The 114476-nt window shown below is 64.6% G+C and carries 109 protein-coding genes, 1 tRNA gene and 6 pseudogenes (2 of these 116 only partly in view); 66 read left to right on the top strand and 50 right to left on the bottom strand.

Annotation, left to right across the window (positions count from 1 at the left end; all coding sequences use genetic code 11):
- The 3 genes in view from H4V95_RS15030 to H4V95_RS15020 are tightly spaced (at most 17 nt apart) and all read right to left on the bottom strand, a layout consistent with a single transcriptional unit that may run on beyond the window.
- Positions 1-793, bottom strand: the start of a protein-coding gene (locus tag H4V95_RS15030) for an urease subunit alpha (RefSeq protein WP_209730945.1). It extends 914 nt beyond the left edge of the window; 793 of the gene's 1707 nt are visible here — the first part of the coding sequence; the start codon lies at positions 791-793; its stop codon lies beyond the left edge, outside the window.
- A gap of 3 nt (positions 794-796) precedes the next feature.
- Entirely contained in the window at positions 797-1105 is a 309-nt protein-coding gene (locus H4V95_RS15025) for an urease subunit beta (protein ID WP_209730944.1), read from the bottom strand.
- A gap of 17 nt (positions 1106-1122) precedes the next feature.
- The gene (locus tag H4V95_RS15020; protein ID WP_171585516.1) at positions 1123-1425 is read right to left on the bottom strand and encodes an urease subunit gamma; all 303 of its coding nucleotides are present in this window, start codon (positions 1423-1425) and stop codon (positions 1123-1125) included.
- Positions 1426-1577: 152 nt separating this feature from the next.
- Between H4V95_RS15020 and H4V95_RS15015 the strand changes: the two genes are divergently transcribed.
- Positions 1578-1877 carry a hypothetical protein gene (locus tag H4V95_RS15015; RefSeq protein WP_209730943.1) on the top strand — a complete coding sequence of 100 codons (300 nt, stop codon included), beginning with the start codon at positions 1578-1580 and terminating at the stop codon, positions 1875-1877.
- A gap of 23 nt (positions 1878-1900) precedes the next feature.
- Here H4V95_RS15015 and H4V95_RS15010 read toward each other — a convergent pair whose 3' ends face one another.
- Complete coding sequence (locus tag H4V95_RS15010; protein WP_196867172.1) at positions 1901-2626, bottom strand: AAA family ATPase; 726 nt, start codon at positions 2624-2626, stop codon at positions 1901-1903.
- 123 nt (positions 2627-2749) lie between these two features.
- Between H4V95_RS15010 and H4V95_RS15005 the strand changes: the two genes are divergently transcribed.
- Positions 2750-4039 carry an ATP-binding protein gene (locus tag H4V95_RS15005; RefSeq protein WP_196867171.1) on the top strand — a complete coding sequence of 430 codons (1290 nt, stop codon included), beginning with the start codon at positions 2750-2752 and terminating at the stop codon, positions 4037-4039.
- Positions 4040-4051: 12 nt separating this feature from the next.
- On the opposite strand, the gene H4V95_RS15000 is transcribed toward H4V95_RS15005, so the two are convergent.
- A complete protein-coding gene (locus H4V95_RS15000; protein ID WP_196867170.1) occupies positions 4052-4768 on the bottom strand; it encodes a spermidine synthase in 717 nt (238 codons plus the stop codon).
- A gap of 20 nt (positions 4769-4788) precedes the next feature.
- Positions 4789-6348 carry an iron ABC transporter permease gene (locus H4V95_RS14995; RefSeq protein WP_209730942.1) on the bottom strand — a complete coding sequence of 520 codons (1560 nt, stop codon included), beginning with the start codon at positions 6346-6348 and terminating at the stop codon, positions 4789-4791.
- An 8-nt stretch (positions 6349-6356) separates the two neighbouring features.
- On the opposite strand from H4V95_RS14995, the gene H4V95_RS14990 reads away from it, so the two are divergent.
- On the top strand, positions 6357-6944 hold the full coding sequence (locus H4V95_RS14990; protein ID WP_245345731.1) for a metal ABC transporter permease: 588 nt from the start codon (positions 6357-6359) through the stop codon (positions 6942-6944).
- A 290-nt stretch (positions 6945-7234) separates the two neighbouring features.
- On the opposite strand, the gene glsA is transcribed toward H4V95_RS14990, so the two are convergent.
- On the bottom strand, positions 7235-9049 hold the full coding sequence (gene glsA / locus H4V95_RS14985) for a glutaminase A (protein WP_196867167.1): 1815 nt from the start codon (positions 9047-9049) through the stop codon (positions 7235-7237).
- Between the two features lie 505 nt (positions 9050-9554).
- Here glsA and H4V95_RS14980 point away from each other — a divergent pair.
- A complete protein-coding gene (locus H4V95_RS14980) occupies positions 9555-10880 on the top strand; it encodes an Nramp family divalent metal transporter (protein WP_395939847.1) in 1326 nt (441 codons plus the stop codon).
- 102 nt (positions 10881-10982) lie between these two features.
- On the opposite strand, the gene H4V95_RS14975 is transcribed toward H4V95_RS14980, so the two are convergent.
- The 8 genes from H4V95_RS14975 to H4V95_RS14940 are packed head-to-tail and all read right to left on the bottom strand — an operon-like array spanning position 10983 to position 14721.
- A complete protein-coding gene (locus H4V95_RS14975) occupies positions 10983-11312 on the bottom strand; it encodes a hypothetical protein (RefSeq protein WP_196867166.1) in 330 nt (109 codons plus the stop codon).
- Positions 11305-11904 (bottom strand): Asp23/Gls24 family envelope stress response protein, encoded by a 600-nt coding sequence (locus H4V95_RS14970; protein WP_196867165.1) that lies wholly within the window; start codon positions 11902-11904, stop codon positions 11305-11307. The genes H4V95_RS14975 and H4V95_RS14970 overlap by 8 nt, the downstream gene beginning before the upstream one ends.
- Positions 11901-12467 carry an RNA polymerase sigma factor gene (locus H4V95_RS14965; RefSeq protein ID WP_209730941.1) on the bottom strand — a complete coding sequence of 189 codons (567 nt, stop codon included), beginning with the start codon at positions 12465-12467 and terminating at the stop codon, positions 11901-11903. Before H4V95_RS14965 ends, H4V95_RS14970 begins: the two co-directional genes overlap by 4 nt.
- The gene (locus H4V95_RS14960; RefSeq protein WP_196868066.1) at positions 12464-13063 is read right to left on the bottom strand and encodes a hypothetical protein; all 600 of its coding nucleotides are present in this window, start codon (positions 13061-13063) and stop codon (positions 12464-12466) included. Before H4V95_RS14960 ends, H4V95_RS14965 begins: the two co-directional genes overlap by 4 nt.
- Positions 13060-13641 carry a DUF6286 domain-containing protein gene (locus tag H4V95_RS14955; RefSeq protein WP_196868067.1) on the bottom strand — a complete coding sequence of 194 codons (582 nt, stop codon included), beginning with the start codon at positions 13639-13641 and terminating at the stop codon, positions 13060-13062. The genes H4V95_RS14960 and H4V95_RS14955 overlap by 4 nt, the downstream gene beginning before the upstream one ends.
- The gene (locus tag H4V95_RS14950; protein WP_196868068.1) at positions 13638-14018 is read right to left on the bottom strand and encodes a hypothetical protein; all 381 of its coding nucleotides are present in this window, start codon (positions 14016-14018) and stop codon (positions 13638-13640) included. Before H4V95_RS14950 ends, H4V95_RS14955 begins: the two co-directional genes overlap by 4 nt.
- Positions 14015-14206 carry a DUF2273 domain-containing protein gene (locus tag H4V95_RS14945; RefSeq protein ID WP_171585501.1) on the bottom strand — a complete coding sequence of 64 codons (192 nt, stop codon included), beginning with the start codon at positions 14204-14206 and terminating at the stop codon, positions 14015-14017. The genes H4V95_RS14950 and H4V95_RS14945 overlap by 4 nt, the downstream gene beginning before the upstream one ends.
- Entirely contained in the window at positions 14203-14721 is a 519-nt protein-coding gene (locus H4V95_RS14940) for an Asp23/Gls24 family envelope stress response protein (RefSeq protein ID WP_196868069.1), read from the bottom strand. Before H4V95_RS14940 ends, H4V95_RS14945 begins: the two co-directional genes overlap by 4 nt.
- A gap of 290 nt (positions 14722-15011) precedes the next feature.
- Between H4V95_RS14940 and H4V95_RS14935 the strand changes: the two genes are divergently transcribed.
- Genes H4V95_RS14935 through H4V95_RS14920 form a run of 4 tightly spaced genes read left to right on the top strand, consistent with a single transcriptional unit; the run spans position 15012 to position 18736 of the window.
- Positions 15012-15653, top strand: coding sequence for an ABC transporter permease (locus H4V95_RS14935; protein WP_196868070.1), 642 nt, complete (start codon positions 15012-15014; stop codon positions 15651-15653).
- Entirely contained in the window at positions 15646-16902 is a 1257-nt protein-coding gene (locus tag H4V95_RS14930) for an ABC transporter ATP-binding protein (protein ID WP_196868071.1), read from the top strand. Before H4V95_RS14935 ends, H4V95_RS14930 begins: the two co-directional genes overlap by 8 nt.
- A 50-nt stretch (positions 16903-16952) precedes the next feature.
- Positions 16953-17681: an ABC transporter permease gene (locus H4V95_RS14925; RefSeq protein ID WP_395939876.1), complete on the top strand. Its 729-nt coding sequence runs from the start codon at positions 16953-16955 to the stop codon at positions 17679-17681.
- On the top strand, positions 17681-18736 hold the full coding sequence (locus H4V95_RS14920; protein ID WP_196868072.1) for a glycine betaine ABC transporter substrate-binding protein: 1056 nt from the start codon (positions 17681-17683) through the stop codon (positions 18734-18736). Before H4V95_RS14925 ends, H4V95_RS14920 begins: the two co-directional genes overlap by 1 nt.
- Before the next feature lie 11 nt (positions 18737-18747).
- Here H4V95_RS14920 and H4V95_RS14915 read toward each other — a convergent pair whose 3' ends face one another.
- The 3 genes from H4V95_RS14915 to H4V95_RS14905 all read right to left on the bottom strand — a co-directional run bounded on the left by H4V95_RS14915 (position 18748) and on the right by H4V95_RS14905 (position 20619).
- The gene (locus tag H4V95_RS14915; protein ID WP_209730940.1) at positions 18748-19338 is read right to left on the bottom strand and encodes a hypothetical protein; all 591 of its coding nucleotides are present in this window, start codon (positions 19336-19338) and stop codon (positions 18748-18750) included.
- A gap of 23 nt (positions 19339-19361) precedes the next feature.
- Positions 19362-19745, bottom strand: coding sequence for a hypothetical protein (locus tag H4V95_RS14910; RefSeq protein ID WP_196868074.1), 384 nt, complete (start codon positions 19743-19745; stop codon positions 19362-19364).
- A 364-nt stretch (positions 19746-20109) separates the two neighbouring features.
- Complete coding sequence (locus tag H4V95_RS14905) at positions 20110-20619, bottom strand: hypothetical protein (RefSeq protein WP_196868075.1); 510 nt, start codon at positions 20617-20619, stop codon at positions 20110-20112.
- 224 nt (positions 20620-20843) lie between these two features.
- Here H4V95_RS14905 and H4V95_RS14900 point away from each other — a divergent pair, with 224 nt between their 5' ends.
- Entirely contained in the window at positions 20844-21557 is a 714-nt protein-coding gene (locus tag H4V95_RS14900) for a GAF and ANTAR domain-containing protein (RefSeq protein WP_196868076.1), read from the top strand.
- Between the two features lie 22 nt (positions 21558-21579).
- On the opposite strand, the gene H4V95_RS14895 is transcribed toward H4V95_RS14900, so the two are convergent.
- Positions 21580-22728: a LuxR C-terminal-related transcriptional regulator gene (locus tag H4V95_RS14895; RefSeq protein ID WP_196868077.1), complete on the bottom strand. Its 1149-nt coding sequence runs from the start codon at positions 22726-22728 to the stop codon at positions 21580-21582.
- Between the two features lie 344 nt (positions 22729-23072).
- Here H4V95_RS14895 and H4V95_RS14890 point away from each other — a divergent pair, with 344 nt between their 5' ends.
- Entirely contained in the window at positions 23073-23756 is a 684-nt protein-coding gene (locus tag H4V95_RS14890) for a GAF domain-containing protein (protein ID WP_395939875.1), read from the top strand.
- A gap of 617 nt (positions 23757-24373) precedes the next feature.
- Positions 24374-25265, top strand: a pseudogene (locus tag H4V95_RS14885) (IS5 family transposase); the annotation flags it as partial.
- 166 nt (positions 25266-25431) lie between these two features.
- Here the strand turns inward: H4V95_RS14885 and H4V95_RS19020 are convergent.
- Entirely contained in the window at positions 25432-25575 is a 144-nt protein-coding gene (locus H4V95_RS19020; RefSeq protein WP_395939874.1) for a histone-like nucleoid-structuring protein Lsr2, read from the bottom strand.
- 77 nt (positions 25576-25652) lie between these two features.
- Positions 25653-25757 (bottom strand): annotated as a pseudogene (locus tag H4V95_RS19015) (histone-like nucleoid-structuring protein Lsr2); the annotation flags it as partial.
- Between the two features lie 250 nt (positions 25758-26007).
- On the opposite strand from H4V95_RS19015, the pseudogene H4V95_RS14875 reads away from it, so the two are divergent.
- Positions 26008-26322 (top strand): annotated as a pseudogene (locus H4V95_RS14875) (transposase); the annotation flags it as partial.
- 113 nt (positions 26323-26435) lie between these two features.
- A pseudogene (locus H4V95_RS14870) lies at positions 26436-26678 on the top strand (ISL3 family transposase); the annotation flags it as partial.
- Positions 26679-26708: 30 nt separating this feature from the next.
- On the opposite strand, the gene H4V95_RS14865 reads toward H4V95_RS14870, so the two are convergent.
- A protein-coding gene (locus H4V95_RS14865) for an IS3 family transposase (RefSeq protein WP_209729601.1) occupies positions 26709-27856 on the bottom strand; the annotation gives its coding sequence in 2 pieces (ribosomal slippage) (positions 26709-27592 and positions 27592-27856; 1149 coding nt in all).
- 80 nt (positions 27857-27936) lie between these two features.
- Between H4V95_RS14865 and H4V95_RS14860 the strand changes: the two are divergent.
- Both H4V95_RS14860 and H4V95_RS14855 read left to right on the top strand, forming a co-directional pair.
- Positions 27937-28227: pseudogene (locus tag H4V95_RS14860) on the top strand (ISL3 family transposase); the annotation flags it as partial.
- Positions 28228-28255: 28 nt separating this feature from the next.
- A pseudogene (locus tag H4V95_RS14855) lies at positions 28256-28420 on the top strand (transposase); the annotation flags it as partial.
- Between the two features lie 261 nt (positions 28421-28681).
- Here the strand turns inward: H4V95_RS14855 and H4V95_RS14850 are convergent.
- From H4V95_RS14850 to H4V95_RS14840, 3 genes are all read right to left on the bottom strand, one after another.
- Positions 28682-29788 carry a hypothetical protein gene (locus H4V95_RS14850; RefSeq protein WP_196867533.1) on the bottom strand — a complete coding sequence of 369 codons (1107 nt, stop codon included), beginning with the start codon at positions 29786-29788 and terminating at the stop codon, positions 28682-28684.
- Positions 29789-30039: 251 nt separating this feature from the next.
- Positions 30040-31200, bottom strand: coding sequence for an EAL domain-containing protein (locus H4V95_RS14845; RefSeq protein ID WP_245345730.1), 1161 nt, complete (start codon positions 31198-31200; stop codon positions 30040-30042).
- Positions 31197-31373 (bottom strand): DUF1059 domain-containing protein, encoded by a 177-nt coding sequence (locus H4V95_RS14840; RefSeq protein ID WP_196867532.1) that lies wholly within the window; start codon positions 31371-31373, stop codon positions 31197-31199. The genes H4V95_RS14845 and H4V95_RS14840 overlap by 4 nt, the downstream gene beginning before the upstream one ends.
- Positions 31374-31637: 264 nt before the next feature.
- Here H4V95_RS14840 and H4V95_RS14835 point away from each other — a divergent pair, with 264 nt between their 5' ends.
- From H4V95_RS14835 to H4V95_RS14800, 8 genes are all read left to right on the top strand, one after another.
- On the top strand, positions 31638-32735 hold the full coding sequence (locus H4V95_RS14835) for a LacI family DNA-binding transcriptional regulator (protein ID WP_196867531.1): 1098 nt from the start codon (positions 31638-31640) through the stop codon (positions 32733-32735).
- 26 nt (positions 32736-32761) lie between these two features.
- Positions 32762-34054: an ABC transporter substrate-binding protein gene (locus H4V95_RS14830; protein WP_196867530.1), complete on the top strand. Its 1293-nt coding sequence runs from the start codon at positions 32762-32764 to the stop codon at positions 34052-34054.
- 11 nt (positions 34055-34065) lie between these two features.
- Complete coding sequence (locus H4V95_RS14825; protein WP_196867529.1) at positions 34066-35016, top strand: carbohydrate ABC transporter permease; 951 nt, start codon at positions 34066-34068, stop codon at positions 35014-35016.
- A gap of 1 nt (position 35017) precedes the next feature.
- The gene (locus tag H4V95_RS14820) at positions 35018-35950 is read left to right on the top strand and encodes a carbohydrate ABC transporter permease (protein WP_196867528.1); all 933 of its coding nucleotides are present in this window, start codon (positions 35018-35020) and stop codon (positions 35948-35950) included.
- Between the two features lie 6 nt (positions 35951-35956).
- The gene (locus tag H4V95_RS14815) at positions 35957-37057 is read left to right on the top strand and encodes a glycosidase (protein ID WP_196867527.1); all 1101 of its coding nucleotides are present in this window, start codon (positions 35957-35959) and stop codon (positions 37055-37057) included.
- Positions 37054-38898, top strand: coding sequence for a hypothetical protein (locus H4V95_RS14810; RefSeq protein WP_209730939.1), 1845 nt, complete (start codon positions 37054-37056; stop codon positions 38896-38898). Before H4V95_RS14815 ends, H4V95_RS14810 begins: the two co-directional genes overlap by 4 nt.
- The gene (locus H4V95_RS14805) at positions 38895-39155 is read left to right on the top strand and encodes a hypothetical protein (RefSeq protein ID WP_209730938.1); all 261 of its coding nucleotides are present in this window, start codon (positions 38895-38897) and stop codon (positions 39153-39155) included. Before H4V95_RS14810 ends, H4V95_RS14805 begins: the two co-directional genes overlap by 4 nt.
- A 171-nt stretch (positions 39156-39326) precedes the next feature.
- Positions 39327-40238, top strand: coding sequence for a phosphodiesterase (locus tag H4V95_RS14800; protein WP_209730937.1), 912 nt, complete (start codon positions 39327-39329; stop codon positions 40236-40238).
- 62 nt (positions 40239-40300) lie between these two features.
- On the opposite strand, the gene H4V95_RS14795 is transcribed toward H4V95_RS14800, so the two are convergent.
- Positions 40301-41716, bottom strand: coding sequence for a stealth family protein (locus tag H4V95_RS14795; protein WP_245346222.1), 1416 nt, complete (start codon positions 41714-41716; stop codon positions 40301-40303).
- Positions 41717-42025: 309 nt separating this feature from the next.
- Positions 42026-42655 (bottom strand): DUF1684 domain-containing protein, encoded by a 630-nt coding sequence (locus H4V95_RS14790; RefSeq protein WP_209730936.1) that lies wholly within the window; start codon positions 42653-42655, stop codon positions 42026-42028.
- 78 nt (positions 42656-42733) lie between these two features.
- Here H4V95_RS14790 and H4V95_RS14785 point away from each other — a divergent pair, with 78 nt between their 5' ends.
- Positions 42734-43486 carry a sulfite exporter TauE/SafE family protein gene (locus H4V95_RS14785; RefSeq protein WP_209730935.1) on the top strand — a complete coding sequence of 251 codons (753 nt, stop codon included), beginning with the start codon at positions 42734-42736 and terminating at the stop codon, positions 43484-43486.
- A gap of 55 nt (positions 43487-43541) precedes the next feature.
- Positions 43542-44828 carry a DUF6350 family protein gene (locus H4V95_RS14780; RefSeq protein ID WP_209730934.1) on the top strand — a complete coding sequence of 429 codons (1287 nt, stop codon included), beginning with the start codon at positions 43542-43544 and terminating at the stop codon, positions 44826-44828.
- A gap of 42 nt (positions 44829-44870) precedes the next feature.
- Here the strand turns inward: H4V95_RS14780 and H4V95_RS14775 are convergent, their stop codons facing one another.
- Positions 44871-45308: a hypothetical protein gene (locus tag H4V95_RS14775; protein ID WP_196867521.1), complete on the bottom strand. Its 438-nt coding sequence runs from the start codon at positions 45306-45308 to the stop codon at positions 44871-44873.
- A gap of 39 nt (positions 45309-45347) precedes the next feature.
- Between H4V95_RS14775 and purN the strand changes: the two genes are divergently transcribed.
- Both purN and H4V95_RS14765 read left to right on the top strand, forming a co-directional pair.
- Entirely contained in the window at positions 45348-45917 is a 570-nt protein-coding gene (gene purN / locus H4V95_RS14770; RefSeq protein WP_209730933.1) for a phosphoribosylglycinamide formyltransferase, read from the top strand.
- 1 nt (position 45918) lies between these two features.
- Positions 45919-46935, top strand: a complete 1017-nt coding sequence (locus tag H4V95_RS14765; protein ID WP_196867519.1) for a magnesium and cobalt transport protein CorA — start codon at positions 45919-45921, stop codon at positions 46933-46935.
- Here the strand turns inward: H4V95_RS14765 and H4V95_RS14760 are convergent.
- Complete coding sequence (locus tag H4V95_RS14760; RefSeq protein ID WP_209730932.1) at positions 46913-48298, bottom strand: MFS transporter; 1386 nt, start codon at positions 48296-48298, stop codon at positions 46913-46915. The genes H4V95_RS14765 and H4V95_RS14760 overlap by 23 nt on opposite strands.
- A gap of 137 nt (positions 48299-48435) precedes the next feature.
- On the opposite strand from H4V95_RS14760, the gene purH reads away from it, so the two are divergent.
- The 3 genes from purH (at position 48436) to H4V95_RS14745 (ending at position 52008) form a co-directional block, all read left to right on the top strand.
- Positions 48436-50049 (top strand): bifunctional phosphoribosylaminoimidazolecarboxamide formyltransferase/IMP cyclohydrolase, encoded by a 1614-nt coding sequence (purH, locus tag H4V95_RS14755; RefSeq protein WP_196867517.1) that lies wholly within the window; start codon positions 48436-48438, stop codon positions 50047-50049.
- A 28-nt stretch (positions 50050-50077) separates the two neighbouring features.
- A complete protein-coding gene (locus tag H4V95_RS14750; protein WP_196867516.1) occupies positions 50078-50644 on the top strand; it encodes a hypothetical protein in 567 nt (188 codons plus the stop codon).
- A gap of 131 nt (positions 50645-50775) precedes the next feature.
- Positions 50776-52008, top strand: a complete 1233-nt coding sequence (locus H4V95_RS14745; protein ID WP_196867515.1) for an NADP-dependent isocitrate dehydrogenase — start codon at positions 50776-50778, stop codon at positions 52006-52008.
- A gap of 77 nt (positions 52009-52085) precedes the next feature.
- Here the strand turns inward: H4V95_RS14745 and H4V95_RS14740 are convergent, their stop codons facing one another.
- The 6 genes from H4V95_RS14740 to H4V95_RS14715 form a co-directional block, all read right to left on the bottom strand.
- A complete protein-coding gene (locus tag H4V95_RS14740) occupies positions 52086-53168 on the bottom strand; it encodes a Gfo/Idh/MocA family protein (RefSeq protein WP_209730931.1) in 1083 nt (360 codons plus the stop codon).
- 74 nt (positions 53169-53242) lie between these two features.
- Positions 53243-54325, bottom strand: a complete 1083-nt coding sequence (locus tag H4V95_RS14735; protein ID WP_196867513.1) for a sugar-binding protein — start codon at positions 54323-54325, stop codon at positions 53243-53245.
- A gap of 51 nt (positions 54326-54376) precedes the next feature.
- Positions 54377-55648, bottom strand: a complete 1272-nt coding sequence (gene mmsB, locus H4V95_RS14730) for a multiple monosaccharide ABC transporter permease (RefSeq protein ID WP_196867512.1) — start codon at positions 55646-55648, stop codon at positions 54377-54379.
- 15 nt (positions 55649-55663) lie between these two features.
- A complete protein-coding gene (gene mmsA / locus H4V95_RS14725) occupies positions 55664-57208 on the bottom strand; it encodes a multiple monosaccharide ABC transporter ATP-binding protein (RefSeq protein WP_196867511.1) in 1545 nt (514 codons plus the stop codon).
- 113 nt (positions 57209-57321) lie between these two features.
- The gene (locus tag H4V95_RS14720) at positions 57322-58524 is read right to left on the bottom strand and encodes an ROK family transcriptional regulator (protein WP_196867510.1); all 1203 of its coding nucleotides are present in this window, start codon (positions 58522-58524) and stop codon (positions 57322-57324) included.
- A 32-nt stretch (positions 58525-58556) separates the two neighbouring features.
- A complete protein-coding gene (locus tag H4V95_RS14715) occupies positions 58557-59078 on the bottom strand; it encodes a gamma carbonic anhydrase family protein (protein ID WP_209730930.1) in 522 nt (173 codons plus the stop codon).
- A 216-nt stretch (positions 59079-59294) separates the two neighbouring features.
- On the opposite strand from H4V95_RS14715, the gene H4V95_RS14710 reads away from it, so the two are divergent.
- Positions 59295-60281 carry a hypothetical protein gene (locus tag H4V95_RS14710; RefSeq protein ID WP_196867508.1) on the top strand — a complete coding sequence of 329 codons (987 nt, stop codon included), beginning with the start codon at positions 59295-59297 and terminating at the stop codon, positions 60279-60281.
- Positions 60282-60413: 132 nt separating this feature from the next.
- Here the strand turns inward: H4V95_RS14710 and purU are convergent, their stop codons facing one another.
- Positions 60414-61277 carry a formyltetrahydrofolate deformylase gene (gene purU, locus H4V95_RS14705; RefSeq protein WP_196867507.1) on the bottom strand — a complete coding sequence of 288 codons (864 nt, stop codon included), beginning with the start codon at positions 61275-61277 and terminating at the stop codon, positions 60414-60416.
- A gap of 290 nt (positions 61278-61567) precedes the next feature.
- Here purU and glyA point away from each other — a divergent pair, with 290 nt between their 5' ends.
- The 6 genes from glyA (at position 61568) to H4V95_RS14675 (ending at position 66788) form a co-directional block, all read left to right on the top strand.
- Positions 61568-62875: a serine hydroxymethyltransferase gene (gene glyA, locus H4V95_RS14700; protein ID WP_395939846.1), complete on the top strand. Its 1308-nt coding sequence runs from the start codon at positions 61568-61570 to the stop codon at positions 62873-62875.
- Positions 62869-63021: a hypothetical protein gene (locus tag H4V95_RS14695; RefSeq protein ID WP_196867506.1), complete on the top strand. Its 153-nt coding sequence runs from the start codon at positions 62869-62871 to the stop codon at positions 63019-63021. Before glyA ends, H4V95_RS14695 begins: the two co-directional genes overlap by 7 nt.
- Positions 63018-63947: a bifunctional methylenetetrahydrofolate dehydrogenase/methenyltetrahydrofolate cyclohydrolase gene (locus H4V95_RS14690; protein WP_209730929.1), complete on the top strand. Its 930-nt coding sequence runs from the start codon at positions 63018-63020 to the stop codon at positions 63945-63947. The genes H4V95_RS14695 and H4V95_RS14690 overlap by 4 nt, the downstream gene beginning before the upstream one ends.
- A 138-nt stretch (positions 63948-64085) precedes the next feature.
- On the top strand, positions 64086-65027 hold the full coding sequence (locus H4V95_RS14685) for an ABC transporter ATP-binding protein (protein WP_196867504.1): 942 nt from the start codon (positions 64086-64088) through the stop codon (positions 65025-65027).
- Entirely contained in the window at positions 65020-65922 is a 903-nt protein-coding gene (locus H4V95_RS14680; protein ID WP_209730928.1) for an ABC transporter permease, read from the top strand. Before H4V95_RS14685 ends, H4V95_RS14680 begins: the two co-directional genes overlap by 8 nt.
- The gene (locus H4V95_RS14675; RefSeq protein WP_245345728.1) at positions 65919-66788 is read left to right on the top strand and encodes an ABC transporter permease; all 870 of its coding nucleotides are present in this window, start codon (positions 65919-65921) and stop codon (positions 66786-66788) included. The genes H4V95_RS14680 and H4V95_RS14675 overlap by 4 nt, the downstream gene beginning before the upstream one ends.
- A 116-nt stretch (positions 66789-66904) precedes the next feature.
- Here H4V95_RS14675 and H4V95_RS18480 read toward each other — a convergent pair whose 3' ends face one another.
- Positions 66905-67600, bottom strand: coding sequence for a class F sortase (locus tag H4V95_RS18480; protein ID WP_245345727.1), 696 nt, complete (start codon positions 67598-67600; stop codon positions 66905-66907).
- A gap of 16 nt (positions 67601-67616) precedes the next feature.
- Positions 67617-68399 (bottom strand): CHRD domain-containing protein, encoded by a 783-nt coding sequence (locus H4V95_RS14665; protein WP_196867502.1) that lies wholly within the window; start codon positions 68397-68399, stop codon positions 67617-67619.
- 184 nt (positions 68400-68583) lie between these two features.
- Here H4V95_RS14665 and H4V95_RS14660 point away from each other — a divergent pair, with 184 nt between their 5' ends.
- The 5 genes from H4V95_RS14660 (at position 68584) to H4V95_RS14640 (ending at position 72781) form a co-directional block, all read left to right on the top strand.
- Positions 68584-69123: a hypothetical protein gene (locus tag H4V95_RS14660; RefSeq protein WP_196867501.1), complete on the top strand. Its 540-nt coding sequence runs from the start codon at positions 68584-68586 to the stop codon at positions 69121-69123.
- Positions 69124-69236: 113 nt separating this feature from the next.
- Positions 69237-70043 carry an exodeoxyribonuclease III gene (locus H4V95_RS14655; RefSeq protein WP_196867541.1) on the top strand — a complete coding sequence of 269 codons (807 nt, stop codon included), beginning with the start codon at positions 69237-69239 and terminating at the stop codon, positions 70041-70043.
- Positions 70044-70061: 18 nt separating this feature from the next.
- Positions 70062-71096, top strand: a complete 1035-nt coding sequence (gene trpS, locus H4V95_RS14650; protein ID WP_209730927.1) for a tryptophan--tRNA ligase — start codon at positions 70062-70064, stop codon at positions 71094-71096.
- Between the two features lie 4 nt (positions 71097-71100).
- Positions 71101-71733 carry a 2'-5' RNA ligase family protein gene (locus H4V95_RS14645; RefSeq protein ID WP_196867499.1) on the top strand — a complete coding sequence of 211 codons (633 nt, stop codon included), beginning with the start codon at positions 71101-71103 and terminating at the stop codon, positions 71731-71733.
- Positions 71681-72781, top strand: a complete 1101-nt coding sequence (locus H4V95_RS14640; protein WP_196867498.1) for a YihY/virulence factor BrkB family protein — start codon at positions 71681-71683, stop codon at positions 72779-72781. Before H4V95_RS14645 ends, H4V95_RS14640 begins: the two co-directional genes overlap by 53 nt.
- A gap of 161 nt (positions 72782-72942) precedes the next feature.
- Here H4V95_RS14640 and H4V95_RS14635 read toward each other — a convergent pair whose 3' ends face one another.
- From H4V95_RS14635 to sdhC, 4 genes are all read right to left on the bottom strand, one after another.
- On the bottom strand, positions 72943-73731 hold the full coding sequence (locus tag H4V95_RS14635) for a succinate dehydrogenase iron-sulfur subunit (RefSeq protein WP_196867497.1): 789 nt from the start codon (positions 73729-73731) through the stop codon (positions 72943-72945).
- Positions 73731-75509, bottom strand: a complete 1779-nt coding sequence (gene sdhA, locus H4V95_RS14630; protein WP_196867496.1) for a succinate dehydrogenase flavoprotein subunit — start codon at positions 75507-75509, stop codon at positions 73731-73733. The genes H4V95_RS14635 and sdhA overlap by 1 nt, the downstream gene beginning before the upstream one ends.
- Before the next feature lie 61 nt (positions 75510-75570).
- Positions 75571-76038: a succinate dehydrogenase hydrophobic membrane anchor subunit gene (locus H4V95_RS14625; RefSeq protein WP_171586492.1), complete on the bottom strand. Its 468-nt coding sequence runs from the start codon at positions 76036-76038 to the stop codon at positions 75571-75573.
- A gap of 3 nt (positions 76039-76041) precedes the next feature.
- Positions 76042-76419: a succinate dehydrogenase, cytochrome b556 subunit gene (gene sdhC, locus H4V95_RS14620; protein ID WP_196867495.1), complete on the bottom strand. Its 378-nt coding sequence runs from the start codon at positions 76417-76419 to the stop codon at positions 76042-76044.
- A gap of 274 nt (positions 76420-76693) precedes the next feature.
- Here sdhC and H4V95_RS14615 point away from each other — a divergent pair, with 274 nt between their 5' ends.
- From H4V95_RS14615 to H4V95_RS14520, 20 genes are all read left to right on the top strand, one after another.
- A complete protein-coding gene (locus H4V95_RS14615) occupies positions 76694-77833 on the top strand; it encodes a mannose-1-phosphate guanylyltransferase (protein ID WP_196867494.1) in 1140 nt (379 codons plus the stop codon).
- Positions 77834-77911: 78 nt separating this feature from the next.
- Positions 77912-79126 carry an amidohydrolase gene (locus H4V95_RS14610; RefSeq protein WP_209730926.1) on the top strand — a complete coding sequence of 405 codons (1215 nt, stop codon included), beginning with the start codon at positions 77912-77914 and terminating at the stop codon, positions 79124-79126.
- A 77-nt stretch (positions 79127-79203) separates the two neighbouring features.
- The gene (locus tag H4V95_RS14605) at positions 79204-80268 is read left to right on the top strand and encodes an LLM class flavin-dependent oxidoreductase (protein ID WP_312884052.1); all 1065 of its coding nucleotides are present in this window, start codon (positions 79204-79206) and stop codon (positions 80266-80268) included.
- Between the two features lie 193 nt (positions 80269-80461).
- Entirely contained in the window at positions 80462-81595 is a 1134-nt protein-coding gene (locus tag H4V95_RS14600) for a BMP family protein (RefSeq protein WP_245345726.1), read from the top strand.
- A gap of 167 nt (positions 81596-81762) precedes the next feature.
- Positions 81763-83298, top strand: coding sequence for an ABC transporter ATP-binding protein (locus H4V95_RS14595; protein ID WP_209730925.1), 1536 nt, complete (start codon positions 81763-81765; stop codon positions 83296-83298).
- Positions 83295-84539 carry an ABC transporter permease gene (locus H4V95_RS14590; protein WP_209730924.1) on the top strand — a complete coding sequence of 415 codons (1245 nt, stop codon included), beginning with the start codon at positions 83295-83297 and terminating at the stop codon, positions 84537-84539. The genes H4V95_RS14595 and H4V95_RS14590 overlap by 4 nt, the downstream gene beginning before the upstream one ends.
- Entirely contained in the window at positions 84536-85822 is a 1287-nt protein-coding gene (locus tag H4V95_RS14585) for an ABC transporter permease (RefSeq protein WP_196867490.1), read from the top strand. Before H4V95_RS14590 ends, H4V95_RS14585 begins: the two co-directional genes overlap by 4 nt.
- Before the next feature lie 2 nt (positions 85823-85824).
- Positions 85825-86304 (top strand): cytidine deaminase, encoded by a 480-nt coding sequence (locus tag H4V95_RS14580; protein ID WP_395939845.1) that lies wholly within the window; start codon positions 85825-85827, stop codon positions 86302-86304.
- A gap of 131 nt (positions 86305-86435) precedes the next feature.
- The gene (locus tag H4V95_RS14575; protein ID WP_209730923.1) at positions 86436-87722 is read left to right on the top strand and encodes a thymidine phosphorylase; all 1287 of its coding nucleotides are present in this window, start codon (positions 86436-86438) and stop codon (positions 87720-87722) included.
- A gap of 461 nt (positions 87723-88183) precedes the next feature.
- A complete protein-coding gene (locus H4V95_RS14570; RefSeq protein WP_196867537.1) occupies positions 88184-88822 on the top strand; it encodes a DedA family protein in 639 nt (212 codons plus the stop codon).
- Positions 88823-88910: 88 nt separating this feature from the next.
- Positions 88911-90047 carry an adenosine deaminase gene (locus H4V95_RS14565; RefSeq protein ID WP_196867488.1) on the top strand — a complete coding sequence of 379 codons (1137 nt, stop codon included), beginning with the start codon at positions 88911-88913 and terminating at the stop codon, positions 90045-90047.
- On the top strand, positions 90040-90867 hold the full coding sequence (locus H4V95_RS14560; RefSeq protein WP_209730922.1) for a MazG nucleotide pyrophosphohydrolase domain-containing protein: 828 nt from the start codon (positions 90040-90042) through the stop codon (positions 90865-90867). Before H4V95_RS14565 ends, H4V95_RS14560 begins: the two co-directional genes overlap by 8 nt.
- A gap of 44 nt (positions 90868-90911) precedes the next feature.
- Entirely contained in the window at positions 90912-92192 is a 1281-nt protein-coding gene (eno, locus tag H4V95_RS14555) for a phosphopyruvate hydratase (protein WP_196867486.1), read from the top strand.
- An 84-nt stretch (positions 92193-92276) separates the two neighbouring features.
- Positions 92277-93110 (top strand): septum formation initiator family protein, encoded by an 834-nt coding sequence (locus H4V95_RS18475; protein WP_245345725.1) that lies wholly within the window; start codon positions 92277-92279, stop codon positions 93108-93110.
- Positions 93111-93183: 73 nt separating this feature from the next.
- The gene (locus tag H4V95_RS14545; RefSeq protein ID WP_196867485.1) at positions 93184-93876 is read left to right on the top strand and encodes a DUF501 domain-containing protein; all 693 of its coding nucleotides are present in this window, start codon (positions 93184-93186) and stop codon (positions 93874-93876) included.
- On the top strand, positions 93873-94835 hold the full coding sequence (locus tag H4V95_RS14540; RefSeq protein WP_312884108.1) for a Ppx/GppA phosphatase family protein: 963 nt from the start codon (positions 93873-93875) through the stop codon (positions 94833-94835). The genes H4V95_RS14545 and H4V95_RS14540 overlap by 4 nt, the downstream gene beginning before the upstream one ends.
- A gap of 4 nt (positions 94836-94839) precedes the next feature.
- Positions 94840-96291: a S8 family serine peptidase gene (locus tag H4V95_RS14535; protein WP_395939844.1), complete on the top strand. Its 1452-nt coding sequence runs from the start codon at positions 94840-94842 to the stop codon at positions 96289-96291.
- A 95-nt stretch (positions 96292-96386) separates the two neighbouring features.
- Positions 96387-97823: an NAD(P)/FAD-dependent oxidoreductase gene (locus H4V95_RS14530; protein ID WP_196867483.1), complete on the top strand. Its 1437-nt coding sequence runs from the start codon at positions 96387-96389 to the stop codon at positions 97821-97823.
- A 165-nt stretch (positions 97824-97988) separates the two neighbouring features.
- Positions 97989-98064: transfer RNA gene (locus H4V95_RS14525), tRNA-Leu, on the top strand.
- Positions 98065-98244: 180 nt separating this feature from the next.
- A complete protein-coding gene (locus H4V95_RS14520; RefSeq protein ID WP_196867482.1) occupies positions 98245-99627 on the top strand; it encodes an ABC transporter substrate-binding protein in 1383 nt (460 codons plus the stop codon).
- 677 nt (positions 99628-100304) lie between these two features.
- On the opposite strand, the gene H4V95_RS14515 is transcribed toward H4V95_RS14520, so the two are convergent.
- From H4V95_RS14515 to H4V95_RS14495, 5 genes are all read right to left on the bottom strand, one after another.
- Positions 100305-102239 (bottom strand): HNH endonuclease signature motif containing protein, encoded by a 1935-nt coding sequence (locus H4V95_RS14515; protein WP_245345724.1) that lies wholly within the window; start codon positions 102237-102239, stop codon positions 100305-100307.
- Between the two features lie 478 nt (positions 102240-102717).
- Positions 102718-103458: an ABC transporter ATP-binding protein gene (locus H4V95_RS14510; protein WP_196867788.1), complete on the bottom strand. Its 741-nt coding sequence runs from the start codon at positions 103456-103458 to the stop codon at positions 102718-102720.
- Positions 103455-104633: an ABC transporter ATP-binding protein gene (locus tag H4V95_RS14505; RefSeq protein ID WP_245345723.1), complete on the bottom strand. Its 1179-nt coding sequence runs from the start codon at positions 104631-104633 to the stop codon at positions 103455-103457. Before H4V95_RS14505 ends, H4V95_RS14510 begins: the two co-directional genes overlap by 4 nt.
- Positions 104630-105610, bottom strand: coding sequence for a branched-chain amino acid ABC transporter permease (locus tag H4V95_RS14500; protein ID WP_196867787.1), 981 nt, complete (start codon positions 105608-105610; stop codon positions 104630-104632). The genes H4V95_RS14505 and H4V95_RS14500 overlap by 4 nt, the downstream gene beginning before the upstream one ends.
- Before the next feature lie 11 nt (positions 105611-105621).
- Positions 105622-106974, bottom strand: coding sequence for a branched-chain amino acid ABC transporter permease (locus tag H4V95_RS14495; RefSeq protein WP_196867786.1), 1353 nt, complete (start codon positions 106972-106974; stop codon positions 105622-105624).
- A gap of 272 nt (positions 106975-107246) precedes the next feature.
- Here H4V95_RS14495 and H4V95_RS14490 point away from each other — a divergent pair, with 272 nt between their 5' ends.
- Positions 107247-108137: a Bax inhibitor-1/YccA family protein gene (locus H4V95_RS14490; protein WP_196867785.1), complete on the top strand. Its 891-nt coding sequence runs from the start codon at positions 107247-107249 to the stop codon at positions 108135-108137.
- 86 nt (positions 108138-108223) lie between these two features.
- Here the strand turns inward: H4V95_RS14490 and galK are convergent, their stop codons facing one another.
- From galK to H4V95_RS14475, 3 genes are read right to left on the bottom strand one after another with little or no spacing between them, the layout of a single operon-like run.
- Positions 108224-109378, bottom strand: a complete 1155-nt coding sequence (gene galK / locus H4V95_RS14485) for a galactokinase (protein ID WP_196867784.1) — start codon at positions 109376-109378, stop codon at positions 108224-108226.
- Positions 109375-110502 carry a galactose-1-phosphate uridylyltransferase gene (galT, locus tag H4V95_RS14480; RefSeq protein WP_209730921.1) on the bottom strand — a complete coding sequence of 376 codons (1128 nt, stop codon included), beginning with the start codon at positions 110500-110502 and terminating at the stop codon, positions 109375-109377. The genes galK and galT overlap by 4 nt, the downstream gene beginning before the upstream one ends.
- Entirely contained in the window at positions 110499-111308 is an 810-nt protein-coding gene (locus H4V95_RS14475; protein ID WP_196867782.1) for a DeoR/GlpR family DNA-binding transcription regulator, read from the bottom strand. Before H4V95_RS14475 ends, galT begins: the two co-directional genes overlap by 4 nt.
- 152 nt (positions 111309-111460) lie before the next feature.
- Between H4V95_RS14475 and H4V95_RS14470 the strand changes: the two genes are divergently transcribed.
- The 3 genes in view from H4V95_RS14470 to H4V95_RS14460 are tightly spaced (at most 2 nt apart) and all read left to right on the top strand, a layout consistent with a single transcriptional unit that may run on beyond the window.
- Positions 111461-112702, top strand: a complete 1242-nt coding sequence (locus H4V95_RS14470; RefSeq protein WP_196867781.1) for an AI-2E family transporter — start codon at positions 111461-111463, stop codon at positions 112700-112702.
- Complete coding sequence (ilvA, locus tag H4V95_RS14465) at positions 112699-113952, top strand: threonine ammonia-lyase (protein ID WP_196867780.1); 1254 nt, start codon at positions 112699-112701, stop codon at positions 113950-113952. Before H4V95_RS14470 ends, ilvA begins: the two co-directional genes overlap by 4 nt.
- A gap of 2 nt (positions 113953-113954) precedes the next feature.
- Positions 113955-114476: the 5' portion of a rhomboid family intramembrane serine protease gene (locus H4V95_RS14460; protein WP_196867779.1), read on the top strand. The gene runs 75 nt beyond the window's last position; only the first 522 of its 597 coding nucleotides appear in the window; its start codon is at positions 113955-113957; the stop codon falls past the right edge of the window.

The following is a 114476-nucleotide window of genomic DNA, read 5'->3' as shown; positions in this document are numbered from 1 at the left end:
CCGCCTCGAGGGTCTGCTGGACGTAGCCTGCCTCGTTGAGCGAGTCGGCGTGAAGCGCCACCTGCATACCCCACCGGTCTGCGGCCCGCAGTGCCGCGTCGATGGCGGCGGGGGTGGATCCCCAGTCCTCATGGACCTTGTACCCGGCGGCGCCGGCGAGGGCCTGCTCATCCAGGGCCGCGTCGCTGACCGTGTTGCCCTTGCCGTACAGGAGGAAGTTCAGGGGCAGCGAATCAAGGGCGCGGTGAATGGTGGCGAGGTTCCAGGCGCCGGGGGTTACGGTGGTGGCCTTTGTACCCTCGGCGGGACCGGTTCCGCCGCCCCCGACGGTGGTGATTCCGGAGGCGACCGCCTCCCGGAGTGCGGCGGTGCCCATCAGGTGCACGTGGCTGTCGATGCCGCCGGCGGTGAGGATCTTGCCCTCCCCGGAGATCACCTCGGTCCCCGGCCCGATGACCAGGGCTGGGTCAACCCCGTCCATGATGTCCGGGTTGCCCGACTTCCCGATGCCGATAATCCTTCCGTGCCGGATCCCGACGTCGGCCCGGACGATGCCCCAGTGGTCCAGGATGACCGCGTTCGTGATGATCAGATCCGGGGCGCCCTCGGCGCTGGTCCGGGTGGACTGGGCCATGGATTCGCGGATGTTCTTGCCGCCGCCGAACACTGACTCGTCTCCGCCGAACGTGTAGTCCTGTTCGGGGGTGATCCACAGGTCTGTGTCGCCGAGTCTGATCTGGTCGCCGACGGTGGGTCCGTAGAGGTGGGAGTAGTCGTGCCTGCTGATGTCCATGGGTTAGCCGCCTTCCGGTGCGGGACGACGCTGGAGCCCGGGAACGGTGCCCGTGCCGGCGAGTTTGACCAGGAGGACCTCGCGGGAAGCCCCGGGTTCAAAGCGGACGGCGGTACCGGCCGGGATACCCAGCCGGAACCCGGTGGCGGCTGCACGGTCAAAAGTGAGCGCCGCGTTGACGGCAGCGAAGTGGAAGTGGGATCCCACCTGGATGGGGCGGTCGCCGTCGTTCACCACCACCACGGTGCGATGCTCCCTGCCGGCGTTGAGCTCAAGGGTCCCGGGAAGGGTGCGGATCTCGCCAGGAATCATCGGTTTCTCCTTGCGGCTCACGGAATGGGCTCAGTGATGGTGACGAGCTTGCGGCCGTCGGGGAAGGTGGCTTCGATCTGCAGGTCGGGGATCATCTCGGGCACCCCTTCCATCACCTCGGCACGGGTGAGGACGCTGCGGCCCCGGCTCATCAGGTCGGCGACCTGGGCACCCTCCCGGGCCCGCTCCATCACCCAGCAGGAGAGCAGGGCAACCGTTTCGGGGTAGTTCAGCAGCACACCGCGGTCGAGGCGGTCGCGGGCCACCATGCCAGCGACGCTGAGCAGCAGCTTGTCCTGGTCTGAGGGTGTGAGGAACATGGTTGAGTTTTGCACCGTTGTGTTACAGGCATGTTGCGAAAGCCGAAGCCGGGCGCTCTTTTCCGATACCTCGTTGTGGCATTGCGGGTTAATTCGGGGAGGGACACACTGGCGATGGCCGCAATGGTGCGGCCCTGTCGAAAGGTAATCCGATGAAACGCTTCCTCCTTGTCGCGGCGGCAACCGCGGCGCTCGCCCTCATCCCGTCGACGGCGTCCTTCGCCGCGCCTGCTTCGGCGACCGGATGTCCCGCCAGTAACCAGGTCCTGGTCGTCGCCGACCTCCTCGCGGTGGGCTACCGAGTCCCCGGGGTGATCGACGCCGAGGGCAATGCAAACGGACTTGTCTGCGGCAAGCCACTGAACCCGGTCGTTCAAGAGATCCACTGTCCGGCGGACGAATGCCCGGTGCCCATCATCTATCTCTTCCGTGACGACAGTCTGACCCGATAGCCCGACTCTCCGAATGCCTCGGTTCAGAGGTGGCGCAGGTACCGGTCGGGTCCGTTCATGAAGCTTCGCCAGTTCACGGTCAGGTCCAGCTGATCCCAGTGCCTCTCGCGGAACCCCCAGGGCCCGATCTCCAGAATCGAGGCGCCGGGAAGCGCTGCGAGCAGCGGGGAGTGGGTGGAGAGCACCACCTGGGATTTCCCGTCCGCGAGCAGCTCCTTCAGGATACCGAGCAGCGCCAGACAGCCACCGAAGGACAGCGCAGATTCCGGCTCGTCCAGCACCCACAGACCGGGACCGCGGAAACGGTCGACGACGAGCTCAAGAAAGGACTCACCGTGAGACATCGAATGGAACTCGGAGTCGCTGCGTCCTGAGGTGCTGGGGTTCATCTCCAGGTAGGTGAAAAACCCGTGCATCGTCTCAGCCCGCAGAAAGTAGCCGCGTTTCGTGGCACCCGGATTGCGGACCAGCTGCAGGCTCTCCGACAGTTCCGACTCGGACGGCCGGGTGGAATGCCGGGCGCCGGTGGATCCGCCCTCCGGGGACAGGCCAAACGCCAGCGCAATTGCCTCCACCAGCGTCGATTTGCCGGAGCCGTTCTCGCCCACCAGCACGGTGGCGCCGCCGAGGTCCATCCCGTCTGTCAGCAACTGGCTCACCGGTGGCAGGCTCGCCGGCCAGGTGCCGGGATCGAGCGGGTGGGCCGGGTGGGCGGTGACCCTTCGGATCGGGAAACGATCGAGTTGCATCACAGCATCCTGTCAGCCGCCTCTGACAGTCACAATCTCCAGTACCGTCCAGCCGTATGCCATGATCAGCGAGGGAACGTTTCGCAGACGTCACGATCAGCACACGACGAAGGAGTCATCAGCATGACCGGTTGGAGAATCAGGGACTTTCACGCCGCTGACATGGACGCGATCCTGCACCTGTGGGAGGAGTCCCGCAGCGCCGGCGTCGAACCGGTGTATGCCCTTGCGGAGGTACTCGCGTCGTGTCAGAAGGACCACGCCGTCGTCGCCGTTCACGGTGAGAGGGTGGTTGGCACGGCGGTGGCCCGCGCCGCCCACGATCAGGGGTGGATTGTCTTCTTCGCCATCGATGAGGGGTGGCGGAACCATGGCATTGGCAGCGCTCTGCTCGCCGCTATCGAGGGCAGGATGGCTCCGCATGGCCTGACCAAGCTCTCCACCCTGGTGCCCGACGCTGAACACCGGGTGGATGCCCTCCTCCACTCGGGTTTTCAGGACCGGAAACATCTGAGGTACTTCGAACGGGATATCCCTGTTCAACGGCAGGAAATGGGTCTGCTGAGCGAACTCGGCGGACGGTTGATGCCGCGGAACCTGTGGAACAACGTCGGCGGGATGCAGCGGGAAAAGGAGTTGCTCGAACGCCGGCTGGTCCTTCCGCTGGCCAACCCCGATCTTGCCCAGCAGTACGGGGTGGTCCCGCCGCGCGCGGTGATGCTCTTCGGGCCGCCGGGTACCGGGAAGACCACCTTCGCCAAGGCCATCGCGTCACGGCTGGAATGGCCTTTCGTGGAGGTGTTTCCGTCACGGCTCGCCGTCGATTCAAAGGGACTTGCGGGTGCGTTGCGGGAGACCTTCCTTGAGATCGCTGAACTGGAACACGCTGTGGTCTTTATCGACGAGGTCGAGGAGATCGCCGCCCAACGGCAGGGCGAGCCGCCGTCCCCGTTGCAGGGCGTCACCAACGAACTGCTTAAGATCATTCCGGCGTTCAGAGAGCGGCCGGGTCGGCTGTTGGTGTGTGCCACGAACTTCATCCGCGCGCTCGACACGGCGTTCCTCCGTCACGGCCGCTTCGACTACGTCATTCCGATCGGTCTGCCCGACGACGCCGCCCGCTATGCCATCTGGCAGCGCTACATTCCGTCCGAGGTGGCAGCAGACGTCGCCATTGACCAGCTGGTCGACACCTCCGACGGCTTTTCCCCGGCGGACATTGAGTTCGCCGCCCGCAAAGCGTCACAGCGGGCGCTGGAACATGCGGTCTTTGGGGCGGCCGACGGCGGTACGCCCGCTGCGGGGCCGTGCAGTGAGGATTACCTGGCGGCCATCGCCGAAACGCGGACCACTGTGTCGGCGTCCGTGGCACAGGAATTCCGCGAGGACATTGAACGGATCGCCAGGCTGTAGCGGGTCGCGGGGCTACCGGGGTTTGCGTCCCAGATACACCGTGTTGGTCGAGTCGCGGCCCTGCAGCGGGTTGTCGAAGCTGACGACGACGGCGCGCACCTCGGTGAACACCTGGCGGAGAACGGCAAGGTACTCGTCGTCGGGCGGGTCGTTGGACCAGAGGGCGAAGATTCCGCCGGGGTGCAGGTGGCCAGCCAGCCGCTGCGTCCCGGCCGGATCGTAGAACGGCGCGTGGCTGGGATTCAGGACGTGCCGGGGGGAGTGGTCGACGTCGAGAATCACCGCATGGAACTGTCGGCCCGGAGTCTCGGGATCGAAGCCCTCGGCGGAGGCGGCCATCGCGAAGAAGTCGCCGTGGACGTAGCGGCAGCGGGGATCGGCCGTGAGTGTCTTGCCCGCCGGGATCAGCTCGCTCTGGTGCCATTCGATGACCTCGCCGAGCGCTTCGACGATCAGGAGGGACTGGGCTTTCGGGCTGTCCAGGACCGCCTGGGCCGTATAGCCGAGACCCAACCCGCCGACGACAACGTCGAGGCCGTCGTCCGGGAGCTCGGCGAGAGCCAGTTCCGTCAGTTCGATCTCGGCGACGGTGAAGAGGCTGGACATCAGGAAGTCGTCGTCGAGCTTCACCTCGTAGACCTCCTTGTCGAAGGTCCGATCCCAGCGCCGTCTGAGGCTGATCTCGCCCAGTCGGGTCTTTTTCCAGTCCAGTTCCTCAAACATTGCCATCTGCCCAGTCTGTCAGGTGATCAGCTGTTCCGGCGGCTGCGGTACAGCAGGTAGATGAAGTACGGCGCGCCGAGAATGGCTGTCAGCAGTCCGGCGGGGAGCTGGGACGGGGCAATCACCGTGCGCCCCAGCAGGTCCGCGAGGCAGACCAGCAGCGCGCCGAGCAGCATTGCCGTGGGCAGGGCGAGTTGGTGCCGGTGGCCAATCAGCGCCCGGGCCGCGTGCGGCGCCACCAGGCCGACAAAGCCGATCACACCGATGCCGGCCACGGCGGATCCGGTGAGGACCACGACGCAGCTGATGAGGATGGCTCTTGCCCTTGGGACCGGGATGCCGAGCAGGCGGGGCGTGTCGTCATCGAGGGCGAGGAGGTCGTGGGTACGGTGGGCGGCGGCGATGATCGGTGCCGTGAGGAGCAACGCGACGATCATCGGAACCAGATGCTGAAGTGACCTGCCGTAGGTGGAGCCGGAGAGCCAGGTCAGTGCCTTCGCCTCGTTCCAGGGGTCGGTCAGGACGATCAGGAGGGTGATTCCGGCGGTGGCCGCGGCGGATACCCCGAACCCGATCAGGATGAGCCGGTCCGTCTGCAGCCCCCCGCGGAGCGCGAGGCCAAAGACGATTCCGGCGGTCACCGCAGCGCCGAGTCCCGCTCCGGCGCTGATCAGCCAGAACCCTGCGATCGGGGCGAAGGTGATGACGGCGATGGCGCCCAATCCCGCGCCGCCACTGACGCCGAGAATTGCCGGTTCAGCGAGCGGGTTCCGGGTCACGGCCTGCACGGTGGTGCCAGCCAAAGCCAGGGAGGAACCCGCCAGCAACGCGGCACCGACCCGCGGCAGTCGGGTGTCCATCACGTTGGACACCACCGGTCCTGCCTGGCCGGCAGCCCAGTTGGCCAGGTCGCCGAGGAGAAGTTTGGTGTCGCCGAGCAGGATGCCGGCAAACGCGGTGCCGACGGTGAGGACGGCGATCACCGCGATGATCAGCACCACCCGGCCGCGTGAGCGTGGCGTGGCCATGCTGATCCGGCGCGGCTCCCGCACCGGGCCGGCGGTCCGCAGGCGCTGCGCCAGCAGCACCAGGAAGATCGCACCGAACATGGTGGTGATCACCCCGGTGGGCACTTCGACGGCTGCCTGCGCGCCGACCAGTGCGCGCAAGGAGACGTCGGCGCCGAGCACCAGGACGACGCCGGTCAGCGCCGACACCGGAATCATTGCGGCGTGTTTGTGCAGACCGGGGACCGCTGATGCCGCCAACCGGACCAGTGCCGGAGCGGCGAGACCGATGAAGCCGATCGGCCCAGCCATGGTGACCGCGGCCGCCGCCAGCAGGACGGTCAGGACAATGGCGATTACCTGGGTGCGCCGGACGTTGACGCCGAGCATGCGGGCCTGGTCGTCGCCGAGGGTGAGCAGGTCCAGGGACCGCGATGTCAGCAGGAGGACCAGGATGACCACCCCGGCCAGGGGGCCGAGGAGGAGGAACTTGTCGATACCGCTCTGGCCCAGGGAACCTGCCTGCCAGGCGTACAGCCCGCGGCGCCCTGGGCCTGACCGTGGTCGCGGCGGTTGCACTGGTACGTATGTCCAGACGCCGCGGGGGTGGTGATCTGTCGTTGGCCCTTCTATTCTATGGAGGTATCTCTGCTGGGTTCTTGTTCGCGGCCAGGGCGGGCGGTGGGCAGACCGCTGTGGTCGGACTACTCTTTGGCAGCCCTCTCAATCTGCAATGGTGGGAGGTGGCAGCCATCGGGGCACTGGCAGGAATTGTTTTGCTTGTCACCGCTGTGGTCTACCGCCAGCTAGTCGCAGTGGCTTTCGATGAAGCTTCTGCGCGAGTTGCTGGGATACCAACCCAGGCGTTGACCCTGGTCCTAACCCTCATGGTGGCCCTCATCGTGGTCGCTGGGATGACCACCATCGGGCTGCTGCTCATCTACGCAATGATGGTCGTTCCCATCGCGGCGGCCGCGCAAATAGCAACCAGCTACCGAGCCACCCTCGCCATCGGCTCAGGCGTCGGTGCCGTCAGCGCCGTTCTCGGCCTGACAGCCTCGTACTACGGCGATTTCGCACCCGGTGCTGCCATTGTGGTGATCGCGATCCTCTTCTACCTGGTAGCCGCATCAGTCGCCGTGACCAAAGACTGGCTGAACCGCCGCCACACCTGATTTTCCGGTAATGATCGCCAACGTCCCTAGAAGTAGTGACAACTCGGATGACTTAGGCTGATGCGGATTTGGCTAACCGGTTGCCGAACTGGCGGGACTTTCTGCATGCACTTCCATCGGGTGGACGCCTGCTGGCGTTTCGCGGCGGACCGACGTTAAGCTGTCTCACCCTCGCTGTTGTTTAGTGGGTTTGCCAAATCATCGCTGGCCGAAACGCCCAGGGTGAAGGTTTCCGCCGAAGGATCGCGCACTATTGCTCCGTCGATTTCGGCCAGGGAAACCCGAAACGGCTAGTCCCGGACCCGCACAGCGGTTTCACGGAGGTAGAGGTCCACCCGGGTGTAGGCGTCCCGGGTGAGGGCCTTCCACAGTTCAACAGCGAGGCGGGGATCCTCGGATTCGAGGGCGGAAATGGCGTCGGCGGTCAGGACCATGACCTTCACCCCGCCCTCGGCCTTCACGGTGGTCTCCTGCCGGTCGTCGCTGCCCAGCGCCAGTTCACCGAAGGTCATGCCGGCGCTGAGAGTGGTGAGCCGCACCCGTCCGCCGGTCGGTCCGGGCACCGACGTCGTAATCTTCCCGGAAAGGATGAAGAACACGCCGCCGAATCGTTGGCCCACGCGGCGGATCACGTGGCCGTCGTCGTACTCGCGCTCCTCCATCCGGTCGGCAAGCGCCGAGGCATCGGCGCCGGTCAGCGGGCTCAGCGCGGGGCAGTCAATGACCTTGACCACCGAGGGGAGGTACAGGTCATCGCCGTACGCGGCGATCAGCCGGTCTTCGCACCATTCGACGGCGGCGGTGCGGGTGTCAAACGTGGGCACGTCGCGGTCGACATCCTGGAAGGTCTCGGCGAGGGTCCCGTCGCTGTCAATCAGGACCAACTCCCTTCCGTCGGCGACCAGGTTCTCGCGTGCTTCGGCCAGCAGACGCAGGGAGACATCGGCCACCTCGTCCACGCGGCGAAGGTCCAGGATGATCAGTTCGACGGTCTGGTCGAGGGAGCTCAGTTCGCGGATCATCGACTCGGTACCGGCGAAGAGCAGGTCGCCGTTGAGTTCGATCACCCGGGCGCGGTGACCGTTGTCACGGAGAATGTCCATGGCCTCGTCGTTGCGGCGGATGCCCGACGGCGATGCGGAGATGTCGTAGGTGGACCGGATCGCCGACTTGCCAGTCCGGGCGGCCCTGACGAAGTGGAGTTCCATGTCCCGGGAAAGGCGCTGGCTGGTGGCCATGCCGCGTACGCTGCTGCCGTGCTCGTCGAGGGGCGGGGAGTACACGGCGAGTCCCACCTGGCCAGGCAGGACGGCGATGGTTCCGCCGGCGACCCCGCTCTTGGCGGGCATGCCGACGGTGCTGATCCAGGCGCCGGCGTCGTCGTACATGCCACAGGTGGTCATCACGGACAGCACGCGTTCAATGGGGCCGATCTCCAGCACCTGGCGTCCGGTGAGCGGGTTGCGGCCACTGTTGGCGAGGGTGGCCGCCATCACTGAGAGGTCAAGGCAATTCACCAGCACCGAGCACTGGCGAAAGTAGTCCTCGATCACCGGCTGCGGATCGTCCTCGATGATGTTGAATGAGCGCAGCAGATGGGCGAGCGCCCGGTTGCGGTGCCCGTGTTTAAGCTCGGACTCGTAGATTTCGGTGTTGACGCTCAGCTGGCGGCCGGCGAAGGCCGAGTAGGTGTTCAGGATGCGTTTGAAGCGTCCGTTGCCGCCTGATCCTTTGATCAGGGAGGTGGCGGTCAGGGCGCCGGCGTTGATCATCGCGTTGGAGGGGCGGCCGGTGCCTTCGGCGAGCGAGATCTCGTTGAATGAGTCGCCGGACGGTTCGACGTCCACCTTTTCGTCCACGGCATCCATCCCCAGGTCGGCGAGGGCCAGTCCGTAGGTGAAGGGCTTGGAGATGGACTGGATGCTGAACTCGTCCCGGGTGTCTCCCACTTCGTAGATGTAGCCGTCCACTGTGGTGAGGCAGATGCCGAAGTTATTCGGATCGACGTTCGCCATGGCGGGGATGGTGCTGTAGGGCTTGCCATCCTTGAGCTCGGCGATCTCCTGGTGGATGCGTTTGAGGTAGCTTTCGATCGGAGAGTCCATGAGAGCAACATTAGGCGATCCGGGCCCACCCGCCGCACGGGGGGACGCGGGCCCGGATCTGGATCCGTCGCTGCTGGGCTACCGTTTTTTGCGAGCGAGAATCAGGGCCAGAGCAATACCGGCCATCCAGACGTCCTTCGCAACGGGGATGCCCTCCTGGCTGGGACGGATGCCATCCGCTTCGGTCATCTCCGGAGTGCGGAAGTACATCAGCATGGTGCCGCCAGCAAAAGCACCCAGGGCGAGACCCGCCAGCCGGGCGGGGATGAAGGGAGCCAGCAGCGCTGCTCCGATACCGATCTCGGAGTAAGAAAGGTATTTGCCGAACTTTTCCGGTTCCGGAGTTCAGAATAAAGGCTCCGGCTGCTGCCCAGCCAGAAGGCGGGATATCGGCGCGTGCGATCATGTGGGTCAACTCACAGATGAAATCCGGACCCATGAGAGGATTCCTAGGGCCCGTTCCACGACGGCACGGGCTCCCCGCCCCAAACCTGAAGGAATTTTGATGCCCGGCGAGATGCCCCCTGAGAAGACGGGCCACGCGCCCGCCGAGAAACTCAACCACGCCGAACGGGTGGACGACGACGGCGGTAAGCCCGCCAAATGGAAGATCGTCGGTCCGGGCCTGGTGGTGGCCGCCACCGGTGTCGGCGCCGCGGACATGGTCGCCACCCTGGTGGCCGGGTCCCGGTACGGGTACGGCCTCCTGTGGGCGGTCATCCTCGGTGTCTTCCTGAAAATCATCCTCGTTGAAGGTGCCGGGCGGTTCACCCTGGCCACCGGCTACACGATCTTCGAGGGCTGGCGGTCCCTGGGCAGGTGGACCACCTGGTACTTCGGGCCGTACATCATGATCTGGGGCTTCGTCTACGGGGCGACGGCGATGTCGAGTGCTGCGCTGCCCCTCGCCGCCCTGTTCCCGGTCTTCCCGCTCTGGGCGTGGGCCATCGTGATGGGCCTGGCCGGCTTCGTGATGGTCTGGTTTGGCCGCTACGCCACCTTCGAGAAGATCACCGCCGTCCTGGTCGGCATCATGTTCGTCACCGTGGTGGGTCTGGCTATCATTGCGGCGCCGAACCTCCCGGAGATGGTGACCGGACTGGTGCCGATCATCCCCGAGGGTGGGCTGCTGTACACGCTGGCGCTCGCCGGCGGCGTGGGCGGGACTATCACGCTCGCGGCCTACGGCTACTGGCTCCGCGAAAAGGGCTGGTACGCACCCAAGTGGATGAAGGTCATGCGCATCGACAACTCGATGGCGTACGTGATGACCGGTATCTTCGTCATCGCCATGCTCATCGTCGGTGCCGAAGTCGTCCGGTCCGCCGGGGTCAGTCTCAGTGCCGGTGACGAGGGGCTGCTCGATCTTTCCACCGTGCTCCGCGACGAGTACGGCGACGTCGTCGGGATCGGCTTCCTCGTGGGCTTCTGGGCTGCTTCCTTCTCCTCGATCATCGGCGTCTGGAACGGCGTCTCCCTGATGTTCGCCGACTTCTGGGGCAACCTGCGCGGCAAGGAGTCGGGCCACCCCGATACCCGGGTGGGCGGCAAGTACTTCAGGTTCTACGTGCTGTGGCTGACCTTCCCGCCGATGATTCTGTTTGCCCTGGGTCAGCCCATCGGATTGATCCTCGCCTACGGTGTCCTCGGATCACTGTTCATGCCGTTCCTGGCCGTCACCCTCCTGGGTCTGCTGAACGGCAAGCGAATCCCCAAGAAGTACGCGAACAAGATGTACAGCAACATCGCGCTGGCGGTTGTCGCGCTGCTGTTCATCGTGCTCGGACTCAACCAGCTGGTCGGCGCGGTCGCGCCACTCTTCGGCGGCTAACCTGCCCGCGCCGGACGAAAAACGGCCCCGAGGCTCAGACCCGCCGCCAGCAAGCGGCGAACGTGAGCCTCGGGGCCGTTTCTGGCTGACCAGGTGCGGAAACTAGGAGAACGCGGCGTTGGTGAACCCGCAGACGGTGATCTCCACGGCGACCTCCCGGGAGCGGGCATCCGGTTCCCCGGCCAGCCCGGCCCGGATTGCTGCGGCCACCGCGCGGACCAGCCGCGGTGCCGACACATCAGCCAGTGCGGCGATCCGCGCCCTGATCACCAGCCTGGGCCCGGAGACGTCAATGGCCACCAGCGTTTCGTCGGCGCGCAGGGTGCTGGCAATCCCCGCCAGGATTGCCGAACGCGCCGGGTACAGTCCCGCCACCCCGTCGACTCCGGCGATGATCTCCTCCACCCGGAGCTCCAGCCGATCCTTATTCATTGACCTCTCCTCTCGGATCCCGGGCAACACGCTCGTGGATGTCGGTCACCGACACATCGACGTCAGTCAGAACCAGCTCCGTCTGGGTTCTGACCGTCTCAGCGATCCGTGCCCGGAGGGACTCGACCATGGTGGGGAGTGGGTAGCCGAAGAAAGCCGTCACGTTCACTTCGATCCGGACCTCGGCGCCCGGCTCGGTGATGTTCCCGTGCAGGCGGCATTTGCCGATCGTGGCGCCGTCGACGTCGTCGCCCGTGGAGCGGATCAACGCGACGAGGCTACCCTCGGTCTCCGCGAAGGAGTCCTCCGGGTACTCGCTGGACAGCGGAATGCTCCGGCCGGAACGCATCTCCAACCGGAGGTTGCCAAGAATTGACTGCAGCCAGGGTTCGTCACCCGAGCCGGCCTGCTCGGTATCGGCCGCCGCGAGTTCGCCGGTCAGCCGACGCAGCGCACGGAGTCCAGCCAACCCGGCCTGGCATTCGGGGCAGCGCTCATAGTGCTGTTCGGCGGTCGACTGACCGGTCCGCAGGTATTCTTCGAGCTCGTCGAGGCTGTGGCCGCAACCGGGATCAGGGATGTCGTTGCTCATCGCCAGTCCTCCATTTCCTTCATCAGGGTGGTTCGTGCTCTCGATAGCCTGCCGCGAACGCTGTCGGTGCTGATTTCCAGCGTCTCGGCGATGTCCTCGTACGATTGCCCGCCCATCTCCTTGAGTACCCAACACTGGCGCTGCTCTGCAGGGAGCTTCCGGAGTGCCGCCACCAGGGACTGCATCTGCGAGTCCTGTTCGACGGTCCGTTCCGGACCGGGTGCCCGATCGGGCGGTTCGACGTCGTCAAGGTCGTCCACCTGCCGGCGCTTCCTGATCAGGTCAATACTTTTCCGGCCACAGATGCGCATGAGCCACGGCTTCACGGCCGCGCCATCCTGCAGGCCGCCAAGCTGGTTCCAGGCCTGGAGCAGGCTTTCCTGCACGGCGTCGTCAGCGTCCGCCGCCGAACCGGTGAGCCGCCGGGCGTACCCGCGCATCAGCGGCCCGTACCGGCGTGCCAGAGCCTCGAAGGAGGCAACGTCGCCGTCCGCGGCCCGCTCCACGAGAAACGAATCGTGGGCATCGTCGAGGTTCAGGCGGGGGCGGGCCAAGGGGGTCAATCGACTCTCCGCGTTCGGGTGAGCCGCGCCCGGGTGCCCGAGTGGACACTGACCAGGATCGGGTGGCGAACGCCCAACAGGGTGTCCAGACCGCTGATCGCCTCATCGGCTGCGGCCACCACAGCTGCCGGAGACGCCCCGCGGCGCGGCTGGACCCGGATCCGCAGGCCGGTCTGCCGGCGTATCCGCCAGGAGGTCACTCCGACGGACAGGATCTGCCCGTTGCCTTCGAGGCTCGAGCGGAGCGCGTCCGCCACGAGGGATGTCTCGACGGTGGTGGTGCCCGCTTCGGTGTCCTGCTGCCCCACGGTGCTGGTGCGCCCACCTCCTTGCGAGGCAATCCACCCGATCAGCAGGGCGGCGCACGCCACCACGAGGGCCAGCGCGGCGATGGTCCACCAGCTGGTCTCAGCGTTCAGGGGAGCGGCCGCCAGAACGCTGGGGAGTCCGTCCACTGCCGCAGTGCCCACGGAGGTCCAGGTGTTGGCAACCGCGGGGAGCAGGCCGGCAGCGGCGGTGAGCGCACCGACGGTGAGAAGAACCAGCCCGAGCAGGACCAGGAGGGTCCGGTTGAGCCAGCGATGGGTGGAACTCATATGCCTAACGCTCCTTCGTGCCTGATGTTGATCCTCACGGCCGGTTCAGGGCGGATTCCGTACCCGGATAGTTCGTCCTCGACTGCCGCGCGGATGAGCATTTCGTCCAGGGGAGACCCGCTGGTCGGACGGACGTCAACGGTGATGCGGCGCTGATCCACCCGGGTGGACACCTGCTCCGGGTCGAGCCCTGCCTCCTGGCGGATGCGGCGGGACATGGAAGAAGCGATCACTTCCGAATCCACTACCACTGCTGACCGGTCCCGGCCCACCACATGGAGGGGCTTGGTGCCAGGCGTCAGGGCGACCAGCAGCACCAGCAGCCCAACCAGAATCAGTCCCAGGCCGGCCAGGGTCAACCCCCAGGGGAGGACGGTCTGGGGCAGGCCAGCCGCCCACTCGAGCAGCTGCCGCGGACTAATGATCAGTGGGGGCTGGTTCACCACTGACAGAACGGCCTCCGTGCCCAGCCATGCCAGTCCAGCCAGCAGGACGACGGCGGCACTCACCGACGCCACGGCACGGGAGGAGTGCGTTTCGCGGCGCAGAAGCCGGCGGGTGTGGAGTGTTTCGCTCATGCCAGTTTCCTCTCCGCAGGGGGGCGGATTCCGGTCAGTCGGATGTCGATCCGGCCTACCCGGGCCCCGGTTACCTGCTGGGCTGTTTCACGGATACCGTTCCGGGCGTGTGCTGCCCGGTCAAACACCGTTCCGCCGCCGTCCTCCACCGCGGAAGCATCCTGTGCCGCCTGCAGGAGGGTGGGAGCGGGGAGGGGGGCCGAGACGGTGATGCCCAGGGCGCCGCCGTCGTCGGCCAGTGCGACCCGCACCTCACTCCGGGGGACACCGAAGGCGGCTGCCGCCACGGCCTCGGCCGTGTGGGTCAGCGCCGACTTGGTGATCCGGGTGTGCCCGGTGCGTCCCGTGGCGGTGGCGCCCCGGTTGGTCGCGGTCATGAGGCCGAACGCCGGCCCCGCAGGGCATCCAGGACCGAGCCTGGGTCAAGCTTGCCTTCTGCGGTGCGTCCGGCAACGGCTCCGATCACCATGAAGACGGCGACCAGCACGAAACCCCAGAAACCGAAGATCAACGCGGCGAAGGCCAGGGTCGCTCCGGTGGCGATACCGGCTGTCGTGGGGCTCACGAGACGCGGGATTCGGTCGGGGCGGACTCGGCGTCGTCGTCGCGGGTGTCATCACCCGGGACGTGGATGTCGCTGATGGTCACGTTCACTTCGGTGACTTCCATCCCGACGAGATCCTCGACGGCGGAGTAGATGGCATCGCGGACCTGGTCCGCTACGTCCTTGAGCGGGTGCGGGTACTCGACGACCAGGGTGACGTCGACCGCCACCTGGGTCTGGCCGACCTCAACGCTGATGCCCCGGGTGTGGTCTTCCTTCTGGCCGACCGCGCCGCGGATCGAACCGAGGGCGCGGGCAGCTCCGCCGCCGAGGGCGTAGACGCCGGGGATGTCACGGAGCGCAATGCCGGCGATCTTCGCCACCACGTTGTCGGCGATCGACGTGGCGCCACGGTCCCCATCGTGCTGGCTCTTCCCGGCGGGTGCCGTGGCAGCGGCAGTGGCGGGCCGACGGTTGGCGACCGCGGGGGTGGGGCTGGCCGTGGTGGGCAACTTGTCCTGGGGCTGAGTGCTCATCGTGATGCTCCTTGATGGTGTTGTCGTGAGGTGGATTGATGGGGGGATCGGTGATGCAGGGTCGCCCTCAAAGGCGCTCCTGCAAGTAAGACGCTCCTAACGGAGCAAAGGTCACGGTCCATTAAAGGTGATGTGTCTCACGCTGGCATTGACGGCAAACCGTGACCGTCGCGTGATGGTTCCTTTACATTGCTGTGTCTAGGGTGGCTTAGAGGCAATTCAACGTGCCGTGAAATTTCCGACCATGTGCCTGCGGGCTGCTACGTAACCAAGGTGAAGAGGGTATTGATTTGTTGGATTTCTTTGGAGACCGGCTGCCTCAAATCCTGTTCGCCAGCTGGCAGCACTTTTCCCTGGTGGTCCAATGCCTGATCCTCGGAACCCTTCTCGCCGTCGGTATCGCAGCCCTGGTTTATCGCAGCAGCTTCTTCAGATCGCTTGCCAACAGCGTCTCAGCGGTAGGCCTCACCATTCCTTCCTTCGCCTTTATCGGGCTGATGATCGCCCCCTTCGGCTTCGGTGTCACTCCGGCCGTGATCGTTGTCACCTTCTTCGCCGCGCTGCCTATCCTGCGTAACGCGGTGGTCGGACTCACGGGAATCGACAAGGCCGTGGTCGAATCCGCCAGAGGAATCGGTATGAGCCGCTTCCGCACCCTCATGCAGGTGGAACTCCCGTTGGCCTGGCCAGTGATCCTGGCCGGCATCCGTGTCTCGGCACAGATGGTCATGGGCATCGCTGCCATCACCGCCTACGCACTGGGCCCTGGCCTGGGTGGTTTCATCTTCTCCGGCCTGTCCCGCCTGGGCGGCGCCAACGCCATCGAATCAGTTGGCACCGGCGTCATCGCCGTCGTCATTCTTGCCATCGTGCTCGATCTCCTGCTCATCGGCCTTGGCCGACTAACCACCCCGCGAGGTATCCGTGTCTGAGACCACTTCCACAGCAACCAACGACTCCGGGACACCCGGGAACGCCATCACCGGGGCCAGCATCCTGCTGGACAAAGTCACCAAACGGTATCCGGGCCAGGACACCCCAGCGGTAGACGGTCTCACGCTCGAGATCCCCGCGGGCAAAATCATCATGCTGGTGGGCCCCTCGGGCTGCGGTAAGACCACCACACTGAAGATGATCAACCGGCTCATCGAGCCGACGGAGGGACGCATTGTCCTGGACGACGACGACGTCACCGATATCAACGGCGACAGCCTCCGACGCCGGATCGGCTATGTTATCCAGGCTGGGGGGCTGTTCCCGCACATGACCGTCGCAGCCAACATCGGGATCGTGCCGAAGATGCTCGGCTGGAACATGGACAAGATCGCCGCACGAGTCGATGAACTACTGGAGCTGGTCTCACTGGATCCGGCACAGTACCGGGACCGCTTCCCCAAGGAGCTTTCCGGCGGCCAGCAGCAGCGCGTCGGCGTGGCACGCGCACTCGCCGCCGACCCACCAGTGCTATTGATGGATGAGCCATTCGGCGCGGTGGACCCCATCACCCGACAGCGCCTGCAGGATGAACTGCTGAACATCCAGGCGGAGCTGCAGAAGACCATCGTCTGCGTAACCCACGACTTCGACGAGGCGGTGAAGCTCGGCGACTGGATTGCCATTTTCACTGACGGTGCCCACCTGGTGCAGTACGACACCCCTGAACGGATCCTCGCCAACCCGGCGAACGAGTTTGTCGAGAACTTCATCGGTTCCGGCGCCGGGTTGAAGCAACTCACCCTCACCCGGGTCAACGAGGTTGACCTCGCCGAAGCAGTGGTGGCCACCAGCGGCGACCTCGCCAGCGACGTCCTCTCACGGCTCGACGCAGCCCAGCACGACCACGCGGTAATTGTCGACGGGAAAAACCGCCCCATCCAGTGGCTCACCCGCCGCCAGCTCACGAGGATTGACCGGATCAGCGACGACACCGACGCCAAACTCCCGGTAGTCGGCGACCGGGCCACCCTTAACGACGCGCTGGACACCATGCTCGTTTCCAGTGCCGGTGCGGCACTGGTCACAGGGAAGCGTGATACCTTCCTGGGCGTGATCGACGTGGTGACGGTCATGGACGCTATTGGGAGGGCCCACACCCATGCCCGGTCGGCGCACTCGTCCGGACGCCCTGTGGGAGTCAATACCGGCACCATGCAGGCTGTCGACGAAGGATCCGATCAGTGAGCACTACTGCATCGGCCCCGACGCCCCAGGCCCTGTCCGCACAGTCGGACATAGCGGGACCATCCTGGCGTCCGCTGGTCTACCAATTGGCGGGAATTCTCGCGGCCCTAGCCATTCTGGTGATCTGGGCACTGAACGATGATCTTTCGGAGACCGAGCTCAACACGTTGAACCCCGACTCGCTGCTCGGTTACACACTCGAACACCTAGCCTTAACGGCTGTGTCAGCGGTGATTGTGCTGGTCGTTGCTATCCCGCTGGGCATCGCGTTGACCCGTGGACCGTTCCGCCGTTACACCGGGCCGGTGTTGGCTGTCGTCAACATCGGGCAGGCGGCACCGGCGATCGGCCTGATTGTCCTGCTCGCCTCCTGGATGGGTTTCGGCTTCAACGCAGCCATCGCCGCGCTGGTCCTCTACGCTCTGCTGCCGGTCCTGCGAAACACCATGGTCGGCATCAACCAGGTGGACGAACGGCTCGTCGAAGCCGGGCGGGGAATGGGCATGAGCGCTTCAGCCGTCCTCTTCAAGGTGGAGTTGCCGTTGGCAGTACCGGTGATGCTCGCCGGTATTCGCACCGCCCTGGTGCTTTTGGTGGGTACTGCGGCTCTCGCAGCGTTCATCAACGGTGGCGGACTGGGCATTCTCATCATTACCGGAGTGAACCTCAACTTGGTGAGCGTCCTCGTTGTTGGCTCTGTCCTCGTGGCACTCCTGGCCCTCCTGGTCGACTGGATTGGGCGCGTCGTCGAACACGTCGCCCGCCCGAAAGGACTCTGATGCATTTGCGCACCGCCCCAACTGTGGCTTCAGCTACTGCGAAGTCCGGCACCCTGACCCGCCGTGTCGCCGGTGCCGCAGCCATCCTATCCGCCGGTTTGCTGGCCTCGGGCTGCGGTTTGCAGCCCGCCACCTCCTACGTACCCCTGGCGGGGCCCGGAAGTATCGAGGAGATTGCCGACGGCGAACCGCTGACCGTCACCTCGAAAAACTTCACCGAGCAGCTAATCCTGGGCAAAATCTCGGTGCTGGCAGGCCAGGCGGCGGGTTTTGACGTCACTGACCTCACCAACGTTCCTGGCAGCCAACCTGTCCGTGAATTGATCCTCGCTGGCCAGGCGGATGTCACCTGGGAGTACACCGGGACTGCCTGGCTCACCTACCTGGGTATGACCGAGGGTTTCCCCAACCAGGAGGAACAGTTCGCTGCCGTCTATGAAGCCGACCTGGGCAACGGCCTCACCTGGGGCGACACCGCACCCCTGAACAACACCTATGCGATAGCTGTCCGTACCGAGGCAGTTGAGGAACTCGGCGGCATCAGCACCATTTCCGAGATCGCCGAGCTGCCGGTCGAGGAACGAACGTTCTGCGTTGAGGCGGAGTTCAATTCAAGGCCTGACGGCATGAACCCGCTGCTGGCCCATTACGGGATGGAGCGGGGGACGGCTGAGGGGGTACCTGATGACAACATCAGCATCTTCGACACCGGTGCCGTCTACACGGCCACCGATAACGGGGACTGCAACTTCGGTGAAGTGTTCGCCACCGATGGGCGGATCGACGCGCTCGACCTCACCGTCCTCGAGGACGACCAGGGCTTCTTCCCCGCCTACAACGCGGCCCCCGTTTTTTACACCGAGACACTCGAGCAGTTCCCGGGATTGGAGGAGGTCTTCGGTGCTATTGCGCCGACGCTGACCGACGAAGCACTGCGGGCCATGAACCTGCGCGTCGACGTCGAAGGTGAGGAGCCCGCCGACGTGGCCTTCGACTTCATGGTGGAGCAGGGCTTCATCTCCGAACCCGACGGGCTGCTCGGCTCGGGCAACTAAACAACCGGCAGCTAGGGAACCGGCACCGGCGCGCGGATGCCCATCGGATATGACCCATCATCGAGGACCTGGTCCCGGATCCATGATGATGGGATGGTCGTGACTTCCCGGCGGCCGCTGGTGACTTCAGCCAACGTGAGTGTTTCTTCCACCTCGACTTCGTACAGCAGACTGCCCAGCGCTCCGTTGAGTGCTGTGAGGGTCTCGGAGTGGGCGATATCAACCCAGGGGCCGGGCTCGAACTGCAGTGAGTACAGCAGGCGTCCGTCACGCCAGTTCGCGGGAATCCACCCCGGAATCATGTGACCGTTGGCGTGCCACTGCTCTTCGACTTCCTGCCGGATAGTTTCTATGGGTTCGCCGAAGAACGCTGCGGTCTTTCTCAGGTACGCATCGTGTGAGGTGGTCATCCGTGCCCATGACAGCGCTTCAAGCAGCGCCGTTTTCGCGTCTTCGGCCGCGTAGATCGTTCGCCCGGGCGTATCGAAGCGGTACCACAGGGACCGTTCATCGCTGAGGAGCCCGCGCTCTTGCGGATTCAGAGGCCCGTAGGATGCCTTGGCCACACGGTAGGCCGTGCCCGGCCCGTCCACCAGGGCCAAACCCGTTTTTCCGCACGTCCGCATCAACCAATGAACCCATCGTCGACCATGGCGGCGGCCGCAGCAGCGGTCTCACGGAACTTATCGTCCCGGATCGCGTCGATCGGTGAATCGTGGTCAAGCCACGGGTTGGCGCCGATGAACCACATCCGTGCCACATGTTCACCTTCGGCTTCAGAGACGAGGATCCATTGGGCGTAAGCGAACTGGAGACGCTTCACCGCAGCCGCGTTAGGGTTCGACCCGTCCTGCTGCGCCCATTTGTAGCTGATTCGCCGGTCTTTGCTGCCGGCCAAGGCTGCGACCAGGGTGGCGCCCAACGCCGCATTGAGGCGCCGGACGATCTCCCGGATGCCAAGTCGGGCTGTTCTGGCGTGGGCTGTGCCGGTGGTGGTTGCGATGCTCATGATTCAGGCTCCCTTGCTTACCCAATCCAATCTACTTTCTTTCCCCTTGAAAGCGACAATAAATCCACCGATCGGGAAGGTCTGAGGGCCGGAGGAGGCTGCATTCAGATCATCCACCTGTGGGCGGGTGGAGCCCGAAGGAGTGAGCTCAAAGCCGTCCACCTGTGGGTGAACTGCTGTTCCACGGCACATCTGGTCAAGCTGACATAGTGGGATGTTATCGGGTCGTAGCTTTGCGGAAGTATTGACCAGCCGAGCAGAATTCTTGCGGTTTCGATTCTTTCTGTTGCCCGTCTACTCGCTGGGCTGAGGACTGTCAGCAGTCGACGTTGAATGGGCTTCCTCAATACGGGCCAGAGCGTCTTCATCCAGCTGCGAGATGCATCATTCCTTTGTTGGTCCGTAGTACGGCAATAGACCACCCACGGTGCCAGCCCAGTGGCTTTTTGACCGGCTTGACCCGGTCCACAACTTCCAGAATGGCGTAGGTCCGCTTCCGGCCAGCCGGTGAAGGCTGTAGGTCACCCATCTGCGTCTGAAAGTCTAGTTCCTGCCCTTTCTGCTGTGCGGCACCGTTTTCCCACATGTCCCGGAGCGAGCCGGGCGACGCATTTGCGAACCGGATGGCGCAGTCGAAGATGCCCTGCTCGAACTCGGAGTCAAGCCGCCGCCGGCGTTCGGCCGCGGCAGGCCGATTCAGCAGCAACGACAGCCCGAGGTAAATGAAGAGTGTGATCCCGGTCCGAGCCCAGAGACTGAAGCCGAGGCCATCCAGCAACCCCCAGATCAGGAACGCTGGGAAGAAAACACCAAGGAAGACCAGGTATTGGACCTTCTCCCATTTGCCGACTTTGGCCCGTTCGATGGCGTTCATGCCCTCAGCGTAACCAGCACGGACACCCCGCGTAAGACTGGCTCATTTATCGGGCGCGGAAGCGCTCAGTAGTCGGCCTGGTACGTGCTGCGTCGCGACTGAGACCGGGTGATCGTCAGCATTACTTATGCGTTGTTATTCGGCGTTCCGCCGAGGCAAGGGAAAGTGTCACGCGGATCGTCAGCAGTCCCGGGCGAGGGAGGACGATAACGTAGACTTGGTGCATGGTCACGATTTCCCGTCCGGAACGGGTGAGTTCCGCTTTCGTGAAGCTCGCCGACACGTTGGTGGCGGACTATGATGTTCTGGATTTGTTGCACACTCTGGTGGAGGAATGTGTTGGTCTGCTCGATGTAGCCCATGCCGGGTTGCTGCTGGCGGATCGCAATGGCGAGCTTCAGGTACTGGCTTCTACCAGCGAGGAGTCGCAGCTCGTGGAAGTCCTCCAGCTGCAGGCTGGAGAGGGTCCCTGTGTTGAGTGTTTTGAATCAAAGACTGTGGTCACTATTGATGACATTCGTAACCTGGCCGGGCGTTGGCCGGGGTTCCAGCAAGCGGCCCTTTCGCAGGGGTTTTTGTCGGTCCACGCCATCCCGCTGCGTATTCACGGCAGGGCGATCGGGGCCATGGGGCTTTTCGGTACGATAACTGGTGCACTTAACAAAGAAGACGCCGTGATTGGGCAGGCACTAGCGGATGTCGCAACCATCAGCCTCCTCCATGAACGCAACATCCGGGAAAGCAACGTTGTAAACGATCAGCTGCAGCGTGCCCTGAACAGCCGGATCATTATTGAGCAGGCGAAAGGCGTCATTTCGCACACGTCGTCGGTAGATATGAGTGAAGCGTTCAACCGGTTACGCACCTACGCCCGATCCCACCAGCAGTCCCTGCAGGAGACAGCCACAGACGTTGTCGACCGTCGCCTCACTCTCTAGCTCGTACCTCCCAGAATTTAGGCTAACCGGGGCTGCGCGCCGGGAGTACTGCTGCTGAGGCTTCCCTTATCCTCTCCAGATGCGCTGTGCCCTGGCGGATGTTCTTCTTTACCGTCGACGAAGGTAACCTCAGCGCGGCTGATGCTTCCTGATAAGTCATTGCCCTCAGGAACACCGCATTGAGGCATTCGCGCTCTAGAACGCTCACATCATCAACAGCCCTGTGTGTGGATTCTTGTGCTACTTGTGCTTGTTCGACGAGAGGGCCCCCACGGCTGCGGTGGCCGCCGGACGGGTCAGACCAGAGGTCTGTTCCGTCGAATCCTGCAGGCTCTGATTGTGCGTCAGATGAGTTTAAGCGTTCGTGTAACGCCTCGACCGCCAGTTGATGGGCTATAGCAACCACCCACGACATTGCCGAATCCTTCGCCGCGTCAAAGGATTTAGCTCTCTTCCAGACCTCAACATAGGTGTCCTGCATGATCTGTAGGTTCAGGTCTGAATGGTCGACCAGATTTGAGATCATGCGGAAAGCGCGGGTGGCTGTCAGATGGTAAAAATGGGAGAAAGCCACCCTGTCTCCTTCTCCGACAGCTCTCAGCAAATCAGCAGGAGAAGTGCTCGCCATCAAGGAAGGACCGGTGTCCCGGGCGGGTTCCTGATCCGGGGTTTGTAGCTCTTCGGCTGCATCGAGGGCCACCAACGAGTTCAGGTGGTTTCCGGTGATGGCGTGTCGGGAGACATCAGGTACGTTCAATGGAGACACGGGGATGGATCTAAAGAGCGGGCGTGATAACTCTCCGGAGGGGCTCTCCACATGATCTGACGGATCCACTGCTGGCTGTTCAGGACCGTTCGGAGCGGTCGGTGCGTTGCGATGGTAGTGCGATGCTACGACTGTATAGGTGAGGTCTTCGGTGTCTGGGAGGCCGAGGATCTCGAGCGCCTGATCTAGGTGCTGTTCGACTGTTCCGAGTGGGACTGATAGGCGGGAGGCGATGGTTTCGCAGGTGAGGCCATTCGCTACCCACACCGCGATTACCGCCTCGCGATCGCTGAGATTCCTTTTCCCGGAAGTCCCGGAAGTCACGGAATGGTGGTGCGTTTCCGTCGGGGCTGACGAGACACGCCGAAGCGTGGAATGGGACGGGTTGTCGTCTGTCTGTTTCATGAGGCTCCCTGGATGGCGCACGGCGGTATCGGTTCTGTGCCAGGGGCTGGGGCAGCATTCCCAGCATGCTGGTTCACCAGCGGTGTGTCAAGAAAATCGAATTCACGCCTCGGGTGGCTGGCACCATAATGCATCGGTGCTGCGCCGCAGCTTCGAGAGAAGGGGAAGTAATGGAACGTACAAGTTGATTACGTGCCCCACGACTGATTTGGACTGCGACTAAACTGAGAATCGGGTAGTAATCGGACCCAAGTTTGGGCTTTTACGATCAATCGCGTTGTCCGAGGAAGGGCGAAGAAGATGCTGTGCTGGTCCCACTGTCCGGTCATCAGAACCCAGATGGTATGCAGGTGAGCGAGGAGATGCTTTCCGGGCTAGAGGAGTTGAGTTCAACCCTGTGCGCATCGTTCATCGAAGCTCTCCCGGTGTCGGGGGCTGCATTGTCAGCATTTAGTGGTTCCGTGCAGGAGACCGCTTTGTGTTCAAGTGACGTGCTCGCGGCTAGGTTGGAGGAGTTGCAGTTCGATTTGGGGGAAGGTCCGCGGTGGGAGGCCGCTCGCTCCCGAATGCCTGTCCTACTTCCGCACGTGCGCTCTATCTCGCATGAGAAATGGCCGGTCTTCGCAAAGGCGCTGCTCGACACGGAGGTGCAGGCCCTCTTCGTTTTCCCTCTGGTCGTTGGCGCCATGGATATTGGGGTGGTGGAACTCTACCGAACCACGCCCGGGGAGTTGAGGGAATCTGAGCTGGTGACGGCTCGTGGTCTAGCGGACGGGGCGGCGTGGAGTTTGCTGCGCCGCATCATGATCCCGCCTTCAGAGGACAACTATGATAAGGCTGATGTTTCTCCTTTCCGTAGGGAAATTCATCAGGCCACGGGAATGGTGCTCGCCCAGACTGGAGGTACGGCCGCGGACGGGTTGTTGCTGCTGCGGGGGCACGCATTCGCGAACGGACAGACAGTACGGGAAACTTCCCTCGAGGTGCTGGAAAGACGGCTGGATTTCACACCGTCGCCGAACTCATAAAAAAATGCAGCGCACAAATCCTTGACCTCAGGTTCACGTAATCCGCCACCCTCGCAGGCCGGGTCATTGCCGCATTCCTAAGGAAAACTATGTCAACCCAACCCGAACCCGCCGTGAGAATTTTAGGCCGACCCAAACTGACCTATTGTTGACGTCATCTGCGGGAAGAGTTGGGTCTTGCGGTGCTTTTCATCGGAAGACCAACATTGGTCGGTGTCACAGCGCCCCGGATACTACCGTGTGATTTCTGCCGATCTCCACCGCGATCTGCCGGTCCGTATGGTTGGGTCCCTGACAGCAATGTCCGCCCGATCCGCAAACGTCAACACCCTCCGCACCACCAGCAACGCCCTCATCCGAGAACGTTGTTGCTACGACGCTATGACACCAAGGATCTACCGGACGCGGAACCGATAGTGATTGCACGGTTCCGCATGGTGCCGCTGACGATTTGTTTACGACACGGCAGGCGACTTTTCAGTTGACCAGGCTATGGAGACTGATCTGTTTCATGCGGTGGCTGTGGGGCCATCGCGTCGCGTCGGTCGAGCTCGGCAGTGAGTTCTTCTAGGGCGTGTCTCCTTATTGTTCGGTGAGGTCTTTGGGATGCTGGTGGTATGTCACGTACTGCTGTTTTGTCGGATGCTCAGTGGGCTCGGATTGAGCCGTTGATGCCAAGCTCGGACGGAAGCCCGGGCCGCCCCTTCAACAATCACAGGCTGGTCGTTGAGGGCATCGTTTATCGGTTCCGGGCAGGAATCCCGTGGCGGGATCTGCCGGAGTGTTTCGGGTCGTGGAAGACGGTGTGGAAACGCCACCGCCGGTTCAGCAGCGATGGCACCTGGGACAGGATCCACACCCAGTTGCTGGCAGAAGCTGACGCGGCAGGGATGATCGATTGGGAGGTTTCCGTGGACTCGACAGTGAACCGGGCTCACCAACACGCAACCAACCTTCCGCGCACCACAGGGGGACCTGTCGAATTACATGAAACTGCGCGAGGAGCCTCCTGACCACGCGATCGGCCGCTCCCGTGGCGGGTTGACGACGAAAATCCATCATCTCTGCGACGGGAAAATGCGGCCGTTGGTGATGCTCATCGGACCGGGCCAGGGCGGGGACTCACCAATGTTTCCGCTCTTGCTCGATGCGTTGCACGTCCCGCGGATAGGCAAAGGCAGGGCTCGGACCAGGCCGGACCGGGCGTTGGGAGATAAGGCGTATTCTTCCAAAGCTAACCGGAACCTCCTGCGTTCCCGCGGGATCCAGGCGGTCATCCCGGAACGCTCCGACCAGCAAGCGAACCGTAAACGCCGCGGCCGCAGTGGTGGAAGACCCGTCGGTCTCGACAGGGAAGCCTACAAACGGCGCAACGTCGTTGAACGTTCCTTCAACACCTTCAAACAATGGCGCGGTCTGGCCACCCGGTACGACAAACTCGCCCTCACCTACCGCGGAGGAGTCGTACTCCGAGCCATCACTATTTGGCTCAAAGAATTAGGAGACACGCCCAGGCGTCCCTCGGTTTCAGGTTCGGGATTGGAATCGAGGTATTCAGCGTCCAGCTCCCGTCGAACCTTACTGTTGAGCACTTGCACCTCAGTGTCATCCAGGCCGGTTAGATCCTCTGGGAATGATTCGTCTGGCATGATTTTGCTGTTGTGGTCCATGTGTCTCACTTCTGAGCTTCGTTGTAGGCATCCAAGATTGAGTGTGAGGTCCTGCCCCGCGTGCTGGGATTATAGCCGTTCTTTTGTGCCCACCGCCGGATTCGCTGGAGTTCTTCGCGCTTGCGGCTTGGGGAGAGCGTCGCCTGGATGCTCTGGCCCTGACGGCTGCTAGCTGCCTACGGCCCTTCTCCATGTATTGAGAAAGCCCGGAACGCAGTTGGGCAGCATTTTCCGTGGTCAAGTCGATTTCGTACTTGACTCCATCGATTCGAAAAAGAACGGTTTCCTGAGCTTCTTGGCCATTCAAATCATCGATGAGTTGAACTTGCACACGCTGCGCCACTGTCTCACTCCTAAATCGACGATATGAGCCACTAGGCTCCACGGTACTGACTGTACAACGCCGAAATTCTCAGCGGAGCGGATGATCCCCGACCGGTAACGATGGCCTTCGTTGGTTGCGTCCCGTGGAGTGGTGTAGTTTCCCGCGGTGAGCGCGTTGCTCCGGCAACGTAGTGAGCCATCGTGCGATGGTCAGTGAGTACCGATCAAAGTCACTCACAGAAAGACACAAACACACGATGGCTCTAGACCAGTCTGCCCTGCTTGACCTTCTTGGACAATTGAAACTCACCGACGTGCCCGATCGGATTCGTACCGCGACTGAAACCCTGTATCAGCAGCTGATCGAGGCGGAGGCGACAGCGTTCATCGGCGCTGCCCCGTTCGAACGCTCCGAGGCACGCACGACCCAGCGCAACGGGTCCCGGGCCCGGACGTTGACGACCACCGCGGGGGACCTGAATTTGAAGATCCCCAAGCTGCGTGCCGGCTCGTTTTTCCCGGCCTTGCTGGAGCGCCGCCGCCGGGTCGGTCAGGCCCTTTACGGGCTCATCGCAAACGAGAGTGCAGGCGGGGTGTAGCCGGGGCGGGCGCGTCGGTGACGAGATAGAGGTCGAGGCCTTCCGATGATGGAAGTTCTCACACTGCCCAGCCGAAAGACCTCGACGTGTTCAACGCTACCTTCGTTCGCCCTGACCTCACCACGTTCTGCCGGCTCGATGAGCTGGGCCTGGAAGCCGTCGGGCAGCACCTTGGGCCCGGTCAGGCAGTGATCGAGTGCCGTGTCGTCGAGGCGGATCCGTGGTGCCGATCCTGCGGTGCGGAAGGAGCGCCCAGGGACACCGTGACGCGCCGGCTTGCGCATGAGCCGTTCGGTCACCGGCCCACCACGCTGCTGGTTCGGGTGCGCCTGGTTGGGCCCCCGTTAGCAGTCCAGCGGCTATGCGATAGCTAATTGGTTCTCTGCGGTCCAGCGTTCCCAGTGTCTTGACGGTGTCAGTCCGTCGAGGGATCCGTGGGGCCGTTCATTATTGTAGATCTCTTTCCATTCGTCGGCCAAGTATTTCGCCTCGGCCATCGTGTCCATGATTTCTCCGGCGAGTTGTTCCCTCCTGAATTGGGCGTTGAATGATTCGGCGAATCCGTTCTGCCAGGGCGATCCCGGGTCGATGAACGCGGTATCGACTCCGGCGGTGGCACACCAGTCGATCAGCGCGGCGGCGGTGAACTCCGGACCATTGTCCGAGCGCACATAGGTCGGCACGATGCCGGTTTCGGCGATGATGTCCTCCAGCACTGCGACCACATCGGTCGCAGTGAAGGACCGTCTCGGGATGATGGCCAGGGCGGTGCGGGTGTATTCATCGATGACGTTGAAGAACCGGATATGCCGCCCGCACGAAGTCACGTCGGATTGGAAGTCGAAGCTGACCACGTGCATCGGGTACTCGGCCCGCAGGCGCTTGTGCTCGCCGGAGCCGGGACCGGTGCGGCGCTTCTTGCGCGCCTTGGGCTTGCACGTGAGTCCTTCGGCCCGCCAGAGCCGGCGGACGCGCTTCTTGTTCAGCGCCACGCCGTCCCACTGCGGTTGCTCGAGCAGGTGCCAGCGCGCCTTGCGCCACCCCCACGCCGGATACTTGCCGGCAACGGCGCGCAGATCAGAGCGCAACTGTGCCTCTTCAAAGCTGACCACGGGTCGGCCTTTGCGCAGCGCTGACCGGTTCTGCCCCAACACCTTGCAGGCGAACCTCTCGGACGCCCCGAACTTCTCCTGCGCCATACGAACGGCGCGGTGACGTGGTTCGGGGCTCAGAATTTTCCCCGCGCCACCTCATTCAAAATGTCATTGGCCAGGACCTGATCGGCTAACAGCTTCTTCAGTCGCGCGTTCTCCTTCTCGAGGTCCTTGACGGCCTTGGCCTGGGTGGCGTTCTTCTCGGACCCGTACTGCTGCAGCCACCGATACCAGGTCGCCTCGGTCACCTGTAACTCTTTGATGACCTCGATCATCGGTCGTCCGTCGTTGAGCATCTTCTGGCCCTGACGCACTTTCGCGATGACCTGATCCGGGGTATGTCTACGTGCCATAATCTGTGAATTTCCTCCTGCATCCATTATCGGATGCGAAACTCACACAGTCACCGGACTCCTACCCGGGGACCCAACCACGCCGCTACCGGTGCGGGAACTGCGGTCGCACGTGGCGGCAGGACACGGACCTCGCAGCTGAGCGGAGGGCGAAGATCTCCCGCCGCGGACTCCGGTGGGCACTGGAAGGCGTCGTGGTCGATCACCTCACCGTGTCCCGGGTCGCCGCAGGCCTTGGGGTGTCCTGGCATACGGCGAACACCGCGATCATGACCGAGGGGAAGCGCCGCCTGATCGATGACCCTCACCGGTTCGATGGCGTGAGTGCTATCGGCGTCGATGAGCATGTGTGGCGGCATACCCGGGGCGGTTCACCTACATCCACACGTGGCAGGGGTTCGGATCGTGTGCACGACGAACGCGATCGAGTCTGTGAACGCGAGGATCCGGAAAGCTGTCCGCTCCCGAGGCCATTTCCCCAACGAGCAAGCCGCTCTCAAATGTGTCTATCTGGCCGTGATGAGTCTCGATCCGACCGGCCAGGGAAGGGCCCGCTGGACCTAACGCTGGAAAGGCGAACTCAACGCCTTCGACATCACATTCAACGGCCGACTGAGCGTCGGACGCTAAACAACACCCAAACTAGTTACACCGAAATCTTGACAGACCCCGTCGAGTGGACACTGGTGGGCCAGATGCGATGGAGGGCCGCTAAATATTGCGCGGTCGAAGCCGGTGTGTTTGCTGCTGAACTTTAAGCTGTCGAAACGGGCTTCCTCTGGGTGGGTCCCAGCGACATCGGGGTGATATCGGGTTGTTTGTCGCTCAGTATTTGTCTTCGGAGGGGGTTTTGGAGAGTTGTCGGCGGTCGTATTCGCGGGAGCTGAAGGTGGCTTTTTTGACGGCTTGTTCGTTGTCCAAGCTTGATCCGAGTGCTCCGGCGATGGTGCCCAGCGATGCGGAGAGCCAGGCGAGGTTGCGGTAGTTGTCGATGCTGGCGGGGTGGCCCAGTTGGACTGAGAGGAATTCATTGTCGATGATGATCAGTGCGCCACCGAAGATCACGGCAAACAGCCCCAGATACATCGCGATCGCCGCGCACAGGATCGTGATGACCGTAGCGAGGTTATAGCTCACGCGCCGTTCGGTGCGCTGGCTTCCCCGGGGGCGTTCCCACAAGTCGTTATGGACAATCAACCAGAGGGTCATGGTCGCAATGGAGAGCAGACTGATGGCTGCGAGCCGGGGAGAGCTGAGATAATCTGCCATGCTCCAAATGCTGGTGTAAAAGACACCGAACGCTCCGGTGGCTGTTGCTGCAGCCATGGCGCCGGAGAGTCCGGGCAGGATTCGCCAGGGGCGGTTGCCTCGTACCATGCCGCCTAGGAGCTGCGCCCTGCCGCGGATCCCTTTCAGTGTCTCGTACGAGTTTTGGTTGGCTTCTGGGGCGGGGGTGTTTCGTTCCGGGGAGAGGTCACGGGTGGCAGCAGAAACTTTGCCAAGACCTAGGGATCGTGCGTTCGCGGTTCCATGAAGCACGCCGATGGTTTGCAGAAGGGCCCGCTTAACAAGGTTCTTACGCATCACGCCCAGGGCGGGAAGAGAGATCATCGCTGAACCGTGTTCAATGTTGATACTGGAAATCATCGGGTCGGAATTGGCGTACTTGGGCAAATCTGTCAGGTAAACGAGGTAATCCCAGCCCAGCCGGTCACGGACTTCCTGGGAGTGGATGTTCAATTCCACTTCCCCATTGGCGTCCAGGGGGAGGGATTGTTCCTCGATCTCAACTGTCCATTCCACCTCTGAGTCCAGGGACGAGCTCAGCAACTGGGCTGTCGTCGATTGTAGTTTCTGGGCTAGCGCGATCGCCAGACCAGGGTCGGCCATCAATCCCACCGTTTTCTTCTTCACGACCAGTGCCTTACTCATTCGTTCAGGATAAGAGAACCGGCTGTGGAAGAACTAACCCAACGCAGGCCCGCCTCGGTGTCGCATAACCTAAGCGCCTCGTAACGCATGGGAATCAAGACACTGAGGTCCTCTCATGGGGACCACACCACCTTCACCGTCCAGCACGGCGGTTACGTTTCCGGAGGCCCCGGCTACGACCACACAGCCGGCGAGGGTCCAGCCCTGTTTGGAGAGTCCTTCGCCGCCTTCACCGCGCCGGACCTGAATCATCATGGCGATACCGGCGATGATGACGCCGAGGTCAGCGCCGCGATCATCCGTTCCAGTCGGGCGATCCCGGCGAACCGCCCGGCGTTGTCGGTCACCAGCAGCGGATCGAACCGGAGGGAGTGCTCCCGGGTCATCGAGCGGTCGAGGGCGTCCCCGAGGGGAGTGTCCAGGTTGGCACACATACCCTGGCTCACCACGCCGAGGGCCGCGGCGTCGGGCGTCACCAGTGAGACCGGCCGCAGGTCGGCGTCGATCAGCACCACCGATCCCAGCCCCGGGTCTCGGGTGAACGCGTCCACTGCCTGGGCCAGGGTCAGGACGGCGGGCGCGTGCTCGACGACGTCGCGCAGGACCGTGCGCTGAACACTTGCCTGCCGGGCAGCGAGGCGGTGCGCCACCTCAAGTTCCACCCCTGCCCACGGTGGCCCGGGCCGGGCCAGGAGATACCCCTGGACCAGGGGGACACCGAGGCTCACCAGGGTGTCGAGTTCCTCCACCCGCTCCACGCCCTCGGCAAGGATCCAGGCGTCGACCCGGCCAGCGAAAATGCCGAGCATCTCGATCAGTGCCCGTTTCGCCTCGTCGCGGTCGACGTCGACGATCAGCTCCCGGTCAATCTTGATCATTGAGGGGTGCAACTGCAGGAGGTGGCGCAGGCCCGCGTAGCCCGCACCGGCGTCGTCTACGGCGATCAGGGCGCCCGCCGACCGCAGCTGGTGAAGATCCGGTTCCAGCTCAAGGTAGGAGTCGATGGGAGTCTGCTCGGTGAGTTCGACGATCAGGCCACCGAGGTTGCCCTCCTGACCCCAGACGCTGCGGATCTGCTCGGTGGTCAGCAGCTCGGGGGAGACGTTGAGGGTCAGGAAGCAGTTGGGAGGCAGGCTCGCCCGCTCCCGCAGGGCCACCCGAAGGGTGGCTGACTCCAGGTCGGCGCTCCTGCCGTGACGGCGCGCAGCAGCAAACCAGGCTTCCGGGTTTCGCTCAGCGAATCCGGGGAAGCGTGCCAGCGCTTCGTACCCGACGACGGTGCCCCTGGAGGTGTCAACGATCGGCTGGTAGGCGGTGGCCACACCTTCGCCCCGGCAGGCTGCCGCCAGCAACGGTTTCCAGTCCGGTGCCGCCAGGGCACCGGACTGGGAGAGGTCGGCGGTGGAGCTCAACTCACCGGCTGGATGGCACCGCGGACGGACTGGACCAGCTCGTCCGGGATGGTGGTCAATCCGTGGGCCACGGCGGCATGGGTGCTCACCTGAACCAGGATCTCGTCCTCAGTGCTGCACACCCACCGGGCGTCGCAACCGGGAACCACGTCACCACATGCAAACGATTTCATCGGATCTCCTTGTACTACGCCTTCGTTGGCGCTGACTGTTTATGTTGTGGTTATTTTTCGGCCCCGATATTTATTCGCCCCGGCGGCACAGAAAGACTGCTGCTTCACCAGGTCAAACCCCCAATACTCGAAGACTTCCTTGACTATCGGCAACTGAACCGGTTTAGTCAACGTTACTTAACCGGTTAAGTGATACGGATCACTTCGCAGTTTAGCCGAGGCAACGACTGCAGCCGAACCATACAGACGAGGAAGTCGACACCGATGCGGGTAACGATCAGCGACGTAGCGCGAGCCGCCGGCGTGAGTAAAGGGGCTGTGTCCTATGCACTTAACGGCCAGGCTGGGGTCAGCGAAGACACCCGTCGGCGCATCCTCAGCACCGCCGCAGCCCTCGGTTGGACTCCCAGCCTCCGTGCCAGGTCGTTGTCCTCCTCGAAGGCCTATGCGCTGGGCCTCGTCATCGCCCGGGACCCCCGGCTGCTGGGAAGTGACCCGTTCTTCCCGTCCTTCATCGCCGGCATCGAAACCACACTCGCCGATAGGGGCTACTCCCTGGTGCTCACCGTTGCCACCAAGACCGGCTCCGAGGAATCCAGCTACCGGCGGTTGGCACATGAGGGCCGCGTGGACGGGGTCATCCTCAGCGACATGCGCACCAATGATTCCCGGATCGCCCTGCTCCTGGAACTGGGGCTCGCCGCTGTCACACTGAACCGGCCGGAGACACCCTCACCTTTTCCAGCTGTCTGCATGGATGACACCGAGGGCATCAGCGAGGCCGTCCAACACCTCATCGACCTGGGCCACACCCGGATTGCCCATGTGGGCGGAAGCCAGTACTACATCCACGGCCTCAGCCGTCGGAACGCCTGGGCGAACACCCTCGAGCTCAACGGGCTGGAGACCGACCTGTTCATTGAAGCCGATTTCGGGGCCGCCGAGGGGGTGGCGGCGACCGCTGATCTGTTGGGACGGGCCAACCCGCCGACAGCCATCGTGTACGCGAACGACATCATGGCGACCGCTGGCCAGGCCTACGCCCAGCAGCAGGGCCTGCGCATTCCGGATGACCTCTCGGTCACCGGCTACGACAACACCGAGTACGCCCAGTACCTCAACCCGGCCCTCACCAGTATCGGCAGCGACCCGCTGCGTTGGGGCAGCGCCGCAGCCCAGGTCCTGCTCAACCAGCTCGAAGGCACCCACGACGGCGACGATGTGATTCTTGACGCCCCACGACTCATTACCCGCGGATCCACCGCGGCACCCCACGCCCGGAACACCTCACCGGCAGTCAGTAACAGCGCATCACCAACAACCGCGCACCAGCAACACAGCACCACCCACAACGATCAGTAACGACAATGTGATCTAGGAGAAACGCAATGACGCGATACACCAAACGAGCACTGGCCATCACGGCCACCGCCATGATGGGTCTGGGCCTCGCCGCCTGCGGTGGCGGCGGTGGGGACGCAGCCGGAGACGGCGAGCTGACCAGCGGCCCCATCACCATCTGGTACTCAAACAACCAGGACGAAGTCGCCTGGGGCGAAGCCATGGTGGAAGCCTGGAACGCTGACAACCCGGACCAGGAGGTCACCGCCCAGGAGATCCCGGCCGGCACCAGCTCCGAAGAGGTGATCGCGGCGGCGATCACCGCGGGCAACGCCCCCTGCATCGTGATGAACACTGCACCCGTCGCCGTCCCTCAGTTCCAGGAAATGGGCGGACTGGTCCCGCTGGACACCTTCGAGGATGGGGTGGAATACGTCGAATCCCGCAGCGGCGACGTCGCCGAACAGTACAAGTCGGCCGACGGCCAGTACTACCAGCTGCCGTGGAAATCCAACCCCGTAGTGCTGTACTACAACAAGGACCTGTTCGAGGCGGCAGGACTCGACCCCGAGAACCCGCCGCTCGGCACGCAGGACGAACTCCTGGAAACCTCACGCACCCTCGTTGAATCCGGCGAAGTCGAGTACGCCATGTGGCCGTCACCGGCGGGCGAGTTCTACCAGTCCTGGTTCGATTTCTACCCGTTCTTCGCAGCGGCGACGGGTGGAACCCAGCTGGTCGTTGACGGCGGGGCCGCCTTCAACACCGAGGAGGGCAAGGCCGTCGCGGGCATGTGGCAGACCATGTACGAAGAAGGGCTCTCCTCCCAGGAGGCCTACACCGGTGATTCCTTCGTGGATGGCAAAGCCGCAATCGCCATTTCCGGGCCCTGGGCCATTCCGTACTATGGCGATGACGTGAACTGGGGGACCGCTCCGGTTCCCGGGCTGGCAGAGGGGGACGAGAGCTACACCTTCTCCGACGCCAAGAACATGGCCATCTACTCAGCCTGCGATAACCAGCAGACCGCCTGGGACCTGATGAAGTTCGCCACCAGCGAGGAACAGGACGGGGAGCTCCTGGAGATTACGGGCCAGATGCCGATCCGCACCGACCTGGCCGAGGCTTACTCCGAGTATTTCGAGGCCAACCCTGCCTACACCGAATTCGCCGACCAAGCCTCGCGGGCCGTTGAGGTGCCGAACGTGCCCAACTCGGTGGAAATCTGGCAGACCTTCCGTGACGCCTACGGCGCCTCGGTGATCTTCGGCAACGAAACCGTCGATGACGCGTTCACCGGGGCCGCAGAGGAAATCACCAATCTCGCCTCCGAAGAGTAGGCGGACCGACGGTGACTACTTCAACCACCGTCGGTAAGCCGCGGGATCCGGGCAGCAGCCCGGGTCCCGCCCCCCGCCGGCGCAAAAACCTGCTGGGACGCCAGCCCCTCGGGATAGTGTTCAGCGCACCGTACGTTATTTTCATCCTCGCGGTGCTCGCGTTTCCCCTCGGCTACGCCGTCTACATTTCCTTTCACGACTTCTTCTTCACCGCCCCGGGCGTCGCCGTCGAACGGCCCTTCGTCGGGTTCGATAACTACGCCGCAGTCCTCACAGATCCCGACGTCGGCCGGTCATTCGCGAACATCGGTGTCTTCCTGATCATCAACGTTCCCCTCACCGTGGGGCTCTCACTGGTGCTTGCCAACGCGCTGAACCGGGTCACCCGGCTACGCACGTTCTTCAGGGTCAGCTACTACGTTCCGTATGTGACGGCCAGCGTCGCCGTCGTCGGCGTGTGGCTGTTCCTGTTCGCCCAGAACGGGCTGGTCAACTCGATCCTCGGCCCGCTGGCCCCGGACCCGTCCTGGCTGGTCAACTCGGGCCTGGCCATGCCCACTATCGCCCTGTACGTGACCTGGAAGCAGCTCGGTTTCTTTATCCTGCTCTACCTGGCCGCGCTGCAGAACATCCCCGAGGAACTCTACGAGTCCGCGTCCGTGGACGGAGCCGGCAAGATCCGGCAGTTCTGGAGCATCACGGTTCCCAGCGTCCGGCCAGCCAGTTTCCTGGTGACGCTGCTTGCCACTATCACCGGCGCGAACCTTTTCACCGAGCCCTACCTCCTCACCGGGGGTGGCGGACCGGACGGTGCCTCGACATCGCCCGTGTTCCTGATGTACCAGCAGGGCATCCTGCAGGGCAACCCCGATACCGCAGCGGCACTGGGCGTCATCCTGGTGCTCGGCGTCCTGCTCCTGGCATTCCTCCAACGCCGCTTTATCGGCGGAAAGGACGACTGAAATGGCCAAGGACTTACAGCCAACCCTCAGCACGACGCCGGCCACCTCGGCCACCCCGGCCGTCACGCCGGTGCCGGCTCCCCGCGCCTCGTCGACCGAGAAGCAACGCGGGTTGCGGCCGGTCAGCTTCATCCTGCTCGCCATCGGTGCGTTCGTGTTCCTGTTTCCCTTCTACTACATGTTCATCGGTTCACTGCAGACCGAACCCGACACCTCGGTGGCCGGGGCGTTCCCCAACTTCGGAAACATCACCGGGGCGAACTACGTCCTGATCAACGAGTCGATCACTCTCTTTCGGGGCCTGGTCAACTCGGGGATCTTCACCGGTGGGGTGATCGCATGCACGGTCCTCTTCGGTATCCCGGTGGGATACGCGCTGGCGCAGATGCAATTCCGTGGACGCGGTGCGGTGTTCGCGCTGCTGCTGCTGGTGCAGATGGTGCCCTTCCAGCTATTGCTCATCCCGTTGTACGTGCTGATCGTGCGTGACTACGGGTTGGCGGACAGCTACCTGGGCATGATCCTGCCATTTGCGATCAACTCCACCGCGGTCTTTGTGTTCCGACAGTATTTCCTGCAACTGCCCGCCTCCCTGTTTGAGGCGGCGCGGATCGACGGGGCGTCCGAACTGCGGATCCTGCTACAGATCGCCATCCCCCTGGTGCGGCCAGCGATCGTCACCGCCATCCTGCTCACGTTCATCGGACCGTGGAACGAGTTCCTGTGGCCGTTCCTGGTCACCAAGGACACCGCGTTCCAACCGCTCGCGGTGTCCCTCGCCAACTACATCTCCAACGTCGCGGCAACCGCCGCCAACCCGTTCGGAGCCATCCTGGCCGGTGCCTGCGTACTAGCGGCACCCGCCGTCGCACTGTTCATCGTCTTCCAACGACAGTTCATCTCCACCAATATCGGATCAAGCGCAAAGGGCTAACCTCCAATGACTTCGCAAAGCACTGTTTCCCTCACCACCACGCTCCCTACTGTCCCGTTCACGCTCACGCGTGCCGGTGTCATCATGACCCCCGAGGAGGGCAACGAGTTCGAAGCCGACGGTGTCCTCAACCCGGCCAGCGGCCGCGGCCCCGATGGTGAGCTGTACCTGCTGCCGCGTCTTGTCTCCCAGGGCAACGTGTCCCGGGTGGGCTTGGCCAAGGTCATCATCGAAGATGGTGTGCCCACCGGCGTGGACCGGATGGGGGTGGTCCTCGCCCCCGACGAAGGCTGGGAGCGCGGCACCAACAACGCGGGCACCGAGGACCCCCGCACCACCTGGGTACCCTCGCTGGGCCTGCACCTGATGACCTACGTGGCGTACGGACCCCTGGGCCCGCGGATGGCGTTCGCCCATTCCACCGACCTCAGGTCCTGGCAGCGACTGGGGCCGTGTTTCTTCGAGTACAAGGCTGAACTGTCGATGGATCTCAACCTGTTCCCGAACAAGGACGGAGTGTTCTTCCCCGAGCCGGTCAACGACCCCGACGGCGTCCCTTCCTACGCTCTCCTGCACCGCCCCATGTGGGATCTGGGCTGGATCCGCGAGGGCGAGGGGGAACACCTTCCCGCCGGGATCACCGACAACCGGCCCGGCATCTGGATCTCCTACGTGTCGGTGGAGGATGTCGAAAGGGACATCCGGAACCTGGTGCACATGGGCAAGCACACCCTCGTGGCGATGAGCGAGTTCGAGTTCGAAGAGCTCAAGATCGGTGGCGGTCCGCCGCCCATCCGGGTGGACGAGGGCTGGCTCATCATTCACCACGGGGTGGCCGGCGCGCTGGAGAAATCGGCGTTCGATCACCAGCAGAAGGTCAACTACTCGGCGGCGGCAATGATCCTCTCCGCCGACGACCCGTCGGTCGTGATCGCCCGCAGCCGCGAACCGCTGCTGCAACCGGAGACCGACGACGAGAAGTCGGGCATTGTGCCCAATGTGGTCTTCCCGACCGCCATCGAGGAGATCGACGGTCAGCTGTTTGTCTTCTACGGCATGGCTGACTCCAAAATCGGTGTGGCCCGTCTCGATCGGGTCGTGGCATGAGCGCCCGGGCCGCCCGCATCCCGTGCCTGGTGATGACCGCGTCGCTCGCCCTGGTGGGCGTCGGCATGGCACCCGGGGCTGCTGCACCCGGAGCAATATCACCCGCCGGTTCCACCTTCCTGGCACCCGCCGCCGCGGCCACCGCACCCTTGACGAACACCGCCCACCTGGACTGGCTGCTCGACGAGGTGCCGGTTCCCGCCATTGAGGGCCACAGCACCTACCGTTCGGAGGAACAGCCGGCGGCGCTGGCGCCGTGGACCTACGCGGACCGGAACGACGACGGTACCTACCGCAAGATCGGCGGCGGGAACCTCGACGCCGAGGGGGACTGGAGCCAGGGCGCCTACAACGCCGACGACATTTCCCGCACCGCCGTCGTCTACCTCCGGCACTGGCAGCAGACCGGGAGCGCAGCGAGCAGGGAATCAGCCTTCCAGACCCTGCGCTCGCTGGCCTACCTGCAGACCACTGACGGCCCCAACGCGGGGAACGTGGTGCTGTGGCAGCAGACCGACGGGGATCTCAATCCGAGCGCCGAACCGATCGAGCTTCCCGATCCCAGCGATTCGGCCGAGTCGTACTGGGTGGCCCGTACGGTGTGGGCGCTCGGCGAGGGGTACGCGGCGTTCCGCGACGCCGACCCCGAGTTTGCCGCGTTCCTGCAGGACCGCCTCCACCTGTCCCTGGATGCGCTGAACCGTCAGTCACTGGGCCAGTACGGCCAGTATGAGATGGCCGACGGCGTCCCGGTCCCCGCTTGGCTGATCGCCGACGGCGCCGACTCTTCCGCCGAGGCCGTGTTGGGTTTGTCGGCCTACGTTCAGGCGGCGCCGTCAGACGAGGCGGCGCGGACGGCGCTGACCCAGCTCAGTGAGGGCATCGCCGAGATGTCGTCGGGTGATACCCAGGCCTGGCCGTTCGGCGCCATCCTGCCGTGGACCAAGTCCCAGACCTTCTGGCACGCCTGGGGCGGTATGGCTCCGGCCGCCGTCGCCGATGCTTCGGTGGTGCTGGACCGTCAGGACCTGGCTGACGCCGCCGTGCGTGACACCGCAGGGTTCACTGCGCAGCTGATCGCCGCCGGTGGCCCTGACAACGCGTGGACCCCCACGCCGTCGGAACAGGTGCAGATTGCCTATGGCGTTGACTCGCGGCTGCAAAGCCTGGTCGCCACCGCCGAGGCGACCGGCGCCACCGGGCTATACGAGCTGGCGGCGGTGATGGGCGGCTGGTACTTCGGCGCCAACCGCAGCGGTGAGCCCACCTACAACCCGGCCACCGGCGTCACCTTTGACGGCGTCCAGGCGGACGGCACCGTGAATCTCAACTCGGGTGCCGAATCCACCATCCACGGGCTGCTGTCGATGCTGGTGCTCGACGCCAACCCCGAACTGAAGGCTGACGCCCTGGGCATCGACGAGACTGTCGCCACCGACGGGCTCACGGTGGTGGAGGCCGAATCCGGTTCCATCACGGGCGACGGCGCCATGGTGACCGCCGAGTCCGCGTGGACCGGCGAAGCCAACATCTCGGGCGGCGCCTACGCGCAGCTCGGCAACGGATCCCGGCTCCGGATCCCGGTGCCAGCGCACCAGCAGGATCGCAACGTGTACCCGGTCGTGAACCGGACTATCGAGGAGGCGGGGACCACCACCTGGTCCGGGAAGCGTAAGCTCGGCACCACTCCCAATGGTGGGGCCGGTGAGCAGGGCATCACCGACGCGCCGGGCCTGCTGCAGCCGTTCAGCCTGGACCGGGACCTGAAACGGGGCGAACGCACCGTCACAGCCTCCGTCAGGGGGCCGCGTCGATCGATGCACTGCTGCTCCAACCGGTGATCTCGTCGGTGACGGTGGATGGGCCGGCGGGGGAGTCCACCATCTATGTCAGTGCTTCCGGGAAGAAGTCGCTTCACAAGGTGGACGTACCCCGCGGCTACCGGCTGGAACAGCAGGCCTTCGACGCGGCCGGGCAGCCGGTCAAGGTGCCCGGAAGCAAGGATTCCAGCGGCAAGGGCAAGGGCAACGGCCAGGGCCATGACACCGTCTACGTCGCGCCGGGCGGGTTCACCGAAACCTCCCTGGTCCGTCGGTAACCAGAGATCCGCAGCCGGGCGCAGGCCCGGCTGCGGATCACCCGGTTGGGCCAAATCCCGCAGCGTTATCCGACTTGCCGTGCTGTGTTCACCCGCTATTGGTCTGATCTCTGCTTTGATGGAGGTCAATTAGGTTGTAAACGGTCACCGCCAGCTACCTAGAAGGTCACCATGAATTACCGGACGGCCGAGCATCCTCGGCCGCAGCAGTTTATCCTCCACCTCAGCGACACTCACCTGCTCGGCGGGTCCGGGCCACTGTATGGGGCGGTGGATAGCGAAGCCCGGTTGCGCCAGATCTTTGATGAGCTCGAAGCGTCGGGGGCCAGACCCGAGGCGCTGGTTTTCACCGGCGACCTCGCCGACAAGGGCGAGGCCAACGCCTACACCAAACTCCGTGCGATTGTTGAACCTGCCGCCGCGAAACTCGGCGCCGAGGTGATCTGGGCGATGGGCAACCACGACGACCGCGCAAACTTCCGGGTGGGGCTGCTGGACCAGGCGCCCGATGCCGCGCCCATCGACCGCAGCTACCTCATCAACGGGCTGCGCATCATCACCCTCGACTCCACGGTGCCGGGCCACCACTACGGCGAGTTCAGCCACGACCAGCTGGTGTGGCTGGCCAACGAGCTGCTCACCCCGGCACCCCACGGCACCCTGCTGGCCCTGCACCACCCACCGATCCCCTGCATCCAGGACCTCTCGGTCCTGGTGGAGCTGCGCGGCCAGCGGCAGCTCGCCGACGTCGTCGCCGGGTCCGATGTCCGTGGCATCCTGGCGGGGCACCTGCACTACTCAACCACCGCCACCTTTGCCGGTGTGCCGGTGTCAGTGGCGTCAGCCACCTGCTACACCCAGGACCTGGGGTACGACGGCGGGGGCACCCGAGGGCAGGACGGCGCCCAGGCGTACAACCTGGTGCACGTCTATGAGGATACGATCGTGCACTCGGTGGTCCCGATTGGTGCGTACCGGCCGGTCGGAGAGACCGTTCCGTTGGTCGAGACACGCCGCCGGCTCGATGCGGCGGGCGTGCGGATCGCCGACGCGGCACCGGCCCGCCAGCTTACCGGGGCCTAGCACGCCAGTCCGCGGGCCAGGTCCGCGGCTGGGGCAGGCCCATTGGCAGGGACCGGCGTGCCCTACTTCTCCCAGGGTGCCTTGATGGGGAAGTACTTCTCCAGGAAGTCGGTCACCAGGCGTGCCCGCTCCTCGGCTGGCACCTCGGGGAAGCTCCCGTCATTGAGGCAGAAGAAATCGGTGTGCCGTTTGTCGAGCAGCTTGTTCAGGCTCCGTAGCCCGGACCGCATGGTGGTGTCGATGTACTGCACCTTGGCGGATTCCTGGGTGACAGCCCGCCCGGTGAGCAGCGCGTAGTAGTGGTAGAGAGAGTTGGTCACCGAGATGTTGTCCTTCGCCCGGAACCGTGAGGCGGCAGTCGCCGCGAATTCGGCGGCGAACTCCTCCTCCATCTCCAGCAGGACACTTCGGCGCAGCGGCGCTGCCGTGTGCTCCAGATGACGGGTGGTGATCCTGCCGAAGCGTTCGTGCAGCAACCGTCGGTTGACCCGGGCGGCATTCTCGAAGCCACTGCGCTCGGCGTCGTTGTCGCCCAGCCCAATCCGGGTGTCGGCCTGGATGAACTTGGTGATCCCGCCGGGGGAGAAGAACATTTCGGGGGAGACCGGGCGGCCGAAGAACATGTCGTCGTTGGAGTAGAGGAAGTGCTCCGACAGGCCGGGAATGTGCTGCAGCTGGCTCTCGACTGCCTGCGAGTTGTGAGTCGGGAGGACCGAGGTGTCCTTAAAGTGCTCTTCCGAGCGGACCAGGGTCACCGAGGGGTGGTCGGCGAGCCACTCGGGGCACTCCGAGTCGGTAGCGATGAAGATCCGGCGCACCCACGGCGCAAACATGTACACCGACCGCAGGGCGTATTTCAGTTCATTGATCTGGCGGAACCTGGCCTCGTGGTCGTCACCCTCGCCAATCACGGCGTCTTTCATCCGGGCTGCCCGGGCTGCCTGGAACTCTGGTGAGCTGCCGTCCACCCAGGAGAAGACCAGGTCTATATCGAAGTCGATGTCGGTGGCGTGGTCGGCGAACATGTTGTCGATGGTGGGCCACATCAGGCCGTGCCGTTCGACGGAGCCGCGGACCACCTCCGAGGAGGGCAGGGTGCGGCGGGTGAGTGAGTTCTCCACCGGCAGCTCGATGGAGTCGCCGTCGAGCGACCACAGTTCAATCTGCACACCGGCGGACGGGCCGAAGGACAGCCCACCAAGAGGTTCGATGCGTGGCCGGAACAGGCGGAAGATGCGTGCCTTCGCGCTGTGCGAAAGGGAGCCGTCGGTGACTAACAGGGTGGTGCGGCGCTTGGTGTCGACGGTGCGGGAGTAGAACGGTTCGTCGCGGCAGGCGGAAACCAGGGCGTCCCGCAGCCGTTCGCGGTACTTGAGGTCGATCGCGATGACCGGGCGCTCGTCGTTGCCGCGGACCAGCAGGTACTCGATACCGGCGTTGTCGAGGGCTGCCCGAATGAACAGGAGATCCTCGACCATTGCCTGGTGCGGCGTCACGCTCTGGTTGATCAGGGTGAAGCGGCGCTTGACGGTGGTGATGTCGTTGCGTTCGGTGAACCGCGCAACCGCGGCGCGGGACGCCGATTCGAGGACTTCGGCCTCATCGACCGGCTCGGGGGCCCCGAAATAGATATCGTGTTGGGCAGCAGTATCCGTAATGGGTTCCTCCAAAGGGGGTAACAGGAGCGTTTAGTCCATGATAAGCCTGCCCCCGCGCACGCTGCGGCGGGGTAGCCGGGGGCCCGTAGGTGCACCGGATCAGCAGGTGCAGTTCAGTACGCGGAGTATTTAGTACGCGGAGTACAGCTCACCGACGCGGAGTTCCGCGTCCACCCGGTTGTCCGGCCCCGGTAGCGGGCAGGCCCACGCCTCGTCGTAGGCGCAGGACGGGTTGTAGGCAAAGTTCAGGTCGATAACCAGCCTGTCACCGGCCACCCCGAGGTGCGCTCCCTTGACCGTGTCGAGCACGTAACGCCCGCCGCCGTAGGTGCCGTCGGCCTGGCCGCCCGAACCGTCGCGCAGCGGCAGGAACAGCCCGCCGCCGTAGGAGGCGAGCCGCCACAGGGCAAGCCGGCCCACGCCGTCGAGGCCCACGGTGCCGAGCCGGTGGAACGTCACGGTCCCGTCCGTGCCGGTGGGGACGTCCATTTCCTCGCCGGCGCCGTCGTCGTCGATCACTGCCTCGAACCGGTAGTCCGGCTGGTAGGGGGCCACCGCGAGGCCGGTGAAGGAGGCCTTCGCCGCCCCATCCAGGGGTGACGCCGGGTGGGTGGCGAACAGCCGGTTCCGGCCCGCGCGCCACAGGTCATGGGCCGACGACGGCGATCCGGACGCCGCGCCCTCGCGCACCTGGCGGTAGAGCTCGAAGACCTGGTTGCGCCAGTCGGCAATGTGCTGTGCTGTGGAGACTGATGGCATCAGCCCAGCCTAGCGGCCCGGCACCGGCGGCCCGTCACGGAACGGGAAATACAGTTGCCCAGGCGTACTGTGTGATCTGTGACCACCGGCATCTTCTTCATCGTTCTGTTCTCCATCCTGCTCGGCGCGGTAGCGCAGCGGATCGCCGGCCTTGGCTTCGCCCTGCTGATCGCGCCGTTCCTGGTGATCATTCTCGGGCCGCACGAGGGCGTGATCCTCGTCAATATCTGCGGGGTGGTGTCCTCCGCCCTGATCGTGGGACGGGTCTGGAAGGACATCGACTGGAGCATGTTCAGGTGGATGGTGATCCCCTCCGTCTTTGGGTCGGTGCCAGGCTCGGTCGCCGCGGTGATGCTCCCGTCTGCCCCGCTTTCAGTGACCGTCGGCGCCGTTGTCCTGGTCGCACTGTCGGTGTCACTGGTGCTGCAACGCTCCTCGGTGGTGGTGAAGGGCAATACGCCGAAGGTTGTCGCCGGTTTTACCGCGGGCCTGACCAACTCGATGGCGGGGGTGGGTGGCCCGGCGGTCAGCGCCTATGCGCTGCTGTCCCGCTGGCCCCAGCGGGAGTTCGCCGCGACGCTGCAACCGTTCTTCGTCGTGATCGGGCTGATGACCCTGATCGTCAAGCTCAGCCTCGACCCGACCGATGCCCCCGCGCTGCAGTGGTGGATGTGGTCGGCGATCGGCGTCGTGATTGTGCTCGGAATCTTCACCGGCGAGAAGCTCGGCCGCTTCATCAAAGACGATCACGCCCGGTTCTTTGTGATTGTGATCGCGTTCCTCGGTGCCGGGGCGGCGCTCGTCAAAGGGCTGATGGACCTGATGGTCTAGTCCGGGCCCGAGTCGCTGGACGTGCAATGCGGCTCCCGGTGGCACCATTGAGGTGATGAAACTTCCTCTCCGTATGCCCGGTCGGCGTGCCCTGCCCATGCCCCTGTGGTTACAGGGTGTGTTTGAGCTGGCCCAGTCGGCAGTGATTTCCGGGCTGCTGATCCTGGTACCCCTGGCCGCCGTGTGGCTGGCGGGAGGGTTCGGCGAACGGACTCCCGCCGCCATGGCACAACTGGGCGGGCAGATGTGGCTCCTGATCCACGGGGTGCCCCTGGAGGTGACCTTCCCGGCGGCCGAGCCCGACGGCGTCGGGACTACCGGCATCCTGTCGATTGTGCCGATGGGCCTGATTCTCATTCCGTTCCTGCTGTCGTGGCGGGCGGGTCGACGGCTAGCCCGTGCCTCGTACTCCGACCAGCTCTGGCAGGGCGTGGCTGGCGCCCTCGGCAGCTATGCGGTGATCGGCGCAACGGTCGCCTACCTGTGCTCCACCCCCGAAGCGATACCCCCACTGGTCGCCGGTGCCCTCATCCCGCTGCTGTCGGCGGGTCTGGGCCTGGTGATTGGTGCCTACCGGGAGGCAGGCACGTGGAGCCGGCTGATCGGCGTCGACGGCGTCGCCTGGCTGGCACGCACCAGCCAGCACTCGCGGTGGGCCGGGTCCTACGCCTGGTCCTGTCTTCGCGCCGGATTCGTGGCAGTCACCATTTCCCTGGGGCTGTCCGCAGTGCTGCTCGCGGTCACGTTCGGCTTTCGCTGGGCGGAGATGGCCGCCGTCTACCAGCGCCTCGACGCGGGGATCATCGGCGGCAGTGCCCTCACCCTGGCGCAACTCGGGTTTGTCCCCAACCTGGTGGTGTGGACCCTCTCCTGGGCGTCCGGTGCCGGGTTTGCCCTGGGTTCGGGCAGCGCGATCACCCCGCTGACCACGAGCGCTGGCCCGCTGCCAGCCCTACCCGTGCTGGGCGCGGTGCCGCCCGGCACCCTCGAGTATGGTCTGGCTGCCCTCGCCATCCCCGTCCTCGCGGGGCTGCTGGCAGGATGGTGGTTCTTCAGGGAAGGCGAGAACCACCTCGACGAGTGGCTGGAAATCAAGATGGAGGCCCGCTGGTTCACCGCGAGCGTCTCAACCCTCTGCGCGGCCGTGCTGATCGGCCTTGCGGCCGGAGCCATGACCGCGGTCGTCGCCTGGCTCTCCCACGCGTCGCTGGGCCTGGGCAGACTGGTGGATCTGGGTCCCAACCCTTTCTGGGTGGGACTATTCATCGCCGGAGAGGTGGCAGTCGGCGTCGTCGTCGGCTACGCCGCGGGACCGCTGCTGGAGCGGGAGAAGCGCGCCTAGAGAAGAAACTTCTCGGATCGGGACTGCCCAGACCGGGACTGCTCAGGAGCCGCCGGGGAGGAACCCGCCGAGGTTCATCAGGTCGTTCTGGCACTTGGCCTGGGCGGCATTGGTGAGGGCGGTGCTCATGCACTCCTCATATTCAACGGTGACCGGCCACAACGCCACCTGGGCGCCGGTCCCCAGCACCAGGAACGCGGTTGCTCCAAGGCCCACCACGGTGGTGATCCGGAGCAGCGCCGGAAGCTTGTCCCGTATCGCCCGGACCAGGGCGAAGATCCCCAGTACCAGTGCCACAAGTCCCAGAACGAGGCCGATGACCTTCCACGGCAGGGCAAGGGTGCCGGCGAGGACAGCGCCGAGCAGCGCCAGCAGGAACCACCTGAAGTAGTTCCGCGTCCTGGCCAGCTCCTTTTCCGCTGACGACCCGGGGGTGGGCGCGCCGGGAGCAGGTGGGGCGGGGCGGGGGCTTTCGTTCATGGTTTAACCCTAGGGTAGAGCGCAGCCTATGGTTGACCCATGCGCATCGTAGTCCTGGTTTCCGGCACTGGATCCAATCTTCAGGCGGTCATCGACGCCGTCAGTTCCGGCTCACTGGACCTCACCATCGCCGCCGTCGGGGCCGACCGGCATGACACCTACGGGGTGGAGCGCGCCACCGCGGCGGGGATCGACGGGTTCGTCGTTGACTTCAGGTCCTACCCCGAGCGGTCGGACTGGAATGCCGATCTCACCCGCAAGGTCGCCTCCTACGCCCCCGACTATGTGGTGTCCTCGGGGTTCATGAGGATTGTCGACCAGGGGTTCCTCGACGCCTTCCCCAACCGTTACCTCAACACCCACCCGGCCCTGTTGCCCAGCTTCCCGGGCGCGCACGGGGTCCGGGACGCGCTGGCCTACGGCGTGAAGGTGACCGGCTGCACCGTGATGATTGCCGACGCCGGGGTCGACACCGGTCCTATCCTCGCGCAGGCCGCCGTCGACGTGCTCGACGACGACACCGAGGACACCCTCCACGAACGCATCAAGGTCCAGGAACGCGAACTGCTGATCCGGACCCTCCGGCAGCTGGCCCTGGAGCAGGGCTGAGATGGCGCTCGTCGACAAGGCCGTATACCTGGCAGGGACACGCCACTCCGAACCAGAATCACTTGCAGACACCTTCGAAATAATGCGCGCCAGCGGGGGCATGGCGTGGATCGGCCTGTACCGGCCCGATGACGACGAGCTCACCACCGTCGCTGACGAATTTTCCCTTCACCACCTGGCCGTTGAGGACGCGTTCAAGGGTCATCAACGGTCCAAACTGGAACGCTACGGGCCAACCCTCTTTGTGGTGCTGCGTCCGGCGCGCTACCTCGACGCCGAGGAGAAGGTGGAGTTTGGGGAGCTCCACGTGTTTGTCGGTGAGGACTTTGTGGTCACGGTCAGGCACGCCGAATCACCCGATCTGGGGAAGGTGCGCAACAGGCTGGAGGAGAGTCCCGAACTGCTCGCGATGGGGCCAGCGGCGGTGCTCTACGCCATCCTCGACGAAGTGGTGGATGAGTATGAACCAGTGGTGAACGGGCTCGAAAACGACATTGACGAGATCGAAAACGAGCTCTTCGGCGGCGACGCGGGCGTCTCACGGCGTATCTACGATCTGCACCGCGAGGTGGTCGAGTTTCAGCGTGCCACCCAGCCGCTGCAGTTCATGGTGGAGAACCTGCAGCGCGGCTCCGAGAAGTACCATCTGGACCCGGAGGTGAACCGCCGCCTGGGTGACGTCCTGGACCATGTGATCCGGCTGATTGAGCAGGTCAACACCTTCAGGACCCTGCTGCAGAACGCGCTCACCGTGCACTCGACGCTGGTGGCGCAGCGCCAGAACGAGGAAATGACCCGGCTGACCGAGACGTCGCTGGCACAGAACGAGGAGGTCAAGCGGATCTCCTCCTGGGCGGCGATCCTCTTCGCTCCCACCCTGGTGGCAGCAATCTACGGCATGAACTTCGATGAGATGCCAGAACTGCACTGGACCTTCGGGTATCCGTTTGCGCTGGTCCTGATGGTCGCCACCGGCATCGGCCTGTTCCTGGCGTTCAAGCGGAATCGCTGGTTGTAACCGGCTGCACCTCGTTGAGGGGAATGCCACGGGTTTCGGGTGCGTAGCGCGTCATCCACAGCACTGCCACCAGGACCAGCAGTCCGGTCGCGGCGAAGGTGAGCGGCAGGCCCAGGACCGGCCACAGCAGTGACCCGAAGATCAACGGCACCAGTCCCGCGCCCACCCGTGAAACGGTTGACGCCCAGCCGAAGCCCGAGGCCCGCAGCTCGGTGGGATACAGCTCCGACACGTAGGTGTAGAGCACCGGGATGGCGACCTGGATCAGGAAACCGAACAGCAGCAGCCAGGCGGTGGCGACGGCGGGGAGGTCCACGGTGAGCGCGAAGATCACCAGCACGACGGCGGACAGCGGGCCGGACACGGCGAGGATCCATTTGCGTCCCACCCGTTCCACCAGCAGGGCCGCCGCGACGACGCCGAAGAATCCGACGGCTGTCATGCCGGCGGTGGTGAGGAAGGCGACGGACTGGGCATACCCGGCCTGCACCAGGATCTGTGGCATCCAGGTTAGCGCCCCGTAGTAGACCAGCAGGATGCTCAGGAACAAGCCCCACGCGGCAAGGGTGATCCGCCAGTCGAACCGCCACAGGGCCGTGAGCTGGCCGGAGACAGAGCCGATGGACAGTTTGGGAGCTTCCTCGGGGGTGGGCAGCCGCCACGGTGTTTTCGCGGCGCCCGTGCGCTCCACCAGGTCGTTGATCACTGCTTCCGCCTCCGCCTGGCGGCCCTTCTGGACCAGGAAGAGCGGGGATTCGGGCACCGAGCGGCGGACCCAGAAGACCAGCAGGGCGGGCAGCACCATGACGAGCATCAGGTAGCGCCAGTCGCCGAAAGCGGTCATCAGCAGCGCCGACACCACTCCGCACAGGGCTGCTCCGATGGGCCACCAGGCGTCCATGGCGGTGAGCACGCGCCCCCGGTGTTTTCGGGGAGTGAACTCTCCCACCAGGGCGTAGTCCACCGGGATGCAGCCACCCAGCCCAACCCCGGCCATGAAACGGAAGACGCAGAACCAGATGAAGTCGGGGGAGAACGCACCCAGCACGGTGAAGATTGAAAAGATCAGCAGGGTCAGCGTGAACGCGCGCTTCCGGCCGATGATGTCGGCGATGGATCCCCACGCGAAGGCGCCGATCGCCATGCCGATCAGGTTGGAGGTGGCCACCCAGGCCGCTTCGCCGGGCGAAAGGTCCCAGTGGTCCGATAGCAGGGGGATCAGGTACCCGTTGAGGGTCACGTCCCAGGCGTCGAACATGAATCCGAGGCCGCCGATGAGGAAGATCTTCCCCTGCACCTTCCAGCGCCACGGTAGTTCCTGCACCACCTGGTCTCCGGTGGGTAGTTCAGTTTCGGTGCTCACGGGGAAACTGTACCGCCGCAAGCGCCCAGTCGACGGAAACCGGGGCGTCAGGGGTCGGTCATCCTTGGGGCTGGACGGGCCAAGTGACCTAGACTTGGAGGCGATCCCACCCGCAGCGAAAATTCTGGAGCTTCCGCGTGACTTTGAACCATCTCGACCAAGTTCCCATCCGCCGGGCCCTCATCTCGGTGTACGACAAGACGGGGTTGGAGGAGCTGGCCCTCGGGTTGCACCGTGCCGGCGTCAGCATCGTCTCGACGGGTTCCACCGCGAAGCGCATCGCCGCTGCGGGTGTCCCCGTGACCGAGGTGTCCGAAGTGACCGGGTTCCAGGAGTGCCTTGACGGGCGGGTGAAGACCCTTCACCCGATGGTGCACGCGGGGATCCTCGCCGACCGGCGCCGGGGTGACCACGTGGAACAGCTCCGGGCACTCGAGGTGGAGCCGTTCGACCTCGTGGTGGTGAACCTCTACCCCTTCGTTGACACCGTGAAGTCCGGCGCCGCCGAGGATGAGGTCGTCGAGCAGATCGACATCGGCGGACCCGCCATGGTCCGCTCCGCGGCGAAAAACCACCCCTCGGTCGCAATCGTCGTGGACCCGGCCCGGTACGACGACGTCGTTGCCGCCGCCGATGCCGGCGGGTTCGATCTCAGCGCGCGACGCCGGCTGGCCGCCCTCGCGTTCTCCCACACCGCCGCCTACGACAACTCGGTGGCCGCCTGGACTGCCGCCCAGTTCGGCGACGGGACCGCCGACGGCGACTCCTGGCCCGCCTACGCCGGCCTGGCCCTGGAGCGGTCCGAGGTGCTGCGGTACGGCGAAAACCCGCACCAGGACGCCGCCCTGTACGTCGAGAAGGGTGCCACCCCGGGCATCGCCCAGGCCGACCAGCTGCACGGCAAGGCAATGAGCTACAACAACTACGTGGACGCCGACGCCGCACTGCGCGCCGCCTTCGACTTCGACCTGCCCGCTGTGGCGATCATCAAACACGCCAACCCGTGCGGGGTAGCGGTCGGTGCCGCTGACGCCGCCGATCCGATCGCGGACGCCTACGCCAAGGCGCACGCCTGCGACCCCGTCTCGGCCTTTGGCGGCGTGATCGCCGCCAACCGGACCGTCACCGCGGCCATGGCCACCGCCGTGAAGGACGTGTTCACCGAAGTGGTGATCGCCCCTGATTTCGAGGCCGATGCCGTGGCCATCCTCTCCGCCAAAAAGAATATCCGCCTACTGACCCTGCCCGAGGGATACCGGCGTGACCCCGCTGAGCTCCGGCAGGTCTCCGGTGGCGTGCTGGTGCAGCTGGCCGACACGGTCAGGGCCGACGGCGACGCCCCGGAAACCTGGACCCTCGCCGCCGGACCGGCGGCCGACGAGGCGACCGTGGCCGACCTCGCGTTTGCCTGGACCGCCTGCCGGGCCGCGAAATCCAACGCCATCCTCCTCGCCGATGGTGGGGCTGCGGTGGGTGTCGGCATGGGACAGGTGAACCGGGTCGACTCCTGCAAGCTGGCCGTCGAACGCGCCAACACCCTGGCGGGCGACGGCGTGAACCGTGCCCGCGGTGCCGTCGCGGCGTCGGACGCGTTCTTCCCCTTCGCCGACGGCCTGCAGATTCTGCTCGACGCCGGGGTGCGCGCCGTGGTGCAGCCGGGAGGGTCGGTCCGGGACCAGGAAGTCATCGACGCGGCAACCGCCGCAGGGATTACCATGTACTTCACCGGCACCAGGCACTTCTTCCACTAGCCGGCCAACAGAGACGGCGGCAGTGCCCATGGAAATCGCTTCGATTTTTACCCTCGCGGCAGGCATGGCACTGGCCGGCTCGGCGTTCGCGCCGGCCGTGTCGCCGGGCACCCGGATGGTGTCGGCCATCCTGGGCCTGGCACTGTCCCTCTTCGCGGTCGTCCTGTTGTTCCTCGGAGCGAGCCCCGGAGTTTTCCTGTGGGTTATTGCGGTGGCGTTTGCGGTGAAGAACTTCCGTGCAGCGGACCGGCGCCAGAAGAAGATCGACGCCGGCCTGGATCCGGCCCGGCACCCCAACCTTGGTGATCTGCGCCAGCTCCAGTTGCCCGCGTGGGCACCGCGGGTTCCGGGCATCGCCCGCCAGGGGACCCCACAGATTCCCGGCGTCGCTTCTCCGGGGGTGCCCGCCGGGCCGACCCCGGCCGCCTTTCGGGGGCAGGCGGCCTCCTATGCGACGTCCGGTCAGGCGCCCGGTCACAACTCGGCGCCAGATACCCGCGGGCTGCGGCCCGCTCCGGCCACCGACCGGTGGGGCAAACCGATTCCTCCCGGGTCGATGATGGACCGCTGGGGCAATATCGTCCCCGCAGAATAGCCGGTCGGATCACACCCATTTAGGGCACCAATAGTGGCCTGTGGCATAGTTGGGCAGGATAAAACCAGCACAAATCACGGGCCGAGCTGCGTCCATCAGACAGAACCGGCCCACCATTGCAAGGAGACCGTGTGGCTGACGCGCCAGCAACGAAAATCAAGGTACAGGGTTCGGTTGTCGAACTCGACGGCGACGAGATGACCCGGATTATCTGGCAGTTCATCAAGGACCGCCTGATTAACCCCTACCTGGATGTCGACCTGAAGTACTACGACCTCTCCATCCAGAACCGCGATGCGACCGATGACCAGGTCACCATCGACGCGGCGAACGCCATCAAGGAGCACGGTGTGGGCGTCAAGTGCGCCACCATCACCCCCGACGAGGCACGCGTAGAAGAGTTCGGCCTGAAGAAGATGTGGGTTTCGCCCAACGGCACCATCCGCAACATCCTCGGCGGCGTCGTCTTCCGCGAACCCATCATCATCTCCAACATCCCGCGCCTGGTGCCGGGCTGGAACAAGCCCATCATCATCGGCCGCCACGCACACGGCGACCAGTACAAGTCCACCAACTTCAAGGTGCCCGGCCCCGGCAAGGTCACCATGATGTTCGAGCCCGCCGACGGCTCCGAGCCGATGAAGTTCGACGTCGTCACCATGCCTGAAGAGGGCGGCGTGGCCATGGGCATGTACAACTTCAACGAGTCCATCCGCGACTTCGCCCGGGCGTCCTTCGCCTACGGCCTGCAGCGCGAATACCCCGTGTACCTGTCCACGAAGAACACCATCCTGAAGGCCTACGACGGCCAGTTCAAGGATCTCTTCCAGGAAGTCTTCGACGCCGAGTTCAAGGATCAGTTCGAGGCAGCTGGCCTGACCTACGAGCACCGCCTGATCGACGACATGGTGGCTTCCGCCATGAAGTGGGAAGGCGGCTACGTCTGGGCCTGCAAGAACTACGACGGCGACGTCCAGTCCGACACCGTCGCCCAGGGCTTCGGCTCGCTGGGTCTGATGACCTCAGTGCTGATGACCCCGGATGGCAAGACCGTCGAGGCGGAGGCTGCCCACGGCACGGTGACCCGTCACTTCCGCCAGCACCAGCAGGGCAAGCCAACCTCCACCAACCCGATCGCGTCGATCTTCGCGTGGACCCGTGGGCTGATGCACCGCGGCAAGCTGGACAACACCCCCGAGGTCATCACTTTCGCTGAGACCCTCGAGGACGTTGTCATCAAGACCGTCGAGTCCGGCCACATGACCAAGGACCTCGCGGCCCTGGTTGGACCGGATCAGGCCTACCAGACCACCGAGGAGTTCCTTGCGACCCTCGATGACAACCTGAAGGCACGCCTGGGCTAGTACCGGCGCAGCAGCACAGAAGAGACCCGGCGGATTCCCGCCGGGTCTCTTCTGTGTTCAGGGGGTCCCGCCGGGGGTCAGCCGTCGTTGGCGTACCGCATGCCCAACTGGCCACGCACCCCGTCGAGGAGGCGCATGGTGTCGAGGGTATCGGCCCAGGGCATGGTCGGGCTTTCCGTCAGGCCCTCCTGGATGCACCGGGTGGTTTCGCGCAACTCGTACACGTACCCGCGGCCGGCCTGATCGAACGTTTCGACCCGCTGCTCGCCCTGGTGCAGCTGCACGGTGAGCTCGCGCGGGTTGTGGAGGACCGAGCCAGACCTTAGCCAGCCTTTGGTGCCCACCACTGTCGCCTGGCCAGGGCAGGAGGCCACCAGCGACGTCGTCAACTGGGCCTGCGCGCCATTGCCGTAGGTGAGGGTGAGTGCGTTCTGGGTGTCGACGCCGTCGTCGTTCAGGACCGCAGTGGCGGTCACTGCGGAGGGGAAGCCGAGTGAACCGAGAGCCCAGGTCAGCGGGTACACGCCCAGGTCCAGCAGTGCACCGCCGCCTGCCGCCGGGTCCCACAGCCGGTGGGCGCTGCCATGGTCTGACGGGAAGCCCAGGTCCGCCTGGACCCACTGGATCTGGCCCAGTTCGCCGGAGTGGATGATGTCCCAGGCCCGGTTGACGCTCGGCAGGAAGCGCGACCACAGGGCTTCCATCAGGAACAGGTTGTTGGCCCGTGCCAGGTCGATCAGTTCGCCGGCTTCCCGTGCGTTGACGGTGAATGCCTTTTCACACAGGACATGCTTGCCCGCGGTGAGCGCAGCCTTGGCCACCTCGTAGTGCTGGGCGTGGGGCGTCGCAATGTAGACGACGTCGACGGCGGGATCGTTGAACAGGCGCTGGTAGCCGGTCACGCCGTCGGCGTCGTGGTAGCTTGACTCAAACCCGAACTCCTCGGCGAAGGCCCGCGCGGACGCCTCGGACCGGGAACTGACGGCGTGCAGCACTCCGTCCTCCAGTCCGGCCATGTCCTGGGTGACGCTGGTGGCGATGCCGCCGGTGGCGACAACGCCCCAGCGGAGGGTGCGGCCGGTGGCGGCGAACGGACTGGGGGCACCGGGAGCGGCGCAGGGTGGTCGGGGGATCTGCTGCACAGGATGAAGGGAGTTCATCGTCCCATCTTTGCCTGCCGGCTGACAAAAAAGTAGCCCGACCCACTCGGGGCCGGGCTACTCAAACAATCTGGTTACTCGTTGACGATCTCGGAGAGCGTTGGATCGTTCTCGTAGGCTTCGGCAGCGTTTTCCATGGTGACGATCTGTGGTTCCAGCAGGTACGCCGGCACCACCTTGACGCCGTTGTCGTAGGAGTCGGGATCGTTGATCTCGAGCTCCTCGCCTGCACCCAGTCCCTCGACCATTTCAATGGCATGAGAGACGAGGGCGCGGGTGTCCTTGTTGATGGTGGAGTACTGCTCACCGGCCATGATGGACTTGACCGATTCGACCTCGGAGTCCTGCCCGGTGACGATGGGGAGGTCCTTGCCGCTGGCCTGGACCGAGGTCAGGATGGCGCGGGCCAGGGTGTCGTTAGGGGAGAGGACGCCGTCCAGTTCCTCGGAACCGTAGGTGCCGGTGAGGAGGGTGTCCATGCGGGTCTGCGCGTTGCCGGCCTCCCAGCCCTGGGTGACAGCCTGGTTGAATTCGGTCTGGCCGGAGGCGACGACGACGTTGCCGGATTCGATCTCTGGCTCGAGGATGCTCATCGCACCGTCGAAGAAGACCTGGGCGTTGGCGTCATCGGGTGAACCAGCGAACAGCTCGATGTTGTAGGGGCCTTCGCCTTGCTCAGCCATGCCATCGAGCAGTGCCTGGCCCTGCAGCTCGCCCACCTGGAAGTTGTCGTAAGCCACGTAGTAGTCGACGTCTTCCGTGTTGGTCAGCAACCGGTCATATGCGATAACAGTGATGCCGGCTTCCTTCGCCTGGGCGAGCTGGGTGCCCAGCTGAGCGCCGTCAATGGCACCAACAATCAGTACCTCGACGCCGTTGGTGATCATTGAGCTGATCTGGTTCTGCTGCTCGGAAACGCCACCGTTGGCGAACTGAACGTCGGGGTCGTAGCCGGCCTCGGTCAGGCCGTCATTGAACAGGCCCTCAGCGAGCACCCAGTTCTCGGACGTCTTTTGGGGCAGGGCCACACCGATCGCAGCACCCTCCTCAAATCCGCCTTCTCCTTCGGTTTCTGTCCCGGCATCGCGGCCGCAACCAGAAATGGCCAGTGCTGAAATCGCGGCGATTGCCGCAAATGATCGTGCGTACTTACGCATTACTGCTCCTTTAGTGAACTAAGTAACTACCTGCTGAAGTGTTGGTCTGGGTTAGCGGGCCGAGACGTCATTGGATATGACCGTCTCGGTGGCTGTCGGCACTTCGGGTTTCCCCTTGTTGCCAAAATTCTTCATAATCAGCCCGGTGATGGAGGGCTTGCCCTGGCTCTTGTTGTAGACGTCGAAGGCGACGGCGACCAGCAACACGAGGCCCTTGATGATCTGCGTCAGGTCGGCGCCGACGCCGAGCAGTTGCAGACCGTTGTTCAGCACAGCCATGACGAGCCCGCCGATCACGGAGCCCACCACCGTGCCCACACCGCCGGTGACGGCTGCGCCACCGATAAAGACGGCGGCGATGGCATCGAGTTCCCAGCCGACGCCGTCGAACGGACCCGACGCCGTGGAGCGGCCCACGAAGATCATGCCGGCCAGCGCCGCCAGGATGGACATGTTCATCATGACCAGGAAGTCGACCCGGCGGCTACGCACGCCGGAGAGCTTTGCCGCGTGACGGTTGCCACCGACGGCGTAGACGTGACGGCCGATGATGGTCTTGGTGGAGATGAACCCGTAGATGATCACCAGTGCGCCGAGGATCAGTCCGGGAACGGGGAAGGACGTACCGGGATTGCCGGTGGCGAACAGGTAAGTCGCGTACAGAATGACAGCTGAGAGGAGCGACATTTTGACAACCGAGACCCAGACGGGCGGCGCTTCGGCCCCGATCTTGGCAATCCGCTTCCGGGTGCGCATCTCGTTGTAGATCACGGCCGCGATCAGCGCGAATCCGAGCAGCAGGGTCAGGTTGTTGTAGCCGATGTTCGGTCCGACCTCCGGCAGGTATCCGGCGCCGATGAACCGGAACTCCTGGGGGACGGGAACGGTGTTCGACTGCCCCACGAACTGGTTGGCACCGCGGAACAGCAGCATGCCGGCCAGCGTGACGATGAACGCCGGGATACCGACGTAGGCCACCCAGAAGCCTTGCCATGCCCCAATTAGCGCTCCCAGGAGCAGCCCGACGACGATGCCCAGGTACCAGGGCAACCCCCAGTCCCGCATCACGATGGCGACGACGATCCCCGCGAACGCGGCGACGGAACCGACCGACAGGTCAATGTGGCCGGCGATAATGACGAGCACCATACCGATGGCGAGGATCAGAATGTACGAGTTGCCGTTGAACAGGTTCATCATGTTGCCGGAGGTGAGGGTGTTACCGCCGGTCATGATCTGGAAGAAGACGACCAGGGCAAGCAGGGCGAAGATCATCCCGAACTGCCGCGTATCGCCGCCAAAGAGTTGTTTGAGGGATTTCATGGTGGATCCTAAGAGCTAGGCAGTCTTCCTGCGGGCGGTCATAAGTTTCATCAGCGATTCCTGGTCGGCCTCTCCACGGGCGAGCTCGCCTGTGATGGCTCCCTCGAAGATGGTGTAGATGCGGTCCGAGATGCCCAGCAGTTCCGGCAGTTCGGAGGAGATGACAATCACTCCCTTGCCCTGGTTGGCCAGCTGCTGGATGATCCCGTAAATCTCGTACTTGGCGCCGACGTCGATCCCCCGGGTGGGCTCGTCGAGGATCAGCAGGTCGGGGTCGGTGAACATCCACTTGGCGAGGACAACCTTCTGCTGGTTGCCGCCCGAAAGTTTGGCGACGCCCTCGTTGACGGACGGTGTCTTGGTCCTCAACGACTTGCGGTACTTCTCGGCCACCACGAATTCCTCGTCGTTGTCCACTACCAGCCCATGGGTGATTTTTTTCAAGGCCGCGGACACGGTGGTGGTCTTGATGTCGTCGAGCAGGTTCAGGCCGAGCGATTTCCGGTCCTCAGTCACGTAGGCCAGACCGTGCTTGATAGCCGACGGCACCGACTTGAGGGTGACGAGTTCGCCGTCCTTATAAATCTCACCCGAGATGAAGTTCCCGTAGGAGCGTCCGAAGATGGAGCGGGCCAGCTCAGTGCGTCCTGCGCCCATCAGGCCGGCAAACCCCACGATTTCACCCCGACGGACCTTGAAGCTGGAGTCCTTGCAGACCAGCCGGTCCGCTACGGCCGGGTGGCCCACGGTCCAGTTGCGGACCTCGAAGAAGGTCTCCCCGATCGTCGGCGTGTGGTCGGGGAAGCGTGATTCAAGCGACCGCCCCACCATGCCCCGGATAATCCGGTCCTCGTCGACGCCGTCGTTCTTCACATGCAGCGTCTCGATGGTTTTGCCGTCACGGATGATCGTGATGGAGTCGGCGATCTGTTCGATCTCGTTGAGCTTGTGAGAAATCATGATGCAGGTGATGCCCTTGGAACGTAGCCCGGCCATCAAATCGAGGAGGTGCTGCGAGTCGGATTCGTTCAGCGCTGCCGTGGGCTCGTCGAGGATCAGCAGCTTCACAGACTTGCTCAGGGCCTTGGCAATCTCGACGAGCTGCTGCTTGCCGACGCCGATGTCCTTGACCGGGGTGTTGGCCTCCTCGCGGAGACCCACCCTGGCCATCAGCTCGAGGGTCTGGGCGTTCACCGAATCCCAGTCGATGACTCCGCGTTTACCGGGTTCGTTGCCCAGGAAGATGTTCTCGGCAATGGAGAGCTCAGGGATCAGGGCGAGTTCCTGATGAATGATCACAATGCCAGCTGTTTCGCTGGACCGGATGTCCTTGAATTCAACCTCTTTGCCCTGGAAGATGATGGCGCCGTCGTAGGTTCCGTGGGGGTACAGCCCGGAAAGGACCTTCATCAGGGTGGATTTTCCGGCACCGTTTTCGCCGCAGATGGCATGAATTTCGCCGGCCTCGACGGTGATGGAAACCTGGTCGAGGGCTTTGACGCCCGGGAATTCCTTGGTGATGGAACGCATTTCCAGGATCTTGTGATGTTCCAAAGGCATCCTCCCGAGTGGCGGCATTGGCTCTCCCTGACCATGACTGGTCAGAATAGGCAGTTAACCCCGTCCGGCATGTTGGAGTCAAGTCTTGAACACAAAACGTCTTTTATTGGTAGCTAAACGTTATGTAGGTGGGGCTGCGAGAGGACGACGGCGGCACCGCCAAGTGCTTCGGTGCGGTCACCGAGGGCTGACATGAGCACCGCAGTTGATTCGCCCACGACGGGTACCGCGTGGCGGACCAGGCCGCGGCGGATCGGTTCGAGCAGGATGTCGTCCAGCCTGGTCAGCGGTCCACCGATCACCACAAGCTCCGGGTTGATCAGGTTTGCCACGTTGGCGACTGCCTTCCCCAGGGCGAGGCCGGCGTCGTCAATCACGCGGAGCACAGTGGTGTCTCCGGCCAGCGCGAGGTCCACGAGTTCATCGACGGCAATTGGCCCTTCCGCGCGGCGGCTGAGGAGGTCCACCATGGTGCTGGTTGAGGCAACCGTCTCCAGGCAGCCGCGGTTTCCGCACCGGCAGACCAGACCATGCTCCACGATGGTGCTGTGGCCCAGTTCGCCGGTGATGCCAACGTGGCCGTAGTAGACCGAGCCGCCAAGGATCAGCCCGGCACCGATGCCCGAGCCGACCTTGAGGAACATCAGGTTCTCGACCGCCCCGTGCGGCCCCCAGGTGACCTGGGCAAGGGCACCAAGATTCGCATCGTTGTCAATGAAGACGGGGAATCCGAGCCGTTCGCCGAAGGTGGCGAGGATGTTGATACCTACCCACTCGGGCAGGATAGCGCCCTGTACCACGGTCCCGGTGCGGCGGTCGATGGGGCCGGGTATCCCTACCCCGGCGCCGAGCACCGACGCGCGGGTGGTGCCGGCTTGCAGGAGAAGCTGGTCGAGGAGGCGTTCGGCGGCGTCGAGCCCTTCCTCGGCGCAATGTCCCAGCGGCAGGGCGGTCGCCTCATCCTGCATCACCTGATAGTTCAGCCCGGCGAGGACCACCCGGACATGGCGCCGGCCGATGTCGATGCCCACCGCAAGCGAACCATTGTCGTTGAGGATAACCAGGAGGGCACGACGTCCCGAACTGGTGGTGGGGGTGGTGGTGGCAAGGCCGGCGTAGACCATCGCTTTAACGATGTTGGAGACCGTTGCGGTGGAGAGCCCGGTCTGCCGTGCTAGCTCCGCCTGCGTCTGCGGACCAGCGGCGAGGACACTGACGATCCGCTGCTGGTTGCGCTGCCGAAGGGCCGATTGGGAACCCGGGCTCGGAGGATTCCCGTCGAAGTCACGCTTGGTCTTCGGGCGTCCTACGGGCATGTACTACAGGGTGCTACATGGTCACCTTGTAGTCAAGAAGTTAACGCTTGACGGTGGGACGTGGCCAACACTTGATAGGACGCTGCGTTTTGCTTGACCTTCTCAAACTCGCTGTCCGTCAGTTCCCGTCTGACCTTCGCCGGCACACCGGCGACGAGCGAGCGGGGTGGGACCTGCATGCCTTCCAGAACAACCGCACCCGCAGCCACCAGCGACCCGGCGCCAATGACTGCGCCGTTCATGACGGTGGCACTCATGCCGATCAGGCAGTCGTCGCCGATGGTGCAGCCGTGGACTACCGCGGTGTGGCCGATGCTGACCCGGTCGCCGACCGTCGTCGGGAAATCCGGGTCCGCGTGGAGCACCACGTTGTCCTGCAGGTTGGTGCCGTCGCCCACGCGGATGGGGGCGGTGTCACCGCGCACGGACACGCCGTAGAAGGCGCTGGAGTCCTCGCCGAGGACCACGTCCCCGATGATCGACGCCGTCGGTGCAACGAAGCAGGAGTCGCTGATGGTGGGTTTCTTGCCGAAGATTTCGATGATGTGGGCCATGTCACCCAGCCTAGCGGCCCGTGCCCAGCCGGTCCTGACCGATTCGGTGAGCAACCTGGACCGGCCGGGTCAAGGTGGGCGTCGGTGAGGAAGATGCTGACCACCGATGTCCAGGTTGCTATCCGAATCGGATCAGACCCTGGATGTTCTGTGCGCATTGTCCACATAGCAGCGGTGGCAGTCCGGGCGGCACTGGTGTCCGGGTTGACTGGAGTCATGACCAGTATCATTTCCATCGTCGACCATCCTTTGGACGAAGCGTGGCCCCGGCAGTTGGCGCGTCGAGCCGCACGCGGGGAGCTGATCAGGATCCGGCTCGGGTGTTATGTCGACGCGTCGGATTGGCGGGACCTCGATGAAGAGGCGCGTTACCGGGTCAAGATCGACGCCGTCGGGCGCACCGCCAGACGCGAACCAGTCTTCGGAGGTGAAACTGCGGGATTGCTCTGGGGGCTGCCGCGACCTGTACTCCCGGCGAAGGTCGAGGTGGTGGTGCCCGTTGCCAGTGGCCGTCGCAGCGCCAACGGGGTGAGCCGGTTGGCGCGGTACCCGGACGAGTTCACAGTCGTCACCTTCGGCGGACGGTATGTCACGGGAAAGGTCGCCACGGCCGTCGAACTGGCTATCCGCTATGACTTCCCCTGGGCGGTGTCAGTCCTGGACCGGCTGCTCAACCAGAAGCCACTCCCACCAGAATCGAGCCCTCGCCCGGTGACAAGAGATGAGGTCAGGAACCGGATTGCCCTGCTGTCGTCTGCACCCAAACGCCGCCGGGCCCTGCATGTGCTGGACTTCGCTGACGGGCAGGCCATGTATCCGGGGGAGTCCCTCAGCAGGGTGCAGATGGCACAACTGGGGTTCCCCGCGCCGGAGCTCCAGCATGAAGTGGTCGACCATACCGGTCGCTCGGCCTGGGTGGATTTCTACTGGAAGGAACAGCGCCTGGTGGGGGAGTTCGATGGAATCGGGAAATATCTCAAGCCCGAATACCTGCAAGGACGGACCACCGCCCAGGCTGTCATCGAGGAGAAGCTCCGCGAGGACAGGATCCGATCCACCGGACTGCAGGTCGTGAGATGGGACTGGTCGACGGCGGTGTCCCCGCCGAAGCTGAAGGCTCTCCTCCTGCAGGCCGGATTACCGTGCAACCCGACAGCCCGCCGTCGTCGGCTCTCCACCGCCCAGCTGCGCCCGAATCGGTGAGCAACCTGGACCGGCCGGGTCAAGGTGGACGTCGGTGAGGAAGATGCTGGCCACGGATGTCCAGGTTGCTATCCGCAGCAGGCGCTGAGCCGGTGGAGAGCTGGTGCTGAGCCGGTGAGAAGCCCCCGGAGCCTAGTTGAAGACGATGGTCCGGCTACCGTCGAGCAGCACCCGGTGCTCGGCGTGCCACTGCACGGCCTGGGTGAGGGTGCGGCCCTCAACATCGCGCCCGATCGCCACAAACTGCTCCGCCGACCGGGCGTGATCCACCCGAATGACCTCCTGCTCGATGATCGGGCCCTCATCCAGGGCAGGCGTCACATAGTGTGCCGTGGCGCCGATCAGCTTGACGCCACGCGCGTGGGCCTGGTGGTAGGGCTTGGCACCCTTGAACGAGGGCAGGAACGAGTGGTGGATGTTGATCGCCCGTCCCACCAGCTCCGAGCACAGCCCGTCGCTGAGGATCTGCATGTACCGGGCGAGGACAACCAGCTCGATGTTGTGCTCCGCGATGACGTCCCGCAGAGCGTCCTCGGCGGACTCCCGGGTCGCTGCGGTGACCGGAATGTGGTGAAACGGGATGCCGTAGAACGCTGCGAGGTCGGCCAGATCGGTGTGGTTGGAGACAATCGCCGGGATCTCGATCGGCAGGGTGCCCGAGCGCTGCTGGAACAGCAGGTCGTTCAGGCAGTGCGCCGACTTCGAGGCGAGGATCAGGGTCCGGGCGGGAGCGCCGTCGTCGTGCAGGGCCCAGGTCATGCCGAATGCCTCGGCTACCGGCGCCAGATGCGCCACGAGCGAGGTGCGCGGAGCCGGAGTGCTCATGGCCACCCGCATGAAGAACGTCCCGGTGTCGGGGCTGCCATACTGCTGCGATTCGGTGATGTTGCAGCCGGAGCTCACCAGCGCCCCGGCGACGGCATGCACAATGCCGGGTTGATCGGCGCAGGAAAGCGTCAGGATGAAGGAAGCCTGGGAGGTGGGGGAGTCAGTCACAAATCAAGCGTACTTCGAATGAAAGCCGCCCCGCGATACACTGAGAAGTGCCGCGACTGGCGTCAGGTGGGTCACCATCAGGAAGCGGCATGCATCGTCATCATCGGTACTTTAGCTAGTTCAGCTACCGACGACGACGGCGCGCAGCGCCGACCACGGATCGCACGCCTGGGACGTATGGTCAAGAACTTGCCCGAGGATGCTTCAGTGTGGCCAAAACACCGGTGCCGGACTGCAGACTCAGCGGGTAGCCTGACCAGTAGCAACACGTCCCCATCCAGGAGTTCACCGTGACCACTTCGCCCCTGCCCGCCACCGCATCAGCCTCCTCGGCGGTCACCAACGCACCCCTGTCCGAGATCGACCCGGAGATCGCCGCCGTCCTGACCGACGAGCTCGCCCGCCAGCGCGACACCCTCGAGATGATCGCCTCCGAAAACTTTGCACCCCGCGCGGTGCTCCAGGCCCAGGGCTCCGTCCTCACCAACAAGTACGCCGAGGGCTACCCCGGCCGCCGCTACTACGGCGGCTGCGAACACGTCGACGTCGCCGAGGGCCTCGCGATCGAGCGGGTCAAGGCCCTGTTCGGCGCCGAGTTCGCCAACGTCCAGCCACACTCCGGTGCGCAGGCCAACGCGGCGGCGCTCGCCGCGATGATCAAGCCCGGCGACAAGATCATGGGCCTGTCCCTGGCACACGGCGGCCACCTGACCCACGGCATGAAGCTCAACTTCTCGGGAAAGCTCTACGAGGTTGCCGCCTACGGCGTTGAGAAAGACACCCACCGCCTCGACATGGACAAGGTCCGCGCCCAGGCCATCGCCGAGAAGCCGCAGGTGATCATTGCCGGCTGGTCCGCCTACCCGCGGCAGCTCGACTTCGCCGCGTTCCGGTCCATCGCCGACGAGGTGGGAGCGCTGCTGTGGACCGACATGGCGCACTTCGCCGGACTCGTTGCAGCCGGTCTGCACCCCAACCCGGTCCCGTACTCCGACGTCGTGACGTCCACGGTGCACAAGACGCTCGCCGGTCCCCGCTCGGGCGTCATCCTGGCGAAGCAGGAGTGGGCCAAGAAGCTCAACTCGGCGGTCTTCCCCGGCCAGCAGGGCGGCCCGCTGATGCACGTCATTGCCGCGAAGGCGACGGCGTTCAAGATCGCCGGATCCCCCGAGTTCAGGGAACGCCAGGAGCGGGTGCTGGCCGGTGCCCGGATCATCGCGGAGCGGCTGACCGCCAGCGACGTCGGCGAACACGGCGTCTCGGTCCTGACCGGCGGCACCGACGTGCACCTGGTGCTGGTGGACCTGCGAGCCTCGCAGCTCGACGGGCAGCAGGCCGAGGATCTGCTGCACTCGATCGGGATCACCGTGAACCGGAACGCTGTCCCGTTTGACCCACGCCCGCCGATGGTCACGTCCGGGCTGCGGATCGGCACCCCGGCGCTGGCCACCCGTGGTTTCGGGGCGGCGCAGTTCACCGAAGTGGCCGACATCATCGCGACCGCGCTGAAGCCCGGTGCCGACGCGGACGCCCTCCGCGCCCGGGTGCTGGCCCTTACCGCCGACTTCCCGCTCTACCCGGAACACGAGCAGTGGTAGAAGACCTCCCGGAGGGTGCGCTGACTTCCGCTGCGGCCGCCTCACCCGACTACGACATTCCTACCGACGAGTGCTGCTTCACCGGTTGCTGCGACCGGGGCAAGGCATTCCTCCTCGAGCAACTGGAAGCTGGCATTACCCCATGAGCCCCGCACAGAACCAGACCGCCCAGAACCAGACCGCCCGGATCCTCGACGGCAAGAAGACCGCCGCCGCTATCCGGTCCGAACTCACCACCCGCATCGGCGCCCTCAAAGAACGGGGCGTCACCCCGGGCCTGGGCACGGTCCTGGTGGGCAATGACCCGGGCAGCCACTCCTACGTTGCCGGAAAGCACCGCGACTGCGAGCAGGTCGGCATCACCTCGGTCCGCCGGGACCTTCCCGCCGATATCTCCCAGGCAGAGCTGGAAAAGGTCATCGACGAGCTGAACGACGACGACGCCACCACCGGCTATATCGTCCAGCTCCCACTCCCGAAGCACCTCGACGTGAACGCCATCCTGGAACGGATGTCCCCGGAGAAGGACGCCGACGGCCTGCACCCCGTCAACCTGGGCAAACTGGTCCTCAACGTGGGCGCCCCGCTCGACTCGCCGCTGCCCTGCACGCCGCACGGCATCGTGGAGCTGCTGCGCCGCCACGGGATCAGCCTTGAGGGAAAGAACGTTCTCGTGGTGGGCCGCGGGATCACCGTCGGTCGCCCCCTGGGGCTGCTGTTGACCCGCCGCGACATCAACGCCACCGTCACCCTCGCCCACACGGGGACGGTCGACCTGCCGCACCTGCTGCGCCAGGCCGATGTAGTGGTCGCCGCCGCAGGCTTCCCCGGCATGATCAAGGCCGCGGATCTCAAGTCCGACGCGATCGTGCTTGACGTCGGGGTCACCCGGGTGGAGGATCCCGAAACCGGCAAGGCGAAGCTGACCGGCGACGTGGAACCCGCCGCTGCGTCGACCGTCGCCTGGCTGTCCCCGAACCCCGGTGGCGTCGGCCCGATGACCCGGGCCATGCTGCTCGCCAACGTGGTGGAGGCCGCCGAGCGGCAGGCCGGCATCGCCGTCCGGGACTAGCCCGTCCGGCATCGCCGTCCGGCACCAGACCGTCCGGGACAAGACCAGCCGGGCGGGGACCGGCAACGCGGACCACTGTTGTCCGCGAAGGAGTGTGGTTGGCTTTTCCCAATGGGTTGTATACCTTAGGCTGAGCAGGTGCCGAACTCACCGTCCCGCGACTACGTCATCTCTGCCCGGAATCTCACCAAGCACTACGGTGACTTCGCGGCGGTCGATGACATCTCCTTCGACGTTCCCGCTGGCGAATCCTTCGGTCTGCTGGGCCCGAACGGGGCCGGTAAATCCACCACGATGCGGATGATCGGGGGAGTGTCGCAGCGCACCTCGGGGGCGTTGACCATCATGGGCCTCGACCCGGAGCAGCACGGCCCGCAGGTGCGGGCCCACCTGGGCGTGGTGCCGCAGCAGGACAACCTCGACGAGGAGCTCCGGGTCCGCGACAACCTCATTGTCTACGGGCGCTACTTCGGGCTGCCCCTGAGCTACCTCAAGCCCAAGGCCGACGAGCTGCTGGAGTTCGCCCAGCTCACCGAGAAAGCGAAATCCAAGGTCGATTCGCTCTCCGGCGGCATGAAGCGCCGGCTGACGATTGCCCGGTCCCTCATCAACGAGCCGAAAATCCTCCTGCTTGATGAACCCACCACGGGCCTGGACCCGCAGGCACGCCACATCCTGTGGGACCGGCTGTTCCGGTTGAAGGAATCGGGGGTGACCCTGATCCTTACCACCCATTACATGGACGAGGCGGAGCAGCTTTGCGACCGGCTGGTAGTGGTGGACAAGGGCAAGATCATGGCGGAGGGGTCGCCGGCGCAGCTGATTCGCGAGCACTCCACCCGCGAGGTGCTCGAGCTCCGGTTCGGCTCCGAACGCAACACCACTGTCGCTGCCGAGCTCCAGGGGATCGGCGACCGGCTCGAGCCGCTGCCCGACCGCGTGCTCATCTACACGCACGACGGCGAAGCGGCCCTCGAGCAGGTAGCCTCCCGCGGCCTGCACCCCATCACGTCCCTGGTGCGGCGCTCCTCGCTGGAGGACGTCTTCCTGCGCCTGACCGGGAGGAGCCTCGTTGACTAACCCACCCAGCCCTCCCGTCGGCGTCGGCCCCGGGTCGGCCACACCCAATGCCACGGCGACGACGGCGTCACCGCCCCTGCGGGCCCATTCGCCTCAGGTCTCGGCGGACCGGGCGAAACGGTTCGGGTCCTGGTACTACGCCGAACATGCCCTGCGGGTGATGAACGGGTACCGCTGGACGCTCATCGCCTACAGTGTGGGCAACCCGGTGATGTACCTGTTCGCCATGGGGGTTGGCCTGGCCACCCTCGTGGACCAGAACTCGGCGGACGCTTTCGGCGGGGTCAGTTACCTCGCGTTCATCGCGCCGGCCCTGCTCGCGGCGGCCACCATCATGACCGCCGCCACCGAGTTCACCTACCCGGTGATGGATGGCTTCAAATGGCGGCGGGTGTACTACGGTCCACACGCCTCCCCGCTGGCGGTGCACCAGATTGTTAACGGCTACATCATCGCGATCACGCTGCGGCTGGTGCTGATGAGCACCATCTACTTCGGCATCGTTGCAGCGTTTGGCGCCTCGCCGTCGCCGTGGGGATGGGCGGCGGTCCCGGTGGCGGTGCTGTGCGGGCTTTCCTTCGGGCTGCCGCTGATGGCCTACTCGGCGAGCGTCGAGGAGGACAAGGGCCAGTTTGCGCTGGTGATGCGCTTCCTCGTCACGCCGATGTTCCTGTTCTCCGGCACCTTCTTCCCGTTGGACACCCTGCCGATCTTCCTGCAGTGGATCGGGTGGGTTTCACCGCTCTGGCACGGCACCCAACTGGGCCGGATGCTCACCTACGGTTACCCGGTGCCGGCCTGGCTGGCAGTGATCCACCTCGTGTATCTGGTAGCGCTCGCCTTCCTCGGCTGGCGTCTGGCCCGTCGCACCTACGAACGGAGGCTGGGCAAATGATCGAGAACCTGGCCCAGCGATCCGGCCCGTCGTCGGCCCGGCCGCTGACCGACGACGACTACCGGATCACCGCGCACAACCGACGGTTCAGCGCCCTCTACTCCCGCAACGCCAAAGCGGTGATCGCCCGTGGTCTGCGCGCGACCAAGAGCAGCAACTGGCTGATCATGGTCTCGGGCTTCTTCGAGCCGGTGCTCTACCTGATCTCCATGGGGGTGGGGCTCGGTGCACTGGTGGGCGACGTCGTCGGGCCCGGCGGCGAGGAGATCAGCTACGCGGCCTACATCGCTCCGGCCCTGCTGGCCGTCTCGGCGATGAATGGCGCCGTCTACGACTCCACCTGGAACGTGTTCTTCAAGATGAACTTCGCGAAGCTCTACCAGGGCATGCTGTACACCTCGCTGGGGCCGCTGGACGTCGCGATCGGGGAGATCTTCCTGGCCCTGCTGCGCGGGGCCATGTACGCCACCGGGTTCACAGCCGTGATGGGCATGATGGGGTTGATCACCACACCGTGGGCGCTGCTGATGGTGCCGGCGTCGGTGCTGATCGCGTTCGGGTTCGCGTCCTTCGGGATGGGGATCACCAGCTACATGAAGACCTTCCAGCAGATGGACTGGATCAACTTCGTGATGTTGCCGATGTTCCTGTTCTCGGCGACGTTCTACCCGCTGAGCGTGTACCCGCAGGGCATCCAATGGTTCATCCAGGCGCTTCCCCTCTGGCATGGTGTTGAGCTGCTGCGCCAGATCAGCGTCGGCACGTTCACGTCCGCGACGGCGATCCACATTCTCTACTATCTGGTGATGATCCTGATCGGGATGGTGCTGACCACCAGCCGGCTGCGGAAGCTGTTCCTCAAGTAGGTGCGGATGATCGGGGTCCAACACGACAACGGGAGGACGGCGGGATCTTGATCCCGCAGGCCACCCAATCTGCCTCGTGAACTGGTAGCCCTGCTCTGTCAAGCCGTACTGGCCTGCTAGAGGACGAGGGTCGCGTACACCACGTAGTTGTCGTCGAATTCGCCGGTGTCCGGGTTGTACCCGTCGCAGGTGATCAGGCGGAGTTCGGCGGCGTCGGTGTTCCCATAAACCTCAAGGGTGGGGAAGTTGTCCTTCATGTATTGCTCGCCGCGGTCGACGGCGAAGACAGCGGTGGTGCCATCCTCACGGACCACGTTGATCTCGTCGCCGGCTTCCAGGGACCGCAGGTCCGCGAAGACGCCTGGACCGCCGCCGGTCGCATTGACGTGGCCGAGCAGAATTGATGGTCCCCGTTCGCCCGACGTGGGCGACTGGTCATACCAGCTGGCCGGCGCACCCGGGCCTTCGGGTGGCACTTCGAGCGACCCGTTGTCACGCAGTCCCAGGTGGAGCAGTTCGGATCCGGCATCGATCGTCGGGATGTTGAACGACACCGGCTTCGACGCTTCGAGCACAGCGGGAAGCTCCGGCGAGGGTGCGGGTGAGGATGCGGCCGACGGGGTGGGGGTGCCTGACGGTGACGCGGTCGGCGTCGGCGACGCCTCCGGGGGGGCGGCCGAGGTGGGCGCAGCCGAAGACGACTGGTCAGTGCCCTGCGGAGGCGCCTCGGCGCCGCAGGCGGTGAGTATCAAAAGGGCGGTCGCCGCCGAGACCGCAAAGCCTCGACGACGACCGTTTGTAGTGCTGATCATGAAATCAGACTATTCCTTATGCGCGGTTTGCAGCGTTGCGGCGAACCACGTAGGTGCCGCCAGCGGCAGCAGCCAGAACGAGGCCACCTCCGAGGACGAGCGCTCCCATGTTGTTGGTGCTGGACTGTGCAACACCGGTGTCAGCGCCACCTTCAGGCATGGCGCCCATCTGGGCGGCTGTCACAACGCCACACAGTGCAGGCGAGGTTGCGCCCAGTGGCAGGTCAGGAGCGATGTCGCTCTCTGAGTTGAACGCTTCTTCGGTACCGGTTGCGGTAGCTGGGTCGAGTCCGTGGATAACAACCACTGCGGTACCGGCTTCGATGGAATCCAGGGTCTCTGCATTCATCTCGAAGGTGCGCTCGATGGAGTAGCTTCCGCCCTGGCCAGCCAGCTCGAGGTTCAGGCCCTCTGCAGCGCTGGTCTCGCCGCTGGTGGTCAGCGTGGTGAGAATTCCGCCGTAGGCAGGTGCGCCGTCAGAGGTGTTGATGATGCCGTCACCGTTCTCGTCATCCGCCATGGTCGGGCATTCGCCCAGTGCGCCACCGTGAATGTGCTGTACGTGGGGGTACGGAGCGTCCATGAAGGTTTCGGCCAGGCCGGAAACCTGCAGGTTCACAGTCGCCGTCGTATCATCAATGTCCATGGTGTACGTGGCGGTACCAGTGGTGCCGTTGAGCTGGCCGAACGTGGCGGTGTAAGAACCGTCGGCGTGGTCAGCCATTGCTGGTGCACCGGCCATAGCAACCATGCCGAGGGCGAGGGTGGGGACTGCGAGAAGACGCAAGTTCTTATTCATGTGATTTTCCTCCGTAGTGCGAGTATTAGCATGCCAATCATAAGCACACATACTTTTACTTCGGAGTGGTGCGGGTCACGGATGGGTCGGGTTCTGAAAAGAAGTGGAGCGGGCAGCGTTCGCCAACGGTGGAAGCCCACCCTCGAAGTCCCCTAGTTGCGAGAGATTTGCGAGAATGGTCTCTATGAAGCCTCTAGGGAACCAAAAACCTGCAGCAACCGGAGCTCCCACGGGTGCGGGCCGAGGGCTGAGCCTGCGGATGGGCACCATCGGGATGAGCATCATGCTCATCGTGTTCCTCGTGGCGGTGGTCTTCGCCGCGAACCAGAACGATGTAGTCGGCTGGTTGGTGGCGATCATTTCGCTCGGCTGGCTGCTGATCTTCAGTTTCGTGGTGTTCAGCCTTCGGTCGGCGGCACGCAACGCAAGGGCCCGCATTAACGAGGCCCAGCAGCAGTTCAACCGCGCCAACGGCATCCCGGACGCCACCACGACCGGCGTCGTCGATGAGGCAACGCTGGCCCGAGATATGAAACTTGACCACAGCTTCAAAATCGTCCAGGTCCAGGTCCGGGTCATCCGCGACCATATGGACGCCGGGAAGTCCAGCGATGAGGAGACAGTTGGTCGGGCGCTCGAAACCATTGAGATCACCTCCCACAACGCGCGCTCGATGATGAAGCGGAACGACGACGGCCCGGTGGAGGGCACTGTTGTCGACTGAGTGCGGCACCAGCTGCCACCCGCGGTTCAACCCCACCGCCAGCGCGCTCCGGTAGGGTTGAACGAGTGAGTTCTACAGCAACCCTTCCCGCCTCCTCTGCCGTGTTGTCCCCCATCAAAGGGGCGGCGCTTCGCGTCGCAACGGTCAACGTCAACGGCATCCGGGCGGCCTACAAACGAGGCATGGCCGACTGGCTGGCCGAGCGTGAGATCGACATCCTCTGCCTGCAGGAGGTGCGGGCGCCCGACGACATCCTGCGGGGACTGCTGGGCGATTCCTGGCATATCATCCACGCCGAAGCGGAGGCGAAGGGCCGCGCCGGCGTCGCGATCGCCTCACGGATGGCGCCATTGGCCACCCGCACCCATATCGGCGATGACTACTTTGCCACGTCCGGCCGCTGGGTCGAGGCCGATTTCGACCTTTCGGGTGTCAGCCTGACCGTCGTCAGCGCCTACGTCCACTCGGGCGAGGTGGACAGCCCCAAGCAGGCCGACAAGTACCGCTTCCTTGATGTGATGTCCGAGCGGCTCCCCGAGCTGCGGCGCACCCGCGACCATGCCCTGCTGGTCGGCGACCTGAACGTGGGACACACCCAGCTCGACATCCGCAACTGGAAGGGCAACCAGAAGAAGGCGGGATTCCTCCCCGAGGAGCGCGCCTACTTCGACAGGTTTTTCGATGACGAGTTCGGGTTTGTCGACGTTCACCGCCGCCTCGCAGGCGAGGTGGACGGACCTTACACCTGGTGGTCCTGGCGCGGCCAGGCCTTCGACAACGACACCGGATGGCGGATTGACTACCACCTCGCCACCCAGGGCCTCGCCGCAGCCGCAGCCGACGCCGTCGTCGACCGAGCACCTTCCTGGGATACGCGATTCTCAGACCATGCCCCGCTGGTAGTGGACTACCGGCTCTAACTTCAGGAATCAACAACCATGACAATCTCCACCACCGGTGCACGGCAGCGGGTCCTCTCCGGCATGCAGCCCTCGGGTGAGTCCCTTCATCTGGGAAACTACCTCGGCGCGCTGGTGCACTGGGTGCGGATGCAGGACGAGTACGAGGCGATTTACTTCATCCCGGACCTGCACGCCATCACGGTGCCCCAGGACCCGGCGGAACTCGCTGAGCGTACCCGCCGTACCGCTGCGCAGTACATCGCTGGCGGGGTGGACGTGGATAAGTGCACCCTGTTTGTGCAGTCCCATGTGCCGGAGCATGCCCAGCTGGGCTGGGTGTTGAACTGCATCACCGGCTTCGGTGAAGCGTCACGGATGACCCAGTTCAAGGACAAGTCCCTGAAACAGGGCGCCGACGCGGCCAGTGTTGGCCTCTTCACCTACCCCATCCTGCAGGCCGCAGATATATTGCTGTACCAGCCGGAGGGCGTTCCGGTGGGGGAGGACCAGCGGCAACACGTCGAACTGAGCCGGGACCTGGCGCAACGCTTCAACTCCCGCTTCGGGGAAGCGTTCGTGGTTCCGAGGCCCTTCATCCAGAAGGAATCGGCCAAGATCTACGACCTGCAGAATCCGACGGCCAAGATGTCGAAGTCTGCCAGCTCGCCGGCAGGCCTGATCAACCTGATGGATGACCCGAAGGTAACCGCCAAACGCATCAAGTCGGCGGTCACCGACACCGGGACGGAGATCCGGTTCGACAGGGAAACCAAGCCAGGGGTGTCCAACCTGCTCTCGATCCACTCGATGCTCACCGGCAAGACCATTGATGAGGTGGTGGGGGAGTTTCAGGGCCGCATGTACGGGCATCTGAAGACCGAGCTGGCCGACGTCGTGGTCGCCCACCTTGATCCCATCCGACTCCGCACCACCGAACTCCTCGACGACCCCGCCGAACTCGATTCCCTCCTCGCCCGCGGTGCGGAGAAGGCGCGCAGCATCGCCTCCGCCACGCTGGCGGATGTGTACGCGAAACTCGGGTTCCTTCCCCCTCTGGGTGGTGCGCGCTAGCGGCATGGACCACAGCATCAGGGCCTCCACCAGCGGTCAGCCGTCACCGGCCGACGGCGAAGCCGCGCCGTCGGCCGGTGGTGTCCGGGAGAGTTGCGTTGGGATAGTCATCGCAGTGCCGGAACCGTTGGCGGCGATCCTCGAACAGTGGCGTGCTGCCTTTGGCGACCCGATGGCCTCCCTGATCCCGGCGCATATCACGCTAGTGACGACCACCCCCGCTTCGGACTGGGCTGAAACCACCGCCCATGTACGTGAGGTAGCCAGGGGGCAGCGGCCGTTCACCGTCACCCTGAAGAGCACCGGGACGTTCCGGCCCGTCTCTCCGGTGGTGTACCTGAACCTGGACGAGGGATTCACCGACTGCGTGGCACTGCACGAGAAACTGCAGTGTGGTCCCCTGGAGCGCACCCTCGAGTTTCCCTTCCACCCGCATGTGACAGTGGCCCACGATGTCAGTACGGCCAGCATGGACTGGGCCGAGAGTCAGCTTGAAGGGTTCGAAGCCTCCTTCACTGTCCGTACTATGGGTCTGTACGAGCATGACTCGTTGGGCATCTGGAGACTGAGGGAAGAGCTGAGCTTTGGCCAAGATCAACACCCGGACCGCAGCCACGGCCCAGGGTCCGCACTATGATGAGCCCCGCCCGGCAGAGCTAGCCCACCTCAAACGCAAGGTCATCGACGCCCGCCGTGACCTGGGCAAGGCGCGGCGCCGGGGGCTCACCGGTCTGGCCCTCGCGGAGCCGACAATCACCTACCTGCTGGCCCGCATCTTCGTGGTCCGCGCCGTCCGGGTGTTCCACCTTTACGTGGTTCGACGGGGTCCGCTCATGGCAGCGGGCATCGCCTACCGGCTGTTCTTCTCCATGGCCTCGCTGCTCCTGGCCGGGTTCTCCATTCTGGGCTTGGTGGTCGCCGGCAATGCACCCCTGCAGAACCTGATCGTCGAGGCGGTGGATGCCACCGCTCCCGGCATCCTCATCATGGAACCCGATGGCCCCGGTCTCGCCACCCCCGAAGCCCTGTTCAACGCCAACGAGGGCCTGACCCTCACCCTGATCGTCTCGACGGTCATCACCCTCATCACCGCGCTGGGCTGGATTGCGGGTGTCCGGCAGGCCATGAGGGGGATTTTCGCGTTACCCCCACTGCTGGTGAATCCCATCCTGCTGCGGATCAAGGACCTGGGGACGCTCCTGGTGCTGGGGGCTGCGATGATCGTGACCACCGCGATCGGCCTCGTGGCCAACACCCTCCTGGACGTGGTGTTCGACTGGCTGGAGTTCGGCGACACAGGCCGGCCCTTCACCCAGCTCGCCGGTATCGTGCTGATGCTGGTGGTGGACTTCGCCGTCGCAGTCATCCTCTTCCGGCGTGCGTCGGGGATTGAGCAGTCCCGTCGGTTGCTCATCCAGTCGTCCCTGATTACCGCGGTCGGAAGCACCGTGCTGCGCACCTTCAGCACCCTGCTCCTCGGCAGTGTTGGCCAAGGCAACCCGTTGCTGGCACCGTTCACCGTCGTCGTCGGCCTGTTCGTCTGGTTCTTCCTGCTCAGCCAGGTCTACCTGCTGGCCGCCGCCTGGGGCGCCATTGGTGCCGCCGATACCGAGGCGGGTCTCACCCCGCGCCACGGCCGGTCGCTGAAGCAGCGCAGCCGCGTCGCCAACCGACAGAAGGGCTAGCGGCATGGCGGTGAACAACCGTCTTCACCGAAAGGACTCTGGTTAAACACCGACTCTGGTTAAGCAACTCAGGTTAAACAACTCCGATTAAACACCTCTGGCCCGGTCCGCTGGAGAGCGGGACCGGGCCAGAGCCGTTCACGAGGCTGAGCTGAAGTTTCCTAGATCTTGCGGTTCAGGATGGCCTGCTTGACCTCGGCGATGGCCTTGGTCACCTGAATGCCACGGGGGCAAGCCTCGGTGCAGTTGAAGGTGGTGCGGCAACGCCACACACCCTCTTTGTCGTTGAGGATCTCCAGGCGCATGTCGCCGGCGTCGTCGCGGGAGTCGAAGATGAAACGGTGCGCGTTGACGATTGCGGCTGGGCCGAAGTACTGGCCGTCGGTCCAGAACACCGGGCACGAGGACGTGCACGCGGCGCACAGGATGCACTTGGTGGTGTCATCGAAACGTTCGCGCTCCTCGGACGACTGCAGGCGCTCCTTCGTGGGCTCGTGGCCACGGTTGACCAGGAACGGCATGACTTCACGGAAGGACTGGAAGAAAGGCTCCATGTCCACGATGAGGTCCTTCTCCACCGGGAGGCCCTTGATGGGCTCCACCAGGATGGGCTTGGACGTGTCGAGGTCCTTCAGCAGGGTCTTGCAGGCCAACCGGTTTCGGCCGTTGATCCGCATCGCGTCGGACCCGCACACACCGTGGGCGCAGGAGCGACGGAACGTCACGGTACCGTCATGCTCCCACTTGACCTTGTGCAGGGCGTCCAGCACGCGGTCGGTGCCGTACATGGTCAGCTTCCACTCGTCCCAGTGGAACTCGTCGGAAACCTCCGGGTTGTAGCGGCGTACCTTGAGGGTGATGTCGAACGTCGGGATTTCCCCGCCGCCGCCAATCCCCGGTGCGAGGTCGATCTTGGAGGCTGGTTCTCTTTCGACTGTTTCTGTGCTCATTAGTACTTACGCTCCATGGGCTGGTAACGGGTAAACACAACCGGCTTGGTTTTCAGGCGCACGCCGGAGGTTTCGGTGGCCGTCGGATCCAGGTAGGCCATCGAGTGGGTCAGGTAGTTCTCGTCGTCCCGGTCGGGGAAGTCCTCGCGGAAGTGCCCGCCGCGGGATTCCTTGCGGTGCAGGGCGGCGGCGGTCATGACCTTGGCCATGTCGAGCAGGAAGCCCAGTTCCACTGCTTCCAGCAGGTCCAGGTTGAACCGTTTCCCCTTGTCCTGGACGGTGACGTGCTTGTACCGCTCTTCCAGGCCGTCGATGACGCTGAGCGCCTCGAGCAGGGTTTCCTCGGTGCGGAACACCTGGACGTTGGCATCCATGATGTCCTGCAGTTCCTTGCGGATCTGTGCCACCCGCTCGCCACCTTCGGAGCTGCGCATCGTGTCGAGCAGCGACTCGGTTTCGGTGAGCGGGTTCTCGGGGATTTCCACGAAGTCGGCGGTCAATGCGTACTCCGCCGCGTAGATGCCTGCGCGCTTGCCGAACACGTTGATGTCCAACAGTGAGTTGGTGCCCAGACGGTTTGATCCGTGCACCGACACGCATGCCACCTCACCGGCGGCGTACAGGCCCGGCACAATGGTGTCGTTGTCCTGCAGCACCTCGGCCTTGATGTTGGTGGGGATGCCGCCCATCGCGTAGTGGGCGGTGGGGAAGACGGGCACCGGCTCGGTGTACGGCTCGACGCCGAGATAGGTGCGCGCAAACTCGGTGATGTCCGGGAGTTTCGCGTCGATGTGTGCCGGCTCCAGGTGGGTGAGGTCCAAGAGGACGTAATCCTTGTTCGGTCCGCAGCCGCGCCCTTCCCGTACCTCGTTGGCCATCGAGCGGGCCACAATGTCACGGGGAGCCAGGTCCTTGATGGTGGGGGCGTACCGTTCCATGAACCGCTCGCCCTCGGAGTTACGCAGGATCGCGCCCTCGCCGCGGGCGGCTTCGGAGAGCAGGATGCCCAGACCGGCCAGGCCGGTTGGGTGGAACTGGAAGAACTCCATGTCCTCCAGGGGGATGCCCCGGCGGAACGCGATGCCCATTCCGTCACCGGTGAGGGTGTGTGCGTTGGAGGTGGTCTTGTAGACCTTGCCCACACCGCCCGAGGCGAAGACGATCGACTTGGCCTGGAACACGTGCAGCTCGCCGGTTGCCAGGTCGTAGGTGACGACGCCGGCTACCCGGGTCTGCAACTTGGTGACCCCGTCGACGGTGACTTCTTCCTGAACGGTCAGCAGGTCGAGCACGTAGTACTCGTTGTAGAACTCGACGTTGTGCTTGACGCAGTTTTGGTAGAGGGTCTGCAGGATCATGTGTCCGGTGCGGTCGGCTGCGTAGCAGGAGCGGCGTACCGGGGCTTTGCCATGGTCACGGGTGTGGCCGCCGAAGCGGCGCTGGTCGATCCGGCCCTCGGGGGTGCGGTTGAAGGGCAGCCCCATTTTCTCGAGGTCCAGCACGGCGTCGATGGCCTCCTTGGCCATCACCTCCGCCGCGTCCTGGTCAACCAGATAGTCGCCGCCCTTGACCGTGTCAAAGGTGTGCCATTCCCAGTTGTCTTCTTCGACATTGGCCAGAGCCGCGCACATGCCGCCCTGCGCCGCCCCGGTGTGGGAGCGGGTGGGGTACAGCTTGGTCAGAACTGCGGTCCGCGCACGTTGCCCGGATTCGATGGCGGCGCGCATACCGGCGCCGCCGGCACCCACGATAACGACGTCGTACTTGTGGACCTGCATACGTGTTGCTCTTTCTGTTGTAACCGGACGGCCACGCCGGCGGCCTGATGCGTCGAGAGCCCTACGGAGCCGGGCAGTATGGCGCTACGTGCGCCACGCCGTCGATCACGGGGCACGGATCAAAGGTGAAAATCACCAGGGTGCCGAGCACGATGATGACAACGGTGGAGGCGTAGAGCACGCTCTTGAGCCAGAACCGGGTCGAGTCCTTCTCCGCGTAGTCGTTGATGATGGTCCGCACACCGTTGGTGCCGTGCAGCATTGCCAGCCACAGCATCACCAGGTCCCAGATCTGCCACACCGGATCAGCCCACTTGCCGGCCACGAAACCGAAGTCGACGCCCTTGATGCCATCGCCGTCGATCAGTGAAGTCCACAGGTGGACGAAGATCAGGACCACCAGGATGATGCCTGAGACCCGCATGAACAGCCAGGCCAACATCTCAAAGTTGCCCTTGCTGGCACCGGTACGGGTGTACTCCGGCGCAACGCGCCCGGAGCGGGGACTTTCAATTACTGGATTAGCCATGGCTTAGCCTCCAAAGACAACTGAGAGGTGACGGATGGAGAACGCGACCATGGTGACGGCCCACAGCCCGATGACGCCCCAGAGCAGCTGACGCTGGTACTTGGGCCCCTTTTTCCAGAAGTCGATCAGGATGACGCGGAGCCCGTTGAACGCGTGGAACACGATGGCTGCCACCAAACCCAGTTCGCCCAGGCCCATGATGGGGTTTTTGTAGGATTCGATCACTGCGTCATAAGCCTCGGGGGACACGCGCACCAAAGAGGTGTCAAGCACATGAACCAGGAGGAAGAAGAAGATCACTACTCCGGTAATACGATGGGCTACCCATGACCACATGCCCTCACGGCCGCGGTAGAGGGTGCCCGCTGGTATCTTCGACACTGAAATAACCTCCCCTGCACGCCCGGCGTATGCATGTCTCCCACGCAGAAAGACGCCGATGCGAAAGCACTCTTCACTTGATCCTAATGTAGGCTCCGTCACCCGTGGGTTCAATTTAGGCTTCCCTACGCTGTGACATTCTTAACAGGCGCTAAAGTGACGCTTCACCTGCACCCCGTTTTTGGCTCGTGGCGGGTGCGGTTCGGGGGCCGATCGGCGGTCGGAGCCGCTCTGCGGCCCGCCGAATTCACCATCGTGCACTAACGTGGAGGCGATGACTACGCAGCGGGCTGGTGCCCAAAATTCGACCGAGGCGCTTGAGCGCTTCTACGGTGTGATCCCCGCCGGTGGAGTGGGGACGCGCCTGTGGCCGCTCTCCCGTGCGGCCGCGCCCAAGTTCCTGCACGACCTCACCGGTTCCGGCAGCACCCTCATCCGCGCCACCTATGATCGGCTGGGCCCGCTCAGCGGTGACCGCATCATGGTGGTCACCGGTAAGGTGCACCGCACGGCGGTCCTGAAGCAGATCCCCGAGATCCAGGACTCCAACCTGGTGCTTGAGAGCGAACCGAAAGACTCCGCCGCCGCCGTCGGCCTCGCCGCTGCCATCCTGTACCAGCGGGACCCGGACATCATTATGGGCTCGTTCGCCGCCGACCAGGTCATCACTCCGGTGGAGGTGTTCCAGGACGCGGTGCGCGAAGCGATCCACACAGCGGCCCAGGGTTATATCGTCACCATCGGCATCAAGCCCACCCTTCCCGCCACTGGTTTCGGCTATATCCGCGCCGGGGAGCGGCTCGAGATCGAGGGTGCCCCGAGCGCCCACGCGGTGATCGAATTCGTGGAGAAGCCGTCCGAGGAAGTGGCCCAGGGGTACCTCGAATCCGGAAAGTACAGCTGGAACGCCGGAATGTTCGTGGCCCCGGTGGCGCTCATGCTCCGCCACCTCGAAGCCAACGAGCCCATCCTTCATGCCGGGCTGACCGAAATTGCGCAGGCCTGGGATACCCCGAACCGGGTTGAGGTGGCCCGCCGGGTCTGGCCCACCCTGCCGAAGATCGCCATCGACTACGCGGTCGCCGAACCGGCCGCCGCGGCTGGTGACGTGGCGATGATCCCCGGCAACTTCAGCTGGGACGACGTCGGCGATTTCGCCGCCATCGGCCGGCTGAATCCCGCCATCGAGAACTCGAAGCTGACCGTGATGGGCGAGGGGGCCCGGGTGTTCTCCGACAACGCTTCGGGGATCGTGGTTTCCGACACGAAGCGGGTGATCGCCCTGATCGGGATTGACGACGTCGTCATCGTCGACACCCCCGACGCACTGCTGGTCACCACCAAGGAGCACGCGCAGGAAGTCAAGAAGGCCGTCGAGCACCTGCGTGCCAGCGGCGAGATCGACGTCCTCTAACAACCCGCTAGCCATCCTTCCCGCTTAACCCAACTGCACAGTTCAAGAGTGCGGACCGGCTGTGGCTAGGCTGGAGGGGTGCAAACCAACAGCAGTGCGCCAACCGATCCCGCAGCAGCCCCTTCCATCGGCGTGTGGCTTGCCCCCCTGCTGGAGGATCTGACCCTTTTCCGGCGGGATCTGCACATGCACCCCGAACTGTCGCACAAGGAACACCGCACCACCGACCGGCTCGTGGAGCGGCTGGAGGCAGCGGGCCTGACACCCCAGCGGCTCGAATACACGGGATTATTCGTCGACATCGGCTCCGGTCCCATCAAGTTGGGGTTGCGCGCGGATATTGACGCGTTGCCGGTGCTGGAGGAGACGGGGCTGGCCTACGAGTCGTCGTCGACCGGTATTGCCCACGCCTGCGGTCACGACATCCACGCGACGGTGATGCTCGGGGTGGCGCTGGTGCTCGCACGGATGAACGACGACGAGCCGCTGGGCGGGCGCATCCGGGTCATCTTCCAGCCCGCTGAGGAAATGATGCCCGGCGGCGCCCTGGAAGTCATCGAGCAGGGAGTGCTCCGCGACGTGCCACGGATCGTGGCACTGCACTGCGACCCGCATATCGACGTCGGCCTGGTGGGGACCCGGATCGGGGCCATCACGTCGGCGTCTGACACCGTCCGGGTGGAACTGACCGGGAGGGGAGGTCACACGTCGCGGCCGCACCTCACCGAGGACCTGGTGTTCGCGCTCGCCAACATTGCTGTCAACGTGCCAGCCGTGCTGTCCCGGCGGATCGACGTCCGCAGTGCCGTGTCGGTGGTGTGGGGCCAGATCCATGCCGGCAGTGCGCCCAACGCCATTCCCGGCCACGGCTTCATGTCCGGCACCATGCGTTGCCTCGACGGTGAGGCCTGGGAAGCCGCGGGTGACCTCCTCGACAGCACCGTCCGGCAGATTGCCGCTCCTTTCGGGGTGGACGTCCATCTGGAACACACCCGCGGAGTGCCGCCCGTGATCAACACCGAAGCGGAAACCGGACTGCTGGAAGCCGCGGCGCGCGCGGAACTCGGACCGGACGCCGTCGTCCTCACGCCTCAGTCAATGGGCGGTGAGGATTTCGCCTGGATGACCCAGGAGGTGCCCGGCGCCATGATGCGCCTCGGGACGCGCACACCGAACGGGGAGACCTACGACCTGCACCGGGGCGACTACAACCCCGACGAGCAGGCGATTGGCTGCGGCGTCCGGGTGATGGCCAACGCCGCACTGCGCGCGATCAGGGGAGTGCGCCACTAGCGGGTTTCCGATTAACATCCTGCGCTGGCTGGTGACTCGGTTGGAATAGAGCCGGTGCCCGAAAGGTTAGCCCCAGTGTGAGTACATCAGTGAATACCCGTCCGCCCCTGTCAGTCCTCGACCTTGCCACCGTCGGTGCCGGAAAGTCGTCGGGGGACGCCCTCGCCGACAGCACCACCCTCGCGCAGGCCGCTGACCGGCTGGGCTACCGACGGTTCTGGGTCGCCGAACACCACAACATGCCGGCAGTGGCATCCACCTCCCCGCCCGTCCTGATGGCCCACCTGGCGTCACAGACCGAACGCATCCGGCTCGGCTCCGGGGGAGTGATGCTCCCCAATCATGCGCCGTTCGTGGTCGCTGAACAGTTCGCACTTCTGGAGGCGCTGTACCCGGACCGGATCGACCTGGGCATCGGCAGGGCGCCCGGCACGGATCAGGCTACGGCCATGGCGCTCCGGCGGCAGGCCGGGGGCCTGGGCGTCGAGGAATTCCCGCAGCATGTCCTGCAGGTGATGAGCCTGCTGGGCGACCACCGATCAACGGATCAGGCATTGAACCTGGTCGCCACACCGTCGGCCTCCAACTACCCCGAGGTCTGGCTGCTCGGTTCCAGCGGATACTCGGCGCAGCTGGCAGGCATGCTGGGACTGCGCTACAGCTACGCGCACCACTTCGGCAACGAGGATCCCGCAGCGGTGATGAACCTGTACCGGTCCAACTTCCAGCCCTCACCCGTGCTCGATGAGCCGTACGCGATGCTCGCCACCTCGGCGCTGACCGCTGACACCGAGGAAGAAGCTGACTATTTGGCTGGCCCGGCCCGCATCATGGCGCTGGCCCTGCGCTCCGGGAAACTGGGTCCCATCGTCTCGCCCGAGGAGGCAGCTGCCAGGGAACTCACCGATCAGGAGCTGATGGTGCTGGAGCACCTCCCCGCCATCAAGGCGGTCGGCACCCCGGAACAGGTGACCGGGCGGCTTGACGCACTGGTGCAGCAGACCGGAGCCAATGAACTGATGATTACCGGGACCACCTACGAGGTTGCGTCGCGGGTGGCATCTCTCGAAGCGCTCAGCGTGGCGTGGGGACGTCAGGTTTCCAATGGAATACCGGTTGGTAACAAATCCCGAACAATGTGATTTCCGTCGCTTGATTTGGTAGGAGCTGGGGCAGGGCGCCGCTAGAGTATGCTCATATCGTGCCGGACCCACGGTGCGGCACAGAGCCTACGAAAAATCAGTGAAAACAGAGCCACGAACACGATTGAGTGCTTCCGGGGCGGTCACTCACTGAGGTCTTCGGCCGTGGGGCCCATTTCTTTCTGGAGGAATTTTGAAGAACTCACAGCGCACCACCACGCGCCTCAACAACAAGACCGCCCTGTCAGCAGCTATGCTCGGCGCCTCGGCACTGCTGATCGCCGGTTGTGGCGCGGCTCCCGAAGAGCCAGCAGGTACCTCGGACGCTAGCGGAGAGGCAACCGAAGCAACCGTTGACTACACCGGTTGCATCGTCTCGGACGCGGGCGGATTCGACGACCAGTCGTTCAACCAGTCCAGCTACGAGGGCCTGACCGCCGCCCGCGACAGCCTGGGCATCGAGATCCGCGAAGCCGAATCACAGGCCGAAACTGACTTCGGACCCAACGTGAACTCGATGGTTACCAGCGGTTGCGACATGGTCGTCACCGTCGGTTTCCTTCTCTCTGCCACCACCGCGGAGGCTGCAGAGGCGAACCCGGACACCAACTTTGCCATCGTTGACGACAACGACATCGAACTGGACAACGTCAAGCCCATCATCTACGACACGGCTCAGGCTGCGTTCCTCGCGGGCTACGCCGCTGCTGGCACCACCCAGACCGGCACGGTCGCCACCTACGGCGGTATCCAGATCCCCACCGTGACCATCTTCATGGATGGCTTTGCTGACGGTGTCGCCTACTACAACGAGCAGAAGGGCGAGGACGTCCAGCTGCTCGGCTGGGACAAGGAAGCCGCAACGGGTACGTTCACCGGCGACTTCGAGTCACTCGCCAATGGCAAGACCAACACCGAGAACTTCATCAACGAAGGCGCCGACATCATCATGCCGGTTGCCGGTCCTGTGGGCCTCGGCACCATTGAAGCAGTCGAGGAAGCCAACGCAGACGGCGCCGATGCCAAGGTCATCTGGGTTGACTCCGATGGGTTCCTCACGGTTGACGCCGGCAATGAGTTCATCCTGACCTCGGTCATGAAGCTCATGGGCGAGGCTGTTGAAGAGGTCATCAGCACCGACGTCGACGACAACTTCGACAACACGCCTTACGTTGGCACCCTCGAAAACGGTGGAGTGGCCCTCGCGCCCTTCCACGACCAGGAAGCCGCTGTTTCCGACGAGCTGAAGGCCGAACTGGAAGAGATCCAGGCAGGCATCATCTCGGGCGACATCACCGTCGATTCCGACGCCAGCCCGGAGTCGTAGCAGCCAAGGCATAACGCGCCGCAGCTTGAGCGTGAGGGATTCCCACACGCTCAAGCTGACGGCGCGTCTTGCATTTAGGCTGGTAACCAGCAAGAACCTTATCGACCGGTCAGGCGGCCCCCTCCGTTGACATCCGGTCCCGATCCAGAACAGGTGGTTGGAGTCCGTTGCTGCTCGAACTGCAGGGAATAACAAAGAAGTTTGGCACCCTGGTGGCGAACGACTCCATCGACCTCGTCGTCAAACCCGGCGAAGTGCACTGTCTGCTCGGTGAGAACGGTGCGGGCAAGTCGACCCTCATGAATGTCCTGTACGGACTCTACGAACCGACCGACGGTGAAATTTTGCTCGACGGTAAATCGGTCGCCTTCAAGGGTCCCGGCGACGCGATGGCTGCCGGGATCGGCATGGTGCACCAGCACTTCATGCTCATCCCCGTGTTCACCGTCGCCGAAAACGTGGCCCTCGGCGACGAATTCACGCGCGCCGGCGGCCTCCTCGACCTGGAAAAAACGCGGGCCAAGATCCGCGACATCTCCGACCGGTACGGGTTCGACGTCGACCCCGATGCCCTGATCGAAGACCTACCCGTGGGTGTACAGCAGCGGGTGGAGATCATCAAGGCGCTGGTCCGCAACGCGAGCGTACTCATTCTTGACGAGCCCACGGCGGTCCTCACCCCCCAGGAAACCGACGAGCTGATCGACATCATCGGCCAGCTCAAAGCTTCTGGCACCGCTATCGTTTTCATCTCCCACAAGCTGCGCGAAGTCCGGGCTGTCTCTGATGTCATCACAGTGATCCGCCGCGGCGCGGTGGTCGGAAGCGTCGACCCCAGTACCAGCACCACCGAACTGGCCAACATGATGGTCGGCCGCCAGGTGAGCCTCAGCCTCAACAAGGAACCAGCCAACCCCGGGGAGCGCACCTTCCAGGTGAAGAACCTGACGGTTCTCTCAGCCACCGGGCAGCGCCTGGTAGACGACGTCACCTTCGACATTGCCGAGGGCGAGATCCTCGCCGTCGCTGGTGTCCAGGGCAACGGTCAGACCGAACTGACCGAGGCCATCCTGGGCCTGCAGGATCACGCGAGCGGATCGATCAAGCTCAAGGGCACCGAACTGATCGGTCTGAAAGCCAAGAACGTAATCCGCCAGGGTGTTGGTTTCGTCCCGGAGGACCGCAAGGTCGACGGACTGGTCGGAACCTTCTCCGTCGCCGAGAACCTGATCCTCAACTGGTACAACGAGCCCCCGTTCGCCAAGGGGCTGGCCATGAAGCCGTCGGTGGTGATGGCCAACGCCAAAGCAAAGATCGACGAGTACGACGTGCGCACCCAATCGGCGGATTCCGCAGTGGGGACACTGTCAGGCGGTAACCAGCAGAAGGTGGTGCTGGCCCGTGAGCTATCCCGGCCGCTGAACCTGTTTATCGCGTCGCAGCCCACCCGCGGCGTCGATGTCGGATCCATCGAGTTCCTCCACAAGCGGATTGTGCAGGAGCGCGACAGCGGCACCCCCGTCATGATTGTCTCGACCGAGCTCGACGAGATCAGCGAACTGGCAGACCGGATCGCCGTCCTGCACCGCGGCAAACTGATGGGTGTGGTGCCTGGAAATACCACCCGCGACGTCCTGGGATTGATGATGGCCGGAATGACGGCGGACGAGGCCCTCGGCCAGTCCGCGGAGGAGAAGCAATGAGTTCACAGCTGCAGCAGGGCGATGGCTCCCGCAGTGTCCTGCACCGGATCATGGGCGGAAGCATGCTGGTCGCCGTACTGGCGGTGGTGCTGTCCATCGTGCTCGGAGGCATCCTGATCGCTGTCACCGATGATCGGGTGGCAGAAACGTCAGCGTACTTCTTCAGCCGCCCCGGAGATATGCTGGCAGCCGCCTGGGAAGCGGCCAGCGGCGCGTATATCGCACTGTTCCAGGGCGCTATCTTCAACCCCCGGGCAGACACGGTGGCGCAGGCACTGCGACCGCTGACCGAGACGCTGACCGTCGCGACGCCGCTCATCCTCGCGGGCCTCGGCGTGGCGATCGCGTTCCGCACCGGCCTGTTCAACATCGGCGCCCAGGGACAGATCATCCTCGGCGCTACGTTCGCTGCCTGGGTCGGTTTCACCCTCGAACTTCCACCGGGTCTTCACCTACTCATTGCGGTGGTTGCCGGATTCATCGGCGGCGCCCTCTGGGGCTTCATCCCGGGCATCCTCAAGGCCCGCACCGGCGCGCATGAGGTGATCGTGACGATCATGCTCAACTATGTAGCCGTGTATCTCGTGGCCTACCTGCTGTTCACGCCAGGTTTCCAGAACCCCGGGTCCTCGAACCCGATCAGCCCCCGCCTGGACGATTCCGCCCTGTACCCGCTGCTCCTGGGCTCCGGTTACCGCCTGCACCTGGGCTTCCTGGTGGCCATCGCGGCAACCTACGGTGTGTGGTGGCTGCTGAACCGCTCGACCACGGGATTCGAACTCCGCGCTGTCGGAGCCAACCCCCACGCTGCCCGCACCGCAGGCATCAGTGTGACCAAGGGGTATGTAGTTGTCATGATGATCGCTGGTGGACTGGCGGGACTCGCCGGGGTGGCCCAGGTCGCCGGGACCGAGAAGGTGCTCACCGGCGGTATCGCCGCCAGCTTCGGCTTCGACGCAATCACGGTGGCACTCCTGGGCCGGTCGCACCCGTGGGGTGTCTTCTTCGCCGGCCTGCTGTTCGGCGCGTTCCGCGCCGGCGGTGTGCAGATGCAGACCCAGACCGGAACGCCCATCGACATCGTCCTGGTGGTGCAGTCGCTGATTGTGCTCTTCATCGCCGCGCCTCCGCTGGTCAAGGCCATCTTCCGGATTGACCAGAAGAAGAAGAAAAAGACCACCAAGCCTGATCAGTCCTCAGAGGACATGACCACCACAACGGCAGCTGGAGGAGTGGCATGAGTGTTGCAACCCAAACGCGGCCGGAGGGCCCGACGCCTAACGCGACAGTGAGGAACTGGAAGGCGCCCATTGGCTTCGGCATCGGCGCCCTGGTCGCACTGCTGGTCTTCGCCCTGGGCAGTCCGGCACAGACCGCGGTCTTTCGCATCTCGAACGATTCGGACCGGTTCCGGCTGGCCGACCTGGCCCTCCCTGCCACCGCCGTCGGCTGGTTCACCGCCGTCGCCCTGACCCTGATCGCCGTCTACGCGTTCCTCCAGGTCAGGAACGGGCGGAAGATCAACAGGTGGATCCCGATCGCCTACGGTGCGCTGTTCATGATCGGCTTCCTCACCTGGGTGGTAGGAAGTGCCAATACCCCGAGCATCTCGCTGGCGGGCCTCATCGCAGGGTCTGTCACCCTCGCCATCCCGCTGATCTTTGGCTCGCTCTCGGGTGTCCTGTGTGAGCGGGTAGGCGTGGTCAACATCGCCATCGAGGGTCAGCTCCTGTCCGGCGCGTTCGCTGCCGCGGTAGCCGCCTCCATCTCCGGTAACGCCTACGTTGGGCTGATCGCTGCGGCCTTCGCCGGCACCCTGGTGTCGGTGGTGCTCGCGGTGTTCAGCATCAAGTACTACGTCAACCAGATCATCGTCGGTGTGGTACTGAACGTGCTCGTCTCGGGTCTGACAGGTTTCCTCGCGTCGACCCTGCTGAGCCGCGACCCGGCCACTTTCAACTCCCCACCCAGCCTGCCCGTGATCAGCGTCCCGTTCCTGTCCGACCTGCCGATCATCGGTGGCATCCTCTTCCGGCAGAGCATCGTCGGTTACCTGATGTACGTGGCAGTGATTGTGATCTATGTGGGCCTGTTCCACACCAAGTGGGGCCTGCGGGTCAGGGCCGTTGGCGAGCACCCCCAGGCGGCGGACACCATGGGGATCAAGGTCAACTCGACCCGGTTCTGGAACGTTCTCCTGGGTGGCGCGGTCGCCGGGTTCGGAGGCGCTTTCTTTACCCTCGTCTCAGTGAGTTCCTTCTCCCGGGACATGACCGCCGGTGCCGGGTATATCGCGCTGGCCGCGCTGATCTTCGGCAGGTGGAACCCGATCGGGGCGTTCTTCGCTGCCCTCTTGTTCGGGTTCTTCACCAACCTGCAGTATGTGCTGTCGATCGTCGGAACCTCGGTGCCCAGCCAGTTCATGGCCATGCTCCCGTACATTGTCACCATCCTCGCGGTGGCTGGCCTGGTGGGACGGTCCCGTCCACCGGCCGCCAGCGGCACCCCGTACATGAAGGAGTAGCCATGACCGAGAACTCCATGACCGAGGACCCTATGACCGGGAATGGCACAGCTGAGGACCCCGCAGCTGAGGATCCCGCGTCAGGGATCCCGGCCGACGAGATCCCCTGGGAGATGCTGACCGCCGCTGCGACGGAGGCCATGTGCCGTGCCTACGTGCCGTACTCGAAGTTCCCTGTCGGTGCCGCAGCGCTGACCGACGACGGACGCATGGTCTCCGGGTGCAACGTGGAAAATGCCTCCTACGGGCTGACCCTCTGCGCTGAGTGCTCACTGGTGAGCCAGCTCCAGATGACCGGTGGCGGGAAACTCGTCGCGTTCAGCTGCGTCGACGGCAACGGCAACACGCTCATGCCCTGTGGCCGGTGCCGGCAGCTGCTCTACGAGTTCCGCGCCCCCGGCATGCAACTCCTGACGGTGAGCGGCATCAAGACCATGGATGAGGTACTGCCCGACGCTTTCGGACCAGAGCACCTATCCTGAACCGGCTCACCCCGGAACCTCATCCCAGAACGTCACTGGGAACTTCACCCAGAACACGGTCAGCCCTGAGCGCACCAGTATTTACCGACGAATCACCGACGAAACAACAGAAGTAAAGGACACCCGCACCCATGTCTGAGCAGTTCGACGCCGTCGACATCATCCGCATCAAGAGGGACAAAGGCACCCTCAGCCCGGACCAGATCGACTGGACCATCGACGCCTACACCCGCGGCGCCATCGCCGACGAGCAGATGGCAGCCCTCAATATGGCGATCCTCCTCAACGGCATGGACCGCGCCGAGATCAGCCGGTGGACGACGGCGATGATCGCCTCGGGCGAGCGGATGGACTTCTCCTCGCTGGGCAAGGCCACCAGTGACAAGCATTCGACCGGGGGAGTGGGCGACAAGATCACCCTGCCGTTGGCACCTCTGGTAGCAGTCTTCGGGGTGGCTGTCCCGCAGCTGTCCGGCCGCGGGCTGGGCCACACCGGCGGCACCCTGGACAAGCTGGAATCCATCCCCGGCTGGCGCGCCGATCTGAGCAACGATGAGATGATGCGTCAGTTGGCCGACGTCGGCGCCGTCATCTGCGCTGCGGGCGCGGGACTGGCACCTGCCGACAAGAAGCTCTACGCGCTCAGGGATGTGACCGGGACCGTGGAGGCCATCCCGCTGATCGCCTCTTCCATCATGAGCAAGAAAATCGCTGAGGGCACCGGGTCGCTGGTGCTCGATGTGAAGGTGGGCAGCGGAGCGTTCATGAAGAACCTTGATCAGGCCCGTGAGCTGGCCCGCACCATGGTGGCGCTGGGCCAGGACGCCGGCGTCAACACCGTTGCGCTCCTCACCAACATGGCGACCCCGCTGGGCCTCACCGCTGGCAACGCCATCGAGGTGCAGGAGTCGGTCGAGGTACTCGCCGGTGGCGGACCTGAGGACGTGGTCGAACTGACCGTCCGGCTGGCCGAGGAAATGCTCGCCTGCGCTGGTGTGCGGGATGCGGACCCAGCCGCGGCGCTGAAGGACGGCCGTGCCATGGATGTTTGGAACTCAATGATCGAAGCTCAGGGCGGCGATCCCCGTGCTGAACTTCCGGTTGCACGGGAATCCGAGACCATCTACGCCCCCGCCGATGGGGTGCTGGTGGAACTCGACGCCCTGGCAGTCGGCGTCGCCGCGTGGCGCCTCGGTGCGGGCCGTGCCCGTAAGGAGGACGTGGTGCAGGCGGGTGCCGGCGTTCGGATGCACGCCAAGCCGGGCGCGCTGGTCCGTGCCGGTGAGCCGCTGATGACACTGCTCACCGACACCCCCGAGAAGTTTGACCGGGCGCATGAAGCGCTCGAGGGCGCCGTCGTTATTGCCCCTGAAGGCTCACGGCCCGACGCGCAACTTATCCTGGACCGCATCGCCTAGGGTCTGCACTTCCCGCCATCGCCTCCTCCCATCCCCCCACGGGAGGAGGCGGCGGGTGCAAAGATCAGCCGAACGGTCGACGCGGCAGCCTGCATCGGCACACTACCGTTGAATCATCCGCTGGGTTGAGTCATCAACCCGACATCCGACGCTGAGCCAATCCCCACCCTGAAACGCTCTGGTCCTGAAACATTCTGGTCCTGGTCCTGGAAAACCCTGGTCCTCAAGCGCCGCGGCGCTATGCCTGGACACTGTTCACTCGCGTGAACCAGAACCAGCACCAGAGTAAGAAACAGAACCAGAGTCAGGGGTCTGGTCAGGGCATCCACCCATGGTGGCATCCTGTGTCGGCTGGCATCGTGGTGGGTGTCCGGGTGTCCGGGTGTCCGGGTGTCCGGGTGTGCGGGTGTCAGCGAGCGTCAGGAAGGCGGTGGGTCGAAATGGAAATGCTTATCCAGGCGATGAACGCGGCCAGCACCTTCATCCTCAGCACCGCCGAACAACCCTGGGTCTACCTGCTGGTCTTCATCTGCTGCACCGTCGACGGGTTCTTCCCACCATTTCCCAGCGAATCGGTGGTGGTGGGCCTGGCATCGCTGGTCCTCACCCAGGGCGTCCCCAACCCCTGGCTGCTGATCATCGCCGCGGGTCTCGGCGCGTTCATCGGGGACAACATCGCGTATGTGATGGGGCGGGCGATTGGGACCGAACGGTTCCGCTGGATGCGCACTGCCCGCATGCAGCGTTCCTTTGCCTGGGCCGGTCACGAACTGCAGAAGCGGGCAGCCTCGCTCATTCTGGTGGCACGGTTCATTCCGATCGGTCGTGTCGCGGTCAACCTCACCGCTGGGGCCACGGGGTATTCACGACGTAGCTTCGTTGCCCTGACTGGGCTCTCGGCGGTTGTCTGGTCCAGCTACTCGGTGGGGATCGGCGTCGTCGCGGGCTCATGGTTCGAGCACAACCACCTGCTGGGCGTGATGGTGGCCATCAGTATTGCCGTCACCCTCGGAATCATCCTCGACCGCATCATTGCTGCGGTCCGGGGCTCCACCCCGCTGCGCCCCGAACCGACCAAAGTCCCCTCGGACAGCCAATAGTCGTCGCCGAAATCCGCCGAATGGTGCCACCCTTCGGCGGGTGGACGGTGCTAGGTGTGCACACTGCACCTCGCGTAAGGTAAGTGAGGTGACTGAGCCAATCATCTCCCCAGCGACCGACCTTTCCTTCGACCTGCGGAGCCTTCCCAAAGTTTCCCTGCATGACCACCTCGACGGGGGCCTGCGCCCGTCCACGATCATCGAGCTTGCCGAAGCGGTGGGGCACCAGCTGCCCTCGACCGATCCGGTGGCTCTGGGCGAATGGTTCCGCGAATCAGCGAACTCCGGGTCGTTAGTCCGCTACCTGGAAACCTTCGACCACACCATCGCCGTCATGCAGACCCGCGAGGGCCTGATCCGGGTGGCCCGCGAGTTCGTCGAAGACCTGGCCGACGACGGCGTCGTCTACGGCGAGGTCCGCTGGGCCCCGGAGCAGCACACCGCGAAGGGCCTGAGCCTCGACGAAGCCGTCGAAGCGGTCCAGCAGGGCCTCGACGAGGCAGTGGATTCGATCGTTGCCGGCGGCCGGGCCATCCAGGTCGGCCAGCTGATCACCGCGATGCGCCACGCCGACCGCGGCCAGGAGATCGCCGAGCTCGCTGTCCGGCACCGTGACAAGGGTGCCGTCGGCTTCGACATCGCCGGCGCCGAAGATGGCTTCCTGCCATCCCGGTTCAAGGACGCCTTCACCTTTTTGGCCGAGCACCAGTTCCCCGCCACCGTCCACGCTGGCGAGGCCGCTGGCCTGGACAGCATCGTCGACGCCCTGGTGCATGGCCACGCGCTGCGCCTGGGCCACGGCGTCCGGATCGCCGAAGACATCGAGATTGACTACGACGCCGACAGCGAAGAGCCGGAGCTCGGTGTCGTCACCCTGGGACAGGTGGCCTCCTGGGTCCGGGACCGCGGCATCGTCCTTGAGGTGTGCCCGTCCTCGAACCTCCAGACCGGCGCCGTCGCCGCGTTTGGCGGCGATATCGCCAGCCACCCCATCGACCTGCTGTTCCAGCTCGGATTCAAGGTCACCGTGAACACGGACAACCGCCTGATGAGCGGCGTCACCCTGACCGACGAGTTCGAGCTCCTCAGCGAAACGTTCGACTACGACCTGGATGACCTGCTTGAGCTCACACTGAACGCGGTCGACGCAGCCTTCCTGCCTCTCGAAGATCGGGAGGCGCTGGCTGCCTACGTCACCGAAGGCTACATTCACGCCGATGGCTGAGCCTGAGTTGCGCGGCGCCCCAGCCGGAACCCAGCACCCGCTGGACCGGCTGGTGGCGGTGGTGGCCCAGTTGCGGGAACACTGCCCATGGATGGCGCAGCTCACCCACTCTTCGCTGGTCGAATACCTGGTGGAGGAATGCTACGAGCTCGTCGATGCACTCGACGAGCTCCCGGGCACTCCTGCAGCTGACGCTCCTGACGCTGACACTGAAGCTCCTGCCGGGAACACCGCCACCACGGAACTGCGCGGCGAGCTCGGCGACGTCCTGTTGCAGGTGGTGCTGCACGCGCAGCTGCAACGCGAGCAGGGGCATTTCGGGCTGGACGAAGTCGTCACCTCCCTGACCGACAAGATGATCCGCCGCAACCCGCACGTCTTTGCCGCGGACGGATCCCTGCGGGCTAGCTTCCCGGCCACCACCGACTCGATCGTGGAGACCTGGCACCGGGTCAAACGAGCGGAGGAACCCCGCCGGGAAGATCCTTTCCATGGGATCCCACGGCAGCTGCCCGCCCTGGCGCTGGCGGCCAAGACTCTCCGGCGGATCCCCGTGGGCCTGCCTGAGCCCATCGCGCCGCTGCCGGGTGCCGCACCGCGAACCGAAACTGAACTCGGCGACCTGCTGCTGGCGGTGGTACAGCAGTCCACCGCCGTGGGCCTGGATCCGGAGCTCGCGCTGCGGTCCGCCGTGCTTCGGCTTCAGGCAAGGTCACGGACCCTCCAGGCCGAGGACATGATCGGCGTTTCCGCCGACGTTTCCACTAGGCTTGAACCGACCCCATCACTGACCCCACCACCCGGGCAGGTCAACCCCTGACCGGGTGCACTGCAATTTTCCCCTAGGACCAAAGGAGCATTCCCATGGCCATCATCGATGCCATCCACGCACGTGAAATCCTTGATTCCCGCGGCAACCCCACCATCGAGGTGGAGGTCCTGCTGGACGACGACACCTTCGGCCGGGCAGCGGTACCCTCTGGCGCGTCCACCGGTGCCTTTGAGGCGAACGAACGCCGAGACGGCGAGAAGAACCGCTACCTGGGGAAGGGCGTACTGCAGGCCGTTGAAGCGGTAATCGAGCAGATCCAGCCGGCGCTCCTCGGCTTCGACGCCACCGACCAGCGGGCCATCGACCAGGCCATGATCGACCTCGACGGCACCGAGAACAAGTCCAGCCTGGGCGCCAACGCCATGCTCGGCGTCTCCCTCGCCGTTGCCCGGGCAGCCTCCGAATCGTCGGCACTGCCCCTCTACCGTTACCTGGGCGGCCCTAACGCGCACGTGCTCCCGGTGCCGCTGATGAACATTCTCAACGGTGGCTCCCACGCCGACTCCGACGTCGACATCCAGGAATTCATGATCGTCCCCCTCGGTGCCGAGTCATTCTCTGAGGGTCTCCGCTGGGGCGTCGAGGTCTACCACGAGCTGAAATCGGTTCTGAAGGAGAAGGGCCTGGCCACGGGGCTCGGCGACGAGGGTGGCTTCGCACCGAATCTGCCGTCCAACCGCGACGCACTGGACCTGATTACCACCGCCATCCAGCGGGCCGGTTACACCCCGGGCAAGGATATTGCGCTGGCGCTCGACGTCGCCGCGTCGGAGTTCTACACTGACGGCGCCTACCACTTCGAGGGGAAGACCCTCTCCGCCACCGAGATGAACACCTACTACGGTGAACTGGTCCGGGATTACCCACTGGTTTCCATTGAGGATCCTCTGGATGAGGAAGACTGGGACGGTTGGAAGGCCCTCACCGAGCAGGTCGGCTCCAAGGTCCAGCTCGTCGGCGACGATCTCTTCGTCACCAATCCGGTGCGTCTGGCCCGCGGCATCGAGGCCGATACCGCGAACTCGCTGCTGGTGAAGGTGAACCAGATCGGCACACTCACCGAAACCCTGGACGCGATCTCCCTGGCGCAGCGCTCTGGTTACACCACCATCACCTCCCACCGCTCCGGTGAGACCGAGGACACGACGATCGCTGACATTTGTGTCGCCACCAATGCCGGTCAGATCAAGACCGGCGCACCGGCGCGGTCCGAACGGGTGGCCAAGTACAACCAGCTCCTGCGGATCGAAGAGGAGCTCGACGACGCCGCACGTTACGCGGGACGGGCCGCCTTCCCGCGTTTCACGGCCTAGTTCGCAGCCCCGGCGGCTACCCTCGTAAGAGAGGGTTGCCTACGGGCTGCCCGTGACGTGTAGTGAGGATCCAGAGGAGTATTGATGTCCACCCGCCGCCCCAAGGTGCCGCGCAGCGCAGGTCCTCAGGCGCCAGCGACACCGGCTCCGGAGAGCCACGAGGGTGGGCCGCGTGCCCGCCCCGGCGTGCGATCCGGCTCCACGGCGGCGTCCTCCGGGTCTTTACGACCAGCCCGCCCAGCGGGTCCAGCCGGAAAGTCGGCGGGGCCCGCAGGGCGCGGACCGGCCCCCCACGCGGGAACAGCCAGCAGCGATGAGTCCCGCTCTGCCGAACCAGGAACCACAGGTGCAGGCACCACCACACCGGGTACCGCCGAGTCACGTACCTCTCAGCCGGGTACCGCCGAATCTGCTCCACTGAGTCCCTCCGAGGCGAGGGCTCAGCAGCGGTTGCAGCTCGCTGGAGCCATCCGGCGGGCGCGGCGACCTTTCCGGCGGGACGCGCCGGCGATCGTGCCGGCCGAAGACGCCAAACCCATCCCCGCGAAGTCCTTCTCCGGCAGGCTCCTGGCCCTGGCAGTAGTACTGGTCACCATTACGGTGCTGCTGGCACCCTCGGTAAGGACCTACCTCCTTCAGCAGGGCGAGCTCACTACGCTGCGCGACGAAATCGCTGCCCTTGAACAGTCTCAGCTCGAGTCCGAACGGCAGATCGCCCGCTGGGAGGACCCCGCCTATATCAAGGCGCAGGCCCGCGAACGGATCTTCCTGGTGATGCCCGGTGAGACCCGCTACGTCGTGGTGGGGGACAGCGTCCTCGGCGAGGAGGCTGTCGGCTCCTCGGGCGAGGCGCCGCAGGACCTGCCCTGGGTCGATGCCCTCTGGGACTCGATTGAGCGGTCGGCGACCGACTCCTAGCCCCGGCAACCCCGCCGTCGAGTCCCCACTTCACCGCACGTTTACTGCTTCCACGCACGAAAGGTAGGCCGTCATGGATTCCGCACCCAGCACCGAACTGACCAGCTCAGACCTCGATACCCTCAGCCGTCAGCTGGGCCGTCCGGTGCGGGACGTCGTCGAGATCGGGGCACGCTGCGTCTGCGGAAACCCGCTGGTCGCGACCACCGCCCCACGGCTCTCCAACGGCATTCCCTTCCCCACCACCTACTACCTCACCCACCCGGTGATCACTGCTGCGGTCTCACGCCTTGAGGCGTCAGGCCTGATGGCTGAGATGACCGAGCGGCTGGAGCGGGATCCAGCCCTGGCTGATCAGTACGGACAGGCGCACGAACACTATCTGAGCGTCAGGAACGCCATCGGGGAGCGGTCAGGGACGGGGCCGGTGCCCGAAATCGACGGGGTCTCCGCTGGCGGAATGCCCACCAGGGTCAAGTGCCTGCACGTGCTGGTCGGTCACTCGTTGGCCGCCGGTCCCGGGGTCAACCCGCTCGGTGATGAGGCGCTCGACGGGATCGCCCAGTGGTGGACCCGTGACCGGTGCTACTGTGCCGGGGCCTGGGACACAGCGGGGTCAGCCCCCGACCGCGAACTCAGCCGGCACACCCGCACCCAGGGCCTCACCCCGGAGGAGCTGGAGACGAAGCGGGCCAGCCGCCGGTCCGCTGCCGACGCGGCGACAGCCGAAACCACCGCGAAAACCGCAACCACCGAGGAGCCATAATGCGGACAGCCGCCATCGACTGCGGAACCAATTCGATCCGCCTCCTGATCGCCGACGTGGCCGACGACGGCCGGACCCTCACCGACGTCGTCCGCCTCATGCGGGTGGTCCGGCTGGGCGAAGGCGTCGACACCACCGGCAGGCTGTCCGACGCCGCACTGGAGCGGACCTTCGCCGCAGCCCGTGAATACGCCGGGCTCATCGACTTACACGGTGCGGACCGGATTCGTTTCGTAGCGACCTCGGCCACCCGCGACGCGGCGAACCGGGACGAGTTTGCTGCGGGAATCCATGACCTGCTGGGAGTGCACCCCGAGGTGGTAAGCGGGGAAGAGGAAGCAGCACTGTCTTTCGACGGTGCGCTGAGCGTTCTGCCCGCCGCAGGCTCGGCCGGTGACGATTCACTGGTCCTCGTCGTCGACCTCGGCGGTGGCAGCACCGAATTCGTCGTCGGCAATGCCGCAGGAGTCACCGCGTCCACCAGCATGGACATGGGGTGCGTCCGGTTCACGGAGCGCTACCTTGCCTCGGACCCGCCCACCGCGGCCGAGATCACCACCATGGAGAACGAGGTGCAGCGGCTCATCGCCGACGCGGCGCTCCGGGTGCCGTTCGATCAGGTCACCCGGCTGGTCGGTGTCGCCGGGAGCATCACCACGATCACCGCGCACGCACTGCGGTTGCCCGAGTACTCACCAGCCGACATCCATGGTGCCGAACTGGACCAGGGCCTCGTGGCAGGCGCTGCCACTGAGCTGTTGGACATGAACCGCGACCAGCGGGCCGCACTGCCCTACATGCACCCGGGCAGAGTCGATGTGATCGGTGCCGGAGCGTTGATCTGGCGGACCATCACCGCACATCTAGCGGTGGCCACCGGAGGCAGAGTGGTCACCTCCGTGACCAGCGAACACGACATCCTTGACGGAATCGCACTCAGCCAAAGATCAGGAAACTAACCAGGTGACCCCCTCTCGCGGTGCACGAAATATCCGGCTGCGGTCAACAGCCTGCCTCCTCGGGGCGGTGCTGGCCGCTGCGCTCCTGCCAGCGTTCCCTGCCCACGCCGATGAACTGCGGGAACGCGAGTACTGGCTGGAGGACTATGGCATCACCGAGGCATGGGAGACCACCCAGGGGGAGGGGGTCCGGGTTGCGGTGATTGACAGCGGCGTCGACGGATCTCACCCCGACCTTGATGGCGTGGTGGTGGGCGGAACAGATGTTTCCGGTGCGGGACAGCTCGATGGCCAGCTCGGTATTGGCGAAGTGTCCGAGCACGGCACCCTGGTTGCCAGTCTGCTGGCCGGGCGCGGGCATCTGCCTGAGCCCGTTCCCAGCCCGACGCCGTCAGCCGACGACGACCAATCTCCGGGCGACCAGCCGCCGTCTCCTGACCCGGTCGAAACCACCGTGCCAGACACCTACGGGCGTGGCTCCGACGGAATTGTCGGTGTGGCGCCGCAGGCTGATCTGCTGGCCGTCTCGGTCTGGATTGAGGGTCCGACAAAGGGCCCCAACCCCGCCGGAATCAGTATTGACCAGCAGATTCCCGACGCCGTCCGCTGGGCCGTGGACAACGGCGCCCAAGTGATCAACATGTCCCTGGGAAGCACCTCGCCCACCTGGCCGGAAAGCTGGGACGAGGCGTTCCTTTATGCCGAGGAGAACGATGTGGTGATCGTTGCCGCAGCCGGAAACCGTGCTGGCGGCTCCATGCAGGTCGGCGCCCCGGCGACCATGCCGGGGGTTCTCGCCGTCGCCGGTCTGGACCGCGACGGCGAGGCGAGCCTTGATTCCTCCTCCGAAGGCATCAGCATTGGCGTTGCCGCTCCCGCCGAAAACCTCGTGGGTGCCCTGCCCGGCGGGGTCTACGCCGACTGGTCGGGCAGCTCCGGTGCAGCACCCCTGGTTGCCGGCACAGCCGCGCTGATCCGGTCCCAGTACCCGGACCTCTCGGCGGCCCAGGTGATTAACCGGATTCTCCTGACTGCACGGGAGGCCGGCGACGACGGCGGGGAGCGCGACACCCTGTACGGCTACGGCATCCTCGATGTCGCTGCGGCGGTCAACGCCGACCTCGCTGTGCCCGAGGAGAACCTTCTCGGGAGCATGGCCGAGTTCATCCAGATCTATCGCAGGGGAGAACCAGCTCCACCTCCCGAGCCGGTGGAGCCCACCAGCGAGCCGACGCCCGTCGACATTCCCGAACCCGTGGTGCCGGTCGCCGAAGATGTGGCGGCCACTACGGGCGGTCTTCCCGCGGCCATCGTGCTGGGTTTCGGCTCGTTGATCCTCGTTATCCTGACCGGTGGCACCGTTGCTGTCCTCCGGGCGCGGCGCGCTGCGGTGGACAACGCGACGGGGGAGACTGAAACCGGCTTCCACGAGCATGCTGCCGACGACCGCCCGTGATCCTACTTTCCCGCTCCTTTCACCCAGCTATGGGGCCGAATCTGGCCCGGCGCTGAGTTAGTGAAGATTTTCACAAAGTCCGGTATCATCGAACCATGGCACTGAATCAACAGTTCTCCGATCGTCCGCGCATTCTTGTAGTCGGTGGGGGCTATGTAGGCCTCTACGTCGCTCACAAGCTACAGAAGAAGGTCAAGTCCCACGGTGGCATCGTCACCCTGGTGGACCCGCTGCCCTACATGACCTACCAGCCGTTCCTCCCCGAGGTGGCTGGCGGCAACATTGAAGCCCGCCACGCGGTGGTATCGCACCGTACGCACCTCAAGCAGACCGAGTTGATCACCGGCAAGGTGACCGGCATCGACCACTCTCGCCGCACGGCGATGATTGATCCCGGCAACGGGGGAGAGCCATTTGAGCTCACCTACCGTGACGTCGTGATGGCGGCAGGCTCCATCACCAGGACCTTCCCGATCGAGGGACTCAAGGACCAGGGAATCGGTCTGAAGACCATCGAGGAAGCGGTAGCCCTGCGCAACCAGATCCTCGAGCGGATCGAAACCGGTTCGCTGATGGACGCAGGCCCCGAGCGTGACCGTGTGCTGACGTTCGTCGTCGTCGGCGGTGGGTTCGCGGGTATCGAAACCATCACCGAGATCGAGGACATGGCACGGGCGGCCGTCAAGAAGAACGACCGCCTGGAGCAGGCCGACCTGAGGTTCGTCATGGTTGAGGCCATGGGCAGGATCATGCCCGAGGTCACCGAGTCTCAGGCTGTCTGGGTGGTTTCGCACCTGCGGTCCCGTGGGATCCAGGTCAAGCTGAACACCTCGCTTGCCAGCGCCGTCGACGGCCGCCTGAAGCTGATCAATATGCCGGACAAGACACCGGCGGACGAATTTGAGACCGACACCCTCATCTGGACTGCTGGGGTGCAGGCCAACCCGATGGTCAGGTCCTCCGACTTCCCGATCGACGAGCGTGGCCGCCTGCGCGCCAACGCGGAACTCCGGATCACGGGCGACGACGGGCCCATCGACGGCGCCTGGACCGCGGGCGACGTCGCGGCAGTACCCGACCTCACCGGCGGAGGAGTTGGCGGGTTCTGCGTTCCCAACGCACAGCACGCAGTCCGGCAGGCCAAGTTGCTCGCGAAGAATATCTACGCGGAGAACAACGGTGTGGGCCGGGTCAAGGAATACAAGCACAAGAATCTTGGTGCAGTGGCCGGATTCGGACAGTACAAGGGTGTTGCCAACATCATGGGCTTCGGGATGCGCGGACTCCCGGCCTGGCTGGCGCACCGCGGCTACCACGGCATGGCGATGCCGATGTTCGAGCGTAAGTTCCGGGTGGTCTCGAACTGGATCCTTAGCTTCGTCTTCGGACGCGACACCACCCAGCTGATGGACCTGCAGACGCCCAAGCGCCAGTTCCGTGAAGCGGCCACCCCGCCGCCGAAGAAGGCTGAAGCACCAGCTAGCGCCGGTGCAGCGAAGGCCGACTCCTACGGCGAGCCTGCGAAGAGCTAGTCCACCCAGAGTGGTGCTGACGGCGGTACGTGCCCTTCGGGGCAGGTGCCGCCGTTTGCGTTATCCCACTCATCGCGATCCTTCCTCACGGCAGCGAGCACACCGTGACTGAACCGGGACATGGGGTGGATCACGTATTCTTGAGGGGACGATTAGCCCGTCACCGCCCCAGTAGCCCAATGGCAGAGGCACCAGACTTAAAATCTGTTCAGTGTCAGTTCGAGTCTGACCTGGGGCACCACTGACCCTCCGGAAGCTGGTGGTTCGGCAGGGATTCAATCCTCTTGTGGCGAGCGTTACAAGGATGTGACCGGAATTGCTTAGTTTCGACACGTTTTTGCATTAGCTTTTCTACATACCAGGAACACCTGGTGATCGCATCAAAGGCGCACAAAGCCTTTCGGTCGAGGAGAAAAAATACATGACTGCAACACGCAACTCCGTGCGGTTTGGCATTGGAGACAATGCACCGCGCGTAGCGAAGGTCGCTGCCCTGGGGCTGGGCATCGCGCTCTTCGCATCTGCCTGCGGCGGATCGACTCCTGAAGGAGACGGCGGCGAGACCTCAGCCGCACCCGCTGCTACCGGGCTTAGCTGCCCGGAGAGCCAGGGCGGGGAAGCCCCCGAGGCCAACCCGAAGGGGGACCCTTCAGCTGTCCCTGAGGCAACCACCACGTCTGAGACACCACTGACCCTGGGTACGCTGCTGCCAACCACCGGTGCACTCGCGTTCCTCGGCCCACCCGAAATCGCCGGCACAAACCTGGCAGTCCAGGAGATCAACGAGGCAGGCGGTGTGCTCGGCCAGGATGTCGAAATCATTCACCGTGACTCGGGCGATACCACCACTGACATCGCCACCCAGTCAGTCACTGACCTCCTGTCCCAGGACGTCAGCGCCATCATCGGTGCCGCATCATCGGGTGTATCCCGGACCGTGATCAACCAGATCACTGGCGCTGGAGTCATCCAGATCTCGCCGGCGAACACGGCTCCCGACTTCACCGACTGGGATGACAACGGTCTGTACTGGCGTACCGCACCTTCCGACGTGCTGCAGGGGCGTGTGCTCGGCAACTACATCATGGAGTGTGGCGCCCAGACCGTCGGCATGGTCACCCTGAACGATGCCTACGGCACCGGACTCCAGGGCTTCGTCAGCGAGGCTGTTGAAGGCGCAGGTGGCCAGGTGGTCGCCAACGAGATGTTCAACGAAGGCGACTCGCAGTTCAGCAGCCAGGTCGACGCAGTCGTCGCTGCAGAGCCGGACGCCATCGTCGTCATCAGCTTCGATCAGGCAACCAGCATTGTGCCGCTTCTCACCGCTCAGGGCGTCGACCCAAGCACCCTCTTCCTCGTGGACGGCAACACCGCTGACTACAGTGAGGATCTGGATCCAGGAACCATGGAAGGTGCACAGGGCACCATTCCTGGCCCGTTCACCGGTGACGACTTCCAGGAAGCACTGTTGGAAATCGATCCAGCTCTCACCAGCTGGAGCTACGCGGGTGAAAGCTACGACGCAGCAAATGTTGTCGCGTTGGCAGCTGAGGCTGCAGGATCCACCGACGGCGAGGCCATTGCTGCCGAACTGCAGGGTGTTACTGGCGAAGGTGAGAAGTGCTACGACTTCGCTGCCTGCGTCACTCTGCTGCGCGACGGCGAAGACATTGACTACGACGGCATCTCCGGTCCGATCACGTTCGATGAGAACGGTGATCCCACCGAGGCATTCATCGGAATCTACGCCTTCGACGGCGACAACGTCCCACAGCCGAGCCGCTCCGAAACCGGGCAGCTCTAAACGGATGAGTCAGGTCGACTGATTTCCAGTTCGACTGACAACTAGTACGACACTCGCACCACAAACGGTCGGTGCTACCCCTGTTCCAGGGGTAGCACCGACCGTTTTGCTGTGTCGGGGCGACTTTGGTGGCTACAGGGGACCCTGGGGTGGTCGGGGGACTCTGGCGGCTACAGGGGGCCCTTAGGGTGGTCGGGGTGCTTGAGGCTACTGGCGGCCGATCCGGCCGCTTGACCGGCCGCCAGTGCTGTCCTGGGTTACCTGCGGACTATCCAGCGAGGGCGGCCTGGGCTATTTGGCAGCTGAGTAGTCGCTTTACCGGCCGACAGGGCTGCTTGCCAGCTGAGCAGTCCCTTTGCTTGCTGGCAGGGCTGCCTGGGCTGCCTGTGGGCTGATCCGGTCGCTTGACCGACTGGCAGGGCTGCCTGTGGGCTTCGCTGCGTGGGGCCCGGCTGTCTGGAAGCGGGCGCTGCCCGTGGGGCCCGGCTGTCTGGAAGCGGGCGCTGCCCGTGGGGCCCGGCTGTCTGGAAGCGGGCGTTGCCCTTGAGGCGACGGTGCTTGGGGGTGAGGTGGCCGTCGGAAGACGGGGGCTGCTTCGATACGCGACTCTCCGGAGCCGGACCGGCGTGGAGGATTGCGCTGCGTGGGAGGGTGCTCTGCTTAGAAGCGCGCTCTGCCTAGAAGGGTGGTGGGACCTTGGGTGGTGGTGCTGGTGGCGGGTCTGGCCTGGTGACATAGCTGTGACCGGCGGGTGAGGTCGCGATGATCATTCCTGGTTCGGGTTGTCGGTAGCGCCAGTAGCCCTCGGATTTGAGCATGTGGTGCCGTTTACACAGGGCCGCGAGGTTGCCGTAGCTGGTTTTCCCGCCCTGTGACCAGGGTTTTGTGTGGTCGAGTTCGCAGAACACGGCCAACCGGTTACACCCCGGGTGTCGGCAGGTCCGGTCCCGCACTCTGACTGCGTCCTGGAGGTCCTTTGGCACCCGGTAGGTGGTGGCGTCGGCGCCGAGTCTGGCACCGGTGAACGGGTGGGTGAGGATCCTCGTGAACGACTGGGCGTGACCGGCGAGCTTCCTGGCCGTTTCGGGGTCAATCGGACCATAGCCCTCCAACTCACCCGGGGTGTCCCCGCCGAGGAGGGTCATCACGGGGACGGTGACGAATACTTTCGCCTGCACACCCCAGTAAGCGTCTGCGTCACCACGGCCGGCCAACCCACCCGTGCCATCCGTCCCACCCATGCCATCCGTCCCACCCGGCATATTCGGTGCATCCGAACTAACAGGGCTTCCGGGTTCGATGACCCCGTCAGTCCTATCCGGGCGGCCCGATTCCCTCATCCCGCCGCCGGCAAGGTCCCCAGTGGCGGGTTTTTCGGTGGCAAGGCCGTCGCCGGCAAGGTCGTCGGTGGCGGGATCTACGCTGGTGGGTTCTGCGCTGGTCATGTGCCCGGTGGCGCCTGCACTGGTGAGGACGTCGATGAGGACGTCGGCGCGTAATTGGCTGAGCGTGCGTGCCTCGTCGGGGGCTTGTAACGCCCGGGCTGCGGTGTCGACGCGGTGGAAAATTCCGGCGACCTGCTCGGTGGGTAGGAAGGCGTGAAGCCAGGCCATCCCGTCGTAGTCCGGATTAATTGACACCCGCCGGTCTTGGAGGGCCTTCCGCCGCCTCACCGTGATCGATTCAGGGTGCAGGGCCTCCCGTAACCGGACGGCCTGGTAGGTGAACTTCGCGACCGTCAACTGGCAGGCCAGATCGATCAACTGGGCTTCGAACCCGGCGCACACCCCGGGCACGGTGTCGGGGATGCTGATCACTTCCCCGACCACGGTGACAGCGTGACGCCTGGTGATCTTCCCGTCTTCAAGGACCCGCAGGGTTGACGGGTAGTCCCGGACCAGGAACTCACTGGTCTCGATCAGGGCACCAGCGGTCCGGTCCGGCAGGCGCAGCGCCGCACCGATCTCGGTTGCGGTGATTGTCCGGCCCAGATCCTGCGCTCCCTCTTCCACCCACGGGTATTCCGCGCGGGTCAGATCCCACAGGTGGGTGACCGCTTTGGCTTCCTGCGCATCAACCCACGACCGCAACCCATCCAGGGCCTTCATCACCTCAAGGGTCTGGGACGCATCAGAGTCCACCAACGCCGCCAAAGACACCCACCCCGTCAACACCGCCCCACCACCAGAAGCCGACTCACCACCACGAACAGCCTCCTCGCTTGAGCCTGTTAGGTCGGTTTCGGCCGCCGCGCCAGCCACTTCGGCCGGGTTGGTCACCACGGTCGGGGCGGGTGCCACGGTCGGGTCGGTCACCACGGGCGGGCCGGGTGCCACAGTCGGGTCGGTCACCACAGTCGGGCCGGGTGCCGGGGCGAACCACACCGCACCCTCACCCAACGGCCCAGCCGGACCGTATCCTGCAGTCTCCGTACCGGTACCGGCACCAGTCCCATTCCCCGTTTCAGCCTTAGCCTCGGGAGTGGGTCCACCCGCAGGACTCTCTGAAAGTCCGGCGGGCGAGCCGTCCGTGGGGCCGCCGTCGGACTCAGTCCCGGCGCCAGGAGCGGGCGGGAATCCGGTCCGCGAAGCAGAAGAATTGCTGCTTTTCATACCCCTAGTCCATCATCGAGCACTGACATTTTTGGCCTTAAATCGGGCACTCGGTAATAACTTTTTCGTACTATTTTCGGGTCCCGGAGTCCCGGCCGGTACCCAGTCGACACCGCGTCAACACCCCCGGGAGGCCACCCCCCGAAGATGCCTCCGAGAACGGCGTAAACCGACCGCCATGACATCGCGCGAATAGCTAGATTCGGTGGGATGGCGGATACGACCGGGCCGACCGCCGGATCTCACGGTTCGGTGGGGAGGGACACGGTTTCGGTGGGGAGGGATACGAGGACGGGTGAGGGGAGGGACGCCGAGAGGGAAGGGGATGAATGGAGAGAGAAATATGGAGAACGGAAGGGCATAGGGGCACATGCGAAAATGCCCGGTCTGGACCTCCGAAGAGGTCCAAACCGGGCATCGACGAATCCCAGTTGAGCGGTGTCCGCCAGCGTCCCCGGGTACAGGCGACGTCCGCCAGTTACGCGGTGTCCGCCAGCGTCCCCAGATACAGCTGGATCACCTTCGGATCCTTCATCAGCTCGCGACCGGTTCCCGTGTACGCGTCCTTGCCCTGATCAAGGACATACGCCCGGTCACAGATTTGGAGGCACCGGCGAGCATTCTGCTCGACCATGATCACCGACACTCCAGCGCGGTTGATCTCGTGCACCCGCAGGAACGTCTCGTCCTGTTTGACGGGGGACAGGCCGGCAGACGGCTCATCCAACAGGAGTACCGCGGGATCCATCATGAGCGCCCGACCCATCGCCACCATTTGGCGCTCACCACCGGAAAGCGACCCAGCCCGCTGGGCACGCCGCTTTCCGAGCTCGGGAAACAGGTCAGCCACAAACTCGAACCGCTTCTTGAAGTCCTTGGGGCGCTGGTACATGCCCATCTCAAGGTTCTCCTCGATGGTCAGCGACGCGAACACGTTGTTGTTCTGGGGCACGAAGCCCACGCCCTGGCTGACCAGCTTGTTCGCTTTGAGACCGGTGATGTCCCTGTCCCTGACCACCACGGTGCCTGAATGGACCTTCACCAGTCCGAACATGGCCTTGAGCAGCGTCGACTTGCCGGCACCATTGGGTCCAATGATGCCAATCAGCTCCCCGGAGCGCGCCTCGATGCTGCAGCCGTTGAGGATGTTGACCCCTGGCAGGTACCCGGCCACCAGATCGGTGACCTTCACTACCGATGTGCTGTTGTCCTCGCTCATGGTCGGGTCTCCTTGTCATCCGGTGCTGTATCTGGACTCGCTGCATGCGCGCCGCGGGTGGAAGGGCCGGTCGTGTCCGGGCGTCCACCCTCGGGCCCTGCCCCGTGAGCACCGCCAGCAGGACCACTATCCGCAGGGCCAGCCGCATGAGCACCGCCTGTAGCATCACTATCCCCAGGACCACTGTCCAAAGGACCACCGTCCGCGTGAGCGCCGCCGGGATGGGCGAGGATGCCGGCGTCGGCGGTACCAACCACCGACTCCTTGTCCTGGGCGAGTTCCACTTCGAGCATCTCGACGCCCTGGGAATCGCCCAGGTCGACGTCGTGATGTGCGCCGAGGTAGGCGTCGATCACTGCCTTGTCCTTCATCACTACTTCCGGAGGCCCTTCAGCGACGATCTTGCCCTCGGCCATCACCACCACCCAGTCGGCGATGTGCCTGACCATGTGCATGTCGTGCTCCACGAACAGCACGGTCATGCCCTCGGCCTTGAGGTTCTTGATGTGATCCAGCAGGGACTGGGTGAGTGCCGGGTTGACCCCGGCCATCGGCTCATCGAGCATCACCAGAACTGGTTTGACCATCAGCGCGCGCGCCATTTCGAGCAGTTTGCGCTGCCCACCGGACAACGACGCCGCGTAGTCGTCCTTCTTCGCGTCGAGCTTGAACTTCGCCAGGAGGACATCCGCCTGCTCGGTGATCTCCTTCTCCCGCTTGCCCCAGAGGCCCTTGAACAGCGCGCGGGCGAGGCTCTCACCCGGCTGGGCGGTCGCCCCGAGGCGCATGTTCTCCATCACTGTCAGCTTGCCCATCACCTTGGTCAGCTGGAAGGTGCGGACCATTCCCATCCGGGCCACCTTGTAGGACGGCACGCCGGCAATGCTTTTGTCGTCGAAACGCCATTGCCCGCTGTTAGGGGTGTCGAACCCAGTCAACAGGTTGAACAGGGTGGTCTTCCCTGCACCATTTGGTCCAATGAGGGCGGTGATCTTGTTGCGGGGGACCTCGAGGTAGTCGACGTCGACGGCGTTCATCCCGCCGAACTGCCGGGTCACCTTTTCCGCAACCAGAATCGGATCCCTCTTCCGGCACCCCGGCCCGGTCTCGCCGGTGGTGATGTCGCGGGAATCGGTCATGTAGTCGATTGCCTGCGTCTCTCGTGGTTCGGTCATGCGAACGCCAGCTCCTTCTTATTACCCAGGACGCCCTGGGGTCTGAACACCATGAGCAGCATCAGCGCGACGCCGACTAGGATGTACCGCAGTTGCCCTGCCTGGACGTTGGACAGGAACGTGATGGCTCCGATTTCAATGGCGCCATACAGCAGCCCCTGGGTCAGGGACAGCACCACCCAGAAGATCATGGCGCCGATCACCGGTCCGAGAACCGTCGCCATCCCTCCCAGCAGCAGACAGGTGTACAGGAAGAACGTGAGCTCGGTGGCGTAGTTGGCTGGCTGCACCGCTCCACGGGGGAGGGTGAAGATCATGCCTGCCAGGGAGCCGAGCAGACCACCGATGACCAGTGCCTGCATCTTGTAGGCATACACGTTCTTACCCAAGGCACGGACAGCGTTCTCGTCCTCCCTGATCCCCTTCAGGACCCGGCCCCACGGGCTGCGCATCAGCAGCCAGATGGTCAGGCAGGCCAGTGCCACGATGGTCCAGCCGACAATCCTGATCCACAGGTCCCGCTCATTCATGGAGATGGGACCCACGTTGTAGGACCCCGGGGCGAGCGGGTTCAACGCGAAGAAGCCGTTTTCGAAGTTGGCGAGTCCGTTGGCCGAACCGGTGACGTCGGTGAGGCCATTGGTGGTGACGATGTACCTGACGATCTCCGCCGCGGCGATCGTGACAATAGCCAGATAGTCGGCGCGCAGACGCAGGGTCGGGATGCCCAGGATGAGCGCGAACAACACCGAAGCGGTCAGCGCGACGAGGACGGCGACAGGGAGGGGAACGCCGAACGTGAGGGTGGAGATGGCGTACCCGTAGGCACCCACTGCCATGAAGCCGGCCTGGCCGAAGTTCAGCAGGCCAGCGTAGCCGAAGTGGACGGCCAGACCGAGTGCCGCAAGGGCGTAGGCAGCGGTGGTTGGGCTGATCATTTCGCCGAAGGCGAGTGCAAGAATATTTCCGAAATCCATGATGTGAGCCCCTAACCGACGCGCTCTTTACGGCCGAGGATACCCTGCGGCCGGAACAGAAGAACCAGAATCATGATCAGGAGCGCTCCTACGTATTTCAGGTCCGCCTCCAGCCAGATGGTTGAGATTTCGACGAACAATCCCACGATGATCGAGCCGATCAGGGCGCCGAACACCGTGCCGAGTCCACCGAGCACGACGCCGGCGAAAATCAGCAGCAGAATCTGCTGGCCCATGTTGAAGGAGACACCGGGACGGTAGTACGCCCAGAGGATGCCGCCGAGGGCAGCCAGTGCCCCGCCGACCATCCATACGATCCGGATGACCCGGTCGACGTCGATGCCCGAGGCTGCCGCCAGTGCCGGGTTATCCGAGACGGCACGGGTGGCTTTGCCAAGCCGGGTACGCAGCAGGAGGAACCCGACCAGCAGGATGATCACCAGGGAGATCAGCAGCGAGTTGAGGTTGTTCTGCGAGATGGACACCGGACCGAAGTCCAGGCGGGCGCTCTGCGCGCCGGGCAACTGCTGGGTGGCACCACCGAAGTTGAACTGGATGATGTACCGCAGGGCCAGTGCCAACCCGATGCTGACAATCATCATGGGGACCAGACCGGTGCCGCGCCGGCGCAGGGGCTTCCATAGACCGGCATCCTGCACCCAGCCGAGGAGCGCGCCGGCAACCACCGCCAACGGTATGGCGACGAAGATGGGTAGCCCGATGGCAGCGAAACCGAACGCGACAACTGCTCCGAAGGTGACCATCTCGCCGTGTGCGAAGTTGGTGAGGCCGGTGGTGCCGAAGATCAGTGACAGTCCGACGGCGCTCAGAGCGAGCAGCAGGCCGAAGCTGAGACCAGCCAGGGTCCGCTCGGCGAGCGTGTCCCAGAAACTGGTGGTGTTGGTAACGATTCCCTCGCCGAACAGGAAGAGGGTGGTGACATTCGAGGTACCCGCGAAGGTCACCGTCCGGGGGTTGGCCTGGCCCTCGGCGAGGGCTGCTCCCCCGGGGAGGGTGTCCACCTCAAGGGTCACCTCATAGGCGCCCTGCTCCGGCACACCGACCGACCAGGATCCGTTGGCTGCCGAGGTGGTCTCGCCGTCGAACCCGTTGCCCGAAACCGAGATGGTGACATCCGGGAGCGGCCCGTCTGCGTTGCGAAGAACACCGCTGATGCGATCGGAAAACTCCTGGGCCACGATCTGGCCGGCGGGAAGAGACGACGATGCCACCGCGCTGGGTGCGGCGGGGGTGCCCGGGTGGTAACCCTGGGCAGCAGGGGCGCTGAGTAGCAGGACGGCTATGAGCCCGGTCGCAAAAACCAGCAGCCTCCTGATCCACGCAGGCGTCGGTCGGGTTATCAAGTTATGAACCTCGCTATGGGGCTGCCCCGCCTGAGGATTCGGCGGGATAGGGACGGCTTGCGGGCACGTGTCTTGTGACACATGTCACCGAGTGTGAGTTCATGTTACCCGCGCCATGTTTCACCGGATACCGAAACGGCTACCGGCTGGTAGCGATTGGGTAACAACTCAGCCCCGCCCGGTGCTGCCTAGGGAACAAAATGATCCGTAAACCGTTGACATTGGTAAGGTTAAACACACGCATATCATCCCCCGATGGAGGACTAGTTCACATGGCACTTGGCGGTAACCCGGTATTCAACGGAAAGAACTTCCGTACCGCTGCTCGCGGCAACAACCCGGCAGGGTCACCTGCCGGGTACGGTTCGACGGCGCTTGCAGGCCAGAGCGCAATGAGCACCACGCAGATGGAAGACCTCTACAACCAGCCGTCAGCTGGCCCCTCCCAGATGGGACGGATGACCTTCGATGACGTGATTGTCAAGACGGTCCTCTCGATCGGCGTCGTCCTCGTGGGCGCAGCTGTCCCGGCCTTCCTGCTTCCCGGCCTCGTCATGCCGCTGATGATTGTCGGCATGATCGGCGGTCTGGTGCTTGGCCTGGTCAACGCCTTCAAGCGCGAGCCGGTTCCCGGGCTGATCCTTGCTTACGCCTTCCTGCAGGGTCTGTTCGTCGGCGGCCTCACCATGATCCTGGAGGCGCAGTTCCCCAACATCGCGCTGCAGGCCCTCCTCGGCACACTGACCGTCTTCGCTGTCACCCTGGTGCTGTTCCGCAGCGGTAAGGTCCGTGCGACCCCTAAGGCAATGAAGATCTTCATGGTCGCAATCATTGGGTACGCACTGTTTAGCCTGGTTAACCTCGGGCTGATGCTGTTCGGCGTAACCGAGAGCATGTTCGGGATCCGCGGAGCAGGTATTCCGGGCACGGAGGGTATGTTCGGGTTCGACAATGGCATCCCCTGGGGCCTCGTCATTGGCGTCTTCGCGATTTGCCTCGCCGCCTTCTCGCTGGTCATCGACTTCACCTCGATCAGCGACGGCGTCCGGAACGGCGCCCCCCAGAAGTACTCCTGGACCGCAGCCTTCGGTCTCACCGTGACCCTGATCTGGCTGTACATCGAGTTCATCCGCATCATCGCTATCCTCCGGGGGAGCGAGTAGCCTCACCGGTCTCTCACGACCGACGCACCACCCAAAAAGGGACCCGCAGCGACTGCTGCGGGTCCCTTTTGCTGTGACACTCAAGGTCAGGCGATGCGCCGGGCCCCGTCGTCGGGAAGCACCGCGAAGATCGACGGTGCCAGATAGCCTGCCGCCGCAAACGCCTCGGTCACGGCTGTGGTGACGCGGTCGACGTCGTCAGTGGGCGTAAGCGCGATAGCCGAGCCCCCAAAACCGCCACCGGTCATCCTGGCGCCGAGCGCCCCGTTGGCCCGCGCCGTGTCGACGGCGAGGTCCAGCTCGGCGCAGGAGATTTCAAAGTCGTCCCGCATCGAGGAGTGACTCACATCGAGCAGTTGACCGATGGCGGCCGGCCCCTTGTCGGCGAGAACCTTGACCGTGTCCTGCACCCGCTCGTTCTCGGTCACGATGTGCCTGACCCGCCGCAGGGTCTCCTCATCGAGGATTCCGGCGGCCGCCGCAAGGTCGGCGATCTTCAGGTCGCGCAGGGACGCTACCCCCATCAGTTCTGCTCCCCGCTCACACGACTTCCGCCGGTCCGCGTAGCCGCCGGTCGAATGCGAATGGCTCACCCGGGTATCGATGACCAGCAGTGTCAGCCCTTCCTCCTGCAGCGGGAACGGCACCAGCTCCGATTCCAGGCTGCGGCAGTCAAGGAATACCGCATGACCTGCACGGCCCCGCAGCGACGCCGTCTGGTCCATGACGCCCGTGGGGGCACCGACCATGTCGTTCTCCGCCCGTTGGCCCACCAGAGCCAGCTCGGACGCCGAGAGCCCGGCGTCCACCAGGTCGTTCGCCGCCACCGCGACGGCGCATTCAATCGCCGCCGACGAGGAGAGCCCCGCACCCACCGGCACATTCGAGTCGATCAACAGGTCAAACCCGGGGAGCTGGTGCCCCGCCTGCTCCAGCGCCCACAGCACTCCCACCGGATAGGCAGCCCACCCGTCGACGCTGCCCGGTTGCAGCCCATCGAGGTCCACCTGGACCTCGGCACCCTCGCCAAGGGTGGACGCCACCCTCACCGTCCGGTCCTGCCGTGTCGCCGCGGCGACCAGGGTGGAGTGGTTGATGGCGAACGGCAGCACAAAACCCGAGTTGTAGTCGGTGTGTTCACCGATCAGGTTGACCCGGCCCGGAGCGGACCAGATCCCTGCCGGTTCGTAGCCGAACCGGTGGGCGAAAGCGGTGGCTAAATCCTGGGTGGGGCCGGTCATGGCAGGTCCTTTGCAGTTGTCCCGACGGCGTTGCGAAGGTTGTCCGCGACCAGTTCAGGGGTGGTGTCGTTGATGAATGCGCCCATCGCAGCCTCGGAGCCGGCCAGGAACTTCAGTTTGTCCTCGGCCCGGCGGGGCGAGGTGAGCTGCAGGTGCAGACGGCTGGCCGGTCGCAGCAGCGGATCAAGGGGTGCCTGATGCCACGCGGCGATGTACGGGCTGGGGGTGGAGTAGAGGCGGTCCACCCGTCCCAGCAGGTCCAGGTAGACGGTGGTGAGCTCGTCGCGCTCCGGGTCGGTCAGCGCGGCGAGATCCGCGACCTGCCGGTGCGGTACCAGGTGGACTTCGAGCGGCCAGCGCGCAGCGAACGGGACGAAGGCGCTGAAGTGCTTGCCTTCGATGATCATCCGCTCGCCCGAATCCCGTTCGGCCTTCAGCATGCCCGCCAGCAGGGTTTCCCGGCCATCGGTGGCGTCGAAATGGGCCCGCGCGGCGCGGGCCATCACCGCCGAGCGGGGCGGAATGAAGGGGTAGGCGTAGATCTGGCCGTGGGGGTGCAGCAGGGTGACCCCGATATCAGCGCCGCGGTTCTCGAAGCAGAAAACCTGACGGATCCCGTCCAGGGCGGACAGTGCCTCCGTCCGGTGCGCCCACGCGTCAATCACTGTCCTGGCACGCTCGGGTGCCAGCGACCCGAAGGAACCCTCGTGGGCCGAGTCGAAGGCCACGACCTCGCAGCGACCGTGCGCAGGAGCGGTGGTTCCCCAGCCGGCATCCGCTGGCAGGGCGCCGAGCGAAGGACCGAACGAGGAGAAACGGTTCTCAAACACCACCACCTCATAGTCCGGGGCGGGGATTTCGGACAGATTACCGGCCGTGGTCGGGCACAGGGGGCACTGGTCGGCCGGCGGCAGGTGCGTTCTGGACTGTCGGTGCGCGGCGACGGCCACCCATTCCCCGGTCAGGGCGTCAAAGCGGGCATCGCCGGTGGCACCCCGGGCGGGGAGGTCCCGGGTGTCGGCAACGGCTGAATGATCGCGGTGGAGGGCGGCCGCCTGGGCGGTGGCGTCGAAGTAGATCAGCTCGCGGCCGTCAGACAGCCGGGTGGGGGTGACCAGGGTCATGGGTGGGTTTCCTTGGAGGTGAGGGTGTCGGGAGTGAGCACGGTGGTGTGAAGCTCGAGTTGGGTGAGATGATCCGGGCCGACGGAGTCGCCCGCGGTGACAAGGCATTCAAGCTCGGTCAGGTCGACGATCTGGGCCAGGGCCACGACGCCGATCTTGGTGGAGTCAGCGAGGACCACCAGGCGTGCGCTCTGGCGGGCGAACGCGCGGTTGGTTTCCGCCTCGGCCAGGTTCGGCGTCGTAATGCCGGCGGTGGCGTCGACCCCGTGGACCCCCATGAAGCAGAGATCGACGTTTAACAGACCAACCGTGGCGGTGGCGAGCGGACCGACCAGCGCCTCCGAGGGGGAGCGTTCCCCGCCGGTGAGGAACACGCTGAGGTTACGGCCGCGGTCCTGGGCGGCGAAACCGTTGAGCAGCTCGGCCGCCGGCAGCGAGTTGGTGAGCACCGTGAGTGGGCCGAGGTCCGGTAGGAGGGCGGCAAGCTGGTAGACGGTGGTTCCCCCGGTGAGGGAGATGGTCATGCCGGGGGTAATCAGCCGACTCGCCGCCAGCGCAATCTGCTTCTTCGCCTCGCGCTGCCGGCCGGTGTTGGCCGAGAAGCCGGGTTCGGCGGCGCTGAGCGTCTGCGGCCGGGTGGCACCACCATGGACGCGGGTCAGCACCCCCGCCGCCTCCAGTGCGTCAATGTCACGGCGGATGGTCATTTCTGACACGTCGAACTGCTGGGCAAGCCGGGTCACACGGACGGCAGGACTGGTCACCAGTTCGGCAACTATTGCGTCCCGTCGCTCGGCGGCCAGCATCCATCTCTCCCAAAAGTAACTTTTTCGAACAAAGTCAAACATATCCGATTATTGGAGTGGACAGGAACCCCCCGGCCAGGAACCGCGTAACAAGCGCGGGAGGCCCGCCGACTCAATGCCTGATGGTCGGCAAGGTGTGGAAGGATGACAGCATGAATCGCCCCGCTCAGTGGAAGGTCCCGGCGGACCTTCAGGGCGCCCCGCGGCCAGTGCCTGGGCGCGACCGCTCAGGGGACGTTCCCTATGCGCTGAGCCTATCGGCGGCGTGGGCGTGGCGGGTAGGGCTGATTGTGCTGGTGGGCGGGGTGCTGGTGTGGCTCCTCGGCCACGTGTCGCTGCTCATCATCCCGCTGCTGCTGGCCGGCTTGCTGGCAAGCCTGCTCCTGCCCGTGATGAATCTACTGCGGAAGGCGAAGGTTCCCAACGGGCTCGCGGTCGCGGTCACCGTCGTCTCGTTCCTGGGGCTGGTGGGTGGCATGGCCACCCTCGCGGGACGGCAGCTGGCGTTGGGCCTTGCCGATCTTTGGGATGAGGCGCTGGAAGGGATCCGCCAGATCCAGTCGTGGTTATCGGACGGACCGCTGGGACTGACCACCCTCCAGATCGACCAGTTCATCGAAGAAGTGACGGGTGCCGTCCAGAACAATAGTGGAAGCATCGTCACGGGAGTGATCTCGCTGGGAAGCAGTGCGGGCCACTTCGGGGCCGGCGCCCTGCTGACCGTCTTTGCCCTCATCTTTTTCCTGCTGGAGGGCGAGCGGATCTGGCGGTTCGTCGTCGGCCTGATGCCCCGTGTGGCGCGGACGCCGGTGGACGGTGCCGGGCGCCGCGGCTGGTCGTCGATGGCCAATTATGTCCGGGTGCAGATGCTCGTCGCGTTCGTCGATGCGGTGGGCATCGGCGTCGGCGCAGCGCTGATCGGGGTTCCCCTGGCCCTGCCCCTCAGTGTCCTGGTCTTCCTGGGGTCCTTCATCCCCATTGTCGGTGCGCTCTTCACCGGCCTGGTCGCGGTGCTGCTGGCCCTGGTGGCCAACGGCTGGGTCAACGCGCTGATCATGCTGGCCATCGTCCTGGTGGTGCAACAACTGGAGGGGCACGTCCTGCAGCCCCTGATCATGGGGCCCGCGGTGTCGCTGCACCCGCTCGCAGTAGTGCTGGCGGTGGCTGGTGGAACCCTGATCGCGGGGATTCCCGGCGCGCTCTTCTCGGTGCCGCTGCTGGCGGTGGTGAATACGGTGGTCCGCTATATTGCCGGGCGCTCCTGGGAGACCGACCCTGCGGTGGGTGGGGTGCCGCCTCCGCCGGGCGGGCTCCCTGAACCGCCCGGCGAACCGCCCCACAACGACACCCCTGAACATTCCATCCCCCCTGAGGCACGAAAGGCCGACCAGTGACTGAGCTATTGGACCTCGCGGTGACGCTCGACGACGTGCAGGCCGCGCAGAAACTACTCGACGGCGTCATCGCCCGCACCCCCATCGAGGAGTCACGGGCGCTGGGGCGGCTGATCGGTGCCAACGTGTCACTGAAATGCGAGAACCTGCAGCGCGCGGGTTCGTTCAAGATCCGCGGAGCCTACGTCAGGATGGCCCGCCTGTCCGATGCGGAGAAGGACCGCGGAGTCGTCGCCGCGTCCGCCGGTAACCACGCCCAGGGCGTGGCCGTGGCGGCCGCGCGGCTCGGCATCACCGCGCGGATCTACATGCCATTGGGGGTCGCCCTGCCCAAGCTGGCAGCCACCCGCGGCCACGGCGCCGAGGTGGTCCTGCACGGGCACAACGTCGATGAGGCGCTGGCCGAAGCGAAGCGGTACGCGGAGGAGACCGGCACCGTGTTCGTTCACCCGTTCGACAACGTCGACGTGGTGGCGGGGCAGGGAACCATCGGCCTGGAGATCCTTGAGCAGGTGCCCGACGTCGACACCATCCTCATGGGGGTGGGCGGCGGTGGGCTGCTGGCCGGCGTCGCCGTCGCGGTGAAGGCCCGGGCGCGGGAGCTGGGCCGTGAAATCCGGATCATCGGGGTGCAGGCCGAGAACGCCGCGGCCTACCCGCCGTCGCTGGCAGCCGACGCGCTGGTGCCATTGACCAAGGTATCCACCATCGCCGACGGCATTGCCGTGGGCCGGCCTGGCCAGTTGCCGTTCTCCATCATCAAGGAACTGGTCGACGATGTTGTCACTGTCACCGAGGATTCGCTGGCACGAGCACTGATCTTCCTGCTGGAGCGCTCAAAGATGGTGGTGGAGCCTGCTGGAGCTGTGGGAGTGGCGGCCCTGCTCGACGGAAAACTGACCGAGAACGGTGCCTCACCCGGAAACACCGCGGTCATCCTGTCCGGCGGCAACATCGACCCGATGCTGATGCTGAAGGTCATCCAGCGCGGGCTCGCTGCGGCGGGAAGGTACCTGGTGGTGCGGATGCTCCTGGACGACCGGCCCGGCTCCCTGGCCACCATTTCCCGCATCATCGCCGAGTCGGACGCGAATGTCACCGGCGTCGACCACACCCGGGTGGGCGGTTCGATCAGCATGGGGGACGTGGCAATCACCATCAACATGGAAACCAAGGGCGAGGAGCACTGCGAACTCATCCTCGGGAACCTGCGGGCCGAAGGATTCCAGCCCATGGTTATCGAAGGCTGAGTATGCTCGCCAGACGAGCACGCACGGGGCTGCTGACGGTGGGGCTCTTCGCGGCGCTGCTGTGGGCCATCCACCTGGTCAATGTCCTGACCGGGACACGTCTGGTCGGCTGGCTCGGCATCGACCCACGGGAGCTGGAGGGGCTGGACGGCATCCTGTTCGCCCCGCTGCTCCACGCGGGCGTGGGACACCTGGTGAGCAACACCTTTCCGCTCCTGGTGCTGGGGTTCCTGACCTTCCTGGAGGGGGCGAGGCGGTTCGCCGTCGCGGTCGCCGCCAGCTGGCTCGGCTCAGGGATTGGCGTCTGGATCTTCGGCGGAGGCCTCACCATCGGTGCCTCCGGGGTAGTGTTCGGCCTGTTCGCCTACCTGATTGTCCGCGGCTTCTACAACCGCAGCCTGCGCCAGATCCTGCTGGCCGGAGTGCTGTTCCTCATGTACGGCTCCATCCTGTGGGGAGTCCTTCCCTCGCCAGGGTCCAACGTCTCCTGGCAGGCGCACCTGTTCGGTGCGCTCGGCGGACTG

The organism is Arthrobacter sp. CAN_C5 (assembly GCF_017875735.1).
GTDB lineage: Bacteria > Actinomycetota > Actinomycetes > Actinomycetales > Micrococcaceae > Arthrobacter_D.
The sequence above is the reverse complement of the archived record's forward strand: the minus strand, read 5'-3'. Positions and strand labels throughout refer to the sequence as shown.

Coding starts and splice junctions, on each gene's coding strand:
- H4V95_RS15025 (WP_209730944.1), bottom strand. CDS start 1,105: ATGATTCCTGGCGAGATCCGCACCCTTCCCGGGACCCTTGAGCTCAAC.
- H4V95_RS15020 (WP_171585516.1), bottom strand. CDS start 1,425: ATGTTCCTCACACCCTCAGACCAGGACAAGCTGCTGCTCAGCGTCGCT.
- H4V95_RS15015 (WP_209730943.1), top strand. CDS start 1,578: ATGAAACGCTTCCTCCTTGTCGCGGCGGCAACCGCGGCGCTCGCCCTC.
- H4V95_RS15010 (WP_196867172.1), bottom strand. CDS start 2,626: ATGCAACTCGATCGTTTCCCGATCCGAAGGGTCACCGCCCACCCGGCC.
- H4V95_RS15005 (WP_196867171.1), top strand. CDS start 2,750: ATGACCGGTTGGAGAATCAGGGACTTTCACGCCGCTGACATGGACGCG.
- H4V95_RS15000 (WP_196867170.1), bottom strand. CDS start 4,768: ATGGCAATGTTTGAGGAACTGGACTGGAAAAAGACCCGACTGGGCGAG.
- H4V95_RS14990 (WP_245345731.1), top strand. CDS start 6,357: ATGTCCAGACGCCGCGGGGGTGGTGATCTGTCGTTGGCCCTTCTATTC.
- glsA (WP_196867167.1), bottom strand. CDS start 9,049: ATGGACTCTCCGATCGAAAGCTACCTCAAACGCATCCACCAGGAGATC.
- H4V95_RS14980 (WP_395939847.1), top strand. CDS start 9,555: ATGCCCGGCGAGATGCCCCCTGAGAAGACGGGCCACGCGCCCGCCGAG.
- H4V95_RS14975 (WP_196867166.1), bottom strand. CDS start 11,312: ATGAATAAGGATCGGCTGGAGCTCCGGGTGGAGGAGATCATCGCCGGA.
- H4V95_RS14970 (WP_196867165.1), bottom strand. CDS start 11,904: ATGAGCAACGACATCCCTGATCCCGGTTGCGGCCACAGCCTCGACGAG.
- H4V95_RS14960 (WP_196868066.1), bottom strand. CDS start 13,063: ATGAGTTCCACCCATCGCTGGCTCAACCGGACCCTCCTGGTCCTGCTC.
- H4V95_RS14955 (WP_196868067.1), bottom strand. CDS start 13,641: ATGAGCGAAACACTCCACACCCGCCGGCTTCTGCGCCGCGAAACGCAC.
- H4V95_RS14950 (WP_196868068.1), bottom strand. CDS start 14,018: ATGACCGCGACCAACCGGGGCGCCACCGCCACGGGACGCACCGGGCAC.
- H4V95_RS14940 (WP_196868069.1), bottom strand. CDS start 14,721: ATGAGCACTCAGCCCCAGGACAAGTTGCCCACCACGGCCAGCCCCACC.
- H4V95_RS14920 (WP_196868072.1), top strand. CDS start 17,681: ATGCATTTGCGCACCGCCCCAACTGTGGCTTCAGCTACTGCGAAGTCC.
- H4V95_RS14910 (WP_196868074.1), bottom strand. CDS start 19,745: ATGAGCATCGCAACCACCACCGGCACAGCCCACGCCAGAACAGCCCGA.
- H4V95_RS14905 (WP_196868075.1), bottom strand. CDS start 20,619: ATGAACGCCATCGAACGGGCCAAAGTCGGCAAATGGGAGAAGGTCCAA.
- H4V95_RS14900 (WP_196868076.1), top strand. CDS start 20,844: ATGGTCACGATTTCCCGTCCGGAACGGGTGAGTTCCGCTTTCGTGAAG.
- H4V95_RS14895 (WP_196868077.1), bottom strand. CDS start 22,728: ATGAAACAGACAGACGACAACCCGTCCCATTCCACGCTTCGGCGTGTC.
- H4V95_RS14890 (WP_395939875.1), top strand. CDS start 23,073: ATGCAGGTGAGCGAGGAGATGCTTTCCGGGCTAGAGGAGTTGAGTTCA.
- H4V95_RS14850 (WP_196867533.1), bottom strand. CDS start 29,788: ATGAGTAAGGCACTGGTCGTGAAGAAGAAAACGGTGGGATTGATGGCC.
- H4V95_RS14840 (WP_196867532.1), bottom strand. CDS start 31,373: ATGAAATCGTTTGCATGTGGTGACGTGGTTCCCGGTTGCGACGCCCGG.
- H4V95_RS14835 (WP_196867531.1), top strand. CDS start 31,638: ATGCGGGTAACGATCAGCGACGTAGCGCGAGCCGCCGGCGTGAGTAAA.
- H4V95_RS14830 (WP_196867530.1), top strand. CDS start 32,762: ATGACGCGATACACCAAACGAGCACTGGCCATCACGGCCACCGCCATG.
- H4V95_RS14820 (WP_196867528.1), top strand. CDS start 35,018: ATGGCCAAGGACTTACAGCCAACCCTCAGCACGACGCCGGCCACCTCG.
- H4V95_RS14815 (WP_196867527.1), top strand. CDS start 35,957: ATGACTTCGCAAAGCACTGTTTCCCTCACCACCACGCTCCCTACTGTC.
- H4V95_RS14810 (WP_209730939.1), top strand. CDS start 37,054: ATGAGCGCCCGGGCCGCCCGCATCCCGTGCCTGGTGATGACCGCGTCG.
- H4V95_RS14800 (WP_209730937.1), top strand. CDS start 39,327: ATGAATTACCGGACGGCCGAGCATCCTCGGCCGCAGCAGTTTATCCTC.
- H4V95_RS14795 (WP_245346222.1), bottom strand. CDS start 41,716: ATGGTCGAGGATCTCCTGTTCATTCGGGCAGCCCTCGACAACGCCGGT.
- H4V95_RS14790 (WP_209730936.1), bottom strand. CDS start 42,655: ATGCCATCAGTCTCCACAGCACAGCACATTGCCGACTGGCGCAACCAG.
- H4V95_RS14780 (WP_209730934.1), top strand. CDS start 43,542: ATGAAACTTCCTCTCCGTATGCCCGGTCGGCGTGCCCTGCCCATGCCC.
- H4V95_RS14775 (WP_196867521.1), bottom strand. CDS start 45,308: ATGAACGAAAGCCCCCGCCCCGCCCCACCTGCTCCCGGCGCGCCCACC.
- purN (WP_209730933.1), top strand. CDS start 45,348: ATGCGCATCGTAGTCCTGGTTTCCGGCACTGGATCCAATCTTCAGGCG.
- H4V95_RS14765 (WP_196867519.1), top strand. CDS start 45,919: ATGGCGCTCGTCGACAAGGCCGTATACCTGGCAGGGACACGCCACTCC.
- H4V95_RS14750 (WP_196867516.1), top strand. CDS start 50,078: ATGGAAATCGCTTCGATTTTTACCCTCGCGGCAGGCATGGCACTGGCC.
- H4V95_RS14740 (WP_209730931.1), bottom strand. CDS start 53,168: ATGAACTCCCTTCATCCTGTGCAGCAGATCCCCCGACCACCCTGCGCC.
- H4V95_RS14735 (WP_196867513.1), bottom strand. CDS start 54,325: ATGCGTAAGTACGCACGATCATTTGCGGCAATCGCCGCGATTTCAGCA.
- mmsB (WP_196867512.1), bottom strand. CDS start 55,648: ATGAAATCCCTCAAACAACTCTTTGGCGGCGATACGCGGCAGTTCGGG.
- mmsA (WP_196867511.1), bottom strand. CDS start 57,208: ATGCCTTTGGAACATCACAAGATCCTGGAAATGCGTTCCATCACCAAG.
- H4V95_RS14720 (WP_196867510.1), bottom strand. CDS start 58,524: ATGCCCGTAGGACGCCCGAAGACCAAGCGTGACTTCGACGGGAATCCT.
- H4V95_RS14715 (WP_209730930.1), bottom strand. CDS start 59,078: ATGGCCCACATCATCGAAATCTTCGGCAAGAAACCCACCATCAGCGAC.
- H4V95_RS14710 (WP_196867508.1), top strand. CDS start 59,295: ATGACCAGTATCATTTCCATCGTCGACCATCCTTTGGACGAAGCGTGG.
- H4V95_RS14690 (WP_209730929.1), top strand. CDS start 63,018: ATGAGCCCCGCACAGAACCAGACCGCCCAGAACCAGACCGCCCGGATC.
- H4V95_RS14675 (WP_245345728.1), top strand. CDS start 65,919: ATGATCGAGAACCTGGCCCAGCGATCCGGCCCGTCGTCGGCCCGGCCG.
- H4V95_RS18480 (WP_245345727.1), bottom strand. CDS start 67,600: ATGATCAGCACTACAAACGGTCGTCGTCGAGGCTTTGCGGTCTCGGCG.
- H4V95_RS14665 (WP_196867502.1), bottom strand. CDS start 68,399: ATGAATAAGAACTTGCGTCTTCTCGCAGTCCCCACCCTCGCCCTCGGC.
- H4V95_RS14660 (WP_196867501.1), top strand. CDS start 68,584: ATGAAGCCTCTAGGGAACCAAAAACCTGCAGCAACCGGAGCTCCCACG.
- trpS (WP_209730927.1), top strand. CDS start 70,062: ATGACAATCTCCACCACCGGTGCACGGCAGCGGGTCCTCTCCGGCATG.
- H4V95_RS14645 (WP_196867499.1), top strand. CDS start 71,101: ATGGACCACAGCATCAGGGCCTCCACCAGCGGTCAGCCGTCACCGGCC.
- H4V95_RS14635 (WP_196867497.1), bottom strand. CDS start 73,731: ATGAGCACAGAAACAGTCGAAAGAGAACCAGCCTCCAAGATCGACCTC.
- sdhA (WP_196867496.1), bottom strand. CDS start 75,509: ATGCAGGTCCACAAGTACGACGTCGTTATCGTGGGTGCCGGCGGCGCC.
- H4V95_RS14625 (WP_171586492.1), bottom strand. CDS start 76,038: ATGGCTAATCCAGTAATTGAAAGTCCCCGCTCCGGGCGCGTTGCGCCG.
- H4V95_RS14615 (WP_196867494.1), top strand. CDS start 76,694: ATGACTACGCAGCGGGCTGGTGCCCAAAATTCGACCGAGGCGCTTGAG.
- H4V95_RS14590 (WP_209730924.1), top strand. CDS start 83,295: ATGAGTTCACAGCTGCAGCAGGGCGATGGCTCCCGCAGTGTCCTGCAC.
- H4V95_RS14585 (WP_196867490.1), top strand. CDS start 84,536: ATGAGTGTTGCAACCCAAACGCGGCCGGAGGGCCCGACGCCTAACGCG.
- H4V95_RS14580 (WP_395939845.1), top strand. CDS start 85,825: ATGACCGAGAACTCCATGACCGAGGACCCTATGACCGGGAATGGCACA.
- H4V95_RS14575 (WP_209730923.1), top strand. CDS start 86,436: ATGTCTGAGCAGTTCGACGCCGTCGACATCATCCGCATCAAGAGGGAC.
- H4V95_RS14570 (WP_196867537.1), top strand. CDS start 88,184: ATGAACGCGGCCAGCACCTTCATCCTCAGCACCGCCGAACAACCCTGG.
- H4V95_RS14560 (WP_209730922.1), top strand. CDS start 90,040: ATGGCTGAGCCTGAGTTGCGCGGCGCCCCAGCCGGAACCCAGCACCCG.
- eno (WP_196867486.1), top strand. CDS start 90,912: ATGGCCATCATCGATGCCATCCACGCACGTGAAATCCTTGATTCCCGC.
- H4V95_RS18475 (WP_245345725.1), top strand. CDS start 92,277: ATGTCCACCCGCCGCCCCAAGGTGCCGCGCAGCGCAGGTCCTCAGGCG.
- H4V95_RS14545 (WP_196867485.1), top strand. CDS start 93,184: ATGGATTCCGCACCCAGCACCGAACTGACCAGCTCAGACCTCGATACC.
- H4V95_RS14530 (WP_196867483.1), top strand. CDS start 96,387: ATGGCACTGAATCAACAGTTCTCCGATCGTCCGCGCATTCTTGTAGTC.
- H4V95_RS14520 (WP_196867482.1), top strand. CDS start 98,245: ATGACTGCAACACGCAACTCCGTGCGGTTTGGCATTGGAGACAATGCA.
- H4V95_RS14515 (WP_245345724.1), bottom strand. CDS start 102,239: ATGAAAAGCAGCAATTCTTCTGCTTCGCGGACCGGATTCCCGCCCGCT.
- H4V95_RS14510 (WP_196867788.1), bottom strand. CDS start 103,458: ATGAGCGAGGACAACAGCACATCGGTAGTGAAGGTCACCGATCTGGTG.
- H4V95_RS14505 (WP_245345723.1), bottom strand. CDS start 104,633: ATGACCGAACCACGAGAGACGCAGGCAATCGACTACATGACCGATTCC.
- H4V95_RS14500 (WP_196867787.1), bottom strand. CDS start 105,610: ATGGATTTCGGAAATATTCTTGCACTCGCCTTCGGCGAAATGATCAGC.
- H4V95_RS14490 (WP_196867785.1), top strand. CDS start 107,247: ATGGCACTTGGCGGTAACCCGGTATTCAACGGAAAGAACTTCCGTACC.
- galK (WP_196867784.1), bottom strand. CDS start 109,378: ATGACCGGCCCCACCCAGGATTTAGCCACCGCTTTCGCCCACCGGTTC.
- galT (WP_209730921.1), bottom strand. CDS start 110,502: ATGACCCTGGTCACCCCCACCCGGCTGTCTGACGGCCGCGAGCTGATC.
- H4V95_RS14475 (WP_196867782.1), bottom strand. CDS start 111,308: ATGCTGGCCGCCGAGCGACGGGACGCAATAGTTGCCGAACTGGTGACC.
- H4V95_RS14470 (WP_196867781.1), top strand. CDS start 111,461: ATGAATCGCCCCGCTCAGTGGAAGGTCCCGGCGGACCTTCAGGGCGCC.